Below are 113227 nucleotides of genomic sequence, written 5' to 3' on the forward strand. Positions count from 1 at the left end.
CACGCGTGGTCTCCATCGTCTACTGGGCGCTGCTGCGCTCGGATGACGTCGATGCGCAGAGCGCTGCGCACCTGGCATCCGGTCATGCGCCGGAGAACGTTCGATGGTTCGACGTCGACGCCCTGCCGGCACTCGCCTTCGACCACAACCAGATCGTCGAGTACGCGCTCTGGCGGCTGCGCAACAAAGTCGGCTACAGCCGGGTCGCGCACGGCTTCCTGCCTGCCGAATTCACGCTCGCCGACCTCCGCGAGGCCTACGAGGCGATCCTCGGCCGCCACCTCGATCCGGCGAACTTCCGCCGCCAGGTCGAAGCCGCCGGCAATCTTCTCCCCACCGAGCGCTTCCGCACCGGCAGCCACCGTCCCGCCCGCCTCTACCGCTACAACACCGACGTCGAGCTCGCCGATCGCGGCCCGCTCGGCTCCGACGAAACGAGCACCCGATGAGCATCACCTTCGTCCCGACGCCCACCGTTCCCGCGGCCGACGCCTCGGTCGATCACGCGATCCAGGCGATCGTCTCCGGCGCCTCCATCGACGCCACGTGCAGCACCGATCTCGCGGCCGGTCCATGGGACTTCGACAGCCGCCCCGGCTACGGGCCCGGCTCGTCGATGGGCGACGTCATCCCGACCGGGGCCCCGCGTCAGGGCGAACTGCCCGCCGCATACCGCGAGGCAGGCGAAGACGAGCTCGACGCGCGGATCCGCGCCGCCAAGGCGACGCTCGGAGACCGGGTCGTCATCCTCGGCCACTTCTACCAGCGCGAAGAGGTGGTCCGCCACGCGGACTACGTCGGCGACTCCTTCCAGCTCGCGACGGCGGCGAAGGGACGCGCAGATGCCGAGGCGATCGTCTTCTGCGGAGTGCACTTCATGGCCGAGACCGCCGACCTGCTCTCCGGTCCGGATCAGGCCGTGATCCTGCCGAACCTCGCCGCCGGCTGCTCGATGGCCGATATGGCAGACATCGACCAGGTCGAGGAGTGCTGGGAGCAGCTGGCCGACGTGCTCGGAGACATGGACGCCGTGGACGAAAATGGCCGAGTCCCGGTCATCCCGGTGACCTACATGAACTCCTCCGCCGCGATCAAGGGCTTCGTCGGACGGCACGGCGGCATCGTCTGCACGTCATCGAACGCGCAGACCGTCCTGGAATGGGCGTTCGAGCGGGGGCAGCGCGTGCTCTTCTTCCCCGATCAGCACTTGGGCCGCAACACCGCCAAGGCGATGGGCGTCCCTCTCGAGCAGATGCCGATGTGGAATCCGCGGCGTCCGCTCGGCGGCTCCACCGCCACCGAGCTCGTCGATTCGCGGGTCATCCTGTGGCACGGGTTCTGCTCGGTGCACCGACGCTTCACCGTCGCGCAGATCGACCAGGCGCGCGCCGAGAACCCGGACGTACGCGTGATCGTGCACCCGGAGTGCCCGATGGAAGTGGTGGATGCCGCAGACGAAGCCGGCTCCACGGACTACATCCGCCGCGCGATCGATGCCGCGACAGAACCGACCGCCTTCGCCATCGGCACCGAGATCAACCTCGTTCGTCGGCTCGCCGCTCAGTACCCCCAGCACGAGATCTTCTGCCTCGACCCGGTCGTCTGCCCGTGCTCCACGATGTACCGCATCCACCCTGGCTACCTCGCCTGGGTGCTCGAGGAACTCGTCGCCGGTCGCACGCCCAACCGCATCCAGGTGTCCGCCGACGTCGCCGACCCCGCACGCGTGGCGCTGGAGCGGATGCTGGCGGCGAAGCCGCCCGTCGTGGACGGCGTCCGATGAACACGCTCGTGGTGGGGTCGGGAATCGCGGGCCTCACCGCGGCGCTCCATGCGCACGAGGCGGGCCGCGCGGTCACCATCGTGACCAAGGCGGCGCTCGGTGACGGCTGCACGGGATTCGCCCAGGGCGGGGTCGCCGGCGTATACGGCCCCCAGGATTCAGCGGCCCAGCACGCATCGGACACCCTGATCGCCGGCGCCGGTCTCTCGGATGCGGCGGCGGTCGATGTCCTCGTCGCCGAAGGTGCGATGAGGATCGCTGAACTCATCGCACGCGGCGTCGCTTTCGACCGGTCCGCCGACGGTGAACTGCTTCTCGGGCGCGAGGCCGCGCACAGCCACGCGAGGATCGTGCACGCCGGCGGCGACGCGACCGGTGCCGCCATCTCCCGCGCCCTGGTCGCTGCCGTGCGCCGCACCAGCATCGAGGTCGTCGAGGACGCGTTCCTGATCGATCTGATCGTCCGCGACGGCGCGGTGCGCGGCATCCGCCTGCTGATCGACGGCTCAACCGCCGACCTCGCCGCGGATGCCGTGATCCTGGCCACCGGCGGCGCCGGACACCTGTACGCGCACACGACCAACCCGGCCGGTACGACCGGTGACGGCATCGCCGCGGCGCTGCGCGCAGGCGCCGAGGTGGCCGATCTGGAGTTCGTCCAGTTCCACCCGACAATCCTGGCCGCCGGTCCGGCGTTCCTCATCTCCGAAGCCGTACGCGGCGAGGGGGCGACGCTCATCGACGACGCGGGGCGCCGGTTCACGTTCGACGTGCATCCAGACGGCGAACTCGCGCCCCGCGACGTCGTGTCCCGAGCGATCGCCCGCCAGGCCACCGCGCAGGGATCGCCGGTGCGGCTGGATGCCACGACGATCGGGGCTTCCGCCCTCGCGCAGCGCTTCCCGACCATCGATCGGGTCACCCGCGAACGCGGCTTCGATTGGGCACGCGAGCCGATCCCAGTGACGCCGGCGGCGCACTACCTGATGGGCGGGGTCGTGACCGACCTCGACGGCCGCACGTCGCTGCCCGGCCTCTTCGCCGTCGGCGAGGTCGCCCGTACCGGCGTGCACGGGGCGAACCGCTTGGCGTCGAACTCCCTGCTCGAGGGTGCGGTGTTCGGCGCCCGCGCTGCTGCGGCTCTCGGCTCGCCCCGGGCATCCGATCGCCCGCTCCCGGCGGAAACAATCCCGCTGAACCTCGCGAATACCGCGTCTTTTCGCGACGGGAACGAACGGGGACCGTTCAGCCGGGTGGCGCTCCAGCAGGTGATGTGGGACGAAGTCGGGTTGCTTCGCACCGACGACAGCCTCGCCGACGCGCTCGACACGATCCGCGCCTGGCGTGCCGGTGCCACCGCTGCGCACACGGTCGCCGACCATGAGGACGTGAATCTGCTTCTGCTCGCCGATGCCACGGCATCCGCCGCCCTCGCCCGCACCGAATCCGTCGGCGCCCACTACCGCAGCGCCGACCGCATCGAAGCACCACAATTGGAGACCGTCTGATGCTCACCGCCGCCACCCTCACCCGCGTCGTCGGGGCAGCCCTCGAAGAGGACGCGCCCTGGGGCGATCTGACCAGCAGCACGCTGCTTCCCGCAGACGCCACCGCGACCGCTGACCTGGTCGCCAGAGAGGCCGGCGTCTTCAGCGGCGGCGATGTCTTCGCCGCCGCGTTCGCGCTGACCGACTCGGCACTCATGGTCGACGTGCACGTCGGCGATGGTGATTCCTTCACCCCTGGCGACGTGCTCGCATCGGTGTCAGGTTCGGCACGCAGCATCCTCACCGCCGAGCGCGTCGCCCTGAACTTCACGCAACGGATGAGCGGGATCGCCACGCTGACGGCCGCATACGTCACGGCGGTCGCCGGCACCGGTGCGCGCATCGCCGACACCCGCAAGACCACCCCTGGGCTGCGTGCTTTCGAACGGCACGCGGTCGTCTCAGGCGGCGGCAGCAATCACCGCTTCTCGCTCTCGGACGCGGTGATGGCGAAGGACAACCATCTCGCGGTGCTGAAGAGGTCGGGGGCGGATCTCGCGACGGCGCTCAGGGAGTCGCTGTCACGGCTTCCGCACACCACGCATGTGGTCGTCGAGGTCGACCGGCTCGACCAGATCTCCGCTGTGCTCGACGGCGGAGCGCACACCGTGCTGCTCGACAACTTCTCGCTCGAGGATCTCCGCGCCGGCGTCGACCTCATCGGAGATCGGGCGACCGTCGAGGCATCCGGAGGCGTCAGCCTCGACACCGTGCGGGCGATCGCCGAGACCGGCGTCGACGTCATCTCCGTCGGAGCGCTCACTCATTCTGCACGGGCACTCGACCTCGGCCTGGATGTGCGGATCGCCTGATGCTCTACCTCGACCACGCCGCAACCTCCCCGGTGCGTCCGGAAGTGTGGGAGGCCATGCGCCCCTACCTGACCGGGGTGTACGGCAACCCGTCCAGTCACCACACCGTCGGCGAGGCTGCGGCGAGCGCACTGGATGACGCCAGGGAGCGCGTGGCGAGGGTGCTGGGGATGCGTCCCTCCGACGTCATCTTCACTGCCGGGGGCACCGAGGCCAACAACCTCGCAGTCAAGGGCGTCGTGCTGGCGGCGCTCGGGAGCGGCCGTCGACACCTGGTGACCACGCCCATCGAGCACGAATCGATCCTGGAATCAGCGGACTACCTGCACCGCCTCCACGGGATATCGGTCGCTCACGTCGCGGTGGATGCCGCCGGGCGGATCACTCCCGAGGCGCTTTCCGCCGTGCTGCGCGACGATACGGTGCTGGTGTCGCTCGGGCATGCGAACAACGAGATCGGTACGGTGCAGGATGTCGCTGCCCTCGCCGCAGTGACCCGCGCGGCCGGTGTTCCGCTCCACGTCGATGCCGTGCAGTCGGCCGGCTGGTTGCCGCTGAACGCACTCGGCGCCGACGCGATCTCGCTCGCCGGTCACAAACTCGGCGCCCCCAAGGGGATCGGGGTGCTCGCGGTGCGAGGGCGGGTGCCGCTCGAACCCCTGCTGCACGGCGGCGGCCAGGAGCGCGGGCGCCGATCCGGCACCGAGAACGTCGCGGGGGCCGTGGCGATGGCCGTGGCGCTGGAGCTCGCAGATGCGGAACGCGATGCCGTCTCCGCCCGCGTCGGCGCGGCGACCGGGCGATTCATCGCCGGAGTCCTGACCGCGGTTCCGCGAGCAGCACTCACCGGCGATCCGGTGCACCGCCTCCCGGGCACCGCGAGCTTCACCTTCGCGGGGACGAGCGGCGAGGCGGTGCTGCTGGAGCTGGAGCGGCGTGGAGTGATCTCGTCGAGCGGCTCGGCATGCGCCGCCGGAAGCGACGAGCCCTCGCATGTGCTGCTCGCGTGCGGCATCCTGCCTGAGGTCGCTCAGACCTCGGTGCGGTTCACCTTCGGTCGCGAGGTCCTGCCGGATGACGCCCCCGAGCACCTCGCGGCGCTCGTCGCGGATGCGGTGCGCGCGGTCGCCGGTTCATAACTCCGGAGAACCGGTCCTCCTTCGAGCTCGCGCCCGCGTATTTCCGCGGTCAGACCCGCGCGCATATGTGGATTCTCCGGAGTTATCGCCGACGGGGAGTCACACTCAGGCCGGCGCGGGGCCTCGGCCCGAGGACGGTCATAGACTCGGCTGGTGACTACATCCGCCGCCCCGATCGTGACGATCATCGTTCCCGGGCGCGATATCGCCGCCTTCGCCCCTGCCGCCCTCGATTCGCTGCGAGCGCAGACCGAGCCGCGCTGGCAGGCGATCCTGATCGACGATGGATCGGTCGATGACACGGGAGCGATCTTCACCGATGCCGCAGCCCGCGACTCGCGCTTCCGGGTGATCCGGCACGACGCCTCGCGAGGGCTCGGAGCCGCCCGCAACGTCGGCATCGACCTCGTCGACACTCCCCTGCTGGGCTATCTCGACGCCGACGACGAGTTCATGCCGACCGCGCTCGAGCGCCTCACCGGCACTCTCGCCTCGACGGGGAGCGACTTCGCCGCCGGAGCCTATGTGCGCACGCGGCTGCAGGGAGAGACCTACGTCCCCGGCCGCCTGCAGCCCTGGGTGGCGGCGGCGACCCGCCCCGAGCGTCTGGCCACAACGCTGACAGCCCACCCGCACGCGTCAACGAACATCGTCGCCTGGTCGAAGATCAGCCGCACCGACCTGTGGACCGGCCTCCGGTTCCCGGAGAACGTCGCGTACGAGGATCAGGTCGTCGCCCAGCTGATGAACACCAGGGCTCGGGCCTTCGACGTCGTCCCCGACGTCCTGGTGCACTGGCGGTTCCGCGCCGACGGCAGCTCGCTGACGCAGAGCAAGGCCCAACTGCCCGTGCTCCGCGACTATCTCCACGGCCTCCGCAGCGGCATCCGCGTGCTGCGCGAAGCGGAAGCGCACGCGGCCGTGGCTGTGCGGCTCGAACTCATCCTCGCGATGGACATGCCTCCCCTGCTGGCGATCGCCGAGACGCACCCCGACCCCGCCTATTCGGCGGAGGTCGCATCCTTCATCGGAGAGTTGCAGGAGCTACCCGAGTTCGCCGCCGCGGTCCCTGATCCGAACTTCGCCGCCGCCATCGCCTGGTGAAAGCCTCAGGAGCCGCATGAACGCTTACCTCAACGACCTCTTCGGCCTCGCCGGCCGCACCGCGATCGTCACCGGCGGCAGCTCCGGCATCGGCCGTGGCATCGCCACCGCCCTGGCCAAGGCCGGCGCCGCCACCGTGATCGTGGCCCGCGGCGCTGATCGCGTCGACGAGACCGTACGTGAACTGGTCGACGCGGGATGCCGCGCGGCCGGCGTCATCGGTGATCTCAGCAGTCGGGCCGGCATCCGGGCGGTCGCTGAGCAGGCCGTCCACCCGTTCGGCGAACCCGACATCCTGGTGAACTCTGCCGGCATCAACATCCGCCCGCCGTACCCGGAGATCTCCGAAGCCGACTGGGATGCGACGATGACGGTGAACGCCCTGGCACCTTTCCTGCTCGGGCAGCGATACGCCCCGGGGATGGCGGCACGCGGATACGGGCGCCTCATCCACATCACCTCGCAGCAGGCCCACCGCGCCTTCGTCGGCAGCGGTGTGTACGGCGTCTCGAAGGGTGCGGTCGAATCGCTGATGCGTTCGGAGGCGGAGGCATGGGGCGGTACCGGTGTGACGAGCAACTCGCTGGTCCCCGGATTCGTGCTCACGCCGCTGAACGCGCGGCTGCAAGAGGATCCGGAGAAGGTCGGCGCCCTCGCCGCACGCACGATGATCGGCCGCAACGGCCTGCCGAGCGATTTCGCTGGAGCATCCGTCTTCCTCGCGGGCGCAGGATCCGCCTACGTCACCGGACACTCATTGTTCGTCGACGGCGGTCTCTCGGTGCACTGAACCTCTCGGTGCACTGACACCCCGGGGGTCAGCTGTCGACCGGATGCACCCGTTCGTCGGCACGCGGCACATCGAGGAGCGGCACCGGCGACGTCAGCGCCGCCACCGCATCCGCACCTGCCGAATTCTCAGGAGCGCGGTCCGCACGCCGCTCGGTGAGCGCAGCGCCGACGCCGCCCGACACGGCCTCCTCGACCGCAGTCTCGGTCTCGAGCACCCGCGAAGCCGCGACCTGTTCCGCGGCGAGCTCGGCGTACAAGCCGCCCAGCGCGAGCAGCTCGGCATGGGTGCCGGACTCGACGATCAGCCCGGCCTCGAGCACGTGGATGACGTCGGCGCCCATCACTGTGGACAGCCGGTGCGCGATCGACAGCGTGGTCCGCCCGCGCGCCGCCTCATCGAGCGCCTCCTGCACGACGCGCTCCGACACGGTGTCCAATGCCGATGTCGCCTCGTCGAGAAGCAGCACCGGCGGATCCTTCAGCAGCACCCGGGCGATCGCGATGCGCTGCTTCTCGCCGCCAGACAACCGGTACCCGCGCTCGCCGACCACCGTGTCGTAGCCGCGCTCGAATCCGGCGATGATGTGGTGGATGTTCGCCGCCGTGCATGCGGCGATCAATTCTTCCTCGCTTGCATCCGGCTTCGCATAGAGGAGGTTCTCGCGGATCGTGGCGTGGAAGAGATACGTCTCCTGCGAAACGATCCCGACGTCGTCGATGATCGATTCCTGCGTCAACCGGCGCACGTCGGCACCGGCGAACAACACCGCTCCCCCGTGCGCCTCGTACAGACGCGGAGCGAGGTACAGCACGGTGGTCTTGCCCGCGCCGGATGGCCCGACGAATGCGACGTGCTGCCCCGGCTCGGCGACGAACGAAACGCCCTGCAGCGTCGGACGGGCCTCGGCTGACGCATCCGGGTAGCGGAAGACCACGTCTGCGAACTCGATGCGGCCGCGCGGGCCTGGCGCGTTCGCGGCCGAGATCGCGTCCGGCGCGTCCTGGATCTCGGGGACCATGTCGAGATACTCGAAGATCCGCGCGAACAGCGCCGACGATGTCTGCAGATCGAGCGAGACGCGCATCAGCCCCATCAGCGGCATCAGCAACCGGGCCTGAACGGTGGTGAAGGCGACGACGGTTCCGGCCGTGATCGCGTCGGTGCCGCCAGTGATCAGATAGCCCGAGACGAGGTAGATCACGGCGGGGACGGATGCCATCAGCACCTGCACGACCGCGAAGAAGCCCTGCCCGCTCATCGCCCGGCGCACCTGGAGCTTCACCTGATTGCGGTTCTCGGCCTGATACCGCGCCGACTCGGTGCGCTGCCGGTTGAACGCCTTCGACAGCAGCATCCCCGATACGCTCAGCGTCTCCTGCGTGATCGAGGTGAGCTCCGACAGCGACTCCTGCGTCTCGCCGGCGATCCGCGCACGCACCTGCCCGACGCGGCGCTGCACGATCACGAGGAACGGCATCAGCACGACCGCGATGAGCGTCAGACGCCAGTCGATCAGGATCATCGCGACGAGCGAGGCGATGACGGTGACGACGTTGCCGAGGATGCTGGTGACGGTGTTCGTCAGCACCCCGGAGACGCCGCCGACGTCGTTCTGCAGGCGGGATTGGATGACACCCGTCTTGGTGCGGGTGAAGAAGCCGAGCTCCATCGCCTGCAGATGCTCGAACAGGCGAACGCGAAGATCGCCGGTGACGCTGTTGCCGACCGTGGACGTCAACCACGTCTGCGCGACGCCGAGCACCGCGGAGAGCAGGAAGAGACCGATCATCGCGAGAACGAGGCGGATGAGCAGCGCGATCTGCGGATTCCCGCCGTCCAGCGGGAACAGCGCATCGTCGAAGATCCGCTGCACGATGAGCGGCGGAACGACGGCGATGGCCGCTCCGACGATCACGAGGAGTCCGGTGATCAGGATGCGCCCACGGTAAGGGCGGAACAGCTCGATCACCCGGGCGCCCAGTGCGCGGATGCGCGGCGCCTGGGCGTTGAGCCGCCGCTGCGCGGCCTCGTCCACACCGTGGAAGCCACCGCGGCCACCCATCCCGCCACCCATGCTCATGTGCTTCAGCGTAGCCAGGTGTGCCGACACGGATGCTCTCCGAATCCGCTCTGGGCGGATTCTAGGGCTTCCGGAATGAAATGTCCGAGGGCGTCGTTACGCTGAATGGTTCCCGCGCATTCGTGCACAATCCCCACCACACACCCAGGAGGCCGCATGGCTGCCGTCGATACCGGCTCGATCACGACGACTCCCCCGGCGAAGGGGGAGCTGATTCCGCGCAAGGACATGCGCGTCATCTGGGTGCTGCTGACCGCCGCCTTCGTGGCGATCCTCAACGAGACCACGATGGGGATGGCCATCCCCCATCTCATCGACGACCTCGGCATCTCGCCCCTGGCCGCGCAATGGGTGACGAGCGCATTCATGCTCACCATGGCCGTCGTCATCCCCACCACGGGATTCCTGCTGCGGCGCTTCACGACGCGGCAGGTGTTCCTCGCGGCTCTCGCCCTCTTCTCGCTCGGCACGTTGCTCGCCGCACTCGCATTCGGCTTCGAGATGCTGCTGGCCGCCCGTGTGGTGCAGGCGAGCGGCACCGCGCTGATGATGCCGCTGCTGATGACCACGATGATGAACCTCGTCCCGCAGGCTGCGCGCGGGCGCATGATGGGTCGCGTGAGCACGGTCATCTCTCTCGCACCGGCACTCGGCCCCACGATGTCCGGCTTCCTGCTGGATCACTTCGGCTGGCGTTCGATCTTCGTCGTCGTGCTGCCGATCGCTCTCGTGGCGATGTTCGTCGGGTGGCGCTGGCTGACCGACGTCGGCGAGACCACGCAGGCACCGCTCGACATTCCCTCGATCATCCTGTCCGCGTTCGGCTTCGGCGGAATCGTCTACGGACTCAGCCAGATCGGCGCGCTCGCCGGTGGCGGAGCGGCATCGGCCGCCCCCTTGATCATCGCGCTGACGGTCGGCGTGGTCGGCCTCGGGCTGTTCCTCTGGCGCCAGATCATCCTGCAGCGGGTCGACGACGCTCTGCTCGATCTGCGGGTGTTCTCGTCTCGGGCGTTCTCCCTGGCGATGGCGCAGATGTTCCTGCTCTCGCTGGCGTTCTTCGGCACGATCACGGTCGTACCGCTGTTCCTGCAAGACGCTCTCGGCCTCCCCGCCGTCGATGCGGGACTCGCCGTACTTCCGGGTGCGCTCGCGATGGGACTGCTCGGCCCGACGATCGGCCGCATCTACGACGCGCGCGGCACGCGCATCCTGCTCATCCCCGGCTCGATCCTCGCCGCCGGCACCCTGTGGTTCTACACGACGCTCACCGTCGACACGTCCGTCTGGGTGGTGGTCGTCGCACAGACCCTGCTGTCCGTCGGACTCGCACTGTCGTTCACACCGCTGTTCACGGCGTCGCTCGCATCGCTCACGCCGAAGTTCTACTCCTACGGCAGCGCCGTCATCGGCACCGTTCAGCAGGTCGCCGGAGCAGCCGGCATCGCCGTGATGGTGGCGCTGTTCACGCTGGTCGTGAACGCGAACGGTGGCACGGAGGTGCCGGAGGCCGTCGCTGCGGGTTCGCAGATCGCGTTCCTGGTCGGTGCGGTGATCGCGACCGCCACCGTGGTCGGGGCGTTCTTCATCCGCAAGCCGGCCGAGCACGACGAAGAGCCGTCGCACACAGGCCACTGATCGACGCCGACGGCGTCTGCCGCTACTCCGCTTTCTGCGCAGCGATGTGTCCAGCGGGGATGTGGCAGACGCCGTCTGCGCAGTAGCCGGCAGTGCCGTCGCCCGGGAGAAGGTTCAGCCCATCGGGCAGCGGCAGAAGCGGCGTCTGCGGCTCTGCCGAGTTCTCCTTCGAATTCATCATCCCTCGATGCTACGCCCGCGTCACGGAGGTAGGGCCGTTCGACCTCGCTGAGGGCCTTCCCTCGCTGGTCTGCTCGGCGTAGTCTTCCCGGGTGGCGCCTGGGGTTGCGTTCGGTTCACGCAACCTCGCGCACCGGACGCGAAGGAGCAGCCATGATCATCACTCCCCCGCCTGCGGCGACGGCTCAAGGGCATGTTGCCGACATGTACGCGAGCGACATGTCCGCCGACGGGTTCGTGTTCGGCCATACCCAGGCGATGGCGATGAATCCCGAAGCGCATGCCGCCTTCGAGAACCTCATCCGCGCGGTTGTGCCGTCCATCGGATTGCGCGTGTACGAGGCCGCCACACTCGGCGCCGCGCGGGAGATCGGCTCCACCCATTGCCTGCTCGCGCACGGCCGCAAGTCGCTGCGCGCCGACGTTGTGGATGAGGCCGGGCTGGCGGCGTTCGCCGACAACGACGACAGCGCCTTCACGGCACCAGAGCAGGCCGTCATCCGATACGCCGCGAAACTGTCCTCGGACGCGAACTCGATGACGGATGCCGACACCCAGGCGCTCCGCGACGCCGGGTACTCGGACCGGCAGATCGTCGACATCACGTTGGCGGCCGCCGTCCGGAATTACTTCAGTCGTGCGCTTCTCGCACTCGCCGTGCCCGTCGACGATGTGCCGGGCCTGGATCCTGCGATCGCCCGCGCACTGGCCGGCGGTACTCCAGCCTGACGAGCGAGTCGTCAGTCCACCGCCTCCATCTGCGTGCGCGCATAGTCGAGGTCCTGATCGGAGAGTTCTTCCTCAGCGCCGACCACCGCACCGGTGATCGTCCTGATCTCCTCTCGCACTGTCTCGTCGAGGCGGAGCGAACCGCTGGCGATCATCTCATGCCGCGCCTCGATGGAAAGCCGCGGCCACCACTCATGAATCGGGGGAAGAGTCATTCTGATTCCTTTCTACGCGGGGCGGCAAGCCCCTGGACATCGATGGCGGACGCGCACGACACTGAGGTCATGACCTCCGACCGCACAGCGCCGCAGGATCCCCGGCGAGATGATCGCCCCGACGGACGAGACGAGACACCGAACGAGCGGGCGGACCGCAACTGGGACGACCTGCTCCAGGAGCTGCGCGTCATGCAGACCGGTACGCAGATTCTCACCGGATTCCTGCTCGCCGTGGCGTTCCAGCCGAGATTCACCGATATGGACGAGTTGCAGAGGGATCTGTACGTCGTCCTTGTGGCGCTGGCTGCCGTCGCGACAATCCTCGCCCTCGCACCTGTCGGCATGCATCGCGCATTGTTCGGCCGGCAGCGCAAGCCCGAGCTGGTGCGCGTCGCCGCGCGCATCGTGAAGATCGATCTCGTCGTGATCGGAGCGCTGACCATCGGGGTCACCACGCTCATCATCGACTTCGCCGTCAACCGCACGGCCGGCGTCATCGCCCTGGTCGCGGCGATCGTCGGCGTACTCGGGCTCTGGGTGGCACTGCCCCGGCTCGTCCGCCGGACGCTGGGTGCGCACGACCTCAAGCCCTGATATCGCATGCCTGTCACCCGCCCCGACCTCAGCGCTTAGCCGGCGTCCGGTTCTCCGCGCTCACCATCCATGCGAACTGCTCCAGGCGTTCGATGACGGCGTGCAGGATGTCCGCGGAGGTCGGGTCCTCCTCGTCCACCACATCATGCACCCTGCGCATCGTCGCCACAGTGGTCTCGAGGCGCGCGGTGATGAGGTCGACGGTGTCCGCGGTGGACACCTCGCCCGCCGGAAACTCCGGGAGCGTCGTGGTCGATGCGATTGTGTCGCTGCGCCCGTCTGGAACCGCGTGGAGCGCGCGCATCCGTTCTGCGACGGTGTCGCTGAACGCACGAGCATCCGCGATGATCTCGTCGAGCTGCCGATGCATGTCGCGGAAATTGCGACCCACCACATTCCAGTGCGCCTGCTTACCCTGCAGTGCGAGTTCCAGCAGATCGACGAGAACGATCTGAAGGTTCGCAGCGAGTTCCGCTGACGCGGTGAACCCCTTCTCCGCGTTCTGGCGCCGTGTGGTCTTCGATCCTTTCGACGAAGCGCTCTTCGCCGAGGTGGTGCTCTTCGTGGTCTTCGTGCTTTCAGCCATGGTGGTTTCCTCCTGCCCCGGAAGCTATCCGGTGCGAGAGCCCGAACCGAGGGGCTTGACAGAATCTGCGTCGTCCCCGAAGGTGCCGACGACGTGTGCCGGCGCCACATGTGAGGTCCCTCCGAATCCGGCGTTTCAGGTTGTATCCGTCCAGGAGGTGGGGAATCGTGGCCCGGACATGTCGCGACCGCGTCGTGTCCGCAATCGTAAGGAGAGACCAGTGCTCACCCTCACCGACAACGCCACCGCCATCGTCACCACCCTCGTCAGCCGTCAGAGCGACACCGCTGAAGCAGGGCTCCGCATCCATTCGACTGCGACCGGAGCACCGGATGGCGGTGCCCGCCTCGCCGTGGTCGTCACGCCTCACCCGGAACCCGACGATCAGGTCGTCGAGATCTCCGGCACCCGCCTCTTCCTCGAAGACGCCGCGGCTGCTGCCCTGGATGACAAGGTGCTCGATGCCGGCGTCGACGATGCCGGCGCCATCTCGTTCGCTGTGCTCTCGCAGACGGTCTGACCGAAGAAAAGGGATGCCGCGACCCGATCGGGTCGCGGCATCCCTGCGTCTGCGTGCTGCGCGATCAGTGTTCAGCCCAAGCCGGTCACCAGGTTGATGATCGTGGCGAGGATGACCGTGCCGAAGAGGTAAGCGAGTGCGGTCTGCGCGATCACGACGCGACGAACGACGTTGGTCGTGACATTGGTATCGGCGACCTGATAGGTCATGCCGAGCCCGAGCGAGAAGTAGAGGAAGTCCGTGTACTGCGGCGGCTCGTCCTGGTTGAAGTCGATGCCGCCCTGCGGGTCGCTGTAGTACATCCGCGCGTAGCGCAGCACGTAATCGACCTGGATCAGCAACCAGGAGCTCGCGACACTCACGACCGCGATGCCGGCCAGGACGTACTCCTCGATGCCTGGAGCGTGCTGGGCCTGGATGATCACGCTGAGGACGGCCGCGAGGCTCACCAGGCTGCCGATGATCGAGATCAGCCAAGCCGCCTTGCGGCCGGGCGCCTCGACCGTCGCGTGCTCGTGCGTCTCGGTCGGGCCCATGGGCCAGACCAGGAAGAGTACCCAGAGAACGCTGACCAGGGCGAAGGCGCCCCATCCGGCAAGGATCCCCGCTGCTGGCCCCAGCAGGAACGAGGTGCCGATCCCCACTGCTGCCCCGCCGAGGATCGATACGATCATTCGGAGGCGAACTTGTGAGCGGGCGGAGTGGGTGTTCATGCCCGGATGATATCCGCAATGACGCGGCTTGCAGGTATCCGCGTCAGGGTCAACCCTCGGGCATAGTCCGTCGTCAGGCACTAGGGTCTGAAGGCCCCGCAGTTCTGCTGCGCCATCCGAGAGGACGAAGATGACAACAGCCGAAGAGACTCCGACGGCTGCGTTGCTCGACGGGCGTTACCAGCTGGGTGAGCTCATCGGACAGGGCGGTGCCGCACGGGTGTACCGAGCTGAAGACCTGCTGCTCGGACGCACCGTCGCCGTGAAAATGATCCACGCCGATGCGGACACGCTGGTTGCTCCGGCACGTGTCCAGAACGAGATCGCGCTTCTCGCCTCGCTCACGCACCCCTCTTTGGTCGCGCTCTTCGACGCGAAAGTCATTCCGGGGCAGTCGAGCTACCTCGTGATGGAGTTCGTCGACGGTCCCACGCTCGCCCGCCGTCTGCACGACGGCCCCTTGGCCCCTGCTGAGGTCGCCAGCCTCGCGCGAGACCTGGCATCGGCGCTGCATCTGGTGCACACCGCAGGGATTGTGCACCGAGACGTCAAGCCGGCAAATGTTCTGCTCGCCCCGGGGGCGCTGCCCGGCGCGACATTCCAGCCGAAACTCGCAGATTTCGGCATCGCACTCCTAATGGATGGCACCCGTGTGACATCACCGGGAACCGTCGTCGGCACCGCGGCCTACCTCTCTCCGGAGCAAGTACGCGGCGAAGCGGCGTCGCCTGCTGGCGACATCTACGGACTGGGGTTGGTACTCCTTGAAGCGCTCACCGGTGAGCGGGCATTCCCGAAGGCGATGGGCGTCGGTGCGGTGATGGCACGGCTTGTCGGACCACCCCGGATTCCCGAATGGATAGGTCCGCACTGGACCGACCTGCTCACGAGGATGACAGCGCCAGACCCCGCTGCGCGCCCGTCCGCACGCGAAGTGGCCGAGAGCACCGCCGGACTGCCCGAACCGGTCCGGCCGGCGTCTGCCGCGGCGGTCTCGTCTGACGGTGAGGAGACTGTTGCGTTTTCGCTCGAACGCACCCGCTTGCTTCCCGCCGGTGGGTCTGGGACCGAACACTCCTCGCCTGACCACCGCGCGAAGAGCCCGCGCCATCGGTCTGCGCCGATGATCGTGATCGGTTCGGCGGTCGTTGCGGCGCTGTGCATCCTGGTCGGGGTGTGGACGGGAGCAATCGGAGCGGGGTCGATGACCGCACCGTCACGTCTCACCGGCAGCATCCTTGAACGCCCGGCTCCGGCCTCCGATCCTGGCGGCGACGCGCCGACAGGCCACACTGACGACGATCAGGACAAGCAGGCTGAGAAAGCCGCAGAGGAGGCCGAACGGGCGAAGGAGAAGGCCGAGCGCGAGGCCGAGAAGGACAACAAGAAGGACGACGGATGAGATCACCCGCCGATCAGACGTCCATCGCGAGGCCCGCCAGGGTGTGCCCGGCGCCGGCATAGATGTTGAGCACCCCGTGCACGCCCTTGGCTGCCAGGGCTTCGACTTGATCGGGATGCTGCGCGACCGCGACCACGCGGCCGTCGAAGCCTGCCTCATGGAGGCGGTCGAGCGCGAACGTGTTCGACCCGTGGAAGGCCATCGCCAGCACGACGGTCTTGACGAACCCGCCGGAGACGAGGCGGCTCCAGAACTCCAGGTCCGTCGCGTCTCCCTCGAGCACGTGAAGGCCGTCGGCCTCCAGCCGGGTGATCACGGCGTGATCGTTGTCGATGCCCAGCACGCGCAATCCGCCCTCCTCCGCGAGCCGCTCGTAGGCGGCCCGACCGACGCGGCCCATGCCCAGTACGACGACGTCTGAGCCGCTGGTGTCGATCGGGCGATCGGACGGCCGAAGCTTCGAGATCTGCTGAGCAGGCAACCACGTCAGCGCCGTGATGAGGCGCAGACCGTGGGCGTTGGCGACCGACGAGACCACCATGCTGAGCGCGACCGCGATCGCGACGACCGTCAGCCAGCGTTCCGTCAGCAGCGCTGACGAGACACCGAATGCGGCGACGATGATCGAGAACTCGGAGAAGTTGCTGAGCACGAGACCGGTTCTGATGGCTGTCCGATTGCGCAGTCCGAAGAGGCGGCCCAGCCAGACATACCCGATGAAGGTGAGCGGCAGCAGCACGATGCACAGGACGAGTGCGAGTCCGGCATCCGCCCAGGTCGGCGACGCCCCCATGCCGATCAGGAGGAAGAAACCGATCAGGAACAGTTCCTTCACGCTGAACAGTGCCTTCGACATCTCGATGGCGCGAGGATGCGTGGCGAACAACAGCCCCATCACCAGCGCGCCCAGATCGCCCTTGATCCCGACTGCCTCGAACGCGAAGTAGCCCGGCCCGAGCGCCATCACCACGCCGAAGAGCACCAGAAGCTCTCCGTGTCCGATGAACGTCAGCAGCCTCCGCATCAGCCATGCCAGGGGGAACACGAGCACCAGCGCGAACGCCCAGGGACCAGGCGGATCATCCGCGTTCCCCGTGATGAACACGACCGCCGCGAGATCCTGAATGACCAGGATCGCGATGGCCGTCTGCCCGTAGAGAGATCCGTCGTCGGAGCGATCCTCGAGCACCTTGACGCACAGCACGGTCGATGAGAAAGACAGAGCGAAACCGACCAGCACCAGGGTCCGCCAGCCGTCCACCGAAGTGAACCCGATCACGCTGGCGAGGCCTACGGTTCCCGCGCCGACGAGCACGCTGAGCAGCATGTGGATGGCCGTGGTTCCGTACGCCTCAGGGCGGAGCAGGGCGCGGATGTCGAACTTCAGACCGATCGTGAACAGCAGCAGGGTCACGCCGATTTCGGCGATCCGATCGAGGCCGACGAAGGGTGCGACCTGCGCCGCGCCGAGCACGAAACCTGCGCCGAGGAATCCCACCAGAGCCGGAACGCGCAGCAGATGTGCGATCGTGCCGAACGCGGCGGCAACGATCAGAGTCAGCGCGATGACGTCCACGGCACCTCGTCCCAATCCGTGGTGCAAACTCTACCGATCAGCGAGTGCCCAGCCGCCAGAATCCGCGAATCGGCACGCACGCGGCCGGTCTCAGATCTCCGTGACCTGCCCGGCGTCGACGTGCCACCGACGATCGGTCTGCACCGTGGCGAGCATCCGCCGGTCGTGGGTGACCAGCAGCAGTGTGCCCTCGTAGGGCTCGAGCGCCTGCTCGAGCTGTTCGATGGCTGCGAGGTCGAGGTGGTTCGTCGGCTCGTCCAGCACCAGGAGGTTCGTGCCGCGTGTCTGCAGCAGGGCGAGTCCCGCACGCGTGCGTTCCCCCGGCGACAGCTCGTCGACCGGACGATTCACGTGATCGGCCCTGAGTCCGAATTTGGCCAGCAGCGTGCGCACCTCGCCGGTCGCCATCTCGGGGACGAGCCCTTCGAAGGCTGCAGCGAGCGGAAGAGACCCGGAAAGCTGCGAGCGCGCCTGATCGATTTCGCCGATCTGCACGCTCGCCCCGAGGCTCGCAGTTCCCTCATCCGGATGCTGCTGCCCGAGCAGCGCCCGGAGGAGCGTCGACTTGCCCGCGCCATTGGGACCGGTGATGCCGATGCGCTCCCCCGCGTTCACCTGCAGCGACACGGGGCCGAGGGCGAACGAACCCTGCCGGAAGACGGCGGAGCTGAGCGTCGAGACGACGGAACTCGAGCGAGGCGCAGCAGCGATGGTGAATTCGAGCTGCCACTCCTTGCGCGGTTCCTCGACCTCATCGAGCCGAGCGATCCGGCTCTCCATCTGACGCACCTTCTGCGCCTGCTTCTCGCTGGACTCGGTCGAGGCCTTGCGCCTGATCTTGTCGTTGTCCGGCGCTTTCTTCATCGCATTGCGCACGCCCTGACTGGACCATTCCCGCTGCGTCCTGGCTCGTGAGACGAGGTCGGCCTTCTTCTCGGCGAACTCGTCGTACTTCTCGCGCTGGTGACGGCGAACCGTCGCACGCTCTTCCAGGTAGGAGTCGTATCCGCCGCCGAATACACGGTTCGAGCCCTGCGCCAGGTCGAGCTCCAGCACCCGCGTCACACAGCGAGCGAGGAACTCGCGGTCGTGGCTGACCAGCGCCGCGCCGCCACGGAGTCCCCTCACGAAGGCTTCCAGCCGCTCGAGACCATCGAGGTCGAGGTCGTTGGTGGGCTCATCCAGCAGCACGATGTCGAAGCGGGAGAGCAGGAGCGCGGCCAGTCCGACGCGAGCAGCCTGGCCGCCCGAGAGCGAAGTCATCAGGATCTCCCCGGCGTCCGTGCCGCCGAGCACGAGTCCCAGATCGGCGAGGACTGCAGGGATGCGTTCATCGAGGTCGGCCGCGCCGCTGGCCAGCCAGCGATCGAGCGCGTTCGAGTAGGCGTCCGCGGGGTCGACGCCGGGGGCGGCCAGCGACGGGTCGCCGAGCGCCGCGGCGGACGCATCCATCTCCCTGGTTGCTTCGGCGCATCCCGTGCGCCGGGCGATGTAGTCCGCCACCGTCTCGCCGACGACGCGTTCATGCTCCTGGGGCAGCCACCCGACGAAGGCATCGGCCGGAGCCAGCGCGATCGTGCCGGCCTGCGGTTCATCGATGCCGGCGAGCAACCGGAGCAGCGTCGACTTTCCAGCGCCGTTCGCTCCGACGACTCCGACGACGTCGCCCGGCGCGATGGTCAGATCAAGCGAATCGAAGAGGGTGCGATGGCCGTACCCACCAGCCAGGCCCTGCGCCACGAGTGTTGCGGTCATGAAGCAATCCTGTCATCGGTACGGGCTCGCGAATTGCGCCGGTGGCGACTGTCCCCGTGGATTGACGCAGAACCGAGCCTCGACTGATCATCGAGAGACTCATACGCTTCACTCATGACCATCACGAGCGAGACGGGTCCGCGATTCGGCACCGGCCGCGTGCGGTCGGCGCTCGTCATCACCTCCACGCTGTTCGCTGTCGGGACGATCGCGCTCATCTGGTTCGCCGCTGTGCCCTGGGGACCGCTCGTGTGCCCCGCGATTGACCCCGCTCCGCGCAATTGCTTCGCCGCCGACCGTATGGGGACGGCCGTCATCACGACCGCCGTCGTACTGGTGGTGTACATCTCGACGGTCGTTCTGGCGGCTTGCAGACCCAGAGCTCTTCGGCCTTTCGCCGTGGCGGGCCTCATCGCGCTGCTGCTGGCGCCACTCGTCTCGTATCTCGCAGTCGCGTGGCTACCGGGGTTCCCTCTCGCCTGAAACCCTCATGCAACGGCATCTGGTCCACGGCGCATCCCCCGCCCGCGGCGCGGAAGAGGTCAGCCGGGATGCCCGCTGTGATCTTCGAAGTCGGGTTTCGCCCTGAGGGCATCGGCGATCTCTTCTTCCGGTCGCGGCGCGATGGTCTCGTCGAGTTCGAGTTCCGGGATGGATGGCTCGTCCGGGCCGGGTATGTGCGCGTTGTGGTCAGACACGGCGGATCCTTCGGTCGGCAACACGCACAGCGTACGCCGCTGTTGTGTACGCTGTGCGCGTCGCCGCTCCTCAGGACCTCTCCACCGGCAGCCAGAGTTCGCAGGTGGCGTGCGTCGCGGTGAAGTCGAGATAGCGCACGATCGAGGGCCCCGGGCGCAGGCGCCAGGGATTGGAGGGGAACCACTCGGTCGCGGTCGCCGCCCAGAGCCGCTGCAGCGTCTCCGGGAACGGACCGCTCGATGCGAACACCGCCCAGGCGCCCGCCTCGAGTCGGATGACGTCGAGGTCGGCGGGCGGCGTGGTGTGCGCATCGAGCGCGACCCCGTGGAGGTACGTGAGCATCGATCCTTCCGGTGCGTCCGGATCGATCCCGGCGGTCACGGCCAGGATGCCAGCAGGGTCGATGTCGTTGAGCGCCTTGAGTCGCGCATGTTCTTCCGGCGCGATGGCGGCGATGTGATTCTGAATATGCGGGTTGACGCCCTCGTGGATGAGGGGAACCTGCGCGGCATGACCGACCAAGACGAGCTCGGGTCGGTTGGCGATGGTGACATCCATCGGTGTACTCCCTTCGACGCTCAGACGGAATCTGAGCGTGGGTTGTGTGCTGAGCGGACCACCATGTCGACGCACGTGGGCCGGGGCAGTGCTGTGCACGGCCCGGAATGCCCGCCCGAACGCCTCGACCGACCCGTAGCCGTAGCGCACCGCGACCTCGAGCAGGTCGGGGGCGCCGGCCGCGAGGTCGGCACCGGCGAGAGTCATCCGCCGCCGGCGCACATATTCCGACAGCGGCATCTGAGCCAACGCCGAGAACATCCGGCGCAGGTGATACTCGGTCGTCGCGTGTTCACGGGCGAAGGCGGCGACGTCGATCTCTTCAGCGGTGCTCTGCTCGACGAGGTCGACCAGAGCGTTGAGCGTGCCGATCATGTGGTCCTCCTTTCAGACTCAAGCTTCCGCGATGCGACGCAGAGCGCACCCGATAATTCTGGCCAGGTCTGATCGGTGATGGGTGATGGCTGCACACGGGGCGTCGATGGTGTCGCCGACGATACCGATCGAAGGCGCGTACGCTGAAGATCGGCCGCGATTCGTGCGGGAAAGGACTGCTCCCCGTGAAACTCATCCAACTTCGGCATTTCGTCGCCGTCGCCGAGAAGCTGCACTTCCCCCGTGCGGCAGAATCCCTCGACATCTCTCTGGCCGCTCTGTACTCCTCGATCGAGAAGCTCGAAGAAGAAGTCGGGCATCCACTCTTCACCCGCACTGGCGAAACCCGGCTGACGAAGGCCGGCACCCTCCTGCTCCCCGAGGCCCGGGATCGGATCGCGGACGCGCCGGCGCCCGCCCCGAAAACGGTCGCTCCGGCGGGCGGCAAGGCCAAGGCTTCCAAAGGAAAAGGCCGTACACCGGCTGTGAAGGGTCAGCCCAAGCCGTACAAGACACGGCAGGGGCGCTGAGCCGCCGAGGTCAGTCCCAGTCGAGGTATTCCTCGATGAGGACCGCGGTCTCGATCGGGTCGGTCATCGGGAACAGGTGGTCTCCGACGACGGTCTTGATGCTCGCGCGCTCGGGCACGGTGGCCTGCAGGCGCTCGCCGTTCGCCGGCGGCGTGACCACGTCATCCGTTCCCTGAATGATGAGAACCGGGATGACCGGGGCCACCGGGATATCCGCTTCTTCGACGCCGAGCAGCAGCAGTCCGTTTGCACGGTCGGCATGCGCCGCGACGGCAGCGCGCGCCACGGTACCGCCGAATCCGTGCCCGCCGATCCAGGTGTCGTGGAGGCCGACGTGATCGATCACTGCGATCGCGTCTTCGACGCTCTCCTCGACCGAGGCGGCCGATGCGTCGGCGCGGTGGCCGATGCGCAGCACATGGAAGCCCGCTTCCTCGGCGAGGTAATGCGAGACGACACCCAGGATGTCCGCAGCAAGGCCGCGCTCCTGGATCAGTACCAGCTTGACCGGACCATCGCCTTCATCGACGAAAGGAATCGCTCGGCCGTCCGGCTCGAAGATCTGGGTGTCGGTCATCGTCGTGGTACTCCTTGCGCGAGGGTTCTGGGCGAGAACAAGCCGAAATCAAGCGTAGTCGCCCGGTCTGTGAGGGCGTTCCGGCCGTCCGTGTCGGGTGCGGCGCTCATGTTGATCCTGCTCCGCTGATTAGGTAGCCGGCCCGTCGAAGACCTGAACGTGCGGACTAGGCGGACGCGTCGGATTCAGTTCCGTTCAGTGAACGGATGTGAGCCGCGTTCCCGCTGATCGCCGGCTTGTACCGATCGATGTCCGGCGTGCCGACGAATTCCACCAGCAGGTCGAGCAGGGTTGCGATGGCTTCGTCCGGTTCGCCTGCGGCGTGGAGCGTGATCGCTTCGAACGCGCCCAGGGAGGGCGAGTCCGGAAATCTGGTGCGGGCCATCGCGAAGATCTCCCGCGACTTCTCGTACTCGCCCACGTTCCTCAGAGTCGAGCCGTACTGGACATAGCAACGACGGAGCAGATCGCCTTCCAGCCCGGCAGCGAGAGCCCGCTCGTAGAATCCCCGTGCGACTTCTTCTTGGCCATCGGTGTCGTACGCCCCGCCGACTTCGTAGAGCACCCGCGCATTCTCGGGATCAGACGCGTAGAGCGGAAGCAGCGCATCGATGGTCGGCTGCATATTGTTCCGGTCTCGGGCCGCGAAGATCCGGTCGAGCTCACCATCCAGCGCCATGGAACTCAGTCTGTCACGGGCGCCTCGTCAGCCGACTGTGAGTTCGGGCTGGCAGTGCGGGCACAGTTGTGCGGATGCTCCTCCGACGACGTGGTCGAGGATCGTCGTGCCGCATACAGGACATGCTTCCCCGCCGCGTCCGTGCACAACCATCGCCTCGACCTTCGCCTGTTTCAGGCGGTCGGGCGGCAGCCCGAGACGGTCCGCGACTGCGGCCCGCAGGATGTCGATGACGGCGTGGAACAGTCGCTCCCTCGCCTCTGCGTCGAGTGCTGCGGCGTGCACGGTGTGCGGAAGCCGCGCCCGATGCAGGATCTCGTCGGAGTAGGCGTTGCCGATTCCGGCGAGCGACGCCTGCTCCTGCAGCAGGGCCTTGATCTGCTTCCGCCGGGCGCCGAGGCCGCGCTCGAAGTCTTCGCGCGAGAAGTTCGGTGAAAGCGGGTCCGGTCCGAGTGCGGCGATGCCGGCGACGTCGGTGGGGGCATCCACGACCGACGCTGTGACGGCGAGGAAGTCGCCTGTGTCGACGAGGCGCATCACGGCACCACTCTCGAGCGTGATCCTGGCGACCTCCGGTACCGGCTGCTCGTCCGCCGGGTCACTTTCGGGCTGCCACCGGATCCAGCCGTTGCGGCCGAATCCGATCATCAGCCAGCCCGCAGTCGTGTCGAATCCGACGTGCTTGCCGAAACGCCGCATTCCTCTGATCCGGGCACCGACGACGGAGGCGGGCGGACGATCGCGCGTCTTCACGATGCGGAACTCGGCGACGTCCAACCCCGCGATGACATGGTCTTGGATCCGCTCGTCGAGGAACTCGACGAGCGCCTGCACCTCCGGAGACTCGGGCATGCGCCCATCCTGCCACCGGGCTCGGACATCCGCACTCAGGAGATTCGGACGGCACACGGGTGGCTAGCGCGGGACCCGCGACCAGTCCGCGCGCTCCTTGGCCGACATCGTCGCCTCGACGACCCTTCCCTGGTCGAGCAGCGACAGACTCGCGCCGTGGGCGAGGAGGAGACGACGGTTCCAGCGGATCCGCGCGAAGAGTGCGTCGACCTCGTCGTGCGTCCCGAGCAGGACAGGGACCAACAGCGCGGCGGCCGCCCCCTCATCCCACGGTCGGCGTATGCCGGCGGCATCGCAGAGCGGGAGCAGCGCGCTGTGGAGCAGTAAGTGCCGGGCCAGACTGTCCCGCAGGACTCCCCCGCACTCCTCGCTGATCGGGACGGTGAACTCCCGGGGCCCGTGGAGGGCGTCGGCCCCGCCGACCACCACAAGCCGGAGGACGCCATCGACCGTCACCACGGATGGCATCCAATTCGAACGGGTGAAGACGACCTCGCGCACGGACCTATTCTCCCTCGTCCTCGAATTAGGCCCTCAGCGCGGGGTCCAGCTCGTGGCTTGGGTCGAGCGCTCTTTCACCGCTGGTGTGCTCGACATCTGAGAATGCCGAGCCGTGAGTCAGAGTTGGGCGTTTGGCTACTGGTCCGCCGGCTTGACCCAACTGTGGATCGCCGGATCGTAGTACTCGACGCCGTCGGGCAAGACTGGGCCGGGGTTGCCGAAGAACGCACGGTAGTCGTTCCCGCACCCCTCAGTGCCCCAGCACTTGAAGCCTTCCGGATAGACGAGCCACGGTGTGGACTCAAGCGCCCATGCAGGCAGCGCGGTCAGGTAGTCCGGAGTTCGTGTGGCGCTGACGGTCGACGTCGGTGACGGGTCCGCTTGCGGTGCCGTGGCGGCGCACCCGGCGAGAGCGGTCGCGGCAAGAAAGAGAGCAGCGAGGGTCGCCGTGAGCGTGGTTGTGCTGGACATGGTGACATGTTTGCAGATGAACGCCGGCAGAGGTGGAGCGTTGCGACTTCGGACCCCTGCCACGACACCGATGGTAGGTTTCTGCCGATGCACGTACCCAAGACCACTTTCATCACCGTCGCCGCCGACGCCGTTGGAGTGGTCTCGGCAGTCCTCGGGGGCCTCCTGGCCTTCACGCCGTACATGGCGGGGCGATGGCTCGGGCTTGCCGACACCAGCGTCAATGGCCGGCGGACGCTCGGAGCAGTGGACCTCAGCCTTGGTATCGCCATCATCGCCGGCCGGACAACGCGTTGGCGGTGGTGTGCTGTTGCGGTACGAAGCCTGCTTCACCTCGTGTTCGCGCGCGAGTACGCCCGGAACGGCCGCCGAATCAGCGCCTTCGCGATGTGCGCGCTGTTCGGCATCGACGCAGGAATCACCATCGCGCTCCGCGCCGAGCGTCGCTCCGTCTGAACGGATCTCCGCAGTGCTCCCGCGCGTGATCACCGCTGGAGCGGAATGCAGTCAGTTATTGAAGCGGAACTCCACCACGTCGCCGTCCTGCATGACGTAGTCCTTGCCCTCGAGGCGGGCCTTGCCCTTGGAACGGGCCTCGATCACGGAGCCGGTCTCGACGAGGTCATCGAACGAGACGATCTCCGCCTTGATGAAGCCCTTCTCGAAGTCGGTGTGGATGACACCAGCGGCCTGCGGCGCCTTCCAGCCCTTACCGATCGTCCAGGCGCGAGCCTCTTTCGGGCCGGCGGTCAGGTACGTCTGCAGCCCGAGAGTGTCGAAGCCGATGCGGGCGAGCTGGTCGAGACCGGACTCGTCCTGACCGGTCGACGCGAGCAGCTCGGCGGCGTCCTCGGGGTCGAGGTCGATCAACTCGGACTCGATCTTCGCATCGAGGAAGATCGCCTTGGCCGGAGCCACCAGTTCGGCGAGCTGCGCCTTGCGATCGGCATCCGTCAGCACTGCCTCATCGACGTTGAAGACGAAGATGACGGGCTTGGCGGTGAGCAGACCCAGCTCGCGGATCGGCGTCAGGTCGATGCCGGCGACCGACAGCAGCACGCCGCGCTCGAGAGCATCCTTCGCCGCGATCGCGGTCTCGAGCACGACCGGCTCGATCTTCTTGCCGCGGACTTCCTTCTCGTACCGGGAGATCGCCTTCTCCACGGTCTCGAGGTCGGCGAGCATGAGCTCGGCGTTGATGGTCTCCATGTCGGATGCCGGGTTCACCGCACCGTCGACGTGCACGACGTCATCGTCGGCGAAGCCGCGCACGACCTGGGCGATGGCATCCGCTTCACGGATGTTCGCGAGGAACTTGTTCCCCAGCCCCTCCCCCTCGCTCGCACCGCGGACGATGCCCGCGATGTCGACGAACGACACGGCCGCCGGCAGGATCCGCTCGCTGCCGAAGATCTCGGCCAGCTTGTCGAGACGCGGGTCTGGCAGGTTCACCACGCCGATGTTCGGCTCGATCGTCGCGAACGGGTAGTTCGCCGCGAGCACATCGTTCTTGGTGAGTGCGTTGAAGAGGGTGGACTTGCCGACATTGGGCAGGCCGACGATTCCGATAGTGAGAGCCACGGGGTACGAGTCTACCTGCCGTGGCCGTCAAGGCCGGGCGGAAGCTGCGGAGAGCGGACGCGGCATCCCGAGATCAGGACGACGACCCGAGATCAGGACGTCTGCGGCTGAATGCTCCTGATCTGGGGACATCCTCCTGATCTGGGGATGCAGCGACGCCACGGCCGCCCGACGTCAGCCCCGCAACGCGCGGAACGCCGTCGTCACGTAGGGCATGTCGATCGTGCCGTCGCCGAGACCGAGCTCGTCGAAGAACTCGTCCATCTCCTGCTTGATCTGTGCACGCTCCTCGTCGGATGCGGTGATGAGGTAGCTGCGCGAGAACGCCATGTGGTGCAGTTCCATCCTGTTCATCGGACGGTTCCACTCCCAGCGCCTCGACTCGGCCTCGCCGAACGGCTCTGCGACTCGAGGCCCATCCGGACCGTTCACCATGTTCTCCGCAGGACTGCTGTGCATGATCTCGGTCAGTCGGCGCACCCACGCCTCCCGTTCATCGCGGATGTTCCAGATCAGCCCGAGCACCCCACCGCTGCGCACGACGCGCCCGATCTCGGCCGATGCAACGATCGGGTCCACCCAATGCCAGGCCTGACCCAGCACGACAGCGTCGACGCTTGCATCCGGCAGCGGCAGCTGCTCGGCCGTCCCGGCGAAAGTCGGCACGCCGGGGACCGCGTCCCGCAGGGTCGCGAGCATCGCGGGGTCGGGATCGATCGCGACGATCTCGACGTCCGAGGCCTTCGCGAGCACTCGCGTCAGCTTGCCCGTGCCCGCACCCACGTCGGCGATCCGGCGTGAACCGTCCGGCATCGGTTCCAGCATCCACGCGACTGCCTCGAACGGATAGTCGGGTCGTCCGACTTCGTACTTGAGTGCTTCTGCGCCGAAGGATGTCGCCTGCTCGCGTGCCATGTCGCCAGCCTACGGCGAGTCTGCGCGATGGCTCCAGGGACGCGGGAGAGAGTTGTGACGTGCCACTGGATTTCACCGCGATCGACTTCGAGACGGCGAACTCCAGCCCCGCCTCCGCCTGCTCCGTCGGACTCGTCCGCGTCCGCGGCGGCGAGGTCGTCGCCACTGCAGGCTGGCTGATCCAGCCGCCCGCCGGGCACGACGATTTCCAGGAATGGAACGTCCGCATCCACGGCATCCGTCCGGAAGATGTGCAGACGGCAGCGACCTGGTCCGAGCAGTTCGACCGCCTCTGCGCGTTCGCCGGTGCCGACGTGCTCGTCGCCCACAACGCCGGATTCGATCTCAACGTCCTGCGTCGCGCCTCCGAGGCCACCGGCGACGAGTGCCCGCCGTTCCGATCGCTGTGCAGCCTGCAGGTCGCCCGCAAGATCTACGACCTCGACTCGTACCGGCTGCCGGTCGCCGCAGCCGCCGCCGGTTTCGGAGATTTCTCGCATCACGACGCTCTCGCGGATGCCCGGGCCTGCGCGCAGATCGTCATCGACGCCGCCCGCCGGTCGGATGCCGCAGACATTCACGCGCTCGCTCAGGTTCTCGGCATCCGGGTGACGGATGCTCCGGCACCCGCCCCAGTGCGCGCCGTCGCCTGACCCCGCCGTTGCGGGCCCCGCGGGCACCCCCACCCGGCGACGCCGCGGAGCGCCCCGACCGGAATGTCCGACCCCGGGCGCATCATGAGGATATGGATGCTCCGCTGATCGTCGCTCTTGTCGTCATCGCCCTCGCGGCCGGTGCCGCGGTGGGCTGGTTCCTGCGTGCCTCCCGTGGAGCCGCCGATCTGGCCCGCGCGCACGCCGAGCTGGCCGCCGCCCGCGATGATCGCGATCGGCAGTACGACCTGTATCGCGACGCGGTCGAGCACGCGCGCACCGAGCAGCGGGCCGAGGCGCAGCGTGTGCAGCAGCAGAACGCCGTGCTCACCGCACTCGCCCCCGTGCGCGAATCGCTCCAGCAGATGCAGAACAAGGTCGCCTCACTCGAGCAGGAGCGGCATGCCCAGTTCGGCTCGCTGACCGAGCAGCTGCGCCGAGCGCAGGAGTCGGACGAGGCCCTGCGGGCGACGACCGAGACGCTCGCCGGAGCACTGCGCTCGACCGCCACCCGCGGAGTGTGGGGTGAGACACAGCTGCGCCGTGTCGTCGAGGCCGCCGGACTCACCCGTCATGTCGACTTCGACCTCCAGGCGACGATCTCCTCCGATCGCGGTCAGGGTCGCCCCGACATGGTGATCCGGCTCGCCGGTGGCGCCTCGATCGCGGTCGACGCGAAGGTCCCCCTCGACGCGTATCTCGAAGCGTCCGCTCTGCCCGGCGGCGACGCCCATGAAGCGCAGCGCCGCGCGCACATGCAGAGGCACGTGAAGGCCGTGCGGGCCCACGTCGACGCGCTCGCCAAGAAGGCGTACTGGTCGGGCCTCGACGCCAGCCCGGAGTTCGTCATCTGCTTCCTTCCCAGCGAGTCTCTGCTTGCGGCGGCCATCGACGAAGACCCGACGCTTCTCGACTATGCGTTCAGCAAGCGCGTCGCCCTCGCATCGCCGGTGAATCTGTGGGCGGTGCTCAAGACGGTCGCGTACACCTGGACCCAGCAGGAGGTCTCCACCGAGGCACGCGCACTGCTGAACCTCGGCACGCAGCTGTACGACCGGCTCGGAACCCTCGCGGGTCACGCCGACGATCTGCGACGAGCGCTCGAACGCACCGTCGACAGCTACAACCGCTTCGCCGGATCACTGGAGAGCCGCGTCCTCGTCACGGCTCGTCAGTTCCCCGGCATCGACACGACGTCATTGAGCACGGCGCCGCCGACGATCACCGCGCCGACTCGCCGCTTCACCGCAGCCGAGCTGATCGCCGGAACCGACCCGGCCGAAGACGACAACCGCGTCGACGAAACCGGTCAGGAAACCGAAGCCGACCAGGTCACCGAAACCGGCCAGGAACTCGGTGCCGAGGGACTGCAGGCCGACGTCGGAGACGTGCGCGCGCGTCTGCAGGACGACGCGCCGGATGCCGTGGCCGCAGAGCGCACGCGCGACCACTGATCCGGCAACCGCAAAGCAGAAGCACGATCACTGACACCCGGATCGAGCGCTGACCTCCGGATCGAGCCCGTCGTCTCGGCGGGTCAGGCGATGCCGGGAACGCCGCTGAGCAGGGCGATGACGAGACCGCTGCTCACGAGGAAGGCACCGATCATCCACCAGGCGCTGAGCTCGTGACCTTCGTCGCGGCGCTTGCGGAACAGCACGTCGGTCCGGCGAGCAGGGTCTGCGTGCGACGCGCCGCCGGCGACGGCACTCACCGTCGCCGCGGGCAGAGAAGCAGCATCCACATCGGCCGGATTGACACGGAGGATGCGACCTGTGTTCGTGGTCACATGCACCACGGGAGCGGCTTTTCCGCCACGATCCTGCTGCGTTGTCATCTGCTTGCCCTCCTGTGCCTGCGGTGCTCGGTGGCCCCGTCGACGGCGACAAACCCAGTCCCAATTGTGACACGAAGCACGAGAAACCGACGGATTAGGGGCGCATCCAGGCGGTACCGGGTCGGTAACGATGGAGCCGTTGCCGTCTCGGTCACCGACCGAAGCGCGGCGTTTCAGGAGGAGAGGACGCCGATCAGAGCCACTTCGAGACGAGATGCTCCGAGGCGATCCGGCGAAGGGTCCCCGAGGCTCCTCGCAGCACGACGCTCTCCGTGTAGAGGTACTCGCCCTCACGGCGGACGCCGTCGACCAGCTGTCCGTCGGTGACGCCCGTCGCGACGAAGATCGTATTGTTGCCGCGCACGAGGTCGTCGGCTTCGTAGACCTTGTCCATGTCAAGCCCTGCATCGATGCCGCGCTGGCGTTCGTCATCGTCGCGCGGCCACAGCCGCCCCTGGATGTGACCGCCGAGCGCCTTGATCGCGCACGCGGTGACAATACCTTCGGGGCTGCCGCCGACACCGACGCACATGTCTGTGCGGGCTCCGTGACGCGCGGCGTTGATTCCACCGGCGACGTCGCCGTCGCTCATCAGGCGGGTGCCTGCACCGGCATCCCGGATCTCCTGGATCAGCTGCTCGTGACGCGGACGGTTCAGCACCGACACGACGATCTCGTCGACCGGCTTGCCGAGAGCGGCGGCGAGTCTGCGGATGTTCTCCCCGACGGGGAGGCGGATGTCGACGACTCCGACGCCTGCAGGGCCGGTGACGAGCTTGTCCATGTAGAACACACTCGACGCGTCGAGCATCGATCCGCGATCAGAGACCGCGAGAACCGAGAGAGCGTTCTGACGACCGGCCGCCGTGAGCGACGTGCCGTCGATGGGGTCGACGGCGATGTCGCACTCAGGCCCGCGCCCGGTGCCGACGACCTCACCGTTGAACAGCATGGGGGCGTTGTCCTTCTCGCCCTCGCCGATGACGACGCGGCCCTGGAAGTCGACGGTGCCGAGGAATGCGCGCATGGCATCAACCGCCGCGCCGTCCGCTGCCAGCTTGTCGCCTCGTCCGACGAAGGGCACGGCGCGGATGGCCGCAGCTTCCGTCGCCCTCACCAGCTCCATCGCGAGGTTGCGGTCAGGATGCAGGGGGCTCAGTTCGGCCGTCAGACTCACCATGCGGTCAGCCTAGCGATCGGGTGGTGCGAATCGGGCGCATTTCCCGCCCGATCGAACGAAGGAATCCTGATTTTTAACGGTGGCGTATCTCACCCTTCGTGCGGGCGTCATGCCGACGGCATCCGCACGCCTGCCCCGATAGAGTGACAGCTGTCCCGGCTTTCCCTAACGCAGGAGTTCTTATGCCCGTCGCCACCCCGGATCAGTACGCTGAAATGCTCGACCGCGCGAAGGCCGGCGGCTTCGCGTACCCCGCTTTCAACGTCTCCAGCTCGCAGACGATCAACTCCGTCCTGCAGGGCCTCACCGAGGCCGGCTCCGACGGCATCATCCAGGTCACCACCGGCGGCGCCGACTACTTCGCCGGCCAGACCGTCAAGGCCCGCGCCACCGGCGCCCTCGCGTTCGCCCGTTACGCCACCGAGGTTGCGAAGAACTACCCGGTCACCGTCGCCCTGCACACCGACCACTGCCCGAAGGACGCCCTCGCCGGCTTCGTCGAGCCACTGATCGCCGCCTCCGAAGACGAGGTCAAGGCCGGCCGCAACCCGATCTTCCAGTCCCACATGTGGGACGGCTCGGCTGTCCCGCTCGCAGAGAACATCGAGATCGCGCAGCAGCTACTCCCCCGCATGAAGGCGATCAACGCGATCCTCGAGGTCGAGATCGGCGTCGTCGGCGGCGAAGAGGACGGCGTTCAGCACGAGGGTTCGAACGAGGCGCTGTACACCACCTTCGCCGACGTCGACCAGGCCGTGCAGGCGCTGGGTCTCGGCGAGCAGGGCCGCTACATCGCCGCCCTCACCTTCGGCAACGTGCACGGCGTCTACAAGCCGGGCGGCGTCAAGCTGCGCCCCGAGCTCCTCGGCGAGATCCAGGCCGAGGTTGCGGCGAAGTACAACACCGGCGCGAAGCCCCTCGATCTCGTCTTCCACGGCGGCAGCGGCTCGACCGACGAAGAGATCGCGCTCGCGGTCGCCAACGGCGTCATCAAGATGAACATCGACACCGACACGCAGTACGCGTACACCCGTGCGATCGCCGACTACATGTTCAAGAACTACGACGGCGTCCTGAAGGTCGACGGCGAGGTCGGCAACAAGAAGGTTTACGACCCGCGCGCGTGGGGCAAGGTCGCTGAGACCGCGATGGCGGCTCGCGTCGTCGAGTCGACGCGCCAGCTCGGCTCGCACGGCCAGTCCAAGAGCTGACCCAGTAGTACCAGAACACGGATGCCCCCGGCCGCTGCGGCCGGGGGCATCCGTGTTCTCGAGGCAGAGCCGGTTCACGGCCCCCGATACACGTCCAGGATGCTGGGAGCTCCCTCGGGCCGATGCAGAACGACGATCTCGTCACCGGCCTGTACCCGGCCGTGCTGCACGACTCTGAGGTACGGTCCGAGGCGACGCGCCTCGGAGAATCGCTTCACCCATCCGCGCTCGTCATCGCCCCCGACCCAGCGCGCGAAGGTCTGGCACGGAGTGCGGGGCATGGTGACCTCGACGATGACGCTCTCGCCGATCTGCCACTGCTCGCCGACGAGCGCTCGGTTGACGTCGATCCCCTCGGTACGGAGATTCTCGCCGAACCAGCCAGGGGGAAGGTCGCGTCCGAGTTCGCCTGACCAGTAAGCGGCATCCTCTTCGGAATAGGCGTACAGCGCCTTGTCCAGCCCACCGTGGTGCTTGCGATCCGCCTGCACATCGGCGTACACGCCGTACGGACGGATACGGACCGCACCGTCCACCGGGCGCTTGTCGATCGCGGTCGTGCCGATGGAGCCGGCATCCGGCCGAAGCTGATGCACCGCGCACACGGCGACCAGACGCGCGACGGTCACCGCGTCGCCATCGACTCGACGTACGCGATGAAAGCGGGGTCCCCCATCATCGGCACCATGATGCAGATCGACACCACCAATGTGGTCGCGGCGGCACCGACCAGCGGCACCCACCAGCTGAGTTTGCCCTGCCGCAGGCGACGAACGGACAGCAGCGCCGTGAGCGTCCAGCCGACCAGGAGAAGGACCGCAGCGAACGTGCCCCAGAGCCTTCCCTGCGCGAAGTTCGTGAACTCGCCGTCGATGCCGAGGATCTTCATGCTCTCGTTCATCACGGTCGGCAGGTCGAGGTAGGAGATCGCGGTGACGATCACGTTGACGAGTCCGTACGCGAGGAGAGCGATCGTGACGATCCGGTCCACCGGTCGCCTGCGAGCGGAGGTCGCAACGGCCGCGGCTGCAGGTACTGCCGGAGGCATCGAGGGATCAGCCGCATCCTCACCCAGGGGTGGAAGGCCGGCGGCCCTCCGCTGCTCCTCAGGAGTCGCGAGTTCACCGTATTGGGGCAGCTGTCCGGTCATCCGGCAATGCTAACCGCACCGGCCATGGCCGGCTCTCAGGCCGCTACGCGTCGGGGTTGCTGGCGCGTCCGCCGAGGGCCCGGTCGTCACGCTGTCCCGAAGCGTCGTGGCGCAGTTCCTTCGGCAGCGAGAACATGAGGTCCTCCTCCGCGGTGCGCACCTCTTCGACGTCGTTGTACCCGGCATCGCCGAGGGCTGCGAGCACCTCGCGCACCAAGACTTCGGGGACGGATGCTCCGCTGGTGACTCCGACGGTGTTGACGCCGTCGAGCCAGGACTGCTCCACTTCCTCGGCGTAATCGACGCGATAGGCGGCCTTCGCGCCGTACTCCAGAGCGACCTCGACCAACCGCACGCTGTTGGAGGAGTTCGACGATCCCACGACGATGACGAGGTCTGCGTTCGCCGCGACCTTCTTGATCGCCACCTGACGGTTCTGAGTGGCGTAGCAGATGTCATCCGACGGCGGGTTCTGCAATTCGGGGAACCGCAGACGCAGCCGGTTGACCGTCTCCATCGTCTCGTCGACGGAAAGGGTGGTCTGCGACAGCCAGACGACCTTCGACGGGTCCTTCACCACGACGGTGTCGGCCTCGGCCGGCGAGTTCACGATCGTGACGTGGTCCGGAGCCTCGCCCGCGGTGCCTTCGACCTCTTCGTGTCCTTCGTGGCCGATGAGCAGGATCTCGAAATCGTCCCGAGCGAATCGCACGGCCTCGCGGTGCACCTTGGTGACGAGCGGGCAGGTCGCGTCGATCGCGTGCAGGCCGCGATCGGATGCCGCATCGACGACCGCCGGCGACACCCCGTGCGCACTGAAGACGACGTGCGCACCCTGGGGTACTTCATCGACCTCCTCGACGAAGATCGCTCCCTTCGCCTCCAGCTCGGTGACGACGTGGATGTTGTGCACGATCTGCTTCCGCACGTACACCGGCGCGCCGTAGCGCTCGAGGGCCTTCTCGACGGCGACGACAGCGCGGTCGACGCCGGCGCAGTATCCGCGCGGTGCGGCCAGCAGGATCCGCTTCTGTCCGTCGACCGGGTTATCCTGAAGCCGCCCGCTCGCCGCGCGTACGCGTGGGATGCGAGGGACGGGAAGGTGCACAGCAGTCGAGGTCACCTCTCAATTCTACCGGCGCACACCTGAAGGGGGCCGGAGAGCCCTCTGCCTGAAAGAACCACCCGACAGGACCCGATGACAGTCTTCGAAGCAGCGACAGGACCCGGCGAGACTCCGCCGGCCGATTCCGTCGCTCCCCGCGAATCGACTGCCGACGCACCCACCTCGGTCGCTCGGCTCAATGCGACGATCCGCGACTTCGTCGCCCGCTGGAACACGGTGTGGGTCGAAGGCGAGATCACCAGCTGGAACATGCGCTCCGGCAACGTCTTCGCCCGCCTCAAGGACACGCAATCGGACGCGCAGATCTCCATCAGGATCTGGTCGAGCGTGCGGGCGCGGATCCCCGCCGATCTCGGGATCGGCGATCACGTCGTCGCCGCGGTGAAGGCGGACTACTTCGTCAAGAGCGGCGACTTCAGCTTCACGGTCGCGGCGATGAAGCACGTCGGGCTCGGCGATCAGCTGGAGCGGCTGGAGAAACTGCGCATCCAGCTGCGCCAGGAGGGCCTTTTCGATCCAGCGCGCAAGAAACGCCTCCCCTTCCTCCCGCACGTGATCGGACTGATCACCGGCGAGAAATCCGACGCCGAGAAGGATGTGCACCGCAACGCCGAACTGCGTTGGCCTCAGGTGCGGTTCCGCACTGAGTACGCAGCCGTGCAGGGCGACCGCTGCGTTCCGGAGACCCTCGCCGCGCTCAAGAAACTCGACGCCGATCCGGAGGTCGACGTCATCATCATCGCTCGCGGCGGCGGCGACCCGCAGACTCTGCTCGGGTTCAGCGACGAACGCATCGTGCGAGCGGTGGCCGCGGCATCCACCCCGATCGTCAGCGCGATCGGCCACGAGAACGACCATCCGCTGCTCGATGACGTCGCCGACCTGCGCGCCTCGACGCCGACGGATGCCGCCAAACGGGTGGTTCCGGACGTCGGCGAGCAGCGTGCCCTCATCGCGCAGCTCCGTTCCCGCGTCGCCACGCGCCTCACCCAGCGGCTTTCGCACGACATCGCCCAACTGGAGCAGCTGCGTTCACGGCCGGTGTTGCGCTCCCCCGCGCCGATCATCGACTCCCGCTCGCAGGAGGTCTGGTTGCTCCTCTCGCGCGGACGGGACATCGTCACCCGCGAACTGGACACCGCCGGCCGCAAGACGACCGAACTCCGCGCCTCACTGCGCGCCTTGTCTCCGGCTGCGACGCTCGCTCGTGGCTACGCGATCGCGCACCTCGAGGGCGGGGTCATCCTCCGCGACGCGGCCGATGCTCCGGCCGGCAGCGCGCTCACGATCACGGTCGACCGAGGTTCGGTCGCCGCCCGCTCCGAAGGCGAGATCCCGGAGAGCACCTGACGCTCCGCCAGTGGTGTCCGTTGCACGCCGTAGGATGGAGGGGTGAGCGCGCTGAACGACACCCCTATGGAGACGCTGTCGTTCGAGGCCGCTCGTGACGAGCTCGTCCGCGTCGTCGCCGAGCTCGAACAGGGCGCGCCGACGCTCGAACATTCGCTGGCGCTCTGGGAGCGCGGCGAAGCACTGGCCGCTCGCTGCGAAGAGTGGCTGCTGGGCGCGAAGCGCCGGCTGGACGCGGCACGGGATGCAGCATCCGACTCCCCGACCTCCGGCGGCGACGCCTCATGAGCAAGCCCCCGCCGATCGTCGCCGAGCTCGGCCGTCCGGAGACGCCGGACGAGACCGCGGCGCGTAAGGCCGCGTCGAGCAAGACGTATCGGTCGAGCCAGAACGTCCGCAACCTCGTTGCGGCGCTTCTGGTGACACTGGCGATCGTCGCCGTCATCATCTTCGCCGTGCCCCGCGGTGAGCCGGTGGCCGCCGAGCGCATCGACGTCGCCGGCATCGCCGAGAACGTCGAGTCGACGCTGGAGAGCCCGGTCATCGTTCCGGAGCTCGGCAAGTTCTGGCGTGTGAACGCCGCCGAGCTGCAGAGCGGGGAGACCGTCGTCTGGAACGTCACGCTCGCTCCGGCCGCGCAGGATGAGCGCGGATTCGTGCGGCTCGCCCAGGCCTTCGACGCCGACTCGTCCTGGGCCCCGCAGCGGCTGAACGGCATCGCTCCCACCGACACCGTGCGCATCGGCGGCCTCGAGTGGGACGTGTTCGGAATCGGCGACTCCGCCAAAGACAACGTCAGCTACGCGATCGGCACTCAGGCCGGCGACGACTACGTGCTGCTGTACGGCTCGATGTCGGCCGAGACTACGGCGGACCTCGCCGAATCCATCGCCCCGCAGATCCGCGCCCTCTCGGAGACCTCATGACACGTCGACTCACGCCATCGGCCGCCTGGCAGGAGATGCAGGAGGGAAACCGACGGTTCGTGAACGACGAGCCGCGGCATCCGAATCAGAATGTCGAACGTCGCAACGACCTCGTCGCCGCGCAGTACCCGATGGCGACCCTGTTCGGATGCTCGGACTCCCGCCTCTCGGCCGAGATCATCTTCGACAAGGGCCTCGGCGACCTGTTCGTCGTGCGCAACGCCGGCCAGGTCATCGGGGAGTCGATCATCGGCAGCCTGGAGTACTCGGTCGAGGTTCTCCAGGTCCCGCTGATCGTCGTCCTCGCCCACGATGCCTGCGGAGCCGTCGGTGCTGCCATCGCGGGCACCGCGATCGACGCGAAACCCCTGCCGCCGCACATCTGGAAACTCATCGCCCCGATCATCCCTGCCGCGCGCAAGGTCCTGGCCGAGCAGGGCGGATCCTCGCCGGCCGACATCGACGCCGAGATGGTCGGACGCGAGCACCTGCGCAACACCGTGGCAGACCTGCTGCAGTCGTCCGAGCTCATCAGCCAAGCCGTCGCCGACGGCCGACTGGGCATCGTGGGCGCCAACTACCGACTCAGCGAGGGCACGGCCGTGCCCATCGTCTCCGTGGGGCTCGCGATCGACGCGGGCTCCGAGATCCCGGCCTGAGGGCCCAACGTCACATCTGGAGGAACAGCAGTGACCGAAATCGAGTACCGCATCGAGCACGACACCATGGGCGAAGTGCGGGTTCCCGTGAACGCCCTGTACGGAGCGCAGACCCAGCGAGCGGTGGAGAACTTCCCCATCTCCGGCAAGGGTCTGGAGTCCACGCAGATCGCCGCACTGGCGCGGATCAAGAAGGCTGCAGCGCTCGCGAACAAGGAGCTGGGCACCCTCGACGGTGCGATCGCCGACGCGATCGCCGCGGCGGCCGATCAGGTCGCCTCGGGTGCGCATGACGCCGAGTTCCCGGTCGACACCTACCAGACCGGATCCGGCACGTCGTCGAACATGAACATGAACGAGGTGCTCGCCACGCTGGCGACCGGCATCCTCGGTGCGAACGTGCACCCGAACGACCATGTGAACGCCTCGCAGTCGTCGAACGACGTGTTCCCGACCTCGGTGCACATCGCCGTCACTCAGGCGCTCATCGACACGCTCATCCCGTCGCTCGACCACCTCGCCGTCGCCCTCGAGGCGAAGGCCGTGCTGTGGAAGGATGCCGTCAAGTCGGGTCGCACGCACCTGATGGACGCGACTCCGGTCACTCTCGGCCAGGAGTTCGGAGGTTATGCCCGTCAGATCCGCCTCGGCATCGAGCGCGTGCAGTCGGCACTCCCCCGCGTCGCCGAGGTTCCGCTCGGCGGCACCGCCGTCGGCACCGGCATCAACACGCCTCTCGGCTTCCCGCAGAAGGTCATCGCGCTGCTCGCGGCCGAGACCGAGCTGCCGATCACCGAGGCGAAGGACCACTTCGAAGCTCAGGCGAACCGCGACGGCCTCGTCGAGGCATCCGGCGCCCTGCGCACCATCGCCGTCTCGCTGACGAAGATCAACAACGATCTGCGCTGGATGGGCTCCGGCCCCAACACCGGACTCGGCGAGCTGCACATCCCCGACCTGCAGCCTGGGTCCTCGATCATGCCCGGCAAGGTCAACCCGGTCGTTCCCGAGGCCGTGCTCATGGTCTGCGCCCGGGTGATCGGCAATGACGCGACGGTCGCGTGGGCCGGAGCATCCGGTTCCTTCGAGCTCAACGTCGCCATCCCGGTCATGGGCACCGCGCTCCTCGAGTCGATCCGCCTGCTCGCGAACGCCTCGCGCGTGCTCGCCGACAAGACGATCGACGGTCTCCAGGCCAACCTCGAGCGCGCGGCCGCGTTCGCCGGCATGAGCCCGTCGATCGTGACGCCGCTGAACAAGCTCATCGGCTACGAGGCCGCGGCGAAGATCGCGAAGCACTCGGTCGCGAACGGCATCACCGTGCGCGACGCCGTGATCGACCTCGGATACGTCGAGCGCGGTGAGCTCACGCTCGAGCAGCTGGACGAGAAGCTCGACCTGCTGTCGATGACCCACCCGGGCTGACACACCCTGCGAAACGCGGATGCCGCGAGGACTCGTTCCTCGCGGCATCCGCGTTTCTGCGTTCTCTGTTTCTGCTTTAAGGCCTTGTCACAGCTGTCGGACGTTGTTGCACCTGCAGGACGTTCTCGGCCGCAGCATCCGACACCTGCAACAACGTCCGACAGGTGCGACATCCCACTCCACTCCCACTCTTCCTGCACAAACAGCGATAGGCAGCAATCGATCCACAACGCACGCTCCGCCGTCGACGCAACGTTCCCGACCAGCATCCTGAGGGGATGTTGAAACCGGCAGCCCTCATCACTCAGCTGGGCGGCGTCGCCCGCGGAACGCAACTGCAGCAGTTCGGGGTGTCGCGGACCACGCTCTCGCGAGAGGTCGCCGCCGGACGCATCGACCGCCTGCGTACCGGCGTGTTCGCGGCACCTCAGGTGTCGGAGGATCTCCGGAGTGCGGCCGCCCACGGCGGGCAGCTCACCTGCACGTCGCTTCTCCGTCTGCAGCGGATCTGGGTTCTGCCCGAGACGACGGAGCCGCATGTGTGGATGGGCACGAAGGGCAGGGTGCATCGGCACGCGGGCTGCGCGTGCATCAGCCATTTCTACCGGGGGAAGGCCGAGATCGGCCCGGCTTCGATCGAGCGAGCCCTGGTTCACCTGTACAGATGCCAGGGCGATGAGGCGTTCTTCGCAGCCTTCGAATCGGCATGGATGCTTCGCCGGCTCTCGACTGCGGGCCGCTTCCGCATCCGCGCTTCCCTTCCTGCATCCGCTCGCTGGCTTGTCGACCTGGCCCGTTCGGATGCCGAGAGCGGCCTGGAATCGCTGCTCCGCCTGCGGCTCCACATCCTGGGCATCGCGCTGACCTGTCAGGTGCGGATCGCCGGCGTCGGGAGGGTGGATTTCCTCGTCGGCGCCCGGCTCATCCTCGAAGTCGACGGCAGAGAGAATCATGATGGCGAGACGAACAGGCACAAAGATCTGGTGCGGGATGCCGCGGCATCCCGTCTCGGCTACGAAACCCTCCGCTTCGACTACGCGCAGGTGATCCACGATTGGCCCACGGTTCAGGCGGCGATCCTCGGTGCCCTCCGACGGCTTCGGGACCACGCCTGATCCACCGCATCCGTCGGACGTTGTTGCAGGTGTCGGATGCCGGGGCAGAAGACGTCCGACAGGTGCAACAACGTCCGACAGGTGTGACGCCGTTCCGGCCACGGACCTACCCAGAACACACCTCCCAGCAACGCGGTCGGCCTTTTCTCCGCCTTCGGTACAGCCCGATTTTTCCTGAGGTTCACCTGCCGGACACCCGGGCTTGGTCTGCTGGGGCACGAGCGCTCTGCTCCCCCGAACACCCCCGCTTGAGGAGTCCCCGTGGTCATGAACATCGGTCGAACGAGCCTGCCCATGGCAGGTCACGTGCGAGGCAAGCGCAGTGCAGTCACCTGCCACCTGAAGTGCGCGAACGCGTGCGCGGACGGGGTGTGCAACACCTCGTCGAACGGCTACCTCCGCGACATCATCGACGCACAGCTGTCCCGCCGTTCCGTACTCGGCTTCGGTGCCGCCGCCGTCGCGAGCATCGTGCTCGCCCCCGCGCTGACCGGTGCGCAGTCCGCCACCGCCGCGTCGGGAGTGCCGATGGCTCCCGTCGGAGCGACCGGCGCTTTCGGATTCACGCCGATCGACCCGGTCGCTTACACGGTCGACAGCTTCGTCGTCCCCACCGGCTTCGACTGGGCGCCGATCATCCGCTGGGGCGATCCGATGTTCAACGACAGCCCCGCCTTCGACGCGGCCGACCAGACGCCCGAGGCTCAGGCACGACAGTTCGGCTACAACGTCGACTACACAGATGTGATCCGGACGTCGCCCACCACGGCGATCCTGTTCGTCAATCACGAGTACACCAATGAGGGAATCATGTTCCCCGCCGACCAGCTCGCCGGAGACCTCGACCGGGTGCGCCGCGTCGGCCTGAAGGCCCACGGCCTCAGCGTGGTCGACCTCACCCGCGCCGACGAGACGGCCTCCTGGAGCCCGGTGGTCGGCGGCCAGCGCAACCGTCGTTTCCTCGATGACACGCCCTACGCCTTCACCGGCCCGGCTGCCGGCTCGGCGCTGCTGCAGACCGCCGCAGATCCTGCCGGCACGACGCCGCTCGGCACCTTCGGCAACTGCTCCGGGGGCACGACGCCCTGGGGCACGATCCTCAGCGGTGAGGAGAACTTCAACGGTTACTTCCGTTCGGTCGGCACGTCGGCCAGCGATCAGCGCTACGGCCTGAAGGATGCCGAGACAGCCCGCGGCTGGGAGCACGTCGACCCTCGGTTCGACGCCCGCGCACCCGGGTTCGAGAACGAGGTCAACCGATTCGGCTGGATCGTCGAGATCGACCCGACGGACCCGACGTCGGTGCCTCGCAAGCACACCTCCCTCGGACGCCTCAAGCACGAGGGCGCGAACGTCATCATCGCGAAGAACGGCAAGGCCGTCGCCTACACGGGCGACGACGAGCGCTTCGACTACCTGTACAAGTTCGTCTCGCGCGACTCGTTCATCGAGGGCGACCGGGCGCACAACATGACACTGCTCGAGAACGGCGACCTCTACGTCGCCCGCTTCGCCGGTGACTCGCCTGCGGTCGAGATCGACGGATCCGGCGCCGTGCCCACGGACGGCGGATTCGGCGGCAGCGGCCAGTGGCTGCCGTTGGTCGTCGGCGGTGCGTCCGTCGTCGAGGGGATGTCGGTCGAGGAAGTCCTCGTCTATACGCGCCTCGCTGCGGACAAGGTCGGTGCGACGAAGATGGACCGCCCGGAGGACGTCGAGCCGAACCCTGTCACCGGCCGTGTCTACGTCGCGTGCACCAACAACACCAAGCGCGGTACTGCCGGCTCGGCCGGCCCCGACGAGGTCAACCCGCGCAACGAGAACCGCGACGGCCACGTGATCGAGATCACCGAGGCCGGTGGCGATCAGACGGCGACGGCGTTCTCGTGGACGCTTCTCCTCGTCGCAGGCGACCCCGCGACGAACTCGACCGCGTACTTCTCCGGCTTCCCGGCCGATCAGGTCTCTCCGATCTCCTGCCCCGACAACCTCGCGTTCGACAGCGCCGGAAATCTGTGGATCTCCACCGACGGCGCGCCCGGCGTCATCGGCTACAACGATGGCCTGTTCCGCGTGACGTTGGACGGACCGGAGCGCGGCAACGTCGAGCAGTTCCTGTCGGTGGCCCGCGAAGCCGAGACCTGCGGTCCGGTCATCCACGACGATGAGCAGCGCGTCTTCGTCTCGGTTCAGCACCCGGGCGAAGACGGCAGCTACGAGCAGCCGACCTCGCAGTTCCCGGACTCGATGCGCCCCGCCCCGCTCGCGGGCGCCGGCGGAGGCACGCTGAACATCCCTCGGCCGTCCGTGGTCCAGGTCTTCCCGTTGGACATCGAGCCCACACCGACGCCGACCCCCACGGTGGATCCGTCGCCGACGCCCTCGCCGACCGTCACCCCTGGCACGCCCGGAACACCGGGAACCCCCGGCACGCCAGGGACGAAGCCGGGAACCGGGCAGCTGCCCGCGACAGGTGCCGACCCGCTCGGCGGGATCCTCGCCGGCGCCGGACTGCTGGCCGCCGCGGGCATCGCGTTCCTCAGCCGCCGCAAGCGTGAAGCCGAAGCGCCCGACGCAGAGGCCTGAGCTCACCCGGATGCCGCGCGGACTCGCTCCGCGCGGCATCTGTGTTCCCTCCCGCGGGCATCAGCGACAGCGGCGGATACCCCGTCACACACGACAGCGGATGCCGCCCTCTGGACGGCATCCGCTGTCGATGTCTGTTCAGCTGAGCTCTCCGCCCTCCAGCAGCTCCGTGACGAGAGCGGCGATCGCCGAGCGCTCCGATCGCGTCAGGGTGACGTGACCGAACAGGTCGTGCCCCTTGAGCGTCTCGATCACGCTGGCGATGCCGTCGTGGCGACCGACCCGGAGGTTGTCGCGCTGGCCGACATCGTGGGTGAGGACCACGCGCGAGTTCTGCCCCATCCGGCTCAGCACCGTCAGCAGGACGTTGCGTTCCAGCGACTGCGCCTCGTCGACGATCACGAAGGCGTCGTGCAGCGAACGACCGCGGATGTGAGTGAGCGGCAGGACCTCGAGGATGCCCCGCTCGAGGACCTCCTCGACCACGTTGCCGGAGACCACCGAGCCGAGCGTGTCGAAGACCGCCTGACCCCAGGGCCCCATCTTCTCGCCCTGGTCGCCGGGAAGGTACCCGAGCTCCTGCCCGCCGACGGCGAACAGCGGCCGGAAGACGATGATCTTCTTCTGCTGCTGTCGTTCGAGTACGGCTTCGAGACCCGCGCACAGTGCCAGCGCCGACTTGCCGGTGCCTGCCCGTCCCCCCAGCGAGACGATGCCCACCTCAGGGTCGAGGAGCAAGTCGATCGCGATCCGCTGCTCGGCCGAGCGCCCGTGCATTCCGAAGATCTCTCGATCACCGCGCACCAGCCGGTACTCACCGTCGCCGGTGACCCGCCCGAGTGCGGAGCCCCGTTCGGAGTGGATGATCAAACCGGTGTTGACCGGGATGCCGCGCGCCTCCTCGCTGATGCCGACTTCGCTCTCGTAGAGGTCGCTGATGTCATCACCGGAGATGTCGAGGTTCGAGATGCCGGTCCAGCCGGAATCGATGGCCTGCTCGGCGAGGTACTCCTCCGCCCGGAGTCCGAGCGACGCCGCCTTCACCCGCATCGGCAGGTCCTTCGAGACGATCGTCACCTCCTGACCGTCCTGGGAAAGGTGCATGGCCACCGAGAGGATGCGGCTGTCGTTGTCGCTGAGTCGGATGCCGACCGGCAGCACCGACTGGTCGGTGTTGCCGAGCTCGACGCGAAGGGTTCCGCCTTCGCCGACCTCGACCGGGAAATCCAGCCGGCCGTGCTCGACGCGCAGATCATCGAGGTGCCGAAGAGCCTGACGCGCGAAGTAGCCGATCTCCGGGTCGTTCCGCTTGCCCTCGAGCTCGCTGATGACGACGACCGGAAGCACGACCGAATGCTCGGCGAATCGGAAGAACGCCTGCGGGTCGCTCAGCAGCACGGACGTGTCGAGCACGTACGTGCGCAGATCCTGATCCGGATCTGCTGAGGACGACCGTCGCGCGGTCTTTCGGGTGGCCTGCTGCGCGGTGCTGGTGGACTGCTGCGCTGTACGTGTGGTCACGACCCACTCCCGACCCGGGATGTTTCCCGGCTATGCGAACGAGTCGACCAGGGGGCCACGAGTCGCGATCCTGAAGGCCGACCCGATCGGGCGCCATGCCCGATGCCTAGAAGGTACGACGCCGCACCGACATACGTCGGGCTCGACACGCCAGCAATCGGTTACGCGCTGATTAACGTCTCGTTGCCGTATGCCGCGATCGCCTCGTCGAGCATCCGGAATGTCTCGCTGTCGGTGCCCGCGTGCGGCGCGATCCGCACAGTCTCGCCCCGCGCCGTCATCACGACTCCGGCGTTGGTGAGCGCCGCCGCCATGCGCGCCGGCTCCTCCGGAGCGAGCGCGACGATGCCCGCGCGCGCGTCGCGTTCCCGCGGAGAGCGCACCTCGATCCCGTGACGGTCTGCGATCTCGATCACCGCGTCGACCTGCTCGGCCAGACGCGCCTCGATGAGCGAAATGCCGACATCGTGCATCTCGCGGAGGCCGACCGCGAGGCGCGCCGCAGCGAGGTGGTCGGGGGAACTGATCGTGTAGGCCTGAGCGGATGCCGCCGGGGCCGGCAACTCATCGACGAAGAGTCCCTCCGCCACTGTGCCGGTGATACCGCTCAGAACCGGGGCGATGCGTTCTCGTGCCCGCGACGAGAACCAGGCGAAACCCGTGCCGCGGCCGGCGCGAAGCCACTTGTAGCCGTGTCCGACCACGACGTCCGCCGCTGAGTAGTCGTCATCGAGGATGCCGAAGGATTGCACGGCGTCGACGATGAGCAGACGGTTCGGGCCCAGGGCCTCGCGGAGCGCCGCGAGATCCGTGCGGTACCCGGTGCGGAAGTCGACGTGGCTGACGGCGAGCGCGGTGACATCGTCGTCGAGCGCCTCGGCGAGGGCATCCGGTGTCACGCGCATGTCCGCCGGTGTGATCCAGCGGGCGGTCAGTGCCCCGGAAGAGGCTTGCGCTGCGCGTTCCAGCGTCAGACTGACGCTCGGGAACTCGCCGGTCGAGGCGATCACATGCCCGCCGAGTCCGTACAGCGCCTGCATGAGCCCGTGCGTCGACGACGGCTGCAGCGTCACGTCCGCGGCATCCGCCCCGAGCAGCGCCGCCACCAGCTCCTGCGCCTGCCCGATCCGCTCGGCCACCAGCGCCACCGAAGACGGACGGCCGCTGCCGAGCAGATCCGCATCTGCGAAGACTTCCGCACGCACCGACGGCGCGAGCGGTCCGAACGCCGCCCAGTTGAGGTAGCCCGGCTCGCCGCCGAAGCTTGCGAGGTAGTCGTCGAAAGTGCTCACCGCGACATTGTGGCACGGTGCGCTTTCGACAGGCTCGGCGCGCCGGCTTCCGATCAGCGCCCGAAGCGGCGATCGCGGTCGCTGTAGTCCCTGATCGCACGCAGGAAGTCGACCTGGCGGAGATCCGGGCCCAGCGCCTCAACGAAGTAGAACTCGCTGTGCGCGCTCTGCCAGAGCAGAAAATCGCTGAGTCGCTGCTCCCCGCTGGTGCGGATCACGAGGTCGGGATCGGGCTGTCCGCCGGTGTACAGATGCTCGCCGATCATCTCGGGGGTGAGGTGTGCGGCGAGGTCTTCCAGGGTGCCGCCGGATGCCTCGTGCGCGGCGATGATGCTGCGCACGGCGTCGACGATCTCGTTGCGTCCGCCGTAGCCGACGGCGAGGTTCACGTGGAGTCCGGTGTGCGTGCGGGTCCGGGCCTCGGCATCGGCGAGCACGCGCGCGAGCTCCGGCGGAAGGATGTCGGCCCTGCCGACGTGCTTGACCCGCCAGTTGCCTTCTCGCGACAGCGCTTCTGCCAGTTCCGCGATGATCTCGATGAGGTCGTCGAGTTCCGCCGAGTCGCGTTTGCGCAGGTTGTCGCTGGAAAGCAGGTACAGCGACACCACGCGCACGCCCAGCTCATCGCACCACCCGAGGAACTCGCGCATCTTCGCTGCTCCGGCTCGATGCCCCTCTGCGGCGCTGTCATAGCCGAGTTGGCGGGCCCATCGACGATTGCCGTCGATCATCATCGCGACGTGGTGCGGAACGGATGCCGGATCGAGGTGTCGACGCAGCCGGTTGCTGTAGAGCCGGTACAGCGGCCCTCGCCCCTGGCTGTCGCGTGAAATCACCTCCCTACGCTATCGCGCCCACGCTGAATGCGAGTGGCACGGATGCTGACGGTATGTGCAGATCCCGGCATGGTCGCACGCCTAGAGTGAGCACGTGAGCACTTCTACGCCGCCCGATGTCCCTCAGCTGCCGCTCATGGCGGAAGCGCAGCATGATGCGCAGGCCGAGATCAGGCCGACCTGGCGCGGATGGATCCATGCGGGCACCTTCCCGGTCGCGATCATCGCCGGTATCGTCCTCATCGCTCTCGCGCAGGGGGCTCCGGCGAAGTGGTCCGCTGCCGTGTTCATGGCGACGTCATTGCTGCTGTTCGGCAACTCCGCGCTCTACCACCGGTTCGACTGGGGTCCGAAGACGAAGGCGGTGCTGAAGAGGATCGATCACGCCAACATCCTCCTGCTCATCGCCGGCACCTACACACCGATCGCGACGCTGGCGCTGCCTCCGGAGAAGGGCGGACTGCTGCTGATCCTGGTGTGGTCCGGGGCCCTGCTCGGCATCCTGTTCCGTGTCTTCTGGATCAATGCACCGCGGTGGCTGTACGTCGCGCTCTACCTCGTGCTCGGTTGGGCGGCTGTGATGTACATGGCCGATCTCCTGTACGCGAACGCGACGATGATGGTGCTCGTCGTGATCGGCGGTCTGCTCTACACGGGCGGGGCGATCGTCTACGCGATGAAGAAGCCCAACCCCTGGCCAGGGCACTTCGGCTTCCACGAGATCTTCCACGTGTGCACGGTGCTCGCGTTCCTGTGCCACTGGTTCGCGTGCCTGCTCATCGCGCTGGATCCGCTGGCACCCTCACTCGGCCTGCCCGGCGCCGGAGGCTGATCAGGTGGCGCGCGGGTCGTCGTCGCCTTCACGAACGATCGGCAGATCTGCGTCGGTCTCCGTGGCCTCATCAGCCGCGTGGGCAGCCTGCTCGGCGTCGAGCTCGACCCTGACCTCTTCGCGGTAGCGGACGCGACGGATGCGGCGGTTCATGTCCCAGATCAGCAGGATCACGGCGATCAGCACGATCACGATCACGGCGAAGCCCACGAATCCGGGAGTGACCGCTTCCGGCGCGACCGTCATGGTCGGCGTCGGCATCGGAGTCTCGGTCCCGGTGAGAACGAGCATGAGTCCGCCTTTCGTGCGCAGGTCGCATAACCTGGAACCACCAGCCTAACGACCGGAAGACCCCCACTGTGACGACCGCACGAGAGCTCGACGAACGCTATGGCCGCACCCGTCGGCGGCGGATGCCGTGGATCGTCGGCGGTGCCATCGCCGTGCTCGCTGTCGGTGCGCTCAGCTGGTCGACGGTGAGCCAGTCGATGAGCTCGGTCGATGCCGACGATCTGGGCTTCGATCTCGTCGACGCGCACCGCGTAGACCTGCGATTCCAGATCAGCGGTGTACAGGGCAAGGACGTGGTCTGCGTCCTGGAGGCCCTCGACGAGGAGTTCGGCGTGGTGGGCTGGAAAGTGGTCGAGATCCCGGCCGGCGAGGGCCATACGCGGAGCCTTTCCGAGACCATCCCCACCGTCGCGGCGGCCACCACAGGTTTGGTGAACACCTGCTGGGTCGCTTAGACTCGTGCCACACAGACGACGCCCTGGCACGTGCCGGGGCGTCTTGGCATATCCCCCGCAGGACGTCGGCGGATACCGATAGAAGGAGCTTCGTCATGTCCATCGACGCTCAGGTTCCCTTCCTCACGCAGGAAGCGTATGACCGGCTCGTCGCCGAGCTGGAGCACTTGTCCACCACCGGGCGCGAGGAGATCGCGAAGCGCATCGAAGCGGCCCGCGAAGAGGGCGACCTCAAGGAGAACGGCGGCTACCACGCCGCCAAGGACGAGCAGGGAAAGCAGGAGGCGCGCATCCGCACCCTGCAGGGTCTGCTGAAGACGGCCAAGGTCGGCGAGGCACCGGCCAGCCGCGGCATCGTCGAGCCCGGAACCGTCGTCACCGCGAACGTGGCCGGCGGCGAAGAGGTGTTCCTCCTCGGCAGCCGTGAGATCGCTGCGGGCAGCGACCTCGACGTCTACAGCGAGGCCAGCCCGCTCGGACAGGCCATCCTCGGTCTCAAGGTCGGCGAGAAGTCCTCCTACGAGGCCCCGAACGGCAAGTCGATCGCCGTCGAGATCGTCAACGTGGAGACGTACACCGGCTGAGCCGGCCCCATCCGCACGAATGCCCCCGGATCCGCGGATCCGGGGGCATTCGTCTGCCGATAGAGCGCCGCCGGGCTCAGTCCGGAACCACGACCGGTTCGAAACCGGCGCGGCGCAGCGTGTCCAACGTGTGCTCGGAGTGCTCGGGTCCGCGCGTCTCGACGCTGAGCTCGAGGATGACCTCGCTGATCTGCAGGCCGTGCCCGTGCCTGGTGTGCATGGCCTCCATGACGTTGGCCCCTGCCTCGGCGATGAGCTCGGACACGCGGGCCAGCTGGCCGGGGCGGTCGGGAAGGGGGATGCGGAGCGTGAGGTAACGGCCGGATGCCGCCAGTCCGTGCGACACGACGCGCTGCAGGAGCAGCGGGTCGATGTTGCCGCCGGAGAGCACGGCCATGGTCACACCGGTCGCGGATACCTTGCCGGCCAGGATCGCAGCGACTCCCGCGGCGCCGGCGGGCTCGACGACGACCTTCGCCTGCTCGAGGAGCACGAGGATGGCGCGCGCCAGATCGTCGTCCGAGACGGTGACGACCTCGTCGACCAGATCCTTGATGATGTCGAACGGGATGGCGCCAGGACGCGCCACGAGGATGCCGTCCGCGATGGTCGGGCGGGTCACGATGTCGACCGGGTGTCCAGCCTCGAGCGAAGGCGGCATCGCGGCCGCATTCTCGGCCTGAACGCCGATGATCCGCACTTCCCGCCCGAGCTCGGCCGCACGCGCCTTGACCGCGGCTGCCACGCCGGCGATGAGGCCGCCGCCGCCGATGCCGAGGACGATGGTGTCGACGTTCGGTGCGTCTTCGAGGAGTTCGAGGCCGAGCGTCCCCTGGCCGATCACCACGTCGCGGTGATCGAAGGGGTGGATGAGGACGGCCCCGGTGCGCTCGGCGAAATCGGCCGCCAGGCGCAGCGACGTCGCCACGGTCTCACCCTCGAGAACGACGTCCGCCCCGTAACCGCGGGTGGCGAGGAGCTTGGGCACCGGCACGCCGAGCGGCATGAAGATCGTGGCCGAGATGCCGAGCGCCTGGGCGGCGAGAGCGACACCCTGCGCGTGGTTGCCTGCGGATGCCGCCACCACGCCGCGTGCGCGTTCCTCTGCGGTGAGCCGGGAGAGCCGGTACGCGGCACCGCGGATCTTGAACGACCCCGTCCGCTGCAGGTTCTCCATCTTCAGCAGGACGGGCGCCCCGAGCACGTCCGACAGCGCCCGGGAGGGCAGCGTCGGCGTGTGGGTGATCATCTCGGCAAGGCTGCGTGCTGCTTCCTCGAACTCGTTCAGGCCGGGAACTGCGGTCATCGATTGCTCCTCCGCCGCTGTCGCGGCACTGTGCTCCAGATCAGGTCACCCTGCGGGACGTCGCCGGTTCGCCAAGAGCCGGACGTCAATGTCACGGCCACGACGTTGACGAATGCCGCGAGCGGCACCGCGAAGAGGGCGCCGGGGATCCCGCCGATCATCGCACCGCCGGCGACCACGAGGACGACGGCGAGCGGATGCACCTTCACGGCGGATCCCATCAGGATCGGTTGCAGGATGTGTCCTTCGACCTGCTGCACGCCGAGGACGACCACGAGCATCCAGAGCGCGATCCACGGACCGTTGTAAACCAGCGCGAGGAAGACCGCGATGGCACCGGTGGCGACGGCTCCGACGATCGGGATGAACGATCCGAGGAAGACCAGGACGGCGACCGGCAGCGCCAGCGGCACCTGCAGCAGGAAGGCTCCCAGTCCGATCCCGATCGCGTCGATCGTGGCCACGAACAGCTGAGTCCTGGCGTAGTTGACGACGGTCTTCCAACCGTTGCGCGCAGCCCCGTCGATGGCGGGCTGGGCGTTGCGCGGGAAGATCTTGACCGTCCATTGCCAGATGCCTCCGCCGTCGGCGAGGAGGCAGACCAGCACGAACAAGGACAGCAGCGCGCCGGTGACGACGTGCCCCAGAGTGGACCCAACGGCGAGCGCCCCTGACAACAGCGCCTGCCCCTGCTCCTCGAGCAGAACCTGAGCCTGAGCGAGGTAGTCGGCGATCTGATCGCCGGACAGCTGCAGCGGTCCTTCGCGCAGCCAGGTCTGGAAGTTCTCGATCGACTGAGCGGTACTCGTCTGGACTTCGGGGAGCTCCACTCGGATCTGCCAGACGACGAGCCACATCAGACCCGTGACGATCGCCAGCGTGCCGAGGCTCGCCAGGGCGACGGCCAGCCAGCGCGGGAACCGTCGGCGGAGCATCCATTCGAACGCCGGCCAGAGCAGAGCGGTGATCAGGATCCCCACCATGAGCGGGATCACGAGGTACTTGAGCGTGATGACGAGCCAGATGAAGACGCCGATCGCGGCGGCGAGTATCAGCAGCCGCCAGGCATACCCGGCCCCGACGCGCAGCCCGTATGGGACGGCCTCGTCGGCTTCGGTCGTCACCGTGCGCTCCGTCGAGATCGGGCGCGGGCGGAAGAGGTCTCTCAGTCTCGGTCGCAACGGATCGCTCATCCGGTCAGTCTAGAGCGCACGTCCTGGCGACTGCTGACCGCGGGGTCCGGCTGACCGGTGATGTCCGCGGGCGCCGATACGCTGGCGAAGTGACCGAGACCCTCAACTCCGCGCAGGCGCGCCGGATCGCGCTGGCCGCTCAGGGATTCACGCGATCGCGCCCGTCATCGGTCGCATCGCGTCATGTGCATCGCGTGATGGACCGCCTCGGAGTGCTGCAGATCGACTCGGTGAACGTCTTCGCACGCTCCCACTACCTGCCGCTGTTCTCCCGCCTCGGGTCCTACGATCCGGCTCTGCTCGACCGGGTCTTCCTCTCGCGCACCACGCATTATGTCGAGTACCTTGCTCACGAGGCCACCTTCATCCCCGTCGAGGACTGGCCGCTCTGGCAGTTCCGGATGGATGACTTCCGCCGGCGCTGGTCGAGTGAGGACTCCTGGGTGAGCGCCAACGCACGGACACTGAGCTGGGTGCAGGACGAGCTTCGCGTCCGCGGTCCGCTGCGCCCGGCCGATCTCCGTGCTGATGCACCGCGTGAGCGCGGCACCTGGTGGGACTGGGATGACGTCAAGCTCGCGCTGGAGCACATGTGGCGCACCGGTGATGTCGCGATCAGCGGACGCCGCGGATTCGAGCGCACATACGCCCTCGCCGAGCAGGTGATCCCCGACCGCATCCGATCGCAGGAGGTCTCGCGTGCCGACGCGATCCGCGAGCTTGTGCGGCGTGCGGCGCAGTCGTCGGGAGTCGCCACCCAGGCCGACCTCGCGGACTATTACCGACTGCGCGATCGCGCCGCGGTGACAGCCGCGATCGCCGACCTCGTCGACACCGGCGAACTCATGCCGGTCAGCGTGCGGGGGTGGGAGCGGGGCGGTCGCCCGCTTCCTGCCTGGCGGCACCGCGATGCCGTGCTCCCCCGGCGGGTGGATGCCGCTGCGGTGCTCACTCCCTTCGATCCGGTGGTGTGGTTCCGCGATCGCGCGCTGCGCGTCTTCGAGCTCGATTACCGGATCGAGATCTATGTGCCGGCGGACAAGCGCCGATACGGCTACTACTCGCTTCCCGTCCTCGTCGGCGATCGGATCGTGGCTCGCGTCGACCTCAAGGCCGATCGCGCCGCCTCAGCGCTGCGCGTGCAGTCCGCGTGGTGGGAGCCGCAGGCCCGCCCGGAGGACGCGGTACCGATCGCCGCCGAGCTCGCGCTGGCGGCCTCCTGGCAGGGACTGGAGCATGTCTCGGTCTCGGGCTGGGGTGACGCCGCCGACAGCGTGTATCAGGCGCTTCAGGCCCTCGGTGGAGCGCCGGTGACCCGGCACGTGCACCCACGGGAGACCGCCTCATGACGAGGCGTCGCGGATGGGTGATCGGCACGGCCGTCGCCGTGCTGCTGCTCGGTGGCGCCGCGGTGTGGATCTGGCAGTCCTCGACGGCGCCCTCCGCCGTGGAGACTCCACCGCCGCATTCGTCGCCAGCTCCGAAGGTGACGGCGGCGTCCGTCGAGCAGGTTCAAGAGCTCGTTGACGAGCACCTCGAGCAATGCGCGAGAATCACGAGAAGCGCGCCGCCGGAGGGATGCGGCATCCGGATCCCGTGGGGTACCGAGTTCTCGGCGGTGTCCGGCGTCCGGTACCGCATCGAGAAGCTGCCGACCGTCGAACTCGACGGAGACGAATTCACTGCAGACGGCGGCATCCTCGTCGCCACCGTGACCGGCACCGGGCAGGACGGCACACCTCGCACCGAAACCTACCGGAGCGAGACCTGGGCGGTGCGCGGCGACGTGGATGTCACCGACGAAGGGATCGAGATCTCAGTGTGGTGAGGTCTAGAACTGCACGCGCGGCGGCTCGGAGATCGCGCTGGCATCGGCGACCTCGAAGAATTCACGCTCAGTGAAGCCCAGGCCGCGGGCGAAGAGGTTGTTCGGGAACACCTTGATCTTGGTGTTCAGCTCGCGCACCCCGCCGTTGTAGAAACGTCGGGCCGCCTGGATCTTGTCTTCGGTGTCGACGAGGGCCTGCTGCACCTGGAGGAAGTTCTGACTCGCCTGCAGCTGCGGATAGGCCTCGGCCACGGCGAACAGGCTGCGCAGCGCCTGCTGCAGATGTCCCTCGGCGATACCGGCAGCGCCGGGGCTCTCGGCGGACAGTGTTTCCGCGCGTGCGCGGGTGACGTTCTCGAAGACCGCCTTCTCGTGTGAAGCGTAGCCCTTCACCGTCTCGATGAGGTTCGGGATGAGGTCGGCTCGTCGCTTGAGCTGGACGGTGATGCCGCTCCACGCCTCATCGACCCGGATCTTGAGTTGCACCAGCGAGTTGTAGGTGGCCCAGAGGTAGATTCCGATGAGCAGAATCACTCCGACGATGATCAGTACCGGCACGAGCCACTCCATGCGGAGGCCACCCTTCCTCGAATTTCTCTCATCCTAGTCGCGCAGTCTGCGCGTGGACTGGGTACGTCGCTGGGGCGCGCGGAGAATGATCCTCAGTCGCCGAGCACGCGCTCGAGGTACCGATTGCTGAAGCGGCGCTCGGGGTCCAGGCGGTCCCGAAGTTCGACGAAATCGTCGAACCGCGGATAGCGCTCTCGCAGTTGCGCGGCGTCGAGGGAGTGAAGTTTGCCCCAGTGCGGCCGCCCACCGTGCTCGAGCATGATCTTCTCGACGGCGCCGAAATACTCGGTGTGTCCGGCGCGCCAGTAGCGGTGCACGGCGATGTATCCGGTGGCACGTCCATGCGCGGTGGAGAGCCAGCGGTCGTCCTCGGCAGCGAATCGCACCTCCACAGGGAACTCGATGCGCCATCCGTGCGACGAGATCAGCTCCTGCACTGCGCGGAACGCCGGGACGACGTTCTCGGCCGGCAGGGCGTACTCCATCTCGCGGAAGCGCACGGTTCGGTTCTGCGTCAGCACTCGATGCGACCGGTCGGTGTACTCGCGATTGCCGGTGAGCTTCACGGCGAGACGGCTGAACGGCGGCGTGATCGCCGGAACCGCCTTCCCCGCGGCGCAGACGACGCGGTAGACGCCGTTGGAGAGCAGCGTCTCGTCGATCCACTTGCCGACGACCGGAAGCGGATGACGCACCGTCGACTCCGGCATCCGCGTCTGCCGCTTCGTCAGGGCGACGTCGGTGTGCGGGAACCAGTAGAACTCGAAGTGATCGGATGCCGCGACATGGTCGTCGAGCGTCGACAACACGTCCTCCAGGGGAACGGGCTGGTCGATCGCGTGCAGGACGAAAGCCGGCACGCACTGCAGCGTCACCTCGACGATGATGCCGAGCGCTCCGAGCCCGAGGGCGACAGCCGGCAGCATCTCGGCGTTCTGCGTGTCGTCGATCCGCAAGAACTCCCCCGTCGCGGTGACCATCGTGACGCCGACGACCTGGGTGGCGAGTCCGCCGAATGCGGCACCGGTGCCGTGCGTTCCGGTCGAGATCGCTCCTGCGATCGATTGCCGGTCGATGTCGCCGAGATTCTCCATCGCGAGGCCGTGTGCGGCGAGCAGACGGGGTACCCGGTGCAGACGTGTACCCGCGAGCAGCGTGACGCGGCCGGTGGCGGCATCCGCCTTCACCACACCCTGCATGTCGTCGAGCTCGAGCAGCACGCCGGGCGCCGCCGCGATGCCGGTGAAGCTGTGTCCGGCGCCGACTGCTTTCACGGTGAGCCCCTGCGACACCGCGGCCTGGACCGCGCGCTGCACGCCCTCCGGAGTGCGCGGCCGTTCGATGCGGAGCGGAGTGATCTGCGCGGTGCGTGCCCAGTTCTGCCAGGTGCCGCCGATTCTCGTCACAGGAACGCCTTCCCCTCACCGCGGTACGTCGGCAACTCGTCGATGACTTCCGTGCCCGAGACGAGATGGTAGCGATCGATCCGCTCCGCGGGCTCACCGCTCTTCGCGTGCCGGAACCACACCCGGTCACCGAGCTGCAGCTGGGCTGCCGAGCGCCCTTGCAGCGGTGTCTGCACCTCTCCGGCCGCCTCGCGGGGAAGCGTCCGGAGCCCCTGCGGCCAGACCGGCAGGGGCTGGCGCGAGGCGAGGGCCGGTCCCGAGGCGATCCATCCACCGCCGAGCACGGTCGCGATGTCGCGGGTCGGGCGACGGACCACGTCGAAAGCGAAGGCCGACGCCGGGGCCGGGCGGAAGGAGCGGTAACCGTCGAAGAGGTGACCGCCGAGCAGGCCGCTGCCGGCGCTCGCCTCCGTGAGCGACTCGTCGCTCCCGGTGAATTCGAGCGAACCCGTGCCGCCGCCGTTGAGGAACTCCAGGGGCGTGATCTCGGCGAGAGCGGTCGCGATCGCCGCCCTGCGCTCGCGCAACTCGGTGCGCGAGCGGGCCTGCACCATCCGGATCAGCGGCGCGTCCGCGCCGGCATCGTCGCCTTGGCCGGCGATCTGCGCCTCGTACATCTGCAGACCCACGAGCCGGAAGCCCGGCCGTCGAACGATCTCCCTGGCGAAGGCCGCGACCTCGCCGGCGCTGAACAGCGCAGAACGACGCACGCCGATGTGTCCCAGCGCAGCGGAACGGAGCGACGCATCCGCATCGATCGCGACCCGGATCTCGGGGCGCTGCCCGGGGGCGGCGACGTTGTCGATGAAGTCCAGCTGAGACGGATCGTCGACCATCAGCGTGATCCGCCGCACCGCAGTCTCGTCGGCTACGAGCCGCTCCAGACTCGGTCGGTCGACGGTCGGGTAGCCGAGAACGATGTCGTCGTGCGTCTCGGACAGCCACAACGCCTCAGCGAGCGTGAACGCCAGAATGCCCCGGAACCCCGGGAGCTGCAGCACGGCGTCGAGCACGGCGCGCACACGCACCGACTTCGAAGCCACCCGGATCGGGAGGCCGCCGGAACGCACGAGAAGGTCCATCGCGTTGTATCGCAACGCGTCGAGATCGATCACCGCCACCGGAGCGGGTAGGTGGGCGGTCGCATCGGAGAGCCGCGGCCAGTACCGCGCAGCATCCTGCCACTCCGGGGCGACGGAAAGTCGCGCATCAACTGGGGGGCTCAGTTCGGCGGTGAGGTCGAGCACTCCCCCACCCTACGACCTTCATGGACGCGGAATCACCTCTGTCGGGACTGCGTCGCACCATTGTGTCGTCGATAGGCTGGCGTTGCACGCCCCCGTAGCCCAATGGCAGAGGCAGGCGACTTAAAATCGCTTCAGTCTGGGTTCGAGTCCCAGCGGGGGCACTCGACTGCCATCAGAACGCCCCCTCCGCCCGGTGCAGAGCCTCAGCGGATGAGAATGTTCGCCATCATTGCCATGTCCTCGTGTTCGAGGTTGTGGCAATGGAAGACGTACTTTCCCGGATTGGTGTCGAATCGGACGGCGATTCTCGCTTGCTCGCCCGGTTGGAGGTCGATCGTATCCTTCCAGCCGAAGTCGAACGCTCCTGGCCCCTCGCTGCCGCGTTGGAGCACCTGGAAAGACGCGCCATGCAGGTGCACGGGGTGGTGGAAATCTGCGAACAGCTCCCAAACCTCCAGGCTTCCCGCTGCCACGGTCGCGGCGATCTCATCAGCGCCGAACGGCTGCCCCCCGATGAGCCACCCGTGCCGCTCGCCGATGTCCCCGGCACGGAAGTGGAATGCTCGGGTGGCGATGGATTCCGTCTCCGCCGCTGTTGCGACGGAGGAGAGCCGATCCGGCATCGTGAAGGAGTCCTCCACGGCATCCCCGACGACGAAGCGCATCACCTCTCCCATGCGGCCGTTGCCGTAGTCGTTGCGGAGCGTGACGACGGTTCCGGGCGGGTAACCGCCGAAGTCGACGACGACGTCGAGTCGCTGTGCGGGCGCCAGAACCAGATGATCGTGAGTCAGCGGGGCGTCGAGAAGGCCGCCATCGGTGCCGATCTGCATGATCCCGCCGCGCGGGGCAGGATCCAGGCGCAGGGAAAGGCGCCGCGCGTTCGACGCATTCAGCAGGCGCAGCCGGTGGTGAACGCCGTCGACTCTCGCCTCCGGCCAAGGCATTCCATTGACCAGCATGACGTCACCGAGTACCCCCGCGATGTAGTCACCCATGACCCCTGGTTCATGCACCAGCGTGGGGTCGCTGCTCGGATACAGCAGTGATCCGTCGGCCGCGAAGCTCCGGTCGACGATCATGAGCGGCAGCTCACGTGCGCCCCGCGGCAGATCCAGAGCGTCCTCCTCATCGTCGCGATGAAGATGGAATCCCGCGAGTCCCCGCCACACGCTCGGGCCGGTGAAGTCCATCCGGTGATCGTGATACCAGAGGGTCGCAGCCCGCTGTTCGAGCGGGTAGACGTAGGTGCGTTCGCCTTCGCTCACGTCGCCGCCTGCCGTCATCGCACTGTGTCCTGCGGAGGCGTGGTCGCGATGGGCGAGCTGCTGGTTGTAGTAGGTCATGTCGGACGGGAGGACGAAGTCGATCGGATACCCGTCGCTCTTGGCCGGTGTGCGCCCGCCGTGCAGGTGCACCACGGTCGGCACCGGCAGTTCATTGACGTGCGTGACGATGACGCTGCGGCCTCGACGGCTCTCGATCGTCGGCCCGGGAAAGCTGCCGCCATAGGTCCAGAGCTCGGTCATGGTGCCGGGGATGATCTCCGACCGCGTGATCTGTTGGCGCACCAGGTAGTGGTCGGTACTCGCGTCAGTGCGCACCGGAGCGAGTACCGGAGGGACCGTCAGACGACGCCGGAACGGCTCAGGAAGCGGGATCCGGCTGGTGAGCAGGTTGCCCGTGGAAGTCGGGGCGCTCTGCAAGCTCAACGCGATGGGAACACCGAGACCGGCGGCGACGATTCCGCCGATCGTTCCACCGATGAAGGCGCGGCGATTGATCGCCGCCATCACCGTTTCCGCCACGCCCAGACGGTGAGTGCCACCGTCAGCATGATCACCATCACACCCAGCGGGATGTGCAGCCCCAGCATGGATCGGAATCCGGCGAAGGCCTGCAGCGCCATCAGCACGAGCAGCGCGGAGGTGGCGACGATGGGCCAGCGCGACCCTCCGCCCCGCCGGCGAACGAGCACCGCCGCGACGATGGTCGCGATAACAGCGATGCCGGTCACCGTCGCCATGTCGCGGTGGGTGGCCAAGGCGGGGTAGACGCCGGCCATGAACTGCCCGGCGAGCACTGCCTGATCGAACATCAGCGCTGCGGTGACCGTCATCGTGACGCGGAACACCCACAGCGGCCACAGGCGCTCCGTCACGGGCTCGATGACGGGAGGATGCTCGCTCTCTGCGGTGGGCATGGAGCGAGTGTATCGAATTAGATCCAATTGGAACAGTTGCATTTGGACTCAATTACGGAAGAATCAGAGAATGACAGGCACTGACGTTCGACTCCCCACGGAAGTGGGCCTCTTGCTCCACCAGGTCTACGCACTCGCGACCAAGCAATTGAACGCCGCACTCCTGCCGACGCAATTGACCAGCCGGCACATCGCCGTGATGTTCCTCATCCGCGACGGCGTGCAGACCCAGCGCGATCTGGTCGCGCACCTGATGACCGACAAGACCGGCATGGTACGCGTCGTCGACGACCTCGCGCGGTCGGGTTACATCACCAGGGAGCAATCCGCGAAGGATCGCAGAGTGACGATTCTGCACTTCACCGAAGCCGGTCAGCACGCTCTCGCGGAAGCGCAGCAGTACACCCAGAAGGTCGCTGACGACATCTTCGGCGCCGTCGACGAGCAGGAGCTGACCACGATGAAGGAGACGCTGGCCCGGATCCTCGACCGCCACACGGCGCGAGGCGACTGAGGACAGCGCCCCGAGCAGATTGGCGATTACTGCGCTCTGATCGACCTCAGAAAACGCAGAAGCTCGGCGGTCACCGCGTCCGGGGCATCCTGACTCACGATGTGACCGGCATCCGGGATGACGACCTCGCGCACTCCTTCGTGCCGCGCCCATGCGGGCATGGCGGTGGCGATGTTGCCCGTACGATCGAGCCCGCCACGCATCAGCCCCAGCGGCACGGGTGTCCGGTAGGTCGGGTCAGGATCGACGAAGGCTGTCGTCGCCCGCCAGATGTCGAGGAATTCCGACTTCGCGACCTGCGCGAATGCCCGCTCCGCGTCCCTCCTCGCGAAGTCGGAGGTCGCAGAGGCCTCCGCCAGCAGTCGCGGCAGCCGAGCGGCCGGGACGAGGGCGAGGGCGGGAGCCGCAAGGCGCAGCAGTTGACGCTGCCACACGGTCAGCGGGCCATTGTTCCACGTCGAGTCCAGCACCATCAGACCGGAGAACGCCTCCGGCGCCTTCCGCACCAACGCCTGCGCCAGGTTGCCACCGAGTGAGTGCCCCACGAGCACGGGGCGATCGAGCCCTCCTGATGCGATGAGTTCTTCGATGTCGGCCACCAGGCTCTCAGCGGTGATCGGCACGAGGTTCGGGCGCGACTGGCCGTGCCCGCGCAGGTCCAGCATCAGCGCTCTGCGCCCCGAGGCGATGACGGCTTCGACCTGCGCAGAGAACATGACATGATCGGCGCCCGCGCCGTGCAGGAACACGACCGCGGGCTCGTCACCGCCGGAGTCGTAGAAAGCCAGCGAACAGCCACGCAGAGTCAGGTGTTTCGACAGAGTGGGCATATTCGGAATGTAGCCGATCAGGTGGTGGCTCCTGCGACGTCGAGGGCGCAGAGGAGCGACGCATACGCGGAAGAGCCCGCCCGAGACGAATCTCGGACGGGCTCTTCGCAGCGATCAGATGATCAGGCGTCGGCGTTCACGGTCTTCTTGACAGGCGCCTTCTTCACCGGCTTCGCCGCAGGCGCAGCCTCCGCAGCAACGGTTGCCTTCACCGGCTCGACCTTGGCCGGCTCTGCCTTGGCCGGCTCTGCCTTGGCGACAGGGGCGGCAGGAGCCGCATCCACGGCCGGACGCGGGCGAGCCGCGAACTCCTCGAAGACGTAACGAGGGCTCTGCACCGTCTCGAGGTTGACCAGGTCACGACCGAGGAAGAAGTTGTTCACCCAGCCCCACACGACGCGGATCTTGCGCTCCCACGTCGGCATCGCTAGGCCGTGGTAGCCACGGTGGGCGATCCAGGCGACGAAGCCCTTCAGCGCCAGGTTGCCGGACTGGAAGACGCCGTTGTACAGGCCGAGACCCGCGACAGCGCCCATGTTCTTGTGGAAGTACTCCTTGGGCTCCTCGCCACGGATGACCGCGACGATGTTCTTCGCAAGCAGCTTCGCCTGGCGCACCGCGTGCTGAGCGTTCGGAACGCAGTAGCCGCCGACACCGCCACCGGACAGGTCGGGGACGGCCGAGACGTCACCGGCAGCCCACGCGCCCTCGACGATCGCGTCGGCCGTGCCGACGCGCAGGTCGGCGCGGGTCTGGATGCGGCCGCGTTCTTCGACGGGGAGGTCGCCGCCGCGGACGACGGTCGGGTTGGCCATCACACCGGCGGTCCACACGATGAGGTCGGTCGGGATGACCTCGCCGGTGGAGAGTTCGACGATGCCGTCGACGGCGCCCGTGAGCTGCGTGTCGAGGTGCACGTTCGCACCGCGCTTCGCAAGGTCCTTGAGCACCCACTCGCTGGTCTTCAGCGAGACCTCGGGCATGATCCGCCCCATGGCCTCGATCAGGTGGAAGTGCGTGTCATCGAACGTCAGCTGCGGGTACTTCGACACCAGCGCAGATGCCAGCGAACGCAGCTCCGCGAAGACCTCGATGCCGGCGAAACCGCCACCGACGACGACGACGGAGAGCAGACGGTCGCGCTCGGGACCGGCCGGCAGCGACGCCGCCTTGTCGAAGTTCGACATCAGGCGGTCGCGGATCGCGACGGCCTCTTCGATGGTCTTTAGCCCGATCGCGTTGTCGGCGATGCCCGGGATCGGGAAGGTGCGGGAGACAGCGCCCGCCGTCACCACGATCTGGTCGTATGCGAACTCGTAGGGCTCGCCCTCGGTCGGCGTGATCGTGGCCACCTTGTTGGCGTGGTCGATCTTGGTGACCTTCGCGGTGACGACGTGAGTCCGCTTCAGGTGGCGACGATGCGCGACCACCGAGTGCCGCGCCTCGATGGAGCCGGCGGCGACCTCGGGCAGGAACGGCTGGTAGGTCATGTACGGCAGCGGGTCGACCATGGTGACGTCGGCTTCACCCTTGCGGAGCTGCTTCTCGAGCTTCCACGCCGTGTAGAAACCTGCGTAGCCTCCACCGACGATCAGAATCTTGGGCACAGTGCTGTTCTGAGGCACAGGGGAACAACTCCTCGGAGTCAGGATTTTGGCGTGCGACTCGCGCGCGCTGAGCGGATGCGCCGGGCAGCTGCGGTGACGCCAAGCCCCACCAGGATACCAGGGACTGTGAGCGCAATGAGCGGGAGGGTACCGTAACGCAATGACTCGGCGCTGGGAAGCAACGGAGACCCGGGTTCGGTCGGTGGTTCCGCCGCGGGAAGCGGCGGCACGCTCACCGGCGTGATCTCGGGTTCCGGCTGCGGTTCGGACGCTGCTCGACGGTGCAGACGGACCCACTCCGCGAGGTCTCCCATGGGGTTCTTGTCGACCTTCGGGACATCCGTGGAAATGGCGGCGGCGGCATCCACCAGCCCGTATCCGTAGAGCGGATCACTGGGCTTCGTCGCGCCCTCCACCGGAATCGCGGTCTTGATGATGCGGTTGATCACATTGGCGGCGTCGAGGTCAGGGTGCGCGGAGCGCACCAGCGCAGCGATGCCGGCCACGATCGGCGCGGCACCACTGGTGCCGCGCCACCACGCCACCTTTCCGTCGGCGGAGACGCCGAGAAGGCCTTCACTGGGCGCCGAGATGCCGATCGTGATGCCCTGCGTCGACGCCTCGATGCTCGCCGTACCGGTCTGATCGACCCCGCCGACGGTGAGCACGCCGGGGATCGTCGCCGGAGCGCCGATGATGCTCGTGCCGCTCCCCCGGTTGCCCGCGGCCACCACCACGACGACGTCGTGCTCGAAGGCGTACAGGAACGCCTCGTCCCAGCTCCGGTCCCACTCGAGGGTATTCGTCGTGAACGACAGGTTGATGATGTCGGCGCCGTTGTCGACTGCCCACTTCATCCCCTTCGCGACTTGCTCGGCGAAGGGGACGGCCGCCGCGGCGCCGAAGCCGAGCGAGATCGAGAGCAGGTTCGCCTCGGGTGCGACGCCGATCATGCCGGTGCCGTCGGCGGCACCTCGTCCGGCGGCCAGCGATGCCACCCAGGAACCGTGGTTCCCGTCGACGGCGCCGAGCGGTGTCCGCCCGTCAGGGGTGCCGCTGCCGCTGACGTCCGTCCCGCCGATGACCGCGTCGCCGAAGGTCTGCGGCACCTTTGCGATACCGGTGTCGATCACGGCGATCGTGACGCCTTTACCGCGTGTGGTCTGCCATGCTTCGCGGATGCGGGCGCCGTCCAGCCAGTACTCGGAGGCGCGCACCGGATCCGCAGGGTTGTCCGGAACAGGTCCTGGGGCGGTCGTCGCTCCCAGCAGCAGCACGGATGCCGCAACCATCGCCACGGCGACGGTCATGCGCAGCATCCTCATGCTCATGCCGTCGCCGCTCCTGCGACCCGGATCGCTGCGCCGGGATCGTCGCAGCGGCACTGCTCGGCAGACCAGGAGGAGCGAGCGAGCGCCTCATCGCCGATCGGGTTGACGCCGGGTCCTGCAGCCAGCGCGTGCCCCGCGAGCGCGTGCAAGCACTTCACGCGCGTCGGCATCCCGCCGGCGGAGATCCCGTCGATCTCGGCGACGTCGCCGAACTGGGCGCGATCTGAGAGGTATGCCTCATGGGCGGCCTGATACGCCGCGGCGATGTCTTCATCGTCGGCGAGAAGGGCCGCGAGCTCCGGCATCACCTGGGTGGCCTCGAGGGTCGACATGGCGGCCGTCGCGGCCGGGTGCGTCAGGTAGTAGAACGTCGGGAAAGGGGTGCCGTCGGCCAGCCGCGGCGTGGTCGCGACGACCGTGGGATTGCCACATGCGCATCGGGCGGCGATGCCGAGAACGCCCCGAGCCGGACGGCCGAGCTGTGCCGAGACCACGGCGAGTTCAGCGGGCGTGGGGGCAGGAAATGGCGGCGTAGTCACCCGTCCAGCGTAGGGGAGGCAACCGGGAGGATGCTCGGAGCGAACGCTCAGCGTCACTCAGGGGGTGACGGCCGCCGTGTCAGCGAGGCCGCTCGACGTGAGCGTGCGCAGCAGCTGCCCCATCCAGTCCGCCGGCTTCTCTTCCAGGGTGTCGCTGACGGCCTCCTGCTCCTGCGGGAGAGCGGCCGGATCGAGGTCGTTGTCGATCAGATAGACGACCTCGCCGGGCTTGACGTAGTAGAGGCGCTCACGCGCCTGGGTGGTGATGTACGCAGGGTCCTGCCAACGTTCGCGCTCCTGCTCGAGGGCGGCGATCTCGTCCTCGCTGACCTGGACGGAGGCCTCGAGCGCTGCGATCTTCTGCCGCTGATCGATGAACGTGCCGAGGGTCGGAACCAGCACCCAGGCGCCGAGGACGACCAGCGACAGCATGATGACCGAGAAGGCGGAGAGGCGGATGCCGGACGCCCACTCGCGCACGTCGACACTCTGTCCGCCAGCCGCCGCTCGGCTGGATGCCGGACGCGAGGCGGCCGCCCGGGTCGAAGTGGCGCGAGCGGCGTTCTTCTTGGCGGGCTTCGGTTTCGAACTCGGCGCCTTGGAACTCTGCGCCTTGGAACTCTGCGCCTTCGAAGCGCCTGAAGACGCCGAAGGAGGAGCCGGTCGTCGTGCCACGGCTCCTCCTCGGTGTTATGTCTGTCTCAGCTGCGCTCAGCCCTGGTAGCGCGGGAAGGCCGAACGGCCCGCGAAGACCGCGGCATCCCCCAGCTCTTCCTCGATGCGCAGAAGCTGATTGTACTTCGCGACGCGCTCGCTGCGAGCAGGCGCACCCGCCTTGATCTGACCCGAGTTCGTCGCGACGACGAGGTCGGCGATGGTGGTGTCCTCGGTCTCGCCCGAGCGGTGCGACAGCATCGCCGTGTAGCCGGAGCGCTGCGCGAGGCTGACCGCGTCGAGCGTCTCGGAGAGCGTGCCGATCTGGTTGACCTTGACCAGCAGCGAGTTGGCCACGCCGCGGCGGATGCCATCGGCGAGACGCTCCGGGTTGGTGACGAACAGATCGTCGCCGACGAGCTGGACCTTCGAGCCGAGCGCGTCGGTGAGCAGCTTCCAGTTGTCCCAGTCGTCTTCGGCGAGGGCATCCTCGATCGTGACGATCGGGAAGTCGTTCATCAGTCCGACGTAGTACTCGATCAGCTCGGGTCCTGACCAGTCTTTGCTGTCCAGACGGTAGACGCCGTCCTTGAAGAACTCGGTCGCTGCGACGTCGAGGCCGAGGGCGATCTCGGTTCCCGGCTTGAAGCCGGCCTTCTCGATCGCCTTGACCAGGAAGTCGAGGCCCTCGCGGTTGCTCGGCAGATCGGGGGCGAAGCCTCCCTCGTCGCCGAGGCCGGTGGCGTAGCCCGCGGCCTTCAGCTCGGCGCGCAGCACGTGGTAGGTCTCGACGCCCCAGCGGAGGGCCTCGGAGTAGGTCTCGGCGCCGATCGGCGCGAGGAAGAACTCCTGCATGTCGATGCCGTTGTCGGCGTGCTCTCCGCCGTTGATGACGTTGAACAGCGGAACGGGCAGGACGTGCGCGTTCGGTCCGCCGAGGTAGCGGAACAGCGGCAGGTCGGCAGAGTCTGCCGCGGCCTTTGCCACCGCGAGGCTGACGCCGAGGATGGCGTTGGCGCCGACGCGCTTCTTGTTCTCGGTGCCGTCGACCTCGATGAGGATCTCGTCGATGACGCGCTGCTCGCTCGCCTCGACGCCCTCGATGGCCGGGCCGAGCTCGTCGATGATGGCCTCGACGGCCTTGAGCACGCCCTTGCCGCTGTAACGGGTCTTGTCGCCGTCACGCAGCTCGTACGCCTCGAAGGCGCCGGTGGATGCACCCGAGGGGACGGCAGCCCGCTGGACGATGCCATCGTCGAGGAGCACCTCCACCTCGACGGTCGGGTTACCTCGCGAGTCGAGAATCTCGCGTGCGCCTACAGCCTCGATGAGTGCCACGAATGTGCTCCTTGCTCAGGGAAAGGGTGTGGTGGAGCGACGTCGATCCGCGCCCAGTCTAGCCCGCCCGCACTCACCACCCCGGGGCGTGACGATCCGTCGTCACACGACGAGCGCGAGCGCGATGCCGTCCCAGCCCTTGATGCCCACGGTCTGCAGGGCGGTCGCGTCGAAGCGCGGGTCCTCCCCCAGCATCCGAAGCGCGTCCCTGGTGCCGACGACCATCGAGTCGGTGCTGTCCTGGCGCACGATCTCGCCCTCGCGGCCGATGTTGTCGAGCACGACGACGGTGCCCGGATGCCCCAGCCTGGCCGCCCAGTCGAGGTAGATCGTGTTGGACTCCTTATCGGCGTCGATGAACACGAGATCGAATCCGCCGACCAGCGTGGGCAGGACGTCTGCGGCGCGACCGACGCGGATGTCCACCCGTTCACCGACGCCCGCGGCGTCGATACTCGCTCGCGCAACTGCGGCGTTGTCCGGTTCCGCCTCGACGGTGAGGACCTTGCCGCCTTCGCCGACTGCCCTGGCCAGCCAGATGGTCGAATAGCCGCCGAGCGTTCCGATCTCCAGCACCCGGCGCGCGCCGCTCAGCCGTGCGATCAGATTCAGCAGCTTGCCCGCGACAGGAGCGACCTCGATCTTCGGGAGCCCGGCAGCCTGCTGCGCCTCGAGCGCGGCCTCCAGAGCGGGGTCGTGGCCGACGAGCGTGTCGGCGAGGTAGATGTCCGCTTCCGCCCAGGCGGCAGGTGTCGATTGCATGGGTCCAGCCAATCCCGGCGAACCGCAGCCGTCAAGAGCGCGGCGGTGACAGCAGCCGGCCGGGTGCGTCCGCGAGTTCGGGCTGCTGCCGGAACTGCCCCGTGATGAGGAGCACGACGATCACGAGAGCGATCACGATGCAGCCCGCCGCCCCGAGCGGCCCGGCGAGGGCGAGGTCGGGCTTGGCCGCGGCGAAGATCACGATCATCCCGCCTGCGGCGTTCAGTGATCCGTGCGCGATGACGGCCGGCCACACCGATGCCGAGCGCAGGCGCAGCCAGCCGAGGAGGATCCCCCAGGCGACGCACCCGCCGATCATGAAGAGCACGCCGGTGATGTCCGTACGCCCGAAGTTGTAGCCGAGCAGGATGATCGGGCTGTGCCAGAAGCCCCAGACAGCGCCGCTGATCAGAAGGGCCGGCCACGTGCCGAGCGGCCGCAGCGCCGGCACCAACCAGCCGCGCCACCCGAGCTCCTCGCCGAAGGCGAAGATGCTGTTGAAGAGCGCCGCGAGCGGAATCGACGCCAGCTGCGCCACCACGACCACGCCGACCGGTGGCGCGGGCGTCCCCGTCGGCAGCGCCTTCCCGATCTCCGCGGCGAACGCGGCGAAGGTGAAGTCGAGCTGCACCCAGCCCAGTGCCGCCGACAGCAGGATGCTGAGCGCCACGAGCACTGGAGGGGCGAGCCAGGCCAGCACCATGAGCCAGACCACTCGTCTGGCGGGGCGCAGCGGCCACAGCCCCAGGAAGCGCGCACGACCACCGCGCGCCGGCACCCGCATCGCGAACGTGACGATGAGCGCGGCGACAGCCGGCGTGAACATCATCACCGGCAGCAGGACGCCGGAGATCGGCTCCGCGAGCCCGTCACCGAGCCAGAGCGGCAGAGCGACGAGCCAGGCGAGGGCGCACGAGAGCACGACGAACGCGAGAATCGCGCCCCACGCAGGTCGGGTCCTCGGCGCGTTGGTGGAGAACGTCATTCCTGTTCCTTTCCGGTGGACGCGGCGGCGCTGAGCACTGCCGCTGCGGTGACCGCGTCGTCGAGGGTGACGATGACGGTCTTGCCGTTGATGCGGGCGACCTCGATGCCTTCCCCGGTGCGCAGCACGATGCCGAAGCGGCCGTCTGCGCCCCAGCGGATCCCCCAACCGCCGAACTCCGAGAAGGGGTTCACCTGGATGGCGCGGACTGCCGCGATATCTTCGGCGGCGATCGCATAGCGGGGCCATCCGACCGCGCTGCGCAGATGCAGCCCCTCGGCATCCGCCCGCACGTAGAAGACGGAGGTGCTCAGCAGCATCACGACCAGGAGCAGCCCGACGCCTACCGCGAACCATCCGCCGGCACGGCCGAACGCGAGAAGCACGACACCCACGCCGAGCGTCACGAACACGAAGAGAGAGATCGTCACGATGCCCGTTCGAGACAGCGTCGACGTTCCGAACCAGGCGGCGCGTGCGCCAGCCGGAAGCGGAAGCGGAGCCGCGCTTCCCCCCTGCCACGGCTCCTGGTGCTGCGTGGCGTCGAGGGGCTCCTGCTTCGACGAGCTCGGTTGCACGAACCAGCCGAGAAGGGCGAAACCGACGAGCAGGGCGAAGGCCAGAGCCGCCCATGGTCCGATGTCGGGCGCATCCCGCGCATCGTCGAGGCCTCGCTGCACTCCCATGATGGCGAGGCCGAGCACAGCGAGCAGTACCGACAGTCCCAAGCTCACAGCCCCGAGGAGCCGCACCGTCGCACTCGGATCGTGATTGCTGCGCGGGAGCAGCGTCGCGGTGCCGTCGCGGTGCGAAGGCAGTCGCTGCGCAAGAAGGCCGAGCGCCACCATCACCAGCACCATCCCGACGCCGACGCCGAGCGGCAGAAGGAGGTTCGCCCATGGCGGCCCGAATCCATCAGGACCGGCACCCGACCAGTGGATCGCCGCGGGATCAGGCATCTCGGGAAGCCAGGCGAACATCACCGCGGCGGCGAGGGCGATGACTCCGAGCGGAACGATCAGCCCCACCCACAGCAGTCCCGCACGAGCCCGGCGGCGCTGCGTCGTCTTCGCGGACGAGATGTTCATGAGGAGTGCTCCTTGATGAGGGCGGCGAGGGTGTCCGGCGTGAGTCCTACTGCCGCGGCGCGGGCGACGAGCGCATTGACGTCGGCGTGCAGCTCGGCGAGGGCGTCGGCCGCGGGCGCCACGACGGCGCCGCGTCCGCGACGCAGATCGATCAGCCCCTCATCGCGAAGGTTCTGGAGGGCATGGAGCACCGTGTGCAGGTTCACGCCGAGCCCGGCAGCGATCTCACGCGCGGCGGGCAGCCGGTCACCCGGGCGGATTCTTCCGCTGGCGATTCCGGTGCGCACGGAGGCCGCGACCTGTTCGAAGAGAGGGCGCTCGCTGTGCGGCTCGATCGTGAGCAGCATCTCACTCCATTCGCACTGTTCTAGTTCAACTAGAATATTTATAGCATCTCGACCAACGAATGCACCAGGTCCTCACCCGCTCGGCAAGATGGGCGACATGCGTGTCACCCCCCGCCGCCTGGCCATCGGCATGAGTCTCTGGATCCCGAACCTGTTCAGCGGAATCCGCATCCGGCGCTACAGCGACGACTGGACGCACGCGACCGTCGAGCTGCACGTCAACGTGCTCACCCGCAACTACGTCAAGACCGCCTTCGGGGGGTCGATGTCGGCGATGACCGACCCGTACTTCTTCATGCTCGTCATGCACCAGCTCGGGCGTGACTACGTCGTGTGGGACACCCGCGGTGAGATCGAGTTCCTCAAGCCGGGACGCGGCGTTCTCACTGCGGAGTTCGAGGTGAGCCCCGAGAAAGTCGCGGAGATCCGCGAGCGGGCGCGCGGCGGCGCGAAAGTGCTCGAATGGTTCGAGACGGTCATCACGGATCGCGAAGGCGATGTCGTCGCGAAGGTTCGCCGCGAGGTGTACATCCGCGAGAAGAAGCGCGTCACGGCTACGCGCAGCTGACACGCGTCTCTCGTCAGGCGCCCCCTCCGGATGGGGCGACGGGCGATGGCGGCATCGACGACGAGCGAACGATCAGTCGCGGGGCGAGCCGTATCGTCTCGTGCGCCGACGCCGCACCCGACGCCAATCCGAGCGCGAGTTCGAGTGCCGTACGGCCACTCTCCTCGAACGGCTGTCGAACAGTGGTGAGGTCCAGCGCCGAGGCGACCTCGCCGTCGTCATACCCGACCACCGCGATCGGAGCCGTAGCGCGTGCGGAGCGAAGCCGGGACACGATCGCCGCGGCGAACTGGTCGTGATTGGCGACGATCGCCGTGGCCCCGGCATCGGTCCGCGCCCGGAGCACCCGATCATCGACCGACGAGGGCCCATCGACCGCGATGGCGGTGACGTCGAGGTGCTGCGAAAGCCCTTCGATGCGAAGCATCCCTGCCGACACGTAAGACGGCGAGCGCTGCGGCTCGTGAACGAAGAGAATCCGGCGGTGGCCGAGTTCCGCGAGATGACGACCGATCTGCGAACCGCCGTCACGGTCGTCCACGAGTACGACGGGACCCCCGACGTCTGCCCTCGTCGGCACGACGTCCACGTACACGATGGGGATGCGCGCCGCTCTGCTCGCACGGCGCGCAGCTCCTCCGAGCGGCACTCCCATCACCACGAGCCCCGAGACGTCAGCACGCGTCGGGAGGACATCGAGAAGAGGCTCGTCGGCGGCGGCTGCGGAATCCAGGTCGTACGGGATGATGTCGACCGCGGCATCACGGGCTCGACGCAGCATCCCGGACAGGCGACGCAGATACGACGGATAGGTCGTGAACGGTGCGGCCACGGCGATGCGCGCAGCGCCGACCCGCCTCCCCGCCGTCATGCGATAACCCAGTGCCGTGGCCGCTTCGACGATGCGCGCGCGGGTCTCCGGCCGCACGCGGTGCGGAGAACTCACCGCCAGCGACACGGTGGAGATGCTCACGCCGGCGCGTGCAGCGACGTCGTAGATGGTGACGCGTCCAGGGCGTGCGCGCATTCGACCACATCCACCCTTCATCGAAGTTCTTCGATTGCCAAGACTAGTGCGCAGCCCATCGAAGGAGATGCCCGATGCCGAGACGTTCCCGCTTCCGCCGACCGCTGCTCGACAGCGCGGTCGCCGCACACGAGAAGCGGATCGCTCCGCTGCTCGCGCCCGAACCGGCCGACCCGGCCGGACGACGGCGGGTCGCGCAGGAGAACGACGTCAGGGTGAGCGCCGAGCTGGGGATCGAACCGATCGGCACCGCCACGCGAGATCACGTGGTCCCGGTCGTCGGGCATCCCGACGTGCGGGTACGCGTGTACTGGCCGGGGCCCGAACCGGCACCGGCCGGCTCCGATCTGCCGATCCTCGTCTACTTCTACGGCGGCGGCTTCACGATCGCCGGGATCGACTGGGTGTCGTGGGATGCCCGTTTCCGCGAGCGGGCACGGGATGCCGGGATCATCATCGTCGCGGCGGACTACGCGCATGCGCCCGAGCAGCGTTACCCGACGCAACCGGAGCAGTGCTGGTCGGCCTTCGAATGGGCGCATGCGAGCGCGAAGGATCTGGGCGCGTCACCGAGCCGGATCGCGGTGGGCGGTGCGTCCTCGGGCGGTGACCTCGCCGCGGCGGTGACGTTGATGAACCGTGATCGCACCCGACACCCGATCGCACTGCAGATACTGGAGAATCCCGCGCTGGACCTCACCATCGGTCACGCCGACATGAGCGGCATCAGCGCCAGGATGCCGGGAGTGATCGTGCGCAAGGCGGGACGGAGCCTGGTACGGCAATACGTCGGCGACGATGCGGCGTCAGCCCGCGAGCCCTACGCCTCTCCTCTGCTCGCCGCGTCGCACGAAGGCCTGCCCCCTGCCCTCATCCTCACCTCGGAGCTCGACCCGCTGCGCGGCGACGGCGAGGCGTACGCGCGTGCGCTCTCCCACGCGGGGGTGCCGGTGACGGCGATCCGATTCATCGGGCAGACGCACGGATCACTCGGTTCGACAGGGTTCGTTCCCGCCGCGGATGCCGCGCATCGCTTCCTCGTCTCACAGCTGCGCACGCTGCACGATGGAGACGTCGTATGACCGCTCACCGCACGGATTTCCCGCCGCTCAGCGCGCCGGTCCTCGAGTGGATCCAGCGCGTCGAGGAGCTCTCGGCAGCGCATCCCGAACTCGCCGCCGCAGACCCGGTCGCGCGGCGCCGCCCGGCGCGGAGAGTGAGCGATCTCGTCGCGCTCGAGTTCACAGATCCGGCGCCGCACGGCGTCGAGATCGACGACCTGGAGCTGCGCGGCGGCGCCGGCCCGCTCCGCGCTCGACGGTTCCGCCGCGCGGATGCGATCGGCGACGGACCCACGATGCTGTGGCTGCACGGAGGCGGCTGGGTCGGTGGGTCGATCGACGAGATCCTCAACGACCGCATCTGCGCAGCCCTCGCCCTCCGCTCAGGAGTCCAGATCGTCTCGCTCGAATACCGCCTTGCGCCGGAGCATCCGTTCCCCGCCCCGGTGGATGACGCGGTCGCCGCGCTGCATGCGCTGCGCTCGCGCGCCGACGAGCTCGGCGTCGACGTCGATCGGCTCGGCATCGGAGGCAATTCCGCCGGCGCGACCATCGCGGCGTCCACAGCCCTCCGCGAGCGCGACGCCGGACGCGCGCTGCACCATCAGGCACTCGAGGTGCTGCCTGCCGCGCTGCGCACCTTCGGTGCGTCGATGCAGCGGTACCGCCGCGCATCGGGCATGGAGGACGCCGAGCGCATCGCCGATGTGTACCGCGCCGGCGCTCCCCACGCGGCGGCCTCACCGCTGGACGCGGCGGACCACCGCGGCCTCGCGCCCGCGTTGATCCTCGCAGCCGAATTCGATCCGCTCCTCGACGGCGCCGTCGCCTACGCCCGCGCTCTGCGTGAGTCGGGAGTGGCTGTCGTCCTTCGAATCGGCGAGGGGCACATCCACGGCTCCCCCGCTCTCACCGCCCGATGGCAGGGAGCGCGGGACTGGCACGATGACTTCGCCGCCGAACTCGCCGCCGCCTATGCACCGCGGTCTTCGGACACGCATCCGCCGCGCTGATGATGTCGCTCCCCCGCCCGACCCGACCAACGAACTGGAGACGATGATGTCCGCCTATGCCGTCGAGCCCGTCCTTCCCTCCCCTCCGCCTCTGAGCGCCGACCACATCCCCGGACAGCGGCAGAGCCGGTGGTTCTGGACCGCTTTCGTCCTCACCTGGTTCGCTTCGGGGATCGCTCAGGGCGTCGCCGCTGTCGCCGTCCCGCAATTGCTCAAGGAGTGGGACCCCGAGCACGCCACCGGCAACCTCAGCATCATCCTCACCGTTGGCGGGGCGGCGATCCTGATCACGACGCCGATCTTCGGACGCCTCAGCGACCGTTCGATGTCGCGCCTGGGCATCCGCCGTCCGTGGATCCTCAGCGGCGCGCTGATCGCGCTCTGCGGATATGCGGTGCAGGCGCTGGCCCCCTCACTGGTCGTTCTCGGCCTCGGAACGATGCTGGTGCTGATCGGCTGGGGTGCGGTGTCGATGACGATCCACACCCTGTTCGCCGATCAGATCCGCCGCCGCATCCGGGCGATCATGTCGGCCGTCACCGGTGCTGCCACCGCCATCGGGATCCTGATCGGAGTGTCGTTCGCCGGTGTCGTGGCAGGGCTGGGCCAGGTCGGCATGTTCCTCATCCCCGGCGGAGTCTCCGCACTCCTGGCTCTCACCCTGTTCTTCGCGCTCAAGGACATCCGCCGCGATCAACCCGCACCGAAGCTGGACTGGGGCGGCGTGCTGTCGACGTTCTGGCTGAGCCCCCGGCGATATCCGGACTTCGCCTGGGCATGGGTGTGCCGATTCTTCATGACGGCCTCGATCGTGTCTGTGACCAGCTATCTCTATCTCACGATCTCCAGCCGGTTCGGCATCGAGGATCCTGCCGAGATCGCGAGCGTGCAGACTCAGGCGACGGCGGCGTTCACCATGATGAACCTCGTGATGGCGTTCGTCTTCGGAGTGATCTCCGACCGCACGGGACGGCGAAAGCCGACGGTCGTCTTCGGCGCACTTCTCAGTGCGGTCGGTCTCGTCCTGGCCATTGCTTTCGGGGACATCGGGTTCTTCCTCATCGGCATCGCGATCGTCGGAGCGGGCCAGGGCGCCTACATCGCCGCCGACGTGGCGCTGATGACCGAGTGCCTTCCCTCGGCAGAGGATGCCGGCAAGGACCTCGGCATCGTCGCGCTCGCCTACCTGCTGCCGGGCATCCTCGTACCGGTGTTCGGATTCTTCGCGACCCGCATAGGATCACCCACGGGAGAGAACTTCGCGGCCCTGTACATCGGCGCCGTCGGAATGGCGCTGATCGCCGCGTTCGCGGTCACCAGGGTGAAGGGCGTTCGATGACTGCCGCTCCTCGACTGCGCGGTGCCGCACGCCGAGAGTACCGACGACTGTCCAGGGCCGCCGACATGCCGCCGCCGACGCACCCGCTCGTCACTCTCACGCCGGGCATCCCTGTTGCCGCCGACGACGGCGCCGAGCTGCTGACGGACCATTGGCACGCGGAGGGGGCAGGCGGGCAGACGCTGCTGATCCGCACCCCGTACGGGCGCGGCGGCGTCGCCGGCGTCGCCCGCTTCTTCGCCGAACGCGGCCATCACGTCGTGGTGCAGAGCTGTCGCGGCACGTTCGGCTCTGGCGGCTCGTTCAGCCCACTGCACGACGAGGTCGCCGACGGACAGGCGACGCTGCGCTGGGTGCGCGGTCAGAGCTGGGCGACGGACCGCGTGCATTCCTGGGGCGGGAGCTACTTCGGAGTCACCCAGTGGGCGTACTGCGACGGCGAGGAGCGCCCGGACACCATGGGCATCGCGATCTCGGCTCGACGTTTCGATGATGCGATCCTGTACCCGGGCGGCGGGTTCTCGATCGACACGCCGCTCACCTGGGCGTACGCCCTCGACATGCAGGAGCGGAGCCTCCCTCGCCGGATCTGGGCCCTGCTCCGAGCCAGGTGGGCGATCCCCCGCGGCACCCTCGCCACTCCTCCCGGCGAGGCCGTTCGCGTCGCCGGGAAGGCTGATCCGCAGTTCTTCCGAGACTGGGTCGATCACAGCGATCAGGGCGATCCCTGGTGGCATCCGCTGCGTTTCGCGTCCGATGTCGACACGATCCCTCCGGTGACGCTGATGGCGGGGTGGCAGGACCTGTTCCTCGTCGGGCAGCTCGCCGACTACGCCGCGCTCAAGGATGCCGATCGCCCCGTCCGGCTCATCATCGGGGACTGGATCCATGGCGACCCGGAGACGACGGTGATGGGAGTGCGCGAGGCACTGGCGGCCTTCGCCGATACCGGGAAGGGCGCAGACGTGCGACTCGAGATCAGTGGCGGCGCCGGTTGGCACGAGTTCGAGCAGTGGCCGGTTCCCACCACGACCGTGTTCCGCGAGTTCACCGCCGACGGACAGCTCGCGTTGCCCGAGGCCGAACGTCCGGCCGCGGCACTCCCGTATCGCTACGATCCGGCCGATCCCACACCGGACGCCGGCGGCCGCACTCTCAATCCGTTCGCTGCCGGTCGCCGCGATCAGCGTGTGCGGGAACACCGAGATGATGTGCTGATCTTCACGGGCGACCCCCTGCCGGAAGATCTCGTCATCATCGGAGAGCCGGGGATCGATCTGACCTTCGCGTCGTCCAACCCTCGCGCAGACCTGTTCATCCGGCTCTGCGAAGTCGACCTCAAGGGCAGGTCGCGCACGATCACCGACGTCTATCAGCGCCTGCCTGCTGAGGCCGCCCCGAACGAGTCCCGCCGGATCCGCCTCTCCTTCGCGCCGATCGCCCATCGCTTCGCCGCCGGCTCACGTCTTCGCGTGCAGGTCTCGTCGGGGGCGCATCCGCTGCATCTGCGCAATCCCGGTACGGCGGATCCTGTACGCGACCATTCGCGGCTGATCGGGAGCGACCAGGTCGTGCATGTCGGCGGTGCGGCACCGGCCGCCCTCACCCTGCCTGCGCTCGACACGAGCCGGGCACCGGCCGTTCACGTGCCCGTGGCACGATGAGAGGATGCCGCTCACTCGCCGTCTGACGCTGGGCGACGCCGTCTCGATCGGTCTCGGCTCGATGATCGGCGCCGGGGTCTTCGCCGTATGGGCACCCGCGATCGGGGTGGCGGGCAGCGGCATCCTCATCGCGCTCGCGATCGCCGCGTTCGTCGCCTACTGCAACGCCGTGGCCTCGGCGCAGCTCGCCGCCGTGCACCCGGTCGCGGGCGGCACCTACGCGTACGCACGCGCCGAGATCGGACCCTGGTGGGGATTCATCGCCGGCTGGTGCTTCGTGATCGGCAAGATCGCCAGCTGCGCCGCGATGGCGATGACCTTCGCCGCCTACGCCGCCCCGGCCGGCTGGGAGGTGCCCGTCGCCGTCGCCGCGGTCGCCGCCCTCGCCACGGTCAACTGCTTCGGCGTCACCCGCACGGCCCTGCTCACGCGCATCCTGGTGGTCTGCTCGCTGCTCGGCCTCGCGATCGTCGTCGCGACCGGCCTCCTCGCTGCCCCGGAGGCCTCTCCGGCGCCGCTGCCGGATGCCACCGCGTACGGCGTGCTGCAGGGCGCAGGGCTGCTCTTCTTCGCGTTCGCGGGCTACGCGCGCATCGCCACGATGGGCGAAGAGGTGGTGAGCCCGGAGCGGACCATCCCCCGCGCGATCGTCCTCGCGCTCGCGGGGGCCGTGGTCGTGTACGTCCTCGTCGCGATCACCGTCATGACCACGCTCGGTGCAGATGCGGCGACCAGCACGGCCCCGCTCGCCGACGTCATCACGGCCGCCGGCTGGCCCGAGCTGGCGCCGGTGGTGCGGGTGGCTGCGGCGGCGTCGTCGCTCGGCGCCCTTCTCGCGCTCCTCACCGGCATCGGCCGCACGACACTGGCCATGGCCAGGGAAGACGACGTACCGCGCCTCCTCGCGCACGTCGATGAACGCTGGCAGGTGCCGCGCCGCGCGGAGGTCGCGATCGCGATCATCGTCATCGGGGTCGTGCTCGTCGCCGACCTCCGCAACGCGATCGGCTTCTCGTCGTTCGGCGTGCTGCTGTACTACCTGATCGCGAACGCGGCCGCTTTCCGTCAGGACGGCAGTGCACGGCGTTACCCGCGGGCTCTCCAGGTGCTCGGCGCGCTCGGCTGCCTCGTGCTCGTGAACACCCTGCCGATCGTCGCATCTCTCATCGGCACGGGTGTCGTGCTCCTCGGTGTGGCGTACCGGATGCTGCGGCTGCGCATCGCCAGCCGCTGAGCTCAGCTGTCGGGGTCGACTCGGTAGGTGCTCGGAGCGATCCCGAGAACCGTTCGGAAATCTCGGGTCAGATGCGCGTGGTCGGCGTAGCCGAGATCGGCGGCGATCACGGCGATCTCGGCGTGCGGATCATCGCGCATCCGTTGCGCCGCCTCCTGCAATCGGCGTCGGCGGATCATCGCAGCCGGCGGCAATCCCACGTGCCGATGCGCGAGACGCTGCAGCGTGCGCAGCGACAGATGCAGTCGCGCCGCGGCATCTTCCGCACGCAGGATCGACGCATCCGTCATCAGAAGATCCGACATCGCGTTCGCCTGCCGCGCCACGGGCGAGACCTCGCCGACCCGCGCGGCGAGCCACCGTGCGAACACGGCCACCGCCTGGGAGCGGCCGCTGTCTCCCGCATCCGTCATGGCCGCCGCAACGCCCGCAAGAAGCTCCGGAGCATCGAAGGGCATCGCGGTGTCGCGGAGCGCGGCCGGCTCTTCGACCAGCGCGGCGGCCGACGCCGGGCGCAGAAGTGCGCCAACAGCCCAACCGCGGCCGCGAAGGTCGCGGAAGGATGCAGCCGTCGTCGCCCCGACCAGTTGCACTTCGGCCGGTGCGCCGCCGTTCTGCTCGACCACGAGGTTCAGGGCCGGGTAGGCCACGACATCCTGACGAGACGTGCGCCCCGGCTCGATGTCCCATACGGGAATCCAGAACCAGGCGGCGAGTTCCGCGGCTTCAGGAGGCGCCGGCAGCCGATGGAACTCCGGCATCCGCGCCGGGTACAGCACTCCTCGCCGCGCATCGATCACGTTCCGACGATAGCCGCGGCATCCGACATCGTGTCGCGAATCTTCAATCGCTGCGCATCCGCTCATCCCTAGCGTGGAGGCATGAACACATCATCCGCCGGCCTCACCGGCACCCACACCACCAACGGCCGCCCGAACAACGCGACCTCGCTCACCCCGTTCCTCGCCATCCCCGGCGCTGCCGACGCGATCGCGTTCTACCGTGACGTCTTCGGGGCCACGGTCATCGACATCACCGAGATGGGCGGCGTCGTGGTGCATGCCGACCTCGACTTCGGACTCGGGCTGCTGCAGATCGGGGAACCGACCGCCGAGTACCACCTCGTCGCGCCGCCTGCAGGCGAGGACGACTGCTACTCGCTCGGCGTCTTCGTACCCGACACCGACGCCACCGTCGATCGTGCTGTGGCTGCGGGTGCCGTCGTGCGGGAACCCGCGTCGACGTTCGTCTCCGGCGACCGGTTCGCCAGCATCCGTGATCCGTTCGGCGTGCGGTGGTCGATCATGAGTCGCGTCGAGGATCTCTCCGTCGAGGAGAGTGCGCAGCGCGTGCAGGAGTGGGCGGCCTCGTTCAGCTCCGCGAGCGCATAGCCGCCGCGACCGCCGGCAGCAGCGCTTCCGCGGTGCGGCGATAGCCGAGCGCGCTCGGGTGGAACCGGTCCAGGCTGAACATGCCGTCCGGATCATCGAGGAACATCGGTCCGACGGCACGACGCAGATCGACGCTCGCGGCGCCTGCGCGCGCCGCGGCGGCGGTCTGCGCGAGCGCCAACTGTCGGGACACCCGCGCGCCGAGCGTGCGCAGTGGTTGCGGCACCGCCCGCAGCGCGCCGAGATCAGGACACGTTCCGACGATGACCGCCGCTCCGCGCCGTCGCAGGTCGGCAATCGCGGACTCGAGGTGGGCGACGGATTCGGCGACCGGCACACGGTGCGTGACATCGTTGCCGCCGACCACGATCACGGCCACGTGCGGGCGGTAGCCGTCCGGAAGCGCGTCCAGTTGACCGGCGAGCGCTGAGGACTCGGAGCCGACGATCGCTCCCGTGTGCAGGCGCACGGGCCGGTGGAGCTGCCGGGCAAGGCCTTTCGCGAGCCGACCGCCCAGGGTGTCCTTTCGTCGCTCCGCGCCGAGTCCGGCGGCGAGCGAGTCGCCCAGCAGCAGCAGCTCGACCGGAGCACCGGCGAGGGAGGACCGCCAGATGCGATCGGCGTCGAGCGAGTCCTCGCCGAGCGGCTTTCCGATCCTGCGGCGGGCGATCGCCGCCTGCCTGGTCAGCAGGGCGCGTCCGCCCCAGACGAGGGCCGACGCGGCGCCGATGGTGAGACCGGCGGCGAGCACGATGCGAGAGCGCGTCATGATCCGATTCGACCGCGAGAGCGTGAACGCCGCGTGAACGGCATCCGGCCCCGTGTTCACAGCATCCGCACCGGTGCGACCTGCAGGACCGAATCACGGATGCATGACGAAACGCCGTGGAACGGCCCGACATCCGTGCATCGGTCCTGCAGGTGGACCCGGCCCCGGTCAGGAGAGCGGCTTGAGTTCCAGGTTCCCCGGCTCGGCACCCGCCGAGAGCATCGCGAACGACGTGTACCCATCGGATGCCGAACGCTCCAGCAGCGCCTTGAGGTTCTTGGTGCGACGCTCGAGGCGCACGCGTGCGCCGGTTCCGATCAACGCGGACTTGTGCGCGGCGAGCTCGGAGATCGAGACGTCGGCGTCGTGGATCAGCACGACCGACGACGCTTCGGCCTCCGGGGCCGTGGTGACGAGGTCGACGAGACGCTCGAAGCCGAGCGAGAACCCGACCGCGGGCACCTGCTGACCGAGGAACCGGCCGATCATGCCGTCGTAGCGTCCGCCGCCGCCGAGCGAGTAGTCGACAGAGGGGTGGGCGAGCTCGAAGATCGTGCCCGTGTAATAGCCCATGCCGCGCACCAGGAACGGGTCGAAGACGAGCGGGATGTCGGTCTGGCCGGTCCCGGCCGCCACCGCCTCGCCGATGCCGACCAGGTGCCCGACGATCTCGTCCGGCGCCCCCTCCGGCAGCGCCTTGCGGATCTGGCGCTCCCCGAACGGGTTGTACTCCATGGTCTGCGGCCGAGTCAGGAACGCCTCGAAGGCGTCGACGGTGGATGCCGCTGCGCCGCGCTCGCGCAACTCAGCGGCCACGCCGCTCGGCCCGATCTTGTCGAGCTTGTCGATGGTGATGAGCACGCCGGGGCGTTCATCCGCCGTGAAGCCGAACGTGCCCAGCATCCAGTCCAGGACCCGTCGGTCGTTGATGCGCACGGTCGCACCCTCGAGTCCGAGTGCGTCCACCGCGTCGAGCGAGGCGACCATGAGCTCGGCCTCGGCACGCGCCGAGTCGTCGCCGATGACGTCGATGTCGCACTGCACGAACTGCCGGTAACGACCCTTCTGCGGGCGCTCGGCACGCCAGACCGATCCGATCTGGATCGAGCGGAACACGGCGGGCAACTGGCCGCGGTTCGTCGCATAGAAGCGCGCGAGCGGCACCGTGAGGTCGTAGCGCAGGCCCAGGTCGGAGAGCGCGGCCGGGTCATCGGCGGCATCCCGGATCGCTTCGGCGTCAAGACCTCGACGCAGCACGTTGTAGGCGAGCTTCTCGTTGTCGCCGCCGATCCCCGCGTGCAGACGCGAGTACTCCTCCACCACCGGGGTCTCGATCTCGTCGAATCCGTGCGCCCGATAGCGGTCGCGGATGACGGAGAGCACGCCTTCACGGCGGGCCTTGTCGGCGGGGAGGATGTCGCGCATTCCGCGCGGCGGGTTCACAGTAGCCACGGATCTATCCTTCCAGGTCCGCCGGGCATCCACGCCGCGGTGCGGTCAGGCCTCGGCCTGGCGCACCTCGTCCTCCAGCGCCCGGAGCCGCTCGCGGAGGGCGCGCTCGGCGTCCCAGCCGTTGGCCCTGGCCGTCGCGACGAGCGCCAGCAGGGCGTCACCGAGTTCGGCTTCGGATGCCGGCGCCCCGACGGGCTCCGGCACGGAGACGCGCACGCCGGCCGCGCGGCCGGCGAGCTTCTGCGCGAGCGCGAGCGCTGGCATCCCCCGTGGAACGCCGTCGAGAACGCTCGTCCTCGCGCGCTTCTCCGCAGCCTTCGCGGCGTTCCAGTGCACGAGCACCTCTTCGGGAGTGCGCGCGATCTCACCGGCGAAGACGTGCGGATGCCGACGCACCATCTTGGCGGTCAAGGTACGCGCGACGTCATCGATGTCGAAGGGATCGTCGGGATCCTGAGCGGCGATCGCGGCGTGGAACAGCACCTGCCAGAGCAGGTCGCCGAGTTCCTCGCGCAGATCGGCGCGCGTACCGCTCTCGACCGCGTCGATCACCTCGTGCGATTCCTCGATGAGGTACGGAATCAGGTCACGGTGCGTGATGCGCTCGGACCACACGCACCTCTCGCGCACCTCGCGCATCGTCTCGGCGGCGACCCGCAAGGGGTCGGCGCCCGGTACGCCGTCGCGACGGTCGGAGTGCGGAGACACGGTTCTCCCTTCGGCCGGGGCAGTCGCCCCGGATCTCACGATGTCGCCGCAGCGACCTGTCGATACCACCTGGACCGCAGCGACACGATCACGCCGGAGAGCACGAGAGCCACGAACGATCCCACGATCACGCCGAGAATGGCCTGGTCGCGGACGACGGCATCATCGGCGAACGCGAGGTTGGCCAGCAGCAGCGACACGGTGAAGCCGATGCCGCCGAGTGCGCCGGCAGCGAGGATGTCTGCGAACGGCAACGCGGGCTTGGTGCCCTTCGGCCGGATGCGCATCGCCACCCAGCCGAACAGACTGATTCCGACGATCTTGCCGACCGGCAGCGCCACGGCGATGCCCCAGAACGCCGGTGAGAGTTCGCTCGGCGAGAGGGCGGGAATGACCACGAATGCCGCGACGAAGGCGAACAGCGGCAGGATGAAGCCGTTCACGGCGGGTTCCAGGGCATGCCGGACCCGCTCCGCCGGCACCGGCGACATCACCAGTCCGAGCAGCACGCCTGCGATCGTCGCGTGGATGCCGGATGCCGCGACGAGTCCCCAGGTCACGACACCCAGCACGCCCATCGCCACGGCGACGCCGGAATGACCGGTCTTGTGCAGCAGGCGACTCAGTAGCGCGAACGCGACGACAGCGACCAGCGCGAGCCCGAGCAGAACCCACTGCACGTCACGGGCGAACAGCACCGCGATGAAGATGATGCCGATGATGTCGTCGAGGATGGCGAGGGCGAGCAGGAAGACCCGCACGCCGGCGGGCAGCCCCTTGCCGAACATCGCGAGCACGCCGAGCGCGAATGCGATATCGGTCGCCGTCGGGATCGGCCAGCCCGATGCTGTGTCGCCACCGCCGGCGAACAGCAGATACACCGCGATCGGAACGAGCACACCGCCGGCCGCCGCGATCGCCGGTTGCATCGCCTTGTGCAGCGAGTCGAGTTCACCGTGGGTGAGCTCGTGGCGCAGTTCGATCGCCACGACGAGGAAGAAGATCGCGAGCAGACCGTCGGACACCCAATGCGCGACGGAGAGGTCGAGTCCGGTGCCGGGCACCGCGATGTGGAAGTCGAGCACGGCCGCGAGGGCGTCATGCGTGGGAAGGTTCGCCAGCAGGAGACCGAGTCCTGCTGCCAGGAGCAGGAGAACGGCGGGGAACTGCTGTCCGCGGAGGGGGTTCGCCGAGATACGCATTCCGTCCATCGTAGAGCGCCCCCCGACGCGGCGTTTGTTACGCCGGGGAAACCCGTTGGTCACGCGTGTGGGCGAGACCCGGATACGCTCGAAAAGTGACCCCCGAACACACCTTCTCCGAGCCCACGAACACCGAGGCCATCCGCGTCATCGGACGCTTCGAAGCGGGCCGCGGCATTCCGGAGCAGATGCGCTCCGACGTCAGGATGCTCGGCGGCCTGCTCGGCCGGGTGCTCCGCGAGTCCGGCGACGACGGCCTCTTCGAGGACGTCGAGCGCCTGCGGCTCGCCACCATCCAGGCATACGACCAGGAGACGCCTGAGGCTTTCGACCGCGCCGCGACCATCGCGGAGTCGTTCTCCGTCGCCCGCGCCGACGAGGTCGCCCGCGCCTTCACCTGCTACTTCCATCTGGTCAATCTCGCCGAGGAGCACCAGCGCGTCCGGGTCCTCCGCGAGCGCGCAGGACAGCCGGGGCGTGAGGATGCCGCCGACACCGTCGCCACCGCCTATGCGCGGCTGCGGAGCGAGGTCGGCGATACCGAAGCGCGACGGCGGCTCGAGGAGCTGCGTTTTCACCCCGTGTTCACGGCGCATCCGACCGAGGCCCGTCGCCGGGCCGTGTCGTCCAGCATCCGCCGTCTGTCCGAACTGCTCACGCAGCACGATGCGGCGAGCGTCGACGGCGCCGAGGAGCAACGTGCCGAGCGACGGATGCTGGAGGAGATCGACACGCTGTGGCGCACCGCTCCGCTGCGCGCGCAGAAGCCGTCGCCGACCGACGAGGTCCGCACCGTGATGGGCGTCTTCGACGAGACGCTCTTCACCACCGTGCCGCACGTGTACCGCCGGATCGACGACGCCCTGCGCGGCGACGAGTCCGGCGCGAGCGCACCGGTGGTCCCCGCCTTCGTGCGGGTCGGCTCCTGGGTCGGCGGCGACCGTGACGGAAACCCCTTCGTGACGGCATCCGTCACTAGAGAGGCTGCGCAGATCGCCTCCGATCACGTGCTGCGCGGACTCGAGCGCGCGCTCGAGCGGATCGGCCGCACCCTCACCCTCGACGCCGAGGACACTCCGTCGAGCGCCGCGGTCGTCGCCCTGTGGGACGCGTTCGCGGCCGCAGAACCGTCGGTCGCCGCCGACCTCGCCACGCGCTCCCCCGGCGAACCTCACCGGCGGGTGCTCCTCGCTCTCGCACGGCGGGTCGCCGCGACGCGCAGTCGCGCCGGCTCCCTGGGCTACGGTGCCCCCGAGGAGCTGCTCGACGACCTGCGCGTCATCCAGACCTCGCTGGCGGATGCCGGGGCGAAACGCCATGCCTTCGGCGGCATCCAGCATCTGATCTGGCAGGTCGAGTCCTACGGCTTCCACCTGACCGAACTCGAGGTCCGCCAGCACTCCCAGGTGCACGCGAAGGCGCTCGCCGAGCTGGAGAGCGGCGAGGCCGTCAGCGCTCAGACCGAAGAGGTACTCGAGGTCTTCCGCGCGATCGCCGACATTCAACGCGACTACGGCCTGCGTGCCGCCGGCCGCTACGTGGTGTCGTTCACGCAGGCGGCATCCGATCTCGCAGCAGTGCACCGCCTCGCCCGCCACGCGCTCGGCGACGATGCGCTCGTGCTCGATGTGGTGCCCCTGTTCGAGACGTTCGCCGACCTGCAGGCCGCACCCGACATCCTCGCCGAGGTCGTCACGTTCCCCGAGTTCCAGGCGCGGATGGCCGCGACCGGCAATCGCCTCGAGGTCATGCTCGGCTACTCGGACTCGTCGAAGGACGTCGGGCCGGTCGCCGCGAACCTCGCCCTGTACGAGGCACAGGAGAAGATCGCCCAGTGGGCGCAGGAATCGGGCATCACGCTCACCCTGTTCCATGGCCGCGGCGGGGCTCTCGGCCGTGGCGGCGGACCGGCGAACTCCGCGATCCTGGCGCAACCACCGCACTCCGTCGACGGACGTTTCAAGCTCACGGAACAGGGCGAGGTCATCTTCGCCCGCTACGGCGAGCCGGCCATCGCGATGCGCCACATCGACCAGGTCGCCGCAGCGACGCTGCTCGCCTCGTCGCCCACCGTCGAGGCGCGCACCAGCAGCGCCGCCGCGCGCTACGCGGACATCGCCGCCGTCATGGACGTCGCCTCGCGGGAGCGCTTCTTCTCGCTCGTGAAGGCGGAGGGCTTCGCGCCGTGGTTCGCGACGGTCACCCCGATGGAGGAGATCGGACTGCTCGCGCTCGGCTCGCGACCCGCGCGCCGCGGCCTCTCCGTCGAGTCCCTCGAAGACCTCCGAGCCATCCCGTGGGTGTTCGCGTGGACGCAAGCCCGCATCAACCTCGCCGGCTGGTTCGGACTCGGTACCGCACTCGAGGCCATCGGCGACGAGGCGCTGCTCGCCGAGGCGTACCGGGAGTGGCCGCTGCTGCGCACGATGGTCGACAACGTCGCCATGAGCCTGGCGAAGACCGACGAGCGCATCGCCCGCCAGTACCTCGCGCTCGGCGACCGCGACGACCTCGCCGCCCTCGTGCTGGACGAGCTCGCCCTCACCCGCGAATGGGTCATCCGGCTCACCGGCGGAGACCGCCTGCTGGAGAACAAGCCGATCCTGCAGCGCGCTGTGCAGCTGCGCAGTCCCTACGTCGACGCGTTGTCGCTGCTGCAGCTGCGTGCTCTTCGGGCGCTCCGCTCCTCGGCGGCCACAGCCCCGGAGGGCTCGGGAGCGGATGCCGAGCAGCAGCGGCTCCTGCTGCTGTCCGTCAGCGGAGTCGCGGCCGGCCTGCAGAACACCGGGTGACCGGCGCCATGCCGCGCCTCGGATAAATCCGTCATCCCCACCTTGAGAAGGCTTTCCGCGTGACCGAAACCACCCCCGCCGTTTTCCATCCGCTCGCCGCACCGGTGCAGCCCGTGTTCGAAACGGTGCTCTCCCGGAGCCCGCACGAGCCCGAATTCCATCAGGCCGTGCACGAAGTGCTGCAGTCGATCGCGCCCGTTCTCGAACACCACCCGGAGTACATCGACGGTGGGATCCTCGAGCGTCTGGTCGAACCGGAGCGTCAGATCATGTTCCGGGTGCCGTGGGTCGACGACGCCGGTCGCCTCCACGTGAACCGTGGCTACCGCATCCAGTTCTCGTCCGTGCTCGGCCCGTACAAGGGCGGCTTGCGCTTTCATCCCTCGGTGAACCTGTCGATCATCAAGTTCCTCGGGTTCGAGCAGATCTTCAAGAACGCGCTCACCGGTCAGGGCATCGGCGGCGGCAAGGGCGGCTCGGACTTCGACCCGCACGGCCGGTCGGATGCCGAGGTCATGCGCTTCTGCCAGTCGTTCATGAACGAGCTCTACCGGCACCTCGGTGAACACACCGATGTGCCCGCAGGAGACATCGGCGTCGGCGGGCGCGAGATCGGCTACCTGTTCGGTCAGTACCGCAAGGTCACCAACCGCCACGAGTCGGGAATGTTCACCGGCAAGGGCAAGGGCTGGGGTGGCGCCGAAGTACGCACCGAGGCCACCGGCTACGGCGCCGCGTTCTTCGCCCAGGAGATGCTCGCCGTGCACGGCGAATCGTTCGAGGGCAAGCGAGTGGGCGTCTCCGGCTCGGGCAACGTCGCGATCTACGCGATCGAGAAGGCCACGCAGCTCGGCGCGACCGCGGTCACGGCATCCGACTCCTCCGGCTACGTCGTCGACGATGCCGGAATCGACCTGGCACTGCTCCGCCAGCTCAAGGAGGTCGAGCGCGCCAGGATCGTGGAGTACGCGAAGCGGCGGCCCAGCGCCCGTTTCATCGAGAACGGCAGCGTCTGGGAGGTGCCCGTCGACATTGCGATCCCTTCTGCCACCCAGAATGAGATCAGCGCGGCGGATGCCGAGGCCCTGATCGCGAACGGAGTGCGCGCCGTCTCCGAGGGTGCCAACATGCCGTGCGTACCCGACGCGGTCGACCGCTTCCAGAAGGCGGGGGTGCTGTTCGCGCCCGGTAAGGCGGCGAACGCCGGCGGGGTCGCGACCTCGGCTCTGGAGATGAGTCAGAACGCATCCCGCCAGCGCTGGAGCTTCGCCGACAGCGAGAACCGGCTGCGCGAGATCATGGGCGACATCCACGGCGCCGCGTTCGAGGCGGCCGAGCGATTCGGCGCGCCGGGCGACTACGTCGCCGGAGCCAACATCGCCGGCTTCGAGCGCGTTGCGAACGCGATGCTCGCGCAGGGCGTCATCTGAGACGCGCGCCGATCGCACGAACGCGCTTCGATCGCAGCAATCGCCGGATTCTCTGCGATCGAAGCGCTCTTCTGCGATCCGCGCGGAGAGCGGATGCCGCTACTCGGTGATCTCGCGATCGTCGGCATGGCGGGCGAGGGAGCGTCCGTACCGCTCCGTGAGCTGCACCATGACGTCGGGGGTGTCCCGGTCGACCCCGAACACGTAGCCGGGGAAGTCGAGCTCGCGCTGTGCGGCGGCGATCTCCTCGTGCCGGTCCGGAGACAGCACCTGGACCGGATCCCCGACCGCCACCCAGCCGATCGGCACCACCGCGTCCTCCGGAAGCACCGTGCGCAGGTGCACGACCGCGTTGATCCGCACTTCCGCGCGGTCCCCGATGTGCGCGCCGTTGAACACCCTGGTGCCGGTGGCGAGGAACACCTCGTCACCGATGACTGCTCCGGAGACGGATGCCCCGGGTCCGATGAGCACGTGATCGCCGACGTGCACGGGATTCGCCGAGCTCGCGCGCACGATCGCGTTCTCCATCACGATGACGTTCTCGCCGAGGGTGATCGGTCCGCCCTCCGCGGTGATCACGGCGCCGTGCAGCACCTGGCAGTCGGCGCCGATCGTCACGTCGCCGGAGATCACGGCGGTGGGAGCGATGACGGCGGTGTCATGGATCCGGGGCTGGGCCCCGAGGTGCTCGTACAACATGACGTCAGACTAGTCGTCCGGGTGCCGCTGCGCGCGGCATCCGGGTGGGAAAAATGCTCCCCGCGCTACTCGGCCTTGACCGGCTCCGGGAAGATCGCCGTGAACAGCTGGGCGACCCAGGCCAGCAACTCTGCATCCTCCAGTGGTTCGACCCCGACGCCGATCGACGAAGCGACCGTCGGCATCGGAACGACCAGCGCCTCTCCCCCGGCGACGAGCTTGGCCTTCGGATAGAGGCGCTGCAGGCGCACCTTCATGGAGTCCTCGAGGCGGGCGGGTGCGATCCGCAGATTCGACCCCATCACCACGACATCCGTCAGGCCCACCCGCGCGGCGCGTCGACGCAGACGCGCGACCGCGAGCAGCCCCGCGACCTCGGCCGGGGGTGTGCCGTAGCGATCGGTGAGCTCTTCGATGACGAGGTCGATCGCGTCGTCCTTCGTCGTCGCTGTGGAGGCGGCAGAGAGCTTCTGGTACGCCTCCAGGCGCAGCCGTTCGCTGTCGATGTAGTCCTCGGGGATCCGGGCATCCAGCGGCAGCTCGAGCCTCAGCTCCGCTCCGGTCTCGACCTCTTCCCCGCGGAAGGTCGCGACTGCTTCGCCGATCATCCGCAGGTACAGATCGAAACCGACGCCCGCGATGTGCCCGGCCTGCTGAGCGCCGAGGAGGTTACCCGCACCGCGCAGCTCGAGATCCTTCAGCGCCACCTGCATGCCCGAGCCGAGGTCGTTGTTCACCGCGATCGTCTGCAGTCGGTCGGCCGCGGTCTCGGAGAGCGGCTTCATCTCGTCATAGAGGAAGTAGGCGTAGGCCCGCTCGCGCCCTCGGCCGACTCGTCCGCGCAGCTGATGCAGCTGCGAGAGTCCGTATTTGTCGGCCCGATCGATGATGATCGTGTTCGCGTTCGAGATGTCGAGGCCGGTCTCGACGATCGTCGTGCATACGAGCACATCGAACTTCCGCTCCCAGAAATCGTCGACGACCTGCTCCAGCTGATGCTCCCCCAGTTGCCCGTGAGCGACGGCGATCCGCGCCTCGGGTACGAGTTCGGCGAGTTGCGCCGCGACCCGCTGAATCGACTGGACGCGGTTGTGCACGAAGAAGATCTGGCCCTCGCGGAGGATCTCGCGGCGGATGGCCGCCGTGATCTGCTTGTCGCTGCGTGGTCCGACGAACGAGAGGATCGGATGCCGATCCTCCGGCGGGGTCTGCAGGGTCGACATCTCGCGGATGCCGGTCACCGCCATCTCGAGCGTCCTCGGGATCGGCGTCGCGCTCATGGCGAGGATGTCGACGTTGGTCTTCATCTTCTTCAGCGCGTCCTTGTGCTCGACACCGAAGCGCTGCTCCTCGTCGATGATCATCAGCCCCAGATCCTTGAAGATGATCTGGTCCGTGAGGATGCGATGGGTGCCGATCACCATGTCGACCGACCCCTCGAGCAACCCCTGGAGAGTGAGCCGGGCCTCTTTGTCGGTCTGGAATCGCGACAGCGGACGCACTTTCACCGGGAACCCGGCGAAGCGCTCGGTGAACGTCTCCAGATGCTGCTTGACCAGCAGGGTCGTCGGCACGAGCATCGCGACCTGCTTGCCGTCCTGGATCGCCTTGAACGCGGCACGCACCGCGACTTCGGTCTTTCCGAAGCCGACATCGCCGGAGAGCAGTCGATCCATCGGAATCGGCCGTTCCATGTCGGCCTTGATCTCGTCGATGGTCTGCAGCTGGTCCGGCGTCTCCGCGAACGGGAACGCCTCTTCGAGTTCGCGCTGCCACGGGGTGTCCGGTCCGAACGCGTAGCCCTTCGCGCTCATCCGCGCCGAGTACAGCTTGACGAGCTCGACGGCGATGTCGCGGACCGCCTTGCGGGCCTTGCCCTTCGCCTGTGCCCAGTCGCTGCCGCCCATCTTCGAGAGCGTCGGTGCTTCGCCACCGACGTACTTCGAGAGCAGATCGAGCTGGTCGGTGGGCACGAACAGCTTGTCGCCGGGGTAGCCGCGCTTGGAGGGCGCATACTCCAGCACGAGATAGTCGCGGATCGACTTGGTCGCGTTGCGGCCGCCGGTCGACACTTCGCGCTTCGTCATCTCGACGAAGCGTCCGATGCCGTGGGTGCCGTGCACGACGAAATCGCCGGTCTTCAGCTGCAGCGGGTCGACGACGTTCTTGCGGCGGGATGCGAGCTTCTTGACGACCCGCTGGTCGCCGCCGATCGTGCGCCCGTAGAACTCGTTGTCGGTGAGGACGGCGAGTTTCGCCTGCGGAATCTGGAATCCGGCCTCGACCGATCCCGTGACGAGCGTCGCGATCCCCGCATCCGGGAGGTCGCCCAGGTCTTCCACCACGCGCGCGGCGATGCCCCGATCCGCGAGCACGTCGCGGGCGCGATCGACGAGGCCGTGACCTGCGGCGATGACGACCACGCGCCAGCCGTCTCCGACCAGCGCCTGCACGAAATCGATCGCGCCGTCGACGTTGCCGTGGAAGGAGGGGATGACGGAGGCGTCGAGGTTCGCCGCCTCATCGTCGCCCTCGCCCAGGCCGATGCCGAACGGGCTGAGCCGCCACCACACGCCGCCGCGCTCGCGCACGACCTCGCGCAACTGCGCGACGGTGAGGAAGTCACCGGCCCCCAGATCGATCGGAGCGGACGCTCCGGATGTCGCCGCGCTCCAGGCGGCATCGAGGAACTCGCGGTTGGTGTCGCCCAGGGTGATCGCCCGCGCGGTGGAGCGTTCCGGGTCGACGATCGCCGTGGCGCTTCCGGCCGGCAGGTACTCGGCGAGCGATTTCAAGGGACCTGCGACGGCAGGCAGGAGCGATTCCATGCCCTCGACCGGGATGCCCTCGGCCATCTTCTCGAGCATGCCCGCGATCGCCGGGAAGCCGCCGATGAGCGCACGTGCCCGGTCGCGGACATCAGCGGTGAGCAGCAGTTCGCGGCTGGGCGGCAGATCGACCCCGGCGACGTCACCGGGGAGGGACCGCTGATCGGCGATCGAGAACGCCCGGATCTGATCGATCTCGTCGCCGAAGAACTCGACGCGGAAAGGATGCTCCGACGTGGGCGGGAACACATCGAGGATGCCGCCGCGGACGGCGAACTCGCCGCGTCGAGACACCATGTCGACGCGCGAGTACGCACGTTCGACGAGTTGCTCGGCGACGACCTCGAGATCGTTGCGGCGGGTCCCGACGCGGAGTTCGAGCGGGGCGATCTCACCGAGATTTCCCGCGATCGGCTGCAGAGCCGCCCGCACCGAGGCGACGACGATGAGCGGACGCTCGCCGGACCAATCGGCGATGCGACGAAGGGTCTGCAGGCGCTGCCCCACCGTGTCGGGGCTGGGGCTCAGACGCTCATGCGGCAGGGTCTCCCATGCGGGGAAGGTGAGCACATCGGCATCCGGCATATAGGCGCCGAGCGCCAGGGAAAGGCTCTCCACGCGCCGGCCGGTCGGCGCGACGACGAGCAGCGCCGCCGGATGCCCGGCATCTCGCCGCCGTTCGAGGAGGCCGGCGAGCGTCGGCGCGTCCAAGCCATCGACGAGGCCGAGGTCCGCATCGGTCTGCGCCCAGGTGAGGGCGTCACGATAAAGGGTCGCCTCTTCCAAGGCGCGCAGAATCCCCGGAACAGTCACCGGACAAGCCTAGCCGCGGCCGACGACACTGGGCCGCGATGTCGCACGCGGTACGACCGGAAGATGGCGCGCTCGTTCCCCACACGCTTGTTTTCCATGATGGAAAGTGTGAAACTTTCCATCATGGAAACAGAAGGTCATCCCTCCGCAGGCGATCTCGGCTCGATAGCCGAGGCGCGCGCGTCGATCGTTCGGCGCATCCGCACTCCACGCTGGTACTTCTGGTTGGTCGGCGCACTCGTCGCCCTCCTCGTTCTCATCGTCGGCCTCGGAACGGGCACGTGGTGGTTCCTGCCCGCGATTCTCGGCGTGCTCGTGGCCGACCTGGCCGTGATCGGCGCGCACCGCCGAGTGACGGGCACCTCTGTGCCTGGCCGGGCATGGCCTGCGTGGCTCTGGGCGTGGGCAGCGGTACTCGCCGCCTTGCCGGTGCTCGCGGCCGCGGCGCTGCACCTCGCGGAACGCCCCTCCTGGACCATCCTCCTCACCGCCCTCGCCGGAGGCATCGCCGCCGGCCTCGGCTCTGCCATCCTCAATCGCCGGTGGGAAGCGTCTCGGGTCACACCGTGACGGAGCCGCAGTTCGATGAGATCGTGCACGCGCCGCAGCGTCTGCGCATCCTCGCGATGCTCGATGCGATCCCTGGCGAGGTCGAGTTCGCGGCGCTTCGGGATGCGCTCGGCGTCGCCGACTCTGTCGTGAGCAAGCATCTGAAGGTTCTCGCCGAGGCGGATTATGTGTCGATCCACAAGGCCGCGACGTTCGGCAGGCAACGCACATGGGTCAGACTGACCGCGCGGGGAGGTGGCGCCTACGCGGCGCACGTCGCCGCGCTCCGCGCGATCGTGTCGCCGGAAAGCTGAGCGCGCAGGCGCCAGGACCCGAGGATCCCCGGTGGGCGAGCGACCCGGCCCAGTCCTTATGGGCCCCAGGATGCCGAGGGCGCACAGACCGGGTGACAGTGTCGGATGCCGATGACAAGATGAATCCATGCCGGAGATGCCGGAAGTCCAGGGCCTGACCGATTTCCTCGGCGAGCGCGCCGTCGGGCGCACGATCTCTCGCGCGACCGTCTCCGCGATCTCCGCGCTGAAGACCTACGATCCGCCGATCACCGCGCTGCAGAATGCCGAGATCACCGCATCCACGCGCCTGGGCAAGTTCGTCGTGCTGTCCTGTGCAGGCGACCTGCATCTCGCCTTCCACCTCGCCAAGGCCGGCTGGTTGCGCTGGTACGAGACCGTGCCCACCACGCTGATCAGGCCGGGGAAGTCGCCGATCGCGTTGCGCGTCGCGCTCGACGACGGCAGCGGCTTCGACCTCACCGAAGCCGGCACGAAGAAGTCGCTCGCCGTGTACGTGGTGCGCGACCCGCAAGACGTTCCGGGGATCGCTCGACTCGGACCCGACCCCCTCGATCCGAGCTTCACCCTCGACGTCTTCGCAGGGCTGCTCGAGGGTCGCCGGACACAGATCAAAGGACTGCTGCGAGACCAGTCGGTCATCGCCGGCATCGGCAACGCCTACTCCGACGAGATCCTGCATGCGGCTCGTATGTCGCCATACGCCAACGCCGGGAAGCTGAATGCCGAAGAGGTCGAACGCCTCTTCGCAGCGATGCAGACCACTCTGCGGGATGCGGTGGCCGAAGCATCCGGAAAACCACCGGCCGACCTCAAGGACGCCAAACGTCGAGGCATGCAGGTGCACGCCCGCAGGGGCGAGACATGCCCCGTCTGCGGAGACACCGTGCGCAGTGTGTTCTTCGCCGACCGCTCACTCGAGTACTGCCCCACGTGCCAGACCGGCGGCAAGCCTCTGGCCGACCGCCGACTGTCACGACTGCTGAAATGACCGCGATACCGGGAATGAAATCCATTCAGACGCGTTGACTACACTCAGAGCAACAACGTGCTCCGGGGTCGGTGAGAATCCGAACCGGCGGTGACAGTCCGCGAGCGTCGAGGGAAACCGAGGCGCTGACCCGGTGAAATTCCGGGACCGACGGTGATGCGAGGGAGACCTCGCTAGTCCGGATGGGAGGCAGCACGAGGCGCCAGCGCGTCTTCTGCCACCCCCGGAGCCTCATCGAAGGACAGACGGATGGCAGTGAACGAGGCAGAACGCACGGCGATGAGTCGCGCGCTCGAACTCGCCTCCCTCGGCCCCCGCGGCGCGAACCCGCAGGTCGGCGCCGTCATCCTCTCCCCCACAGGCGAAGTCCTCGCCGAGGGCTGGCACCACGGCGCGGGCACGCCGCACGCCGAGGTCGATGCCCTCTCCCATCTCGCACCCGGTGCCGCTCGCGGAGCGACCGCTGTCGTCACGCTCGAACCCTGCAACCACACCGGGCGCACCGGCCCCTGCTCCGTCGCCCTCATCGAGGCGGGCATCTCCCGTGTCGTCTACGCCGCAGCCGATCCCGGCGCCGAATCCGGCGGTGGAGCGGAGAGACTTCGCGACGCCGGTGTGTCTGTGGATGCCGGTGAGCAGGCCGATGCCGCTCGCGATCTCATCGCCGACTGGCTGACCGCTCAGCGACTCGGACGGCCGCAGATCACGGTGAAGTGGGCGCAGAGCCTCGACGGGCGTGCCGCCGCCGATGACGGCACGAGTCAATGGATCACGGGCTCTGCCGCCCGCGCCGACGTGCACCGGCGACGTTCCGAGGCCGACGCGATCGTGGTCGGCACCGGCACGGTCATCGCCGACGACCCCGCCCTCACCGCGCGCATCGGCGAGACGCTCCACCCGAACCAGCCGGTCCCCGTCGTCATCGGCTCACGCACCACTCCGGCAGACGCCGCACTGCGCCGCCACCCGCACCAGCCCCTGTTCTACGACACCAGGGATCTGCACGCCGTCGTCGCAGATCTGCATGCCCGCGGCATCCAGAAAGTGTTCATCGAGGGCGGACCGACGCTCGCCAGCGCGTTCATCGCGGCCGACCTGGTCGATCAGGTTCTCGTCTACCTCGCACCGGTGCTGCTCGGCGGCCATCGCCTCGCGCTCACCGACATCGCCGTCCCGACGATCGCCGCGGCTCGTCGCCTGACGATCGACGAGTGGTTGCCGCTCGGCGCCGACGTGCTGGCGGTCGGTCACCCGACGCCATCCTCCGGCGAGGACAAGAACGAGAACGAAGGAGCCAGCTGATGTTCACCGGAATCATCGAAGAGATCGGCGAGATCACCGCCATCGCACCGGCCGGCGACGGCTGGAGACTGACCGTTCGGGCTCCGAAGGCAGCTGCGGACGCGGTGCACGGCGAGTCGATCGCCGTCTCCGGCGTGTGCCTCACCGTCGTGGGATCGACGGCAGAGACGTTCGACACCGACGTGATGAAGCAGACGCTCGACGTCGCCGCGATCGGCGGAGCAACGGTCGGGACCCGCGTCAACATCGAGAAGGCGATGCCGGTCGGCGCGCGACTCGGCGGACACATCGTTCAAGGGCACGTCGACGGAACGGGCGTCGTGCTCGAGGTGCGCCCCGGCGCCCAGTGGAGCGTGCTGCGGATCAGCCTCCCCGCCGATCTCGCGCCGCTCGTCGTCGACAAGGGGTCGATCTCCGTCGACGGCACCTCTCTCACCGTGAGCGCGGTCAGCTCGCCCCCGACGCCCGAAGCCTGGTTCGAGGTCTCCCTCATCCCGGAGACCCTCGTCGCGACCACACTCGGCTCGCGCGCGGTCGGCGACCGCGTCAATCTCGAAACCGACATCCTCGCCCGGCACGTCGAGCGCCTGCTCGCCTTCCGGTCTGCACAGGAAGGAGGCTCGCGATGAGCCTTGCCACCATCCCCGAGGCGCTCAACGCGCTGCGCGCCGGACGCCCCGTCCTCGTCGCCGACGATGAGAACCGCGAGAACGAGGGCGACGTCATCCTCTCAGCCGAACTCGCCACCCCGGAATGGGTGGCGTGGACGGTGCGCTGGTCGTCGGGCTTCATCTGCGCGCCGATGCCCGCGGATCTCGCAGACAGCCTGAACCTGCAGCCGATGGTGGAGTCCAATGAGGACTCCCGCTCCACCGCGTACACGGTGAGTGTGGATGCCGCGGAAGGCGTGACGACCGGCATCAGCGCTTCGGATCGGGCGCACACGCTGAACGTGCTCGCGAATCCGGCGTCGACGCCGACCAGCATCATCCGCCCCGGTCACGTCCTGCCGCTCCGCGCCGTCGACGGCGGCGTGCGCGAGCGCAGCGGTCACACCGAGGCCGCCGTCGAACTGATGCGCCTCGCCGGGCTCCGTCCGGTCGGCGCCATCGCCGAGGTCGTCGCCGAGGACGGCAGCATGATGCGCATGCCGGGACTGATCGAGCTCGGCGAACGCGACGGCATCCCGGTGATCACGATCGAGCAGCTCATCGCGTATCTCAACGAACACGACCCGCGAGACGAGGTGGCGCACAAACGCAAGAGCCGTCGCGTCAGCCTGCGCGCCGATGCCACCGTCCCGACCACTCACGGCACGTTCCGCTTCCTCGCGTACAAGGACCGCGTGACCGGCACCGACCACATCGCCGTCGTCTCGGGCGAACCGACCGAGACGGCGCTGGTGCGCGTGCACTCCGAGTGCCTGACCGGAGAGGCCTTCGGCTCCCTGAAGTGCGAGTGCGGTCCTCAGCTGGATGCCGCACTCGACGAGATCGACGAGCACGGCGGCGTCGTGATCTACATGCGCGGCCACGAGGGGCGCGGCATCGGCCTCATCAACAAGCTGCGCGCCTACAGCCTGCAGGAAGAGGGGCTCGACACCGTCGACGCCAACCTCGCCCTCGGCCTCCCCGCCGATGCCCGCGAGTACGCGGCGGCGGCCGGCATCCTCAGCGATCTGGGCATCTCGAAGGTGCGTCTGCTGACGAACAACACCGACAAGGTCACGCAGCTCCGTGAGCTCGGACTCGACGTCATCGAACAGGTCCCCCTGATCGTCGGCGTCGGCCCGAACAACCACCAGTACCTGGAGACCAAGCGCGATCGCATGGGTCACATCATCGGCGAGGCGGACCTCGCAGAGGCTCTCGCGAACGGAAAGGGCAATTCATGAGCGGCGCAGGAGCACCGGCCACCGACAACATCGACGGACGCGGACTGAACGTCGTCATCATCGCCGGCACCTGGCATGAGGTCATCAGCGAGGCCCTCATCGTCGGCGCTGAACGTGTGCTGAACGACGCCAAGGCATCGCACCGCCTCGTGCGCGTACCCGGTTCGTTCGAGTTGGCCGTCGCCGCACAGGCCGCCTTCGCCGGCGGAGCCGACGCCGTCGTCGCCCTCGGCGTGATCATCCGCGGTGGCACCCCGCACTTCGAGTACGTGTCTGCAGCCACGACCGACGGGCTCACCCGCGTCTCGCTGGATGCCGGCAAGCCGGTCGGTTTCGGCGTGCTGACCCTCGATGATGAGCAGCAGGGACTCGACCGCGCCGGCCTCGAGGGCTCGAAGGAGGACAAGGGCGCTGAAGCTGCGGATGCTGCGCTGCGCACCGCCCTCGTCATCCGCGAACTGCGCGGCTGAATCTGAGGCTCACCTATCTGGCGGCGGATGAGTCCGCTGGCGTACGGTGAGGGGCATGGAGACCCTGCGCCTGATCGTCCTGCTCGTCCACCTCATCGGCTTCGCCGTCCTCTTCGGATCGTGGGCCGTGGAGGCCTTCGGCGGCAAGCGGCAGATCACGAAGATGATGGACTACGGCCTGGCGATCGCTGGACTCGCCGGTCTGGCGTTGGCGGCTCCGTGGGGCCTCGATCATGACCTGAACTACGTCAAGATCGGCGTGAAGTTCGGCATCCTGGTCGTCGTCGGGGCACTGGTCGGCATCGGCTACGGACGTCAGAAGCGCGGCAAGGCCGTGCCCGCGGCGATGTTCTGGCTCATCGGCATCCTCACAGTGACCAACGCCGCCCTCGCTCTGCTCTGGCGTTGACCCTCAGCTCTTCCGCGGCGGCGCCGTGCTCTCCCTGACGATGAGCTCGGTGCCGACAAGGGAGGTCTGAGGGCGCTCCCCGCTGTCGAGCTCGGCGAGGAGCGTATCGACCGCCAGCGCACCGACGCGCTCGGGATGCTGCTGCACGGTCGTCAGCGGAGGCCACAGCTGTGCGGCATCCGGCAGTCCGTCGAAGCCGACCACGCTGACGTCGCCGGGGATGTCGAGTCCGATCTCGCGGAACGCACGTACGACGCCGATCGCCATCTGGTCGTTCGCGGCAAAGACCGCGGTCACACCCTCGATGTCACGCAGCTGCACCCCCGCCTGATAGCCGGATGCCGCCGTCCAGTCACCGGGGAGCGCGTCGGGCACGACCCGCCCTCGTGATTCGAGCGTCGACCGCCAGGAATCCCGGCGGCGCTCGGCGGAGTACGATTTCGTCGGCCCGGTGACATGCCACACCGTCTCATGTCCGAGGTCGAGCAGATGTTCCGTCGCCAACCGGGCGCCCTGCGCCTGATCGGTGTCGACGAACGGATGACTCGTGCCGCGGTTCGAATCGACGAGCACCACCGGCAGCCCGTTGGGGATCTCGACGTCCGCCTCATCGAGCTGATGGGCCTCGATCACGATGATGATGCCGTCGACGGCGTGCTCTTCTATTCGGCGGAACGCGCCGGCCACGGTCTCCTGCGCGTTCGATTCCACGGGGATCAACGTGAGCGCGTAGCCCATCTGCGCAGCCCTGACCGCGATCGCGTCGAGCGTTCGCTGGTTGCCGTACGAGTTGAACGAGAACATGATCACGCCGATCGCCCGGAAGCGCCCGGAGCGCAGCGCCCTGGCTGCACTGTTCGGGCGGTAGCCGAGTCGCTGCATCGCGTCTTCGACCCGAACGCGAGTGGCCGCGCCGACGTAGCCGCGCGCGTTGACGACCCGCGAAACGGTCTGACCGGACACCCCGGCCTCGCGCGCCACGTCCTCCATGGACGGCTCTCGACGCCGCAGCTGCGGCTCGTCCGGAGTCTCCGTTGTCACCATCGACCACCCATCCTGTGTTGACGTTGACACACTAGCATTCCATCGCGTATGTTGACGTTGACACACGGCGCACCAGGCGCCCCGATTCAGAGAAGGTCTCGTCGATGACGACTGATATCACCGCAGCCCTCGGAGCGCCCGGCCTCCGACGCCGCGAGAAGCTCGACTGGAAGGGCTGGGCATTCGTCGGGCCGTTCATGGTCGTGTTCACCCTGGTGTTCCTCACCCCGCTCGCCTACGCGCTCTACCTCAGCTTCTTCCAGGAGAAGCTGATCGGCGGCACCGCATTCGTCGGCTTCGAGAACTACGCTCGTGCCCTCACCGACCCCCAGTTCTGGGAGTCGTTCGGCCGCGTCGTGCTGTTCCTCGTCGTGCAGGTGCCGATCATGCTCGCCCTCGCGCTCGGCGCCGCGCTCGCGCTCGACAGTGCGCGACTGCGCGGAGCATCCTTCTTCCGCATCCTGATCTTCCTGCCCTATGCCGTCCCCGCCGTCGTCGCAGTCCTGATGTGGGGCTACATCTACGGCGATCAGTTCGGGCTCACCGCCAACGTCAACGACTTCCTCGGATTCGAGGCGCTCACACCGTTCGCCAAGGAATGGATGCTGCTCTCGATCGGCAACATCGTCACCTGGGAGTTCGTGGGCTACAACATGCTCATCTTCTACTCCTCGCTGAAGACGATCCCCACCGACATGTACGAGGCGGCCTCCCTCGACGGCGCCGGCGCCTGGCGCACGATCTTCTCGATCAAGATCCCGTCGGTACGCGGAGCGCTCGTGATCGCCACGATCTTCTCGATCATCGGCAGCTTCCAGCTCTTCAACGAGCCGAACATCCTGCGCCCGCTCGCCCCGAACGTGATCACCACGTTCTTCACGCCCAACATGTACGCGTACAACCTCTCGTTCGCCGGGCAGCAGTTCAACTACGCCGCGACGATCGCCATCATCATGGGCGTCATCACGGCCGTGATCGCCTACGTCGTGCAGCTGCGCGGCTCGAAGTCGGAGGTGCGCTGAAATGGCCATCGCCCTTGCCCGCCCCCCACGCAAGCGCCACGACGCGATGAACCCGCGCTCGTCCAAGACGCTGCTTCTCGTGATGGTCATCTACGCGCTGTACACCCTCGTGCCGCTGATCTGGTTGCTGTTCAGCGCGACCAAGACCCAGGCCGGCCTCTTCAGCTCGTTCGGGCTGTGGTTCGCTGACGACTTCGCGTTCTTCGACAACCTCGCCGCGACGTTCGCCTACCGCGACGGCATCTTCCTGCGCTGGCTCGGCAACACCCTCCTGTACGTCGTCGTCGGCGCCGGCGGTGCGACACTGCTCGCGACGATGGCGGGCTACGGACTCGCCAAGTACCGCTTCCCCGGCCGCCGTGCGGTCTTCGCGATCGTGCTCGGCGCGGTCGCGGTCCCCGGTACGGCACTGGCGGTCCCGACGTTCCTGCTCTTCAGCGAGCTCGGCCTCACGAACACCCCCTGGGCCGTCATCATCCCGTCACTGATCAGCCCGTTCGGGCTGTATCTGATCTGGGTGTTCGCCACCGAGTCGATCCCCACCGAGCTGCTCGAGGCAGCGCGCATCGACGGCGCCGGAGAGTTCCGCACCTTCTTCACGATCTCGATGAGGCTGCTCGCTCCCGGCATCGTGACGGTCGCCCTCTTCACGGTCGTCGCGACCTGGAACAACTACTTCCTGCCCCTGATCATGCTCTCCGACCCGGCCTGGTACCCCCTCACCGTCGGCCTGAACCAGTGGAGCGCCCAGGCCATCGGTGCCGGATCCCAGCCGATCTACAACCTGGTGATCATGGGATCCCTCCTCACGATCATCCCGATCGTCATCGCGTTCCTGCTGCTGCAGCGTTTCTGGCAGTCAGGACTCACCGCGGGAAGCGTCAAGCAGTAGCGCCGCTCCCCTGCACCAAAACGGCGGCCCACCGAAGGGCCGTACCCTCCCGAAAGGACACAGCAATGAAGCACCTCCCTTCCCCCGCTGCCCGACGCGCTCTTGCAGCGCTCGCAGCGGGAACCGTAGCGGCGCTGGCGCTCGCCGGTTGCAGCGCGGGCACCGATAACGGCAACGGCAGCACCGGCGGCGACGGCTCATTCGATTCCGTCGAGGCGGCGCTCGAGACCGGCGGCGAGATCACCTACTGGTCCTGGACCCCCTCTGCGGAGGCACAGGTCAAGGCGTTCCAGAAGGAGTACCCGAACGTCAAGGTGAACCTCGTCAACGCGGGTACCAACAACGAGGAGTACACCAAGCTGCAGAACGCGATCAAGGCGGGCTCCGGCGCGCCTGACGTCGTGCAGATCGAGTACTACGCCTTCCCGCAGTTCGCGCTCACCGACGCGTTCGCCGATCTGTCGCAGTACGGCTTCGCCGACTTCGAGGACGACTACACCGCCTCCACCTGGAACTCCGTCACCGACGGCGACGCGATCTACGGCCTGCCGCAGGACTCCGGCCCCATGGCACTGTTCTACAACAAGGCCGTCTTCGACGCCGCTGGCGTCGCCGTACCGACCACCTGGGACGAGTACTACGAGGCCGCCAAGACGATCCACGCCGCCAACCCGTCCGCGTACATCACCAACGACATCGGCGACGCGGGCTTCGCGACCTCGATGATCTGGCAGGCCGGCGGACAGCCGTTCCAGACGTCGGGCACCGACGTCACGCTCGACCTGGCGGACGCCGGAACCAAGAAGTGGACCGAGAACTGGAACCGCCTCGTCGAGGAAGATCTCCTGGCTCCCTACGGCAGCTGGAGCGACGAGTGGTTCCGCGCCCTCGGCGACGGCAGCCTCGCGACCCTGGTGATCGGAGCCTGGATGCCGGGCAACCTCATCTCCGGAGCCCCCGACGGCGCCGGAGACTGGCGGGTCGCACCGATGCCGACCTACGACGGCACCGCAGCAAGCGCTGAGAACGGTGGCGGCGGCCAGGCTGTCACGTCGCAGAGCAAGAACCCGGAGCTCGCAGCCGGCTTCCTGTGGTGGCTGAACAACTCCGAGGAGAGCATCTCGATCTTCCTCGAGAGCGGCGGCTTCCCGTCGACGACGGCCGAACTGTCCAGCGAGGAGTTCCTCAGCGACGCACCCGAGTACTTCGGCGGCCAGAAGATCAACGAAGTTCTCGCCGGGGCTGCAGACGACGTGGTCGAGGACTGGAGCTACCTGCCCTACCAGGTCTACGCGAACAGCATCTTCGGCGACACCGTCGGTCAGTCGTACCAGAACGGCACCGACCTGAACGAGGGTCTCGCCGCCTGGCAGGATGCGCTCGCCGAATACGGCAACGCGCAGGGCTTCACCGTCAACAAGTAACCTCCGAACCGGGCGGGCGGGATTCGATCCCGCCCGCCCCACCATGATCGAAAGCACTACAACGTGACCTCCTTCTCCATCGGCGAGTCCGACTTCCTCCGTGACGGCCGGCCCCACCGCGTGATCTCCGGCGCCCTCCACTACTTCCGCGTGCACCCGGATCAGTGGCAGGACCGCATCCGCAAGGCGCGGTTGATGGGTCTCAACACGATCGAGACCTACGTCGCGTGGAACGCTCACGAGCCGCGACGAGGGGAATGGGACGCGAGCGGCTGGAACGATCTCGGCCGGTTCCTCGACCTCGTGCATGCCGAGGGCATGGATGCCATCGTGCGCCCCGGTCCCTACATCTGCGCGGAATGGCACAACGGCGGGCTGCCGACCTGGCTCACCGGAGCGGGCCGCGAGCTGCGCTCCTCCGAGCCGGCATATCTCGCCGAAGTCAGCGCTTACCTGCGCCGCGTGTATGAGATCGTCGCCCCGCGCCAGATCGATCACGGCGGACCCGTGGTGCTCGTGCAGATCGAGAACGAGTACGGAGCGTACGGTTCCGACAAGGCTTACCTCGAGGCGCTCGTCGAGGTCACCCGGGACGCCGGCATCACCGTTCCGCTCACCACAGTCGACCAGCCCATCGACCAGATGCTCGACGATGGCAGCCTTCCCGGCCTTCATCGGACCGGCTCGTTCGGCTCACGCAGCAACGAGCGCCTGGCGACCCTTCGCAGGCACCAGCCGACCGGCCCGCTGATGTGCTCCGAGTTCTGGGACGGCTGGTTCGACTGGTGGGGCGGTGTGCACCACACCACCGATGTGGCCGTCGCCGCGGAAGAGCTCGATGCTCTCCTCGCCGCCGGAGCCTCGGTGAACATCTACATGGTCCACGGCGGCACGAACTTCGGCCTCACGAACGGCGCGAATCACAAAGGCCGTTACCTTCCGCTGGCCACGTCGTACGACTACGACGCTCCCCTCGACGAGGCGGGCAACCCCACCGCGAAGTTCTTCGCGTTCCGTGACGTGATAGAGAAGTACGCCCCCGTGCCGGATGACCTGCCCGAACAGCCCGCAGCGGCACCGGTGTTCACCGTGCCGCTCACCCCATCGGGCGCGTGGACCGATGCCACGGCATCCGCTGCGCCCACCGACGCCCCGGCGACCTTCGACGACCTGAATCACCTCAGCTCCCTCATCCGCTATGACATCGATCTGCCGGACTCCGCGGGTGGCGTGCTCCGGATCGACGGCGTCCGCGACATCGGCTGGGTCAGCGTCGACGGCCAGAACGTCGGAACCCTCTCGCGGATGCGTCACGACCGGGCGATCTCGATTCCTGCCGGGCACACCCTCAGCATCCTCGTCGAGGATCAGGGTCGCGTGAACTACGGCCAGCGCCTCGGCGAGGAGAAGGGCCTGATCGGCACCCCGACTCTCGACGATGTGCCGCTGCATGGCTGGCGCGCAACGCCACTCGATGTCGCGAGCATCGCTGCCGACGTCGCCGAACGCGCAGGAGAGGCTCCCGCCGTCGCCGGAGCCAACGCATGGACGAGCGAGTTCACGCTGGAATCCTCTTCGGATCTGTTCCTGGACATCTCATGCTGGGGCAAGGGCTACGCGTTCGTGAACGGCTTCTTCCTCGGCCGCTACTGGCGCAACGGACCGCAGCGCACGATGTACGTCCCGTCGCCGGCGACGAAGGCCGGCACGAACCGGCTGGTCGTTCTCGAACTCGACCAGCTGCTCGCGCCGCGCGCTGGTTTCGTCGCGGAGCTCTCTCTGGGCGACACGGAGGAATGACGCGCGCCGGGTTCGCACAGCTGACGTTCAGGAAGGCGTAAACTCCCACGTGCTCCGCACGGAGCGACGATCGGAGGAGCACTCTTGAGCACTGCAACAGCGCCCGCGAACCCGCGCTCACGGGTCATCACGGCGAGTCTGGTCGGCACGACCATCGAGTTCTACGACTTCTACGCCTACGCGACGGCAGCCGTGCTCGTGTTCCCCGTGCTGTTCTTCCCGACCGGGAACGACACCACATCCCTTCTTGCCTCGTTCGCGGTGTTCGGCGCCGCGATGGTGGCGCGCCCGATCGGCGCGATGGTCTTCGGACATTTCGGCGACAAGTTCGGTCGCAAGGCGACGCTCGTCGCCTCCCTGCTCACGATGGGCATCGCGACTTTCATCATCGGGCTGCTCCCGACGTTCCAGCAGATCGGCTGGGTCGCAGCTCTTCTGCTGCTGATTCTGCGCCTGGCGCAGGGATTCGCGCTCGGCGGCGAATGGTCGGGCGCGGCGCTGGTCGCCACCGAGAACGCGCCGAAGGGCAAACGCGCCTGGTACGGCACCTTCCCCCAGCTCGGCGCACCGCTGGGATTCATCATCGCCAACGGGATCTTCCTCGCCATCAACTGGCTGTTGCCGCACGGTGAGAATCCGGCGCTGAAGTCCGAAGCCTTCCTCGCATGGGGCTGGCGGATCCCGTTCCTCTTCTCCGCCGTCATGGTCATCATCGGCCTGTGGGTGCGTCTGAAGCTCGTGGAATCCGAGACCTTCACGAAGGCGACCGAGAAGGGCGCGATCCGCAAACTCCCGCTCGCCACCGTCTTCCGGCACCACTGGTGGCACCTCATCCTCGGCACATTCATCATGCTGGCCACGTACGTGCTGTTCTACCTGATGACGAACTTCACCCTCAGCTACGGCACCAAGGCGGCTTCGCTCGACACGGCATCCGCCGCAGCCCAAGCCGCCGCCGAGGCAGCGGGCAAGGACTTCGACGCCGCCGCGTTCGCCGATCAGTTCTATCCCGGACTCGGATTCGGCTATACCGACTTCGTGCTGATGCAGATCGTGGGTGTGGTGTTCTTCGGTATCTTCACGCTCGTCAGCGGTCCGCTCGCCGATCGGATCGGCCGCCGCAAACTCCTGCTGGGCGTCACAGGTGCGATCGTGCTCTTCGGACTCACGTTCAACTTCTTCCTCCTGCCGCAGGCGACACCGGCCCTCACCGCAACGATGACGCAGATCTTCCTCATCGTCGGCTTCCTGCTGATGGGTGCGACCTTCGGGCCGATGGGGGCCATGCTGCCCGAGCTCTTCCCCACGAACGTCCGCTACACCGGCTCAGCGATCTCCTACAACGTCTCGTCGATCCTCGGTGCCGCGGTGGCGCCGATCATCGCCGTCGCCCTGTGGGCCGCAGCCGGCGGTGAGCCGTGGCTGGTCGGCTTCTACCTGTCGGCGATGGCCGTGTTGACGTTCATCGCGCTGATCTTCGCGCCGGAGACGAAGGACATCGACTACGAGGAGGACCTCGGGCTCGCTGCCGCGGTCGAGCTGTAGCTCCCCGTTCCCTTCAAGGAGCGCAAAGGGCTGCATTTCGTCGCGAAATGCAGCCCTTTGCGCTCTTTGAGACACGTGAAGTCAACCTCTGTTGACAAAAGCTCCTGAGTCAACAAGTATTGACGCAGGAGGTCCACTCATGACTTTGCAGACCGCGATCGCACAGGAAGACGGGGGCGAGCCCCTGGCCGAACTGCATCGGCTCGCCGGCGCCCGGCAGGAGATCGCGCGCAGCGAGGAAGCCCAGGTGCGCCGCGCGCGCAATGCGGGGTACTCCTGGCAGGCGATCGCGAGCGCGCTCGGCGTGACGAAACAGGCTGCGCACCGCAAGTACGGCCGAAGCTGACCACTCAGCCGACCCACAGAATCCGTCTTCACAGGAAGTACGGTCGAAGTACCCCTTCTAGATCGAGGTCCCGAATGTCCCGCACGGCGACGCCACGCCGACGCGGAAGCGGCGCGCAGCCGGATGGTCCGCGCGCCACGTTCCGCCAGCTTCTCCCCTTCCTCTTCGAGCACAAGCGCACTCTCGTCGTCGTCGCGGTGCTGAGTGTGGTGGGAGCCGCGACCTCACTCGCGCAACCCCTCCTCGTCGGCCAGGTCATCGAGGCGGTGCAGTCCCAGCGCGGCCTGGGGATCCTTGTCTGGGTGCTCGTCGGGCTCGTGGTCGTGTCGTCGGTCATCTCCGGCTACCAGCACTATCTCCTGCAGCGCACCGGCACGGCCGTTGTCCTGTCGAGCCGCCGAAAGCTCATCGCCCGCATCCTGCACTTGCCGATCAGCGAGTTCGATGCCCGCCGAACGGGCGACCTCGTCTCGCGCGTCGGCACCGACACGACACTGCTCTACGCCGTGCTCACGCAGGGGCTGGCGGACGCCGTCGGCAGCGCCATCCTGTTCCTCGGCGCCCTCATCGCCATGCTCATCATCGACCCGATCCTCCTCCTGCTGATCGTGGTGGTGATCGGCGTCAGCGTCGTGGTCGTCACCGTCCTCAGCGGACGCATCCGCACTGCATCCACCGCGCAGCAGGAGAAGGTGGGCGAGCTCGCCTCCGGCGTGGAGCGCGCCGTGGGATCGATCCGCACCATCCGCGCCTCCGGTGCCACCGAGCGCGAGACCACCGCTGTGTCGCACCTCGCCACCGACGCCTACGGGCTCGGCGTGAAGATCGCGAAGATCTCGTCGCTCGTCGTCCCGATCGCCGGCATCGCGCTGCAGCTGTCTCTGCTCGTGGTTCTCGGCGTGGGCGGGTTCCGTGTCGCGGCGGGCACGATCACGATCGCTTCGCTCATCACGTTCATCATGTTCCTGTTCATGCTGGTGATGCCGCTCGCCTCCACATTCGGCGCGATCACCTCGGTGAATCAAGCCCTCGGTGCCCTGGGCCGCATCCAGGAGGTTCTGGACCTGCCGACCGAGGAGCAGGACGACGCGCTGGCTGCGGCACCCATTTCCCGTTCCGGGTCCGACGTGGACGCTCCCGCTGTGGAGTTCCGCGATGTGCGCTTCCAGTACCCCGAGAACGTCGTCGCCGCACGTCAGGCCGCCGCCCTCGCCGCACACACTCTCCTCGCCGACGCGCATCTGGAGCGTGCGGACGACGCGAGCGCTCCGGCTCCGGCGCGGGAGGTTCTCCGCGGAGTCTCCTTCGCAGTGCCGCGCGGGGCGCGCGTCGCACTCGTCGGGCCGAGCGGCGCCGGCAAGAGCACCATCCTCTCCCTCCTCGAGCGGTTCTACGATCCGACCGGCGGCTCCATCCGTCTGCACGGCCATGACGCCCGCACGTATCCTCGCGACGAGCTGCGCGCGCACTTCGGCTACGTGGAGCAGGATGCCCCGACGCTCGCCGGCACCCTGGCCGACAATCTGCGGCTCGCCGCTCCGGCGGCATCCGACGCCGACTGCGAGCGCGTGCTGCACGCGGTGAACCTCGGCGACGTGCTCGAGCGGAGCCCTCTGGGCCTCGAGGCGCCCGTCGGCGAGGACGGCGTGATGCTGTCCGGCGGCGAACGTCAGCGCCTCGCCATCGCGCGGGCGCTGCTCACCGAGGCACCGATCCTGCTGCTGGATGAATCGACCTCGTCACTGGACGGCGTCAACGAACGGCGGATGCGAGAGGCCATCGACGCCGTCGCCTCCGACCGCACGCTCATCGTGATCGCGCACCGCCTGTCGACCGTCGTCGACAGCGACCTCATCATCGTGCTGCAGGACGGGGCGGTGGTGGGTCAGGGGACGCACACCGAGCTCGTCGAGTCCACACCGCTCTACCGCGACCTCGCCAGGCATCAACTGCTGGCATGAGCGACGGCGGAACGCCGGAGACCACTCAGCCATGGGCTGTCTCCGCCATTCCGCCGTCGCTGGTTCGGCACCCTGCGGGCGCCTGGGGTGCCGGATCCCCCGAACCGGCACCTTGTCTGGGTGCTACGCCTTGGCGAGGCGGTAGCGCAGCGACGCGAGCTCGGCGCGCAGCGCGGCCGGCAGCTTGTCGCCGAAGGTGTCGAAGAACTCCTCCGTCAGGTCGGCCTCGGCGAGCCAGGCCGCCGAGTCGATCGAGAACAGCTCGTCGAGATCCGCCTGCGCGATGTCGAGTCCGTCCAGGTTGAGGTCCTCCACCCGCGGCAGTCGACCGATCGGGCTGTCCACCGCCGGCACCTCGCCCGCGACGCGACGGATGATCCAGTCGATGACGCGCGAGTTGTCGCCGAATCCGGGCCACAGGAACCGGCCGTCGGAGCCGCGGCGGAACCAGTTCACCTGGAAGATACGCGGCGCCCGGTCGAAGCGCAGGCTGCGGCCGACCTTGAGCCAGTGCGCGAAGTAGTCGCCCATGTTGTAGCCGCAGAACGGCAGCATCGCGAACGGATCGCGACGCAGTTCTCCGAGCGTGCCCTCGGCCGCTGCCGTGCGCTCCGACGAGATGGTCGACCCGAGGAACACCCCGTGCGTCCAGTCGGTCGCTTCGACCACGAGCGGGACGTTGGTGGCACGACGACCACCGAAGAGGATCACGTCGAGCGGCACCGCCTGCTCCCAGTCCTCGGAGATCTGCGGGCACTGCGCGGCCGAGACGGTGAACCGCGAGTTCGGGTGCGCAGCAGGGCGACCCGATTCGGGCGTCCACGGGTTGCCCTCCCAGTCGATGAGTTCGGCCGGCGCCTCATCGGTGAGCCCCTCCCACCAGACATCGCCGTCCGGGCGGAGCGCGACGTTCGTGAAGAGCGTGTTGCCCCACAGCGTCTCGACAGCCGTGACGTTCGTCGACTCACCCGTGCCCGGCGCAACCCCGAAGAAGCCTGCCTCCGGGTTGATGGCCCACATCCGCCCGTCCTCACCGGGGCGGATCCAGGCGATGTCGTCGCCGAGCGTCTCGACCTTCCAGCCCGGAATCGTCGGGCGCAGCATCGCCAGGTTCGTCTTGCCGCATGCCGACGGGAACGCCGCGGCGACGTGGTACGCCTTGCCCTGCGGGTCGATCACCCGGATCAGCAGCATGTGCTCGGCGAGCCAGCCCTCATCCCGCGCGATCACCGAGGCGATGCGCAGGGCGAAGCACTTCTTCGCGAGGATGGCGTTTCCGCCGTAGCCCGAGCCGAACGAGTAGACCTCGAGCGTGTCCGGGAAGTGCACGATGTACTTCTCGTCGTTGCACGGCCACTCGACGTCCGCCTCACCCTCGGCGAGCGGGGCGCCGACCGTGTGCACCGTCTTCACCCACGGCGCGCCCTCGGCGATCCGGCGGGTGACGGCATCGCCGACGCGCGTCATGATGCCGATGGATGCCACGGCGTATGCGCTGTCGGTGATCTGGACGCCGATGTGCGAGAGCGGTCCGCCGACGGGGCCCATCGAGAACGGGACGACGTACATCGTGCGGCCCCGCATCGAACCCTCGAAGAGGCCGGTCATGGTCTGGCGCATCTCGGCTGGGTCGGCCCAGTTGTTCGTGGGGCCGGCGTCTTCCTCGCGCTCGGAGGCGATGAAGGTGCGCCCCTCGGTGCGGGCGACGTCGCTCGGGTGCGAGCGGGCGAGGTAGGAACCGGGGCGCCACTCGGGGTTGAGCTTGATGAGCTTGCCCTCGCTGACGAGACCGCGCAGGAGCCAGTCGTTCTCGGCTCGCGATCCGTCGACCCAGTGCACGTTCGCGGGCTGGGTGAGTGCGCGGATCTCTTCGACCCATGCGGCTAGCTCGGCCATTGCAGGGGTGTCATAGCTCGGTGCCGTTCCGAACGTGCGCGCGGGTGCGACGGCAGAGGTACGAGGGGTGAAGACTTCGGCGATGGCCATGACTGCTCCTTTGAAGTGTGGGGCGTTGTATCTATCTTCTTCCGGCAGCACGACACTTTCGGCCGATCTCGTCATTAAGAAGTGCGTTTCTTTCGCTAGAATCAAGGAATGGCGACCTCCGGCATTCACCTCACGACCCTTGGCCACCGCATCCGTCATCACCGTCTGGAGAACGGCTTCACGCTCGATGAACTCGGCGCCCTCGTCGGCGTCGCGGGGTCGCAGCTCAGCCTGATCGAGAACGGCAAGCGCGAGCCCAAGCTGTCGCTGCTGCAGGCGATCGCCCACGCCACCGGCACGGAAGTCACCGATCTGATCTCCGGCGAACCGCCGAACCGGAGGGCGGCCCTCGAGATCGAGCTCGAACGCGCACAGGAGAGCCCGGTGTTCCGGCAGCTCGGCATCGCGCCGGTGCGCGTCAGCAAGGGAATGAGCGACGAGACGATCGAATCGCTTCTGGGATTGCACCGCGAGCTGCAGCGTCGCGAACGAGAGGCGATCGCGACACCGGAAGAGGCTCGCCGGGCGAACACCGAGCTGCGCCTGCGGATGCGCGAACAGAACAACTACCTCGCCGACATCGAGAAGCTCGCCGAGAAGCACCTTCGATCGGCCGGCCACGTGCAAGGAGCGCTCACGCACCGCACCGTGAACATCATGGCGCAGAAGCTCGGCTTCGAGCTGATCTACGTGAACGACCTGCCGCACTCCACGCGCTCGGTCACCGATCTCGAGAACAGCCGGATCTACCTGCCGCCCGCGTCCATCCCTGGGGGCCACGGCCTGCGCTCGATGGCCCTGCAGGCGATGGCCCACCGCCTGCTCGGGCACACTCCCCCGACCGACTATGCGGACTTCCTGCAGCAGCGGCTCGAGATCAACTACTTCGCCGCCTGCTGCCTGATGCCCGAGACGGCTTCGGTCGCCTTCCTGCAACAGGCGAAAAAGGATCGCAACCTCGCCGTCGAGGACTTCCGGGACGCGTTCGGCGTCACGCATGAAGCGGCCGCCATGCGGATGACGAACCTGCTCACCCAGCACCTCGGCATGCGGCTGCATTTCCTGCGCGTCGACGCGAACGGCGCCATCACGCGCGTCTATGAGAACGACGATCTCCCCCTGCCGATGGACGTCACCGGCGCCGTGGAGGGGCAGCGCGTGTGCCGCAAGTTCCAGGCGCGCGAAGCATTCACTCAGCAGAACCGGACGACCGAGCACCACCAGTACACCGACACTCCGTCCGGAACGTTCTGGTGCGCGACGCAGACCGGCTCATCGAGTGACGGAGAGTTCTCCGTCACCGTCGGCGTGCCCTTCGACGACGCGCGATGGTGGCGAGGACGCGAGACCTCGGATCGGGCCGTCTCGACCTGCCCCGACGAAGCGTGCTGCCGCCGCCCTCCTGCCGAGCTCGCCGATCGCTGGAGCGGCAAGGCCTGGCCGAGCGCCCGCGTGCACACGCACATGTTCTCGCCGCTCCCCCGTGGCGCGTTCCCCGGCGTCGACGACAACGAGGTGTACACGTTCCTCGGTCGGCACGCCGACGAGTAGGCGGGTGCGCTCAGCCGCTCACGAAATCGCTGTAGCGCGCCAGAGCGGCGGCGACGGCATCCGGATCCAGTTCGGCGTCGAAGGGCTCGGCCAGCGGCGCATCGCGGTGTCGCCCCACGGCAGCCGAGTGGGTCCACGCCCCCGCGATGCGTCCGCGCGAGAGCAGGCTCGCGCGCACCATGCCGTTCTTGCCCGGACCGATAAGGGCCATCGCCGCGGCGTCGGCGACGGCTCCGCGGTCAGCGTAGGAGATGTAATACTCGTCGAACATCGGCAGGGCCCGCACCGCGTCATCGTCGACTCCGCGCGCACGGCGCGGCCGCATCGCGGAGACGAAGACGCCGTCGTCCACCTCGCTCACGCGGTGCCGCCCCCGTTCGACGGCCTCACGCGCGACTCCGAGTGTCAGGCCTGACCACCAGGCGAAATCCGCAGCGGTCGCCGGCCCGTGCCCGTCGACGTAGCGGACGAAGAACTCGGCCAGCGGGTCGTCGGGCATCGCCTCGGCATGGATGTGCTCGTCGACGAGGACGAACAGCTGCTCGCGGCCGACGGCGCCCTCGCGTGCCACGACGGGCCCCTGCACCAGGACCGCATCGACGCACAGTGCGCCGATGATGTGCACGCCGCGCTGCCCTGACGGGTCGATACCGAGCTCGGCGATGTCGTCGAGCAGCTGCGCCCTGGTGCGGCCGCCATCGGCCAGGCGCTCCCGGAACGCCCGCCCGACGCGATCGAGCAGCTCGGCGTCGATTCCGAGTTCGCGATGCCGACCCGCCACCTGCTTGCGCTGCCGCTCGCCGGTCACCGAGAGAACCCAGCGCAGATCCGCGGCCGGAATGACGTGCAGCGTGCCGCGCATCGTCCATGAGCGCACCAGGTCGCCCCGCGCGAAGGCACGGTCGACCGTCGCGAGGGTCGGAGAGCCGGTCGTGCGGATGCCGAGCGCCCAGCGACCGGCGAGGAACTCCTGGCTCTGCACGGCGAGCATGTGCGCCGCGGCATCCGTCACTGTCCGCGCTGGCGCGGTGAGCCGATGGGAGCGGAGGCGTTCGGACAGCAAGGCGCTGGGCGTCATGCCCCCATATTGCCCTGCGGCGCCGACATCGCGCCCGTTCAGCCCAGGAGTGTGACCTCTCGGCGCGCCGGGAGCACCACCGGGTGCGAACCCGCCATGACCTCGAGAACGCGGATGACCTGGCAGGAGTACCCGAACTCGTTGTCGTACCAGACGTAGAGGATGAGCGTGTCCTCATCGGCGATCGTGGCGAGACCGTCGACGATGCCGGCGCGGTGCGAGCCGACGAAATCGGTCGACACGACCTCGGGCGACTCGACGTAGTCGATCTGCTGGCGCAGCTTCGAGTGCAGCGAGACACGACGCAGGTAGTCGTTCACCTGCTCCTTGGTCGCAGGCCGCGCGATCGTGAGGTGGAGCACGGCCAGCGACACATCGGGGGTGGGCACCCGGATCGAGCTGCCGGTCAGCTTGCCCTCGAGCTGCGGGAGCGCCTTGGCGACGGCCTTGGCGGCGCCCGTCTCGGTGATCACCATGTTCAGCACCGCCGAGCGGCCCCGCCGGTCACCCCTGTGGAAGTTGTCGATGAGGTTCTGGTCGTTCGTGAACGAGTGCACGGTCTCGACGTGCCCCTTGACGACGCCGTACGCCTCGTCGATCGCGGCGAGCACCGGGGTGATGGCGTTGGTCGTGCAGGACGCGGCAGACAGGATGCGGTCGCCGGCCTCGATGGTGTCGTCGTTGATGCCGTGCACGATGTTCTTGAGCGGGCTCTTGCCCGGGGCGGTCAGCAGCACGCGGGCCACGCCGGGCGACTGCAGGTGCTGCGAGAGCCCTGCTTCATCGCGCCAGCGCCCGGTGTTGTCGACGACGATCGCATCGCGGATGCCGTAGGCGGTGTAGTCGATGCCGGCGGGGTCGTCGGAGTAGATCACCTGGATGCGGGTGCCGTTCGCGATGATCTGCTCGGCATCCTCATCGACGGTCACGGAACCGGCGAACTTCCCGTGCACGGAGTCGCGCTGCAGAAGCGACGCGCGCTTGACCAGGTCGTTCTCGGCGCCGCGGCGCACGACGATGGCGCGCAGACGCAGGCCGCTGCCTCCGCCGGTGTGCGCGATGAGGATGCGGGCGAGGAGACGCCCGATCCGCCCGAAGCCGTAGAGCACGACGTCGGTGGGGGCGGCAGGGGTCGCCCCGATCGCGGGAGCGAGCACCTCACGCAGGTACTCGGCGAGCGGGCGCTCGTCGGCGGCATGGCCCTCGACGAGGCGCGCGACATCGAGCGACGACGCACCGGGCGCGAGTTCGCGGAGCGCTTCGAGTACCGCGAGGCTGTCCTGCAGGGCGAGTTGCTCATGGCCGAGCTGGGCGACGCGCTGGTGCACCTCGACGAGCCCGGTGGCCGACAGCCCGAGCAGGCGATGCCCATGCAGTGACGTCACCACATCGTGTTCTCGCTTGAGGGCTCCGACGAGCGGAATCATCCGCTCCGCCAGCTCTTCTCGTGCCGTCCAGTCGTCACGGTGTGCCGCGAAATCGTTCATCTGCATCCTTGCATGAGTGAGGGGCGCGCCGATGGGTCTCCGGCGCGCAGGTGCCGGGTGAGTTCGGGGGATGCATACCAGGGTACGCGTTGTTCATGGGTGCTTCGGGAATCTCCCGTATCCTCCGCACGTTCTCCCCCGCGAACGCACTATCGAAAGGCAGAGCATGACCGACCGTCCCCGCCCATCGGCCTGGCCGCCGTTACTCACCGCGATCGGCCTCGAGGTGGCGGCCACTCTGTCGCTCCGAGCTGCGGAAGGCTTCACGTATCCGCTCTGGCTCATCCCCGTCGTGATCGGCTACGGCGGCTCGCTCTGGCTGCTGTCGATCGTTCTCGACCGCGGAATGCCGGTCGGCGTGGCATACGGCATCTGGTCGGCGATCGGAGTCGTGCTGACTGCGGTGCTCGGAACGGTGCTGTTCGGCGAACTGCTGGGGCCGGTGCAGATCATCGGAGTCGGAGCGATCGTGATCGGCGTGCTGCTCGTGGAGCTCGGCTCCCACAAGCGCGAGCCCGCGGTCGAGGCGGCATCGTGACCTGGCTGCTGCTCGCCATCGCGATCGCCAGTGAGGTCACGGCGACGTTGAGCCTTCGTGCTTCTGAGGGCCTGCGGCGCCGACGCTGGATCCCCGTAATCGTCGTCGGCTACCTCCTCGCGTTCACGCTCCTCGGCGCCGTTCTCGCGATGGGAATGCCGGTCGGCGTCGCCTACGGTGTCTGGGCGGCGGCCGGTGTGGCCATCACCGCGATACTCGGGAGAGTTCTGTTCAAGGACCACTTCTCAGCGATGATGGCCATCGGCGTCGCGCTCATCGCCGCCGGCGTCGCCCTCATCGAGTTCGGCGGCGGACACTGAGGCTGACCGCCGAACCTCAGAACTGTGCGGAGAACGCCCCGTCGGTCTTGATCAGCTGACCGGAGATCCAACGCCCCTCGTCCGACACCAGGAACTCGACGGTCGCCGCGACGTCTGCGGGACGTCCCAGTCGGCCGAGGGGCGTCATTCCCGCGAGAGAATCGCGGGTCTCATCGTCCATCCAGCCGGTGTCGATCGGCCCCGGGTTGAGCACGTTCGCAGAGATGCCGCGCGGACCGAGCTCGCGTGCCGCCGAGATCACCAGTCGGTCGAGTGCGCCCTTCGACGCACCGTAGGGCAGGTTGCCCGTGACGTGATCGCTGGTGAGCGCCACGATGACACCGCCGCCTTCGTCCGCCTGGCGCGCGAAGGCCGCGATGAGCAGCAGACTCGCCCTGGCGTTGATCGCGACATGCCGGTCGAAGCTCTCGGCCGTGGTGTCCATGATGCCGGATTCGATGTCGTGCGCATGGCTGAGGATCAGGGCTGTGATCGTGCCGTGCGCCCGGTTCACCTCGGCGATCAGCGCCTCCGGCCCGTCATGCATCGAGAGGTCGGCGGTGACGTCGGCGTGTTCGATATCGCTGGTGATGACGGTCCAGCCGGCGGCACGGAGGCGCGGGACGA

113 protein-coding genes, 1 tRNA gene and 1 riboswitch (1 of these 115 cut by a window edge) are annotated in these 113227 nt (G+C 68.1%); of the genes, 59 read left to right on the forward strand and 55 right to left on the reverse strand.

Going from position 1 to position 113227, the window contains the following annotated elements:
* The 7 genes from LTA6_RS00005 to LTA6_RS00035 form a co-directional block, all read left to right on the forward strand.
* On the forward strand, positions 1-449 hold a 449-nt coding region (locus LTA6_RS00005; protein WP_407358400.1), incomplete at its 5' end, for an NUDIX hydrolase.
* Positions 446-1783: a quinolinate synthase NadA gene (nadA, locus tag LTA6_RS00010; RefSeq protein ID WP_407358401.1), complete on the forward strand. Its 1338-nt coding sequence runs from the start codon at positions 446-448 to the stop codon at positions 1781-1783. The genes LTA6_RS00005 and nadA, both read left to right, overlap by 4 nt.
* Entirely contained in the window at positions 1780-3291 is a 1512-nt protein-coding gene (gene nadB / locus LTA6_RS00015) for an L-aspartate oxidase (RefSeq protein ID WP_407358402.1), read from the forward strand. The genes nadA and nadB overlap by 4 nt, the downstream gene beginning before the upstream one ends.
* Positions 3291-4142: a carboxylating nicotinate-nucleotide diphosphorylase gene (gene nadC, locus LTA6_RS00020; protein WP_407358403.1), complete on the forward strand. Its 852-nt coding sequence runs from the start codon at positions 3291-3293 to the stop codon at positions 4140-4142. Before nadB ends, nadC begins: the two co-directional genes overlap by 1 nt.
* The gene (locus LTA6_RS00025) at positions 4142-5281 is read left to right on the forward strand and encodes a cysteine desulfurase family protein (RefSeq protein ID WP_407358404.1); all 1140 of its coding nucleotides are present in this window, start codon (positions 4142-4144) and stop codon (positions 5279-5281) included. The genes nadC and LTA6_RS00025 overlap by 1 nt, the downstream gene beginning before the upstream one ends.
* Positions 5282-5434: 153 nt before the next feature.
* A complete protein-coding gene (locus tag LTA6_RS00030) occupies positions 5435-6385 on the forward strand; it encodes a glycosyltransferase family 2 protein (RefSeq protein WP_407358405.1) in 951 nt (316 codons plus the stop codon).
* A 16-nt stretch (positions 6386-6401) separates the two neighbouring features.
* Positions 6402-7175 carry an SDR family NAD(P)-dependent oxidoreductase gene (locus LTA6_RS00035; protein ID WP_407358406.1) on the forward strand — a complete coding sequence of 258 codons (774 nt, stop codon included), beginning with the start codon at positions 6402-6404 and terminating at the stop codon, positions 7173-7175.
* 28 nt (positions 7176-7203) lie between these two features.
* On the opposite strand, the gene LTA6_RS00040 is transcribed toward LTA6_RS00035, so the two are convergent.
* Entirely contained in the window at positions 7204-9252 is a 2049-nt protein-coding gene (locus tag LTA6_RS00040) for an ABC transporter ATP-binding protein (RefSeq protein WP_407359301.1), read from the reverse strand.
* Positions 9253-9414: 162 nt separating this feature from the next.
* Between LTA6_RS00040 and LTA6_RS00045 the strand changes: the two genes are divergently transcribed.
* Complete coding sequence (locus LTA6_RS00045; protein WP_363545512.1) at positions 9415-10896, forward strand: DHA2 family efflux MFS transporter permease subunit; 1482 nt, start codon at positions 9415-9417, stop codon at positions 10894-10896.
* 22 nt (positions 10897-10918) lie between these two features.
* Here LTA6_RS00045 and LTA6_RS00050 read toward each other — a convergent pair whose 3' ends face one another.
* Positions 10919-11077, reverse strand: coding sequence for a hypothetical protein (locus tag LTA6_RS00050; protein ID WP_341975394.1), 159 nt, complete (start codon positions 11075-11077; stop codon positions 10919-10921).
* 152 nt (positions 11078-11229) lie between these two features.
* Here LTA6_RS00050 and LTA6_RS00055 point away from each other — a divergent pair, with 152 nt between their 5' ends.
* The gene (locus LTA6_RS00055) at positions 11230-11805 is read left to right on the forward strand and encodes a carboxymuconolactone decarboxylase family protein (protein WP_341975396.1); all 576 of its coding nucleotides are present in this window, start codon (positions 11230-11232) and stop codon (positions 11803-11805) included.
* Positions 11806-11816: 11 nt separating this feature from the next.
* Here LTA6_RS00055 and LTA6_RS00060 read toward each other — a convergent pair whose 3' ends face one another.
* Positions 11817-12020: a hypothetical protein gene (locus LTA6_RS00060; protein WP_363545503.1), complete on the reverse strand. Its 204-nt coding sequence runs from the start codon at positions 12018-12020 to the stop codon at positions 11817-11819.
* Positions 12021-12089: 69 nt separating this feature from the next.
* On the opposite strand from LTA6_RS00060, the gene LTA6_RS00065 reads away from it, so the two are divergent.
* Positions 12090-12617, forward strand: coding sequence for a DUF6328 family protein (locus LTA6_RS00065; RefSeq protein ID WP_341975398.1), 528 nt, complete (start codon positions 12090-12092; stop codon positions 12615-12617).
* 28 nt (positions 12618-12645) lie between these two features.
* On the opposite strand, the gene LTA6_RS00070 is transcribed toward LTA6_RS00065, so the two are convergent.
* The gene (locus LTA6_RS00070; RefSeq protein ID WP_407358407.1) at positions 12646-13203 is read right to left on the reverse strand and encodes a Dps family protein; all 558 of its coding nucleotides are present in this window, start codon (positions 13201-13203) and stop codon (positions 12646-12648) included.
* 220 nt (positions 13204-13423) lie between these two features.
* Between LTA6_RS00070 and LTA6_RS00075 the strand changes: the two genes are divergently transcribed.
* Entirely contained in the window at positions 13424-13723 is a 300-nt protein-coding gene (locus tag LTA6_RS00075) for a Fe-S cluster assembly protein HesB (RefSeq protein WP_341975400.1), read from the forward strand.
* A 71-nt stretch (positions 13724-13794) separates the two neighbouring features.
* Here the strand turns inward: LTA6_RS00075 and LTA6_RS00080 are convergent, their stop codons facing one another.
* Positions 13795-14436: a DUF1345 domain-containing protein gene (locus LTA6_RS00080; RefSeq protein ID WP_341975402.1), complete on the reverse strand. Its 642-nt coding sequence runs from the start codon at positions 14434-14436 to the stop codon at positions 13795-13797.
* A gap of 130 nt (positions 14437-14566) precedes the next feature.
* Between LTA6_RS00080 and LTA6_RS00085 the strand changes: the two genes are divergently transcribed.
* The gene (locus LTA6_RS00085) at positions 14567-15838 is read left to right on the forward strand and encodes a serine/threonine-protein kinase (protein WP_407358408.1); all 1272 of its coding nucleotides are present in this window, start codon (positions 14567-14569) and stop codon (positions 15836-15838) included.
* Positions 15839-15851: 13 nt separating this feature from the next.
* On the opposite strand, the gene LTA6_RS00090 is transcribed toward LTA6_RS00085, so the two are convergent.
* Both LTA6_RS00090 and LTA6_RS00095 read right to left on the reverse strand, forming a co-directional pair.
* On the reverse strand, positions 15852-17414 hold the full coding sequence (locus LTA6_RS00090) for a cation:proton antiporter (protein ID WP_407358409.1): 1563 nt from the start codon (positions 17412-17414) through the stop codon (positions 15852-15854).
* 90 nt (positions 17415-17504) lie between these two features.
* A complete protein-coding gene (locus tag LTA6_RS00095) occupies positions 17505-19169 on the reverse strand; it encodes an ABC-F family ATP-binding cassette domain-containing protein (RefSeq protein WP_341975405.1) in 1665 nt (554 codons plus the stop codon).
* 114 nt (positions 19170-19283) lie between these two features.
* On the opposite strand from LTA6_RS00095, the gene LTA6_RS00100 reads away from it, so the two are divergent.
* A complete protein-coding gene (locus tag LTA6_RS00100; protein WP_341975406.1) occupies positions 19284-19652 on the forward strand; it encodes a hypothetical protein in 369 nt (122 codons plus the stop codon).
* Positions 19653-19711: 59 nt separating this feature from the next.
* Here the strand turns inward: LTA6_RS00100 and LTA6_RS00105 are convergent, their stop codons facing one another.
* Both LTA6_RS00105 and LTA6_RS00110 read right to left on the reverse strand, forming a co-directional pair.
* Positions 19712-19867 (reverse strand): hypothetical protein, encoded by a 156-nt coding sequence (locus LTA6_RS00105; protein ID WP_341975407.1) that lies wholly within the window; start codon positions 19865-19867, stop codon positions 19712-19714.
* Between the two features lie 70 nt (positions 19868-19937).
* A complete protein-coding gene (locus LTA6_RS00110; protein ID WP_341975408.1) occupies positions 19938-20801 on the reverse strand; it encodes an AraC family transcriptional regulator in 864 nt (287 codons plus the stop codon).
* 185 nt (positions 20802-20986) lie between these two features.
* Between LTA6_RS00110 and LTA6_RS00115 the strand changes: the two genes are divergently transcribed.
* On the forward strand, positions 20987-21331 hold the full coding sequence (locus LTA6_RS00115; protein WP_341975409.1) for a LysR family transcriptional regulator: 345 nt from the start codon (positions 20987-20989) through the stop codon (positions 21329-21331).
* A 10-nt stretch (positions 21332-21341) separates the two neighbouring features.
* Here LTA6_RS00115 and LTA6_RS00120 read toward each other — a convergent pair whose 3' ends face one another.
* The 5 genes from LTA6_RS00120 to LTA6_RS00140 form a co-directional block, all read right to left on the reverse strand.
* Positions 21342-21908 (reverse strand): alpha/beta hydrolase, encoded by a 567-nt coding sequence (locus LTA6_RS00120; protein WP_341975410.1) that lies wholly within the window; start codon positions 21906-21908, stop codon positions 21342-21344.
* Positions 21909-22074: 166 nt separating this feature from the next.
* A complete protein-coding gene (locus LTA6_RS00125; RefSeq protein ID WP_341975411.1) occupies positions 22075-22587 on the reverse strand; it encodes a tetratricopeptide repeat protein in 513 nt (170 codons plus the stop codon).
* 27 nt (positions 22588-22614) lie between these two features.
* Positions 22615-23439, reverse strand: a complete 825-nt coding sequence (locus LTA6_RS00130) for a DNA-formamidopyrimidine glycosylase family protein (RefSeq protein ID WP_341975412.1) — start codon at positions 23437-23439, stop codon at positions 22615-22617.
* Between the two features lie 63 nt (positions 23440-23502).
* Positions 23503-23940, reverse strand: a complete 438-nt coding sequence (locus tag LTA6_RS00135) for a DUF6357 family protein (RefSeq protein WP_341975413.1) — start codon at positions 23938-23940, stop codon at positions 23503-23505.
* A 135-nt stretch (positions 23941-24075) separates the two neighbouring features.
* On the reverse strand, positions 24076-24411 hold the full coding sequence (locus tag LTA6_RS00140) for a hypothetical protein (protein WP_341975414.1): 336 nt from the start codon (positions 24409-24411) through the stop codon (positions 24076-24078).
* 87 nt (positions 24412-24498) lie between these two features.
* Between LTA6_RS00140 and LTA6_RS00145 the strand changes: the two genes are divergently transcribed.
* Entirely contained in the window at positions 24499-24867 is a 369-nt protein-coding gene (locus tag LTA6_RS00145; RefSeq protein ID WP_341975415.1) for a hypothetical protein, read from the forward strand.
* 51 nt (positions 24868-24918) lie between these two features.
* On the opposite strand, the gene ychF is transcribed toward LTA6_RS00145, so the two are convergent.
* Positions 24919-25992, reverse strand: a complete 1074-nt coding sequence (ychF, locus tag LTA6_RS00150; RefSeq protein WP_341975416.1) for a redox-regulated ATPase YchF — start codon at positions 25990-25992, stop codon at positions 24919-24921.
* A 174-nt stretch (positions 25993-26166) separates the two neighbouring features.
* Positions 26167-26907, reverse strand: a complete 741-nt coding sequence (locus tag LTA6_RS00155; protein WP_341975417.1) for a class I SAM-dependent methyltransferase — start codon at positions 26905-26907, stop codon at positions 26167-26169.
* A 59-nt stretch (positions 26908-26966) separates the two neighbouring features.
* Between LTA6_RS00155 and LTA6_RS00160 the strand changes: the two genes are divergently transcribed.
* Positions 26967-27560, forward strand: coding sequence for a 3'-5' exonuclease (locus LTA6_RS00160; RefSeq protein WP_341975418.1), 594 nt, complete (start codon positions 26967-26969; stop codon positions 27558-27560).
* Positions 27561-27652: 92 nt separating this feature from the next.
* The gene (locus tag LTA6_RS00165) at positions 27653-29014 is read left to right on the forward strand and encodes a DNA recombination protein RmuC (protein WP_407358410.1); all 1362 of its coding nucleotides are present in this window, start codon (positions 27653-27655) and stop codon (positions 29012-29014) included.
* A gap of 83 nt (positions 29015-29097) precedes the next feature.
* Here LTA6_RS00165 and LTA6_RS00170 read toward each other — a convergent pair whose 3' ends face one another.
* Both LTA6_RS00170 and glpX read right to left on the reverse strand, forming a co-directional pair.
* The gene (locus LTA6_RS00170; protein WP_341975420.1) at positions 29098-29397 is read right to left on the reverse strand and encodes a hypothetical protein; all 300 of its coding nucleotides are present in this window, start codon (positions 29395-29397) and stop codon (positions 29098-29100) included.
* 193 nt (positions 29398-29590) lie between these two features.
* Positions 29591-30577, reverse strand: coding sequence for a class II fructose-bisphosphatase (gene glpX, locus LTA6_RS00175; RefSeq protein WP_341975421.1), 987 nt, complete (start codon positions 30575-30577; stop codon positions 29591-29593).
* 182 nt (positions 30578-30759) lie between these two features.
* Between glpX and fbaA the strand changes: the two genes are divergently transcribed.
* A complete protein-coding gene (fbaA, locus tag LTA6_RS00180; RefSeq protein ID WP_341975422.1) occupies positions 30760-31788 on the forward strand; it encodes a class II fructose-bisphosphate aldolase in 1029 nt (342 codons plus the stop codon).
* Positions 31789-31862: 74 nt separating this feature from the next.
* Here the strand turns inward: fbaA and LTA6_RS00185 are convergent, their stop codons facing one another.
* Genes LTA6_RS00185 through LTA6_RS00195 form a run of 3 tightly spaced genes read right to left on the reverse strand, consistent with a single transcriptional unit; the run spans position 31863 to position 34025 of the window.
* A complete protein-coding gene (locus LTA6_RS00185; RefSeq protein WP_341975423.1) occupies positions 31863-32417 on the reverse strand; it encodes an MOSC domain-containing protein in 555 nt (184 codons plus the stop codon).
* Positions 32414-32938 (reverse strand): DUF6264 family protein, encoded by a 525-nt coding sequence (locus tag LTA6_RS00190; RefSeq protein WP_341975424.1) that lies wholly within the window; start codon positions 32936-32938, stop codon positions 32414-32416. Before LTA6_RS00190 ends, LTA6_RS00185 begins: the two co-directional genes overlap by 4 nt.
* A 43-nt stretch (positions 32939-32981) precedes the next feature.
* Positions 32982-34025, reverse strand: a complete 1044-nt coding sequence (locus LTA6_RS00195; RefSeq protein WP_407359302.1) for a 4-hydroxy-3-methylbut-2-enyl diphosphate reductase — start codon at positions 34023-34025, stop codon at positions 32982-32984.
* A gap of 111 nt (positions 34026-34136) precedes the next feature.
* Here LTA6_RS00195 and xseA point away from each other — a divergent pair, with 111 nt between their 5' ends.
* The 7 genes from xseA (at position 34137) to LTA6_RS00230 (ending at position 42125) form a co-directional block, all read left to right on the forward strand.
* Positions 34137-35414 carry an exodeoxyribonuclease VII large subunit gene (gene xseA, locus LTA6_RS00200; protein WP_341975426.1) on the forward strand — a complete coding sequence of 426 codons (1278 nt, stop codon included), beginning with the start codon at positions 34137-34139 and terminating at the stop codon, positions 35412-35414.
* A gap of 66 nt (positions 35415-35480) precedes the next feature.
* On the forward strand, positions 35481-35702 hold the full coding sequence (locus LTA6_RS00205) for an exodeoxyribonuclease VII small subunit (RefSeq protein WP_341978475.1): 222 nt from the start codon (positions 35481-35483) through the stop codon (positions 35700-35702).
* A complete protein-coding gene (locus tag LTA6_RS00210) occupies positions 35699-36340 on the forward strand; it encodes a DUF4245 family protein (protein WP_341975427.1) in 642 nt (213 codons plus the stop codon). The genes LTA6_RS00205 and LTA6_RS00210 overlap by 4 nt, the downstream gene beginning before the upstream one ends.
* Positions 36337-36999: a carbonic anhydrase gene (locus LTA6_RS00215; RefSeq protein ID WP_341975428.1), complete on the forward strand. Its 663-nt coding sequence runs from the start codon at positions 36337-36339 to the stop codon at positions 36997-36999. The genes LTA6_RS00210 and LTA6_RS00215 overlap by 4 nt, the downstream gene beginning before the upstream one ends.
* A gap of 30 nt (positions 37000-37029) precedes the next feature.
* Positions 37030-38424, forward strand: a complete 1395-nt coding sequence (locus LTA6_RS00220) for a class II fumarate hydratase (protein WP_341975429.1) — start codon at positions 37030-37032, stop codon at positions 38422-38424.
* A gap of 278 nt (positions 38425-38702) precedes the next feature.
* A complete protein-coding gene (locus LTA6_RS00225; protein WP_341975430.1) occupies positions 38703-39539 on the forward strand; it encodes a DUF559 domain-containing protein in 837 nt (278 codons plus the stop codon).
* A gap of 267 nt (positions 39540-39806) precedes the next feature.
* Positions 39807-42125, forward strand: a complete 2319-nt coding sequence (locus tag LTA6_RS00230) for a PhoX family phosphatase (RefSeq protein WP_341978477.1) — start codon at positions 39807-39809, stop codon at positions 42123-42125.
* 138 nt (positions 42126-42263) lie between these two features.
* Here LTA6_RS00230 and LTA6_RS00235 read toward each other — a convergent pair whose 3' ends face one another.
* The 3 genes from LTA6_RS00235 to LTA6_RS00245 form a co-directional block, all read right to left on the reverse strand.
* Complete coding sequence (locus tag LTA6_RS00235) at positions 42264-43646, reverse strand: PhoH family protein (RefSeq protein WP_341975431.1); 1383 nt, start codon at positions 43644-43646, stop codon at positions 42264-42266.
* 161 nt (positions 43647-43807) lie between these two features.
* Positions 43808-44938, reverse strand: a complete 1131-nt coding sequence (locus LTA6_RS00240; protein WP_341975432.1) for an aminotransferase class V-fold PLP-dependent enzyme — start codon at positions 44936-44938, stop codon at positions 43808-43810.
* A gap of 53 nt (positions 44939-44991) precedes the next feature.
* A complete protein-coding gene (locus LTA6_RS00245) occupies positions 44992-45771 on the reverse strand; it encodes an isoprenyl transferase (protein WP_341978479.1) in 780 nt (259 codons plus the stop codon).
* A 139-nt stretch (positions 45772-45910) separates the two neighbouring features.
* On the opposite strand from LTA6_RS00245, the gene LTA6_RS00250 reads away from it, so the two are divergent.
* Complete coding sequence (locus tag LTA6_RS00250) at positions 45911-46606, forward strand: hemolysin III family protein (RefSeq protein ID WP_341978481.1); 696 nt, start codon at positions 45911-45913, stop codon at positions 46604-46606.
* On the opposite strand, the gene LTA6_RS00255 is transcribed toward LTA6_RS00250, so the two are convergent.
* Entirely contained in the window at positions 46607-46897 is a 291-nt protein-coding gene (locus LTA6_RS00255) for a hypothetical protein (RefSeq protein ID WP_341975434.1), read from the reverse strand. It abuts the gene before it with no gap.
* A gap of 68 nt (positions 46898-46965) precedes the next feature.
* Between LTA6_RS00255 and LTA6_RS00260 the strand changes: the two genes are divergently transcribed.
* Positions 46966-47352 (forward strand): DUF4307 domain-containing protein, encoded by a 387-nt coding sequence (locus tag LTA6_RS00260; protein WP_341975435.1) that lies wholly within the window; start codon positions 46966-46968, stop codon positions 47350-47352.
* Positions 47353-47447: 95 nt separating this feature from the next.
* Entirely contained in the window at positions 47448-47936 is a 489-nt protein-coding gene (gene greA, locus LTA6_RS00265) for a transcription elongation factor GreA (protein WP_102192396.1), read from the forward strand.
* 76 nt (positions 47937-48012) lie between these two features.
* Here greA and ilvA read toward each other — a convergent pair whose 3' ends face one another.
* The gene (gene ilvA / locus LTA6_RS00270) at positions 48013-49242 is read right to left on the reverse strand and encodes a threonine ammonia-lyase (protein ID WP_341975437.1); all 1230 of its coding nucleotides are present in this window, start codon (positions 49240-49242) and stop codon (positions 48013-48015) included.
* A complete protein-coding gene (locus LTA6_RS00275) occupies positions 49239-50435 on the reverse strand; it encodes an AI-2E family transporter (RefSeq protein WP_341975438.1) in 1197 nt (398 codons plus the stop codon). The genes ilvA and LTA6_RS00275 overlap by 4 nt, the downstream gene beginning before the upstream one ends.
* 89 nt (positions 50436-50524) lie before the next feature.
* Here LTA6_RS00275 and LTA6_RS00280 point away from each other — a divergent pair, with 89 nt between their 5' ends.
* Both LTA6_RS00280 and LTA6_RS00285 read left to right on the forward strand, forming a co-directional pair.
* The gene (locus LTA6_RS00280) at positions 50525-51784 is read left to right on the forward strand and encodes a DNA glycosylase AlkZ-like family protein (RefSeq protein ID WP_341975439.1); all 1260 of its coding nucleotides are present in this window, start codon (positions 50525-50527) and stop codon (positions 51782-51784) included.
* Positions 51781-52263 carry a hypothetical protein gene (locus tag LTA6_RS00285; protein ID WP_341975440.1) on the forward strand — a complete coding sequence of 161 codons (483 nt, stop codon included), beginning with the start codon at positions 51781-51783 and terminating at the stop codon, positions 52261-52263. Before LTA6_RS00280 ends, LTA6_RS00285 begins: the two co-directional genes overlap by 4 nt.
* A gap of 3 nt (positions 52264-52266) precedes the next feature.
* Here LTA6_RS00285 and LTA6_RS00290 read toward each other — a convergent pair whose 3' ends face one another.
* The 3 genes from LTA6_RS00290 to LTA6_RS00300 all read right to left on the reverse strand — a co-directional run bounded on the left by LTA6_RS00290 (position 52267) and on the right by LTA6_RS00300 (position 55486).
* A complete protein-coding gene (locus LTA6_RS00290) occupies positions 52267-52833 on the reverse strand; it encodes a LemA family protein (RefSeq protein WP_341975441.1) in 567 nt (188 codons plus the stop codon).
* Between the two features lie 92 nt (positions 52834-52925).
* Entirely contained in the window at positions 52926-54239 is a 1314-nt protein-coding gene (locus LTA6_RS00295) for a D-arabinono-1,4-lactone oxidase (RefSeq protein WP_341975442.1), read from the reverse strand.
* The gene (locus tag LTA6_RS00300; protein ID WP_341975443.1) at positions 54236-55486 is read right to left on the reverse strand and encodes an alanine racemase; all 1251 of its coding nucleotides are present in this window, start codon (positions 55484-55486) and stop codon (positions 54236-54238) included. Before LTA6_RS00300 ends, LTA6_RS00295 begins: the two co-directional genes overlap by 4 nt.
* An 88-nt stretch (positions 55487-55574) precedes the next feature.
* On the opposite strand from LTA6_RS00300, the gene LTA6_RS00305 reads away from it, so the two are divergent.
* Positions 55575-55647: transfer RNA gene (locus LTA6_RS00305), tRNA-Leu, on the forward strand.
* A 42-nt stretch (positions 55648-55689) separates the two neighbouring features.
* Here LTA6_RS00305 and LTA6_RS00310 read toward each other — a convergent pair.
* Together LTA6_RS00310 and LTA6_RS00315 are read right to left on the reverse strand one after the other, a co-directional pair.
* Entirely contained in the window at positions 55690-57294 is a 1605-nt protein-coding gene (locus LTA6_RS00310; RefSeq protein ID WP_407358411.1) for a multicopper oxidase family protein, read from the reverse strand.
* Complete coding sequence (locus tag LTA6_RS00315) at positions 57279-57689, reverse strand: hypothetical protein (RefSeq protein WP_407358412.1); 411 nt, start codon at positions 57687-57689, stop codon at positions 57279-57281. Before LTA6_RS00315 ends, LTA6_RS00310 begins: the two co-directional genes overlap by 16 nt.
* A gap of 70 nt (positions 57690-57759) precedes the next feature.
* On the opposite strand from LTA6_RS00315, the gene LTA6_RS00320 reads away from it, so the two are divergent.
* Positions 57760-58203, forward strand: coding sequence for a MarR family winged helix-turn-helix transcriptional regulator (locus tag LTA6_RS00320; RefSeq protein ID WP_407358413.1), 444 nt, complete (start codon positions 57760-57762; stop codon positions 58201-58203).
* A 26-nt stretch (positions 58204-58229) separates the two neighbouring features.
* On the opposite strand, the gene LTA6_RS00325 is transcribed toward LTA6_RS00320, so the two are convergent.
* From LTA6_RS00325 to LTA6_RS00370, 10 genes are all read right to left on the reverse strand, one after another.
* Positions 58230-59033, reverse strand: a complete 804-nt coding sequence (locus LTA6_RS00325) for an alpha/beta fold hydrolase (protein ID WP_407358414.1) — start codon at positions 59031-59033, stop codon at positions 58230-58232.
* A gap of 122 nt (positions 59034-59155) precedes the next feature.
* Positions 59156-60640: an FAD-dependent oxidoreductase gene (locus LTA6_RS00330; RefSeq protein WP_341975448.1), complete on the reverse strand. Its 1485-nt coding sequence runs from the start codon at positions 60638-60640 to the stop codon at positions 59156-59158.
* Positions 60641-60678: 38 nt separating this feature from the next.
* Positions 60679-61959: a S8 family serine peptidase gene (locus LTA6_RS00335; protein WP_341978483.1), complete on the reverse strand. Its 1281-nt coding sequence runs from the start codon at positions 61957-61959 to the stop codon at positions 60679-60681.
* An 8-nt stretch (positions 61960-61967) separates the two neighbouring features.
* Positions 61968-62510, reverse strand: coding sequence for a DUF501 domain-containing protein (locus tag LTA6_RS00340; protein WP_407358415.1), 543 nt, complete (start codon positions 62508-62510; stop codon positions 61968-61970).
* A 57-nt stretch (positions 62511-62567) separates the two neighbouring features.
* A complete protein-coding gene (locus tag LTA6_RS00345) occupies positions 62568-62990 on the reverse strand; it encodes an FtsB family cell division protein (RefSeq protein WP_407358416.1) in 423 nt (140 codons plus the stop codon).
* A 231-nt stretch (positions 62991-63221) separates the two neighbouring features.
* A complete protein-coding gene (gene eno, locus LTA6_RS00350) occupies positions 63222-64502 on the reverse strand; it encodes a phosphopyruvate hydratase (protein WP_102192408.1) in 1281 nt (426 codons plus the stop codon).
* Positions 64503-64604: 102 nt separating this feature from the next.
* Positions 64605-65264 (reverse strand): O-methyltransferase, encoded by a 660-nt coding sequence (locus tag LTA6_RS00355; RefSeq protein ID WP_341975451.1) that lies wholly within the window; start codon positions 65262-65264, stop codon positions 64605-64607.
* Positions 65265-65295: 31 nt separating this feature from the next.
* Complete coding sequence (locus tag LTA6_RS00360; RefSeq protein WP_341975452.1) at positions 65296-66249, reverse strand: CPBP family intramembrane glutamic endopeptidase; 954 nt, start codon at positions 66247-66249, stop codon at positions 65296-65298.
* Positions 66246-67337 carry a DUF1648 domain-containing protein gene (locus LTA6_RS00365; RefSeq protein ID WP_341975453.1) on the reverse strand — a complete coding sequence of 364 codons (1092 nt, stop codon included), beginning with the start codon at positions 67335-67337 and terminating at the stop codon, positions 66246-66248. The genes LTA6_RS00360 and LTA6_RS00365 overlap by 4 nt, the downstream gene beginning before the upstream one ends.
* The gene (locus LTA6_RS00370; protein WP_341975455.1) at positions 67334-67684 is read right to left on the reverse strand and encodes a GntR family transcriptional regulator; all 351 of its coding nucleotides are present in this window, start codon (positions 67682-67684) and stop codon (positions 67334-67336) included. The genes LTA6_RS00365 and LTA6_RS00370 overlap by 4 nt, the downstream gene beginning before the upstream one ends.
* A gap of 97 nt (positions 67685-67781) precedes the next feature.
* On the opposite strand from LTA6_RS00370, the gene LTA6_RS00375 reads away from it, so the two are divergent.
* On the forward strand, positions 67782-68252 hold the full coding sequence (locus LTA6_RS00375; RefSeq protein WP_341975456.1) for a DUF4442 domain-containing protein: 471 nt from the start codon (positions 67782-67784) through the stop codon (positions 68250-68252).
* Between the two features lie 13 nt (positions 68253-68265).
* On the opposite strand, the gene LTA6_RS00380 is transcribed toward LTA6_RS00375, so the two are convergent.
* Positions 68266-69279 (reverse strand): LacI family DNA-binding transcriptional regulator, encoded by a 1014-nt coding sequence (locus LTA6_RS00380; RefSeq protein ID WP_341975457.1) that lies wholly within the window; start codon positions 69277-69279, stop codon positions 68266-68268.
* 74 nt (positions 69280-69353) lie between these two features.
* On the opposite strand from LTA6_RS00380, the gene LTA6_RS00385 reads away from it, so the two are divergent.
* From LTA6_RS00385 to LTA6_RS00405, 5 genes are read left to right on the forward strand one after another with little or no spacing between them, the layout of a single operon-like run.
* On the forward strand, positions 69354-70361 hold the full coding sequence (locus LTA6_RS00385) for an alpha/beta hydrolase (protein ID WP_341975458.1): 1008 nt from the start codon (positions 69354-69356) through the stop codon (positions 70359-70361).
* Positions 70358-71353, forward strand: coding sequence for an alpha/beta hydrolase (locus tag LTA6_RS00390; RefSeq protein WP_341975459.1), 996 nt, complete (start codon positions 70358-70360; stop codon positions 71351-71353). The genes LTA6_RS00385 and LTA6_RS00390 overlap by 4 nt, the downstream gene beginning before the upstream one ends.
* 46 nt (positions 71354-71399) lie before the next feature.
* Positions 71400-72692 (forward strand): MFS transporter, encoded by a 1293-nt coding sequence (locus LTA6_RS00395; RefSeq protein ID WP_341975460.1) that lies wholly within the window; start codon positions 71400-71402, stop codon positions 72690-72692.
* Positions 72689-74356 (forward strand): CocE/NonD family hydrolase, encoded by a 1668-nt coding sequence (locus LTA6_RS00400; RefSeq protein WP_407358417.1) that lies wholly within the window; start codon positions 72689-72691, stop codon positions 74354-74356. Before LTA6_RS00395 ends, LTA6_RS00400 begins: the two co-directional genes overlap by 4 nt.
* 4 nt (positions 74357-74360) lie before the next feature.
* Positions 74361-75590 (forward strand): APC family permease, encoded by a 1230-nt coding sequence (locus tag LTA6_RS00405; protein WP_341975462.1) that lies wholly within the window; start codon positions 74361-74363, stop codon positions 75588-75590.
* Positions 75591-75592: 2 nt separating this feature from the next.
* On the opposite strand, the gene LTA6_RS00410 is transcribed toward LTA6_RS00405, so the two are convergent.
* On the reverse strand, positions 75593-76390 hold the full coding sequence (locus LTA6_RS00410; protein ID WP_341975463.1) for a helix-turn-helix domain-containing protein: 798 nt from the start codon (positions 76388-76390) through the stop codon (positions 75593-75595).
* An 81-nt stretch (positions 76391-76471) separates the two neighbouring features.
* Between LTA6_RS00410 and LTA6_RS00415 the strand changes: the two genes are divergently transcribed.
* Complete coding sequence (locus tag LTA6_RS00415; RefSeq protein WP_341975464.1) at positions 76472-76981, forward strand: VOC family protein; 510 nt, start codon at positions 76472-76474, stop codon at positions 76979-76981.
* Here the strand turns inward: LTA6_RS00415 and LTA6_RS00420 are convergent.
* From LTA6_RS00420 to nhaA, 4 genes are all read right to left on the reverse strand, one after another.
* A complete protein-coding gene (locus tag LTA6_RS00420) occupies positions 76962-77750 on the reverse strand; it encodes an SGNH/GDSL hydrolase family protein (protein ID WP_341975465.1) in 789 nt (262 codons plus the stop codon). The genes LTA6_RS00415 and LTA6_RS00420 overlap by 20 nt on opposite strands.
* Positions 77751-77918: 168 nt before the next feature.
* On the reverse strand, positions 77919-79175 hold the full coding sequence (locus LTA6_RS00425) for an ATP phosphoribosyltransferase regulatory subunit (RefSeq protein WP_341978486.1): 1257 nt from the start codon (positions 79173-79175) through the stop codon (positions 77919-77921).
* A 72-nt stretch (positions 79176-79247) separates the two neighbouring features.
* Complete coding sequence (locus LTA6_RS00430) at positions 79248-79841, reverse strand: MazG family protein (RefSeq protein WP_341978488.1); 594 nt, start codon at positions 79839-79841, stop codon at positions 79248-79250.
* 104 nt (positions 79842-79945) lie between these two features.
* Positions 79946-81112 carry a Na+/H+ antiporter NhaA gene (gene nhaA / locus LTA6_RS00435; protein ID WP_341975466.1) on the reverse strand — a complete coding sequence of 389 codons (1167 nt, stop codon included), beginning with the start codon at positions 81110-81112 and terminating at the stop codon, positions 79946-79948.
* 95 nt (positions 81113-81207) lie between these two features.
* Here nhaA and LTA6_RS00440 point away from each other — a divergent pair, with 95 nt between their 5' ends.
* On the forward strand, positions 81208-83904 hold the full coding sequence (locus tag LTA6_RS00440) for a phosphoenolpyruvate carboxylase (protein ID WP_341975467.1): 2697 nt from the start codon (positions 81208-81210) through the stop codon (positions 83902-83904).
* Between the two features lie 59 nt (positions 83905-83963).
* Positions 83964-85334: an NADP-specific glutamate dehydrogenase gene (gene gdhA / locus LTA6_RS00445; protein WP_341975468.1), complete on the forward strand. Its 1371-nt coding sequence runs from the start codon at positions 83964-83966 to the stop codon at positions 85332-85334.
* Positions 85335-85433: 99 nt separating this feature from the next.
* Here gdhA and LTA6_RS00450 read toward each other — a convergent pair whose 3' ends face one another.
* Together LTA6_RS00450 and mfd are read right to left on the reverse strand one after the other, a co-directional pair.
* Complete coding sequence (locus LTA6_RS00450; protein ID WP_341975469.1) at positions 85434-86036, reverse strand: gamma carbonic anhydrase family protein; 603 nt, start codon at positions 86034-86036, stop codon at positions 85434-85436.
* A 65-nt stretch (positions 86037-86101) separates the two neighbouring features.
* Positions 86102-89677: a transcription-repair coupling factor gene (mfd, locus tag LTA6_RS00455; protein ID WP_407358418.1), complete on the reverse strand. Its 3576-nt coding sequence runs from the start codon at positions 89675-89677 to the stop codon at positions 86102-86104.
* Between the two features lie 123 nt (positions 89678-89800).
* On the opposite strand from mfd, the gene LTA6_RS00460 reads away from it, so the two are divergent.
* From LTA6_RS00460 to LTA6_RS00495, 8 genes are all read left to right on the forward strand, one after another.
* A complete protein-coding gene (locus LTA6_RS00460; RefSeq protein ID WP_341975471.1) occupies positions 89801-90247 on the forward strand; it encodes a hypothetical protein in 447 nt (148 codons plus the stop codon).
* Positions 90244-90540, forward strand: a complete 297-nt coding sequence (locus tag LTA6_RS00465) for a transcriptional regulator (protein WP_341975472.1) — start codon at positions 90244-90246, stop codon at positions 90538-90540. The genes LTA6_RS00460 and LTA6_RS00465 overlap by 4 nt, the downstream gene beginning before the upstream one ends.
* A 127-nt stretch (positions 90541-90667) precedes the next feature.
* Positions 90668-91531: a DNA-formamidopyrimidine glycosylase family protein gene (locus LTA6_RS00470; protein WP_341975473.1), complete on the forward strand. Its 864-nt coding sequence runs from the start codon at positions 90668-90670 to the stop codon at positions 91529-91531.
* Between the two features lie 54 nt (positions 91532-91585).
* A riboswitch (FMN riboswitch) is annotated at positions 91586-91730 on the forward strand.
* 50 nt (positions 91731-91780) lie between these two features.
* Positions 91781-92833 carry a bifunctional diaminohydroxyphosphoribosylaminopyrimidine deaminase/5-amino-6-(5-phosphoribosylamino)uracil reductase RibD gene (gene ribD / locus LTA6_RS00475; protein WP_341975474.1) on the forward strand — a complete coding sequence of 351 codons (1053 nt, stop codon included), beginning with the start codon at positions 91781-91783 and terminating at the stop codon, positions 92831-92833.
* Positions 92833-93462 carry a riboflavin synthase gene (locus LTA6_RS00480; protein WP_341975475.1) on the forward strand — a complete coding sequence of 210 codons (630 nt, stop codon included), beginning with the start codon at positions 92833-92835 and terminating at the stop codon, positions 93460-93462. Before ribD ends, LTA6_RS00480 begins: the two co-directional genes overlap by 1 nt.
* Entirely contained in the window at positions 93459-94727 is a 1269-nt protein-coding gene (ribA, locus tag LTA6_RS00485) for a GTP cyclohydrolase II (RefSeq protein WP_341975476.1), read from the forward strand. The genes LTA6_RS00480 and ribA overlap by 4 nt, the downstream gene beginning before the upstream one ends.
* Positions 94724-95197 carry a 6,7-dimethyl-8-ribityllumazine synthase gene (gene ribH / locus LTA6_RS00490; RefSeq protein ID WP_341975477.1) on the forward strand — a complete coding sequence of 158 codons (474 nt, stop codon included), beginning with the start codon at positions 94724-94726 and terminating at the stop codon, positions 95195-95197. Before ribA ends, ribH begins: the two co-directional genes overlap by 4 nt.
* A gap of 55 nt (positions 95198-95252) precedes the next feature.
* Positions 95253-95606: a Fe-S protein gene (locus tag LTA6_RS00495; RefSeq protein WP_341975478.1), complete on the forward strand. Its 354-nt coding sequence runs from the start codon at positions 95253-95255 to the stop codon at positions 95604-95606.
* Between the two features lie 3 nt (positions 95607-95609).
* Here LTA6_RS00495 and LTA6_RS00500 read toward each other — a convergent pair whose 3' ends face one another.
* Positions 95610-96596, reverse strand: a complete 987-nt coding sequence (locus LTA6_RS00500) for a LacI family DNA-binding transcriptional regulator (RefSeq protein ID WP_341978491.1) — start codon at positions 96594-96596, stop codon at positions 95610-95612.
* A gap of 158 nt (positions 96597-96754) precedes the next feature.
* Between LTA6_RS00500 and LTA6_RS00505 the strand changes: the two genes are divergently transcribed.
* The 7 genes from LTA6_RS00505 (at position 96755) to LTA6_RS00535 (ending at position 105640) form a co-directional block, all read left to right on the forward strand.
* The gene (locus tag LTA6_RS00505) at positions 96755-97672 is read left to right on the forward strand and encodes a sugar ABC transporter permease (protein ID WP_341975479.1); all 918 of its coding nucleotides are present in this window, start codon (positions 96755-96757) and stop codon (positions 97670-97672) included.
* A gap of 46 nt (positions 97673-97718) precedes the next feature.
* Entirely contained in the window at positions 97719-98564 is an 846-nt protein-coding gene (locus LTA6_RS00510; protein ID WP_341978494.1) for a carbohydrate ABC transporter permease, read from the forward strand.
* A gap of 65 nt (positions 98565-98629) precedes the next feature.
* Complete coding sequence (locus LTA6_RS00515; protein ID WP_341975480.1) at positions 98630-99988, forward strand: sugar ABC transporter substrate-binding protein; 1359 nt, start codon at positions 98630-98632, stop codon at positions 99986-99988.
* Positions 99989-100051: 63 nt separating this feature from the next.
* Positions 100052-101788 (forward strand): beta-galactosidase family protein, encoded by a 1737-nt coding sequence (locus LTA6_RS00520; RefSeq protein WP_341975481.1) that lies wholly within the window; start codon positions 100052-100054, stop codon positions 101786-101788.
* Between the two features lie 84 nt (positions 101789-101872).
* Entirely contained in the window at positions 101873-103333 is a 1461-nt protein-coding gene (locus LTA6_RS00525) for an MFS transporter (RefSeq protein ID WP_341975482.1), read from the forward strand.
* A gap of 139 nt (positions 103334-103472) precedes the next feature.
* Positions 103473-103679, forward strand: coding sequence for an AsnC family protein (locus tag LTA6_RS00530; protein ID WP_341975483.1), 207 nt, complete (start codon positions 103473-103475; stop codon positions 103677-103679).
* Positions 103680-103753: 74 nt separating this feature from the next.
* Positions 103754-105640, forward strand: coding sequence for an ABC transporter ATP-binding protein (locus LTA6_RS00535; RefSeq protein ID WP_407358419.1), 1887 nt, complete (start codon positions 103754-103756; stop codon positions 105638-105640).
* Between the two features lie 123 nt (positions 105641-105763).
* Here LTA6_RS00535 and LTA6_RS00540 read toward each other — a convergent pair whose 3' ends face one another.
* Positions 105764-107626 carry a phosphoenolpyruvate carboxykinase (GTP) gene (locus tag LTA6_RS00540; protein ID WP_341975485.1) on the reverse strand — a complete coding sequence of 621 codons (1863 nt, stop codon included), beginning with the start codon at positions 107624-107626 and terminating at the stop codon, positions 105764-105766.
* Positions 107627-107734: 108 nt separating this feature from the next.
* Between LTA6_RS00540 and LTA6_RS00545 the strand changes: the two genes are divergently transcribed.
* The gene (locus LTA6_RS00545) at positions 107735-109177 is read left to right on the forward strand and encodes a helix-turn-helix domain-containing protein (protein WP_363545312.1); all 1443 of its coding nucleotides are present in this window, start codon (positions 107735-107737) and stop codon (positions 109175-109177) included.
* Between the two features lie 10 nt (positions 109178-109187).
* Here LTA6_RS00545 and LTA6_RS00550 read toward each other — a convergent pair whose 3' ends face one another.
* Both LTA6_RS00550 and LTA6_RS00555 read right to left on the reverse strand, forming a co-directional pair.
* Positions 109188-110255: a winged helix DNA-binding domain-containing protein gene (locus tag LTA6_RS00550; RefSeq protein ID WP_407358420.1), complete on the reverse strand. Its 1068-nt coding sequence runs from the start codon at positions 110253-110255 to the stop codon at positions 109188-109190.
* Between the two features lie 38 nt (positions 110256-110293).
* Positions 110294-111742, reverse strand: a complete 1449-nt coding sequence (locus LTA6_RS00555) for a glyceraldehyde-3-phosphate dehydrogenase (protein WP_407358421.1) — start codon at positions 111740-111742, stop codon at positions 110294-110296.
* A gap of 166 nt (positions 111743-111908) precedes the next feature.
* On the opposite strand from LTA6_RS00555, the gene LTA6_RS00560 reads away from it, so the two are divergent.
* Both LTA6_RS00560 and LTA6_RS00565 read left to right on the forward strand, forming a co-directional pair.
* Positions 111909-112280, forward strand: coding sequence for a multidrug efflux SMR transporter (locus LTA6_RS00560; protein WP_341975489.1), 372 nt, complete (start codon positions 111909-111911; stop codon positions 112278-112280).
* Positions 112277-112600: an SMR family transporter gene (locus LTA6_RS00565; protein ID WP_341975490.1), complete on the forward strand. Its 324-nt coding sequence runs from the start codon at positions 112277-112279 to the stop codon at positions 112598-112600. Before LTA6_RS00560 ends, LTA6_RS00565 begins: the two co-directional genes overlap by 4 nt.
* Before the next feature lie 16 nt (positions 112601-112616).
* Here LTA6_RS00565 and LTA6_RS00570 read toward each other — a convergent pair whose 3' ends face one another.
* Positions 112617-113227: the 3' portion of an SDR family oxidoreductase gene (locus tag LTA6_RS00570; protein WP_407358422.1), read on the reverse strand. It continues 55 nt past the right edge of the window; the window shows 611 of its 666 coding nt (coding positions 56-666); the start codon falls outside the window, past its right edge; it ends in the stop codon at positions 112617-112619.

This window comes from Microbacterium sp. LTA6 (genome assembly GCF_045690355.1).
GTDB lineage: Bacteria > Actinomycetota > Actinomycetes > Actinomycetales > Microbacteriaceae > Microbacterium.

Coding starts and splice junctions, on each gene's coding strand:
- nadA (WP_407358401.1), top strand. CDS start 446: ATGAGCATCACCTTCGTCCCGACGCCCACCGTTCCCGCGGCCGACGCC.
- nadB (WP_407358402.1), top strand. CDS start 1,780: ATGAACACGCTCGTGGTGGGGTCGGGAATCGCGGGCCTCACCGCGGCG.
- nadC (WP_407358403.1), top strand. CDS start 3,291: ATGCTCACCGCCGCCACCCTCACCCGCGTCGTCGGGGCAGCCCTCGAA.
- LTA6_RS00025 (WP_407358404.1), top strand. CDS start 4,142: ATGCTCTACCTCGACCACGCCGCAACCTCCCCGGTGCGTCCGGAAGTG.
- LTA6_RS00035 (WP_407358406.1), top strand. CDS start 6,402: ATGAACGCTTACCTCAACGACCTCTTCGGCCTCGCCGGCCGCACCGCG.
- LTA6_RS00040 (WP_407359301.1), bottom strand. CDS start 9,252: ATGGGTGGCGGGATGGGTGGCCGCGGTGGCTTCCACGGTGTGGACGAG.
- LTA6_RS00045 (WP_363545512.1), top strand. CDS start 9,415: ATGGCTGCCGTCGATACCGGCTCGATCACGACGACTCCCCCGGCGAAG.
- LTA6_RS00050 (WP_341975394.1), bottom strand. CDS start 11,077: ATGATGAATTCGAAGGAGAACTCGGCAGAGCCGCAGACGCCGCTTCTG.
- LTA6_RS00055 (WP_341975396.1), top strand. CDS start 11,230: ATGATCATCACTCCCCCGCCTGCGGCGACGGCTCAAGGGCATGTTGCC.
- LTA6_RS00060 (WP_363545503.1), bottom strand. CDS start 12,020: ATGACTCTTCCCCCGATTCATGAGTGGTGGCCGCGGCTTTCCATCGAG.
- LTA6_RS00065 (WP_341975398.1), top strand. CDS start 12,090: ATGACCTCCGACCGCACAGCGCCGCAGGATCCCCGGCGAGATGATCGC.
- LTA6_RS00070 (WP_407358407.1), bottom strand. CDS start 13,203: ATGGCTGAAAGCACGAAGACCACGAAGAGCACCACCTCGGCGAAGAGC.
- LTA6_RS00080 (WP_341975402.1), bottom strand. CDS start 14,436: ATGAACACCCACTCCGCCCGCTCACAAGTTCGCCTCCGAATGATCGTA.
- LTA6_RS00085 (WP_407358408.1), top strand. CDS start 14,567: ATGACAACAGCCGAAGAGACTCCGACGGCTGCGTTGCTCGACGGGCGT.
- LTA6_RS00095 (WP_341975405.1), bottom strand. CDS start 19,169: ATGACCGCAACACTCGTGGCGCAGGGCCTGGCTGGTGGGTACGGCCAT.
- LTA6_RS00100 (WP_341975406.1), top strand. CDS start 19,284: ATGACCATCACGAGCGAGACGGGTCCGCGATTCGGCACCGGCCGCGTG.
- LTA6_RS00110 (WP_341975408.1), bottom strand. CDS start 20,801: ATGATCGGCACGCTCAACGCTCTGGTCGACCTCGTCGAGCAGAGCACC.
- LTA6_RS00120 (WP_341975410.1), bottom strand. CDS start 21,908: ATGACCGACACCCAGATCTTCGAGCCGGACGGCCGAGCGATTCCTTTC.
- LTA6_RS00125 (WP_341975411.1), bottom strand. CDS start 22,587: ATGGCGCTGGATGGTGAGCTCGACCGGATCTTCGCGGCCCGAGACCGG.
- LTA6_RS00130 (WP_341975412.1), bottom strand. CDS start 23,439: ATGCCCGAGTCTCCGGAGGTGCAGGCGCTCGTCGAGTTCCTCGACGAG.
- LTA6_RS00140 (WP_341975414.1), bottom strand. CDS start 24,411: ATGTCCAGCACAACCACGCTCACGGCGACCCTCGCTGCTCTCTTTCTT.
- LTA6_RS00145 (WP_341975415.1), top strand. CDS start 24,499: ATGCACGTACCCAAGACCACTTTCATCACCGTCGCCGCCGACGCCGTT.
- LTA6_RS00155 (WP_341975417.1), bottom strand. CDS start 26,907: ATGGCACGCGAGCAGGCGACATCCTTCGGCGCAGAAGCACTCAAGTAC.
- LTA6_RS00165 (WP_407358410.1), top strand. CDS start 27,653: ATGGATGCTCCGCTGATCGTCGCTCTTGTCGTCATCGCCCTCGCGGCC.
- LTA6_RS00170 (WP_341975420.1), bottom strand. CDS start 29,397: ATGACAACGCAGCAGGATCGTGGCGGAAAAGCCGCTCCCGTGGTGCAT.
- glpX (WP_341975421.1), bottom strand. CDS start 30,577: ATGGTGAGTCTGACGGCCGAACTGAGCCCCCTGCATCCTGACCGCAAC.
- fbaA (WP_341975422.1), top strand. CDS start 30,760: ATGCCCGTCGCCACCCCGGATCAGTACGCTGAAATGCTCGACCGCGCG.
- LTA6_RS00190 (WP_341975424.1), bottom strand. CDS start 32,938: ATGACCGGACAGCTGCCCCAATACGGTGAACTCGCGACTCCTGAGGAG.
- xseA (WP_341975426.1), top strand. CDS start 34,137: ATGACAGTCTTCGAAGCAGCGACAGGACCCGGCGAGACTCCGCCGGCC.
- LTA6_RS00205 (WP_341978475.1), top strand. CDS start 35,481: ATGGAGACGCTGTCGTTCGAGGCCGCTCGTGACGAGCTCGTCCGCGTC.
- LTA6_RS00210 (WP_341975427.1), top strand. CDS start 35,699: ATGAGCAAGCCCCCGCCGATCGTCGCCGAGCTCGGCCGTCCGGAGACG.
- LTA6_RS00215 (WP_341975428.1), top strand. CDS start 36,337: ATGACACGTCGACTCACGCCATCGGCCGCCTGGCAGGAGATGCAGGAG.
- LTA6_RS00225 (WP_341975430.1), top strand. CDS start 38,703: ATGTTGAAACCGGCAGCCCTCATCACTCAGCTGGGCGGCGTCGCCCGC.
- LTA6_RS00230 (WP_341978477.1), top strand. CDS start 39,807: ATGAACATCGGTCGAACGAGCCTGCCCATGGCAGGTCACGTGCGAGGC.
- LTA6_RS00250 (WP_341978481.1), top strand. CDS start 45,911: ATGGCGGAAGCGCAGCATGATGCGCAGGCCGAGATCAGGCCGACCTGG.
- LTA6_RS00255 (WP_341975434.1), bottom strand. CDS start 46,897: ATGCTCGTTCTCACCGGGACCGAGACTCCGATGCCGACGCCGACCATG.
- greA (WP_102192396.1), top strand. CDS start 47,448: ATGTCCATCGACGCTCAGGTTCCCTTCCTCACGCAGGAAGCGTATGAC.
- ilvA (WP_341975437.1), bottom strand. CDS start 49,242: ATGACCGCAGTTCCCGGCCTGAACGAGTTCGAGGAAGCAGCACGCAGC.
- LTA6_RS00275 (WP_341975438.1), bottom strand. CDS start 50,435: ATGAGCGATCCGTTGCGACCGAGACTGAGAGACCTCTTCCGCCCGCGC.
- LTA6_RS00285 (WP_341975440.1), top strand. CDS start 51,781: ATGACGAGGCGTCGCGGATGGGTGATCGGCACGGCCGTCGCCGTGCTG.
- LTA6_RS00290 (WP_341975441.1), bottom strand. CDS start 52,833: ATGGAGTGGCTCGTGCCGGTACTGATCATCGTCGGAGTGATTCTGCTC.
- LTA6_RS00315 (WP_407358412.1), bottom strand. CDS start 57,689: ATGCCCACCGCAGAGAGCGAGCATCCTCCCGTCATCGAGCCCGTGACG.
- LTA6_RS00320 (WP_407358413.1), top strand. CDS start 57,760: ATGACAGGCACTGACGTTCGACTCCCCACGGAAGTGGGCCTCTTGCTC.
- LTA6_RS00325 (WP_407358414.1), bottom strand. CDS start 59,033: ATGCCCACTCTGTCGAAACACCTGACTCTGCGTGGCTGTTCGCTGGCT.
- LTA6_RS00335 (WP_341978483.1), bottom strand. CDS start 61,959: ATGCTGCGCATGACCGTCGCCGTGGCGATGGTTGCGGCATCCGTGCTG.
- LTA6_RS00355 (WP_341975451.1), bottom strand. CDS start 65,264: ATGCAATCGACACCTGCCGCCTGGGCGGAAGCGGACATCTACCTCGCC.
- LTA6_RS00360 (WP_341975452.1), bottom strand. CDS start 66,249: ATGACGTTCTCCACCAACGCGCCGAGGACCCGACCTGCGTGGGGCGCG.
- LTA6_RS00365 (WP_341975453.1), bottom strand. CDS start 67,337: ATGAACATCTCGTCCGCGAAGACGACGCAGCGCCGCCGGGCTCGTGCG.
- LTA6_RS00370 (WP_341975455.1), bottom strand. CDS start 67,684: ATGCTGCTCACGATCGAGCCGCACAGCGAGCGCCCTCTCTTCGAACAG.
- LTA6_RS00375 (WP_341975456.1), top strand. CDS start 67,782: ATGCGTGTCACCCCCCGCCGCCTGGCCATCGGCATGAGTCTCTGGATC.
- LTA6_RS00380 (WP_341975457.1), bottom strand. CDS start 69,279: ATGCGCGCACGCCCTGGACGCGTCACCATCTACGACGTCGCTGCACGC.
- LTA6_RS00385 (WP_341975458.1), top strand. CDS start 69,354: ATGCCGAGACGTTCCCGCTTCCGCCGACCGCTGCTCGACAGCGCGGTC.
- LTA6_RS00390 (WP_341975459.1), top strand. CDS start 70,358: ATGACCGCTCACCGCACGGATTTCCCGCCGCTCAGCGCGCCGGTCCTC.
- LTA6_RS00395 (WP_341975460.1), top strand. CDS start 71,400: ATGTCCGCCTATGCCGTCGAGCCCGTCCTTCCCTCCCCTCCGCCTCTG.
- LTA6_RS00400 (WP_407358417.1), top strand. CDS start 72,689: ATGACTGCCGCTCCTCGACTGCGCGGTGCCGCACGCCGAGAGTACCGA.
- LTA6_RS00405 (WP_341975462.1), top strand. CDS start 74,361: ATGCCGCTCACTCGCCGTCTGACGCTGGGCGACGCCGTCTCGATCGGT.
- LTA6_RS00415 (WP_341975464.1), top strand. CDS start 76,472: ATGAACACATCATCCGCCGGCCTCACCGGCACCCACACCACCAACGGC.
- LTA6_RS00420 (WP_341975465.1), bottom strand. CDS start 77,750: ATGACGCGCTCTCGCATCGTGCTCGCCGCCGGTCTCACCATCGGCGCC.
- LTA6_RS00425 (WP_341978486.1), bottom strand. CDS start 79,175: ATGCGCGACATCCTCCCCGCCGACAAGGCCCGCCGTGAAGGCGTGCTC.
- LTA6_RS00430 (WP_341978488.1), bottom strand. CDS start 79,841: ATGCGCGAGGTGCGCGAGAGGTGCGTGTGGTCCGAGCGCATCACGCAC.
- nhaA (WP_341975466.1), bottom strand. CDS start 81,112: ATGCGTATCTCGGCGAACCCCCTCCGCGGACAGCAGTTCCCCGCCGTT.
- LTA6_RS00450 (WP_341975469.1), bottom strand. CDS start 86,036: ATGTTGTACGAGCACCTCGGGGCCCAGCCCCGGATCCATGACACCGCC.
- LTA6_RS00460 (WP_341975471.1), top strand. CDS start 89,801: ATGGAAACAGAAGGTCATCCCTCCGCAGGCGATCTCGGCTCGATAGCC.
- LTA6_RS00470 (WP_341975473.1), top strand. CDS start 90,668: ATGCCGGAGATGCCGGAAGTCCAGGGCCTGACCGATTTCCTCGGCGAG.
- ribD (WP_341975474.1), top strand. CDS start 91,781: ATGGCAGTGAACGAGGCAGAACGCACGGCGATGAGTCGCGCGCTCGAA.
- LTA6_RS00480 (WP_341975475.1), top strand. CDS start 92,833: ATGTTCACCGGAATCATCGAAGAGATCGGCGAGATCACCGCCATCGCA.
- ribA (WP_341975476.1), top strand. CDS start 93,459: ATGAGCCTTGCCACCATCCCCGAGGCGCTCAACGCGCTGCGCGCCGGA.
- ribH (WP_341975477.1), top strand. CDS start 94,724: ATGAGCGGCGCAGGAGCACCGGCCACCGACAACATCGACGGACGCGGA.
- LTA6_RS00495 (WP_341975478.1), top strand. CDS start 95,253: ATGGAGACCCTGCGCCTGATCGTCCTGCTCGTCCACCTCATCGGCTTC.
- LTA6_RS00500 (WP_341978491.1), bottom strand. CDS start 96,596: ATGGAGGACGTGGCGCGCGAGGCCGGGGTGTCCGGTCAGACCGTTTCG.
- LTA6_RS00505 (WP_341975479.1), top strand. CDS start 96,755: ATGACGACTGATATCACCGCAGCCCTCGGAGCGCCCGGCCTCCGACGC.
- LTA6_RS00510 (WP_341978494.1), top strand. CDS start 97,719: ATGAACCCGCGCTCGTCCAAGACGCTGCTTCTCGTGATGGTCATCTAC.
- LTA6_RS00515 (WP_341975480.1), top strand. CDS start 98,630: ATGAAGCACCTCCCTTCCCCCGCTGCCCGACGCGCTCTTGCAGCGCTC.
- LTA6_RS00530 (WP_341975483.1), top strand. CDS start 103,473: ATGACTTTGCAGACCGCGATCGCACAGGAAGACGGGGGCGAGCCCCTG.
- LTA6_RS00535 (WP_407358419.1), top strand. CDS start 103,754: ATGTCCCGCACGGCGACGCCACGCCGACGCGGAAGCGGCGCGCAGCCG.
- LTA6_RS00540 (WP_341975485.1), bottom strand. CDS start 107,626: ATGGCCATCGCCGAAGTCTTCACCCCTCGTACCTCTGCCGTCGCACCC.
- LTA6_RS00545 (WP_363545312.1), top strand. CDS start 107,735: ATGGCGACCTCCGGCATTCACCTCACGACCCTTGGCCACCGCATCCGT.
- LTA6_RS00550 (WP_407358420.1), bottom strand. CDS start 110,255: ATGACGCCCAGCGCCTTGCTGTCCGAACGCCTCCGCTCCCATCGGCTC.
- LTA6_RS00555 (WP_407358421.1), bottom strand. CDS start 111,742: ATGAACGATTTCGCGGCACACCGTGACGACTGGACGGCACGAGAAGAG.
- LTA6_RS00560 (WP_341975489.1), top strand. CDS start 111,909: ATGACCGACCGTCCCCGCCCATCGGCCTGGCCGCCGTTACTCACCGCG.